Raw genomic sequence first — 112810 nt, 5'->3', positions numbered from 1 at the left:
TACCGCTCGGTGGACATGGACGTGGCCACCGATCTGCTGGGCGAATGCCTGCGGCTGAACCTTCCGCAGATCGTGCTGTTCGACGTGGACTGGAGTCAGTGGGCACTGGCGCACCGCCCGTCCACCCGCACGCCGCGTTTCGCCGAGCAGGTGGCGGCCGCGGGCGGCGGCGCGTCGGGTGCGGGCGCGCTGCGGGCGGAGATCCTCCAGCTGGGCGTCGACCAGCGCGGTGAGGTGGTGGCCTACCTGCTCGCCGAGCAGCTCGCGGCGGTGCTCGGCGTCGACGCCGAGACGATCGACCTGAACACACCGCTGCCCGAACTCGGCATGGATTCGCTGATGGGCATGGAGTTCGGCGCTCGCGTGGTGCAGGTGCTCGGCACCCAGCTGTCGGTGCTCGCCGTGATCGGACTGACGTTGCGCGGGCTCGGCGCGCGAATTGCCGAGCAGATTGCCCAGGAAGAAGAGCGCGCGGCGAGGAGCGAGGACGAATGACCGGCAACAACAGGGAACTGGCCCGCGCACTGCTGGCCAGGCACGCGAGCGGCGAGCCCGGCGCCACTCCGGCGGCGGCCGACGGCGCGCGGGCCGCGAACGGCTCCGCCGCCGCGGCCACCGCACCCGGCAACAGCGCGCCACGCGGCGTCGCGCACACGTCCTTCCGTGACCACCCCGGCGTACTCGAGGCCGGACAGCGGTTCGGGCGGTTCGACACCTGGGTCAACCAGGTCGGCCTGGTCAACCCCTACTACCTGCCGCACGAAGGCGTCAGCGGCGCGGTGACCCGCATGGCCGAGCGGGATGTGGTGAATTTCAGCAGTTTCGGCTATCTGGATCTGGCCGCCGACCCGCGGGTGCGGCAGGCGGCCAAGGACGCGATCGACCAGTACGGCACCTCCGCCGCCGCGGTCCGGATCGTGGCGGGCGAACTGCCGATCTATCGCGAACTGGAAGCCGAGATCGCCCGCCGCTACGACACCGAGGCGGCACTGGTGACCGCGAGCGGCTACCTCACCAACGCCGCCGCGGTCGGGTTCCTGCTCGGCAAGCGCGATCTCGCGGTCTGCGACGCGCTCATCCACCACAGCGTGGTCTCCGGCACGGAGTGGTCGCGCTGCAAGCGAGTCTCGTTCCGGCACAACGACCCCGAGTCGCTCGAGACGATTCTCAAGATGTCGCGGCGCAGCTTCGACCGGGCCATGGTGATCATCGAGGGCCTCTACAGCATGGACGGCGACGTGGTCCGGCTGCCCGAGATCATCGAGGTGGCCCGGCGCTACGACTGCTCGATCATGATCGATGAAGCGCATTCCTTCGGCACGCTCGGCGCGACCGGGCACGGCGTGCGCGAATTGTTCGACCTGCCCGGCGACGCCGTGGACGTCTGGATGGGGACCCTGTCCAAGGCGCTCGGCAGCGTCGGCGGCTATCTCGCGGGCAACCGGGAACTGGTCGACGGATTCAAATACGTCGCGGGCGGTTTGAGCATGTACACCGCCGCGCCGGCCCCGTCTGCCATCGGCGCCGCCCTGGCCGGGCTCGAGGTCCTGCGCGACGAGCCGGAACGCGTGACCCGGTTGCGGCACAACAGTGAGTACTTCCACCGCCGCGCCGAGGAATACGGCTTCGACATCGGCACCTCGGAGGATTCGCCGATCATCCCGGTCATGACCGGCGCCGACGAGCCGGCGGTGCTGGCGGCGCTGGCCATGCTGCAGCGCGGTTTCAGCGTGAACGCCATCACCCACCCGGTCGTCCCGGCCGGGGAGGCCAGGCTGCGGTTCTTCATCAACTGCAGGCACACCGAGCAGCACATGGACCAGGCGCTGGCCACGCTGCGCGAGGTGCTCGACGGACTCGCGGACACCGCGGGAAAGCAATTCACACTCGCCCATGAGGAGCAGCACTCGTGAAAATTCCCATCAACCGATCCCTCCTCCGAAAAGCGGTGGTGCCCGGGGTGGCCCTGCTGCTGATGGGCTCGTTGTTCATCCCCGCGCGGTCGGCGCTGCTGCCCACCTACGATGAAGCGGGCGGGCCGATCGCGAGCAAGTTCGACTTCACCGCGATGCCGATCGCCCTGCCCAAGGGCCTGCCGACCGATCGCAAGATCCGCGAGCTGCGCGAGCCGTACAAGCACCTGTCGGCCTGGATCTCGTCGGTCGGCGCGGCCATCGCGATGAACGATTTCGACGGCAACCGGCTGGCCGACGACCTGTGTGTGGTCGACCCCCGCTCCGACACGGCGTTCATCACGCCGACGCCGGACAGCAACACCGGCCGGTACGAGCCGTTCGTGCTCGATCCGAAACCGCTGCCCGCCGACGCGTCCACCGTTCCGTCGGGCTGCATCCCCGGCGACTTCAACGGTGACGGCCGGCTGGACGCCCTGGTGTCGTACTACGGCCGCACACCGATCCTGTACCTGCAGCGCGCCAACGCGACCCGTTTGGACGCCAAGGCCTTCCGCCCGGTCGACCTGGTCCCCGCCCCGAACACCCCGGACGGGCACTACGAGGGCGAGCGCTGGATCACCGCGGCGGTCTCGGTGTCCGACTTCGACGGCGACGGCAAGCCGGACATCTACCTGGGTCAGTACTTCGACGACATGGACGTGCTCTCCAAGGAGGGCCAGCTCGCGTTGTGGATGACCGACTCGCTGTCCAACGCGCGCAACGGCGGCAAGGACCGGATCTTCACCCTGGCCTCCGCCAAGTCGGGCGACGAGCCGACCGCCGACTACCGTGAGGTGGCCAACCCGTTCCCGATCGGCATGGACACCGGGTGGGCGCTGGCCGCCGCCGCGTCCGACCTGAACGGCGACCAGCTGCCGGAGCTGTACGTGGCCAACGACTTCGGGCGCGACCGCCTGTTCGTCAACAAGTCCACACCGGGACAGATCCGCTTCGGCTTCGCCGAGGGCGAGCGCGGCATCATCGAGCCGAAGTCGTATGTGCTCGGCCATGATTCGGACAAGGGCATGGCGGCGGACTTCGGCGACCTGAACGGCGACGGCATGCCGGACCTGTTCGTCAGCAACATCGCCGTGCGCTTCGCCCTGATGGAAGGCCACTTCGCGTTCTACAACACCGCCAAGGACACCGCCGACGCGGCACGTCAGCTCGCCGAGGGCGTCGCGCCGTTCAAGAACCGCGCGACCGACGTCGGGCTGGCCTGGGAGACCTGGGGCTGGGACGCCAAGATCGACGACTTCGACAACGACGGTCGCAACGAGGTGGTCCAGGCCACCGGCATGATCAAGGGCGAGACCAACCGGTGGCCGCAGATCCAGGAACTCGGCACCATGAACGACAACCTCACCAAGTACCCGTGGTCGTGGCCGATCATCGGCGAGGACGCGGATCTGGCGGGCAGCGATCCGGTCGGCTTCTTCAGCCGCGGTGACGACGGCAAGTTCGCCAACCTCACCCACGCCCTCGGCATGGACACCCCGGTGCCCTCGCGCGGCATCGCGGTCGGCGACACGTCCGGCAACGGCGCGCTGAGTTTCGCCGTCGCCCGCCAGTGGGGCGACCCGACCTTCTATCACAACAACAAGGCGAACAACGGCCAGTTCCTCGGCCTGAAGCTGTTCCGGCAGGCCTGGGAGGGCACCGCGACGGCGAACACCATTGCCGGTCTTCCCACGCAGGGCGTTCCGGCGGTGGACGCCCAGGTCGAGGTCCGCACGCCGGACGGCAGGTTGCTCACCAGCCACCTCGACGGCGGCAGCGGGCACACCGGCAAGCGCGCCACCGAGGTGCACATCGGACTCGGCGACGTCGACCCGGCCGCCCCGTTGCACGTCACGCTTCGCTGGCGGGAGACCAACGGCACCCCGCACGAACAATCCCTCCAGCTCGCGCCGGGCTGGCACACCGTGAACCTCGCCTCGGACGCGCAGGAGGTCAAGCAACGATGAGCGACAACGACAAGAAGGATCCGGGGGAGGCGACAGCCGCCTCGAACGGCCACCACGAAACCTCGGCGGCCGACGGCAACGGCAGCGTCGCCCCCGGCGCTCCCGCGGGCAACGACACGGCCCCGGAGGGCAGAGCCGTCGCCACGGTCGGCAACGGCAACGGCAACGGGACGGGCGTGACCGCGTCGGAACGTATCTCGGCAGTCCAGCGCTCGGGGACCGAGTTCGCCAAGGAATGGGTGGAGAAGCCCGCCGCCACGAAGGATCCGCGCTATCTGGCGCTGCGTAACTTCGCCATCTCGATCACCATCTTCAATCTGATCGGGTTCCCCCTGCTCGGCTTCGAGCAGCCGTTCCTCTGGCCGTTCATCGCATTGGCCACCGCCTATTCCACCGAGATCGGGCTGGAAGTCCTGGCGGCTTGGGCGTACAAACGGCCGCCCGCCTTCCGGGGCCGGGGGCCGCGGGGGCTGTTCGAGTTCCTGCTGCCCGCGCACATCACGGGTCTGGCGTTCAACTTCCTGACCTTCGCGCACGACAAACTGTGGCCGGTGATCTTCGGCATCGTCGTCGCGGTCGGCACGAAGTGGGTCCTGCGCGCCAAGATCAACGGCAAGATGCGCCACTTCATGAACCCGTCGAACTTCGGTGTGGTGGTGTGCTTCCTGGTCTTTCCGATGATCGCGGTGGCCCCGCCCTACCACTTCACCGAATACATCACCGGACCGGCGGACGCGCTCATCGTGCTCGGCCTGCTGATGACCGGCACGATGCTCAACGCCAAGCTGACGCTGAAGATGCCGCTGATCATGGCGTGGGTGGGCGCGTTCGCGCTGCAGGCCATCGTGCGCGGGCTCATCGAGCCGAACATCTCGATCCTGGGTGGTCTGAGCGTGATGACCGGCCTGGCGTTCGTGCTGTTCACCAATTACATGGTCACCGACCCGGGCACCACTCCGTCGGGCAAGAAGCAGCAGATCATGTTCGGCGCCTCGGTCGGCATCATGTACGGCGTGGTCACCGCGCTGCACATCTCCTACGGGTTGTTCATCGCACTGGTCATCGTCTGCGGCGCTCGCGGCGTCTACTGGTGGGTCCGCGGGATCGCGGAATGGTGGCAGCAACGCGGCGCGGCGCCGGAGGCGGCGCAGCAGCCCGTGGTGGCCGACGACCTGGAGGCCGACATAGCGCGCGAATCCGAGCCTGCGAAGGAGGCTGCCCGCTCATGACCGACCGCGCCGAGCTGCGCCGCGTGCTCGGCGCGTTCACCACCGGTGTCACCGTGGTCACCACCGGGTCGCCACGGCCGCACGGCATGACCGCCAACGCGTTCACGTCCGTCTCGCTGGATCCCCCACTGATCCTGGTGTGCGTCGCCCGCACGGCGCGCCTGCACCGGGCGATCCACGAGGCGGGCGCGTTCGCCGTTTCGGTGCTGTCGGCCGACCAGGAGCCGGTGGCCCGGTACTTCGCCGACTCCGCGCGCCCCGACGGCGACGCGCAATTCGACCAGGTCGAGTGGTTTCCCGGACCGCACACCGCGGCGCCGATGCTGGCGAACGCGGCCGCGGGGCTGGAATGCAAGCTCGACAACGTCTTCGACAGCGGCGACCACAGCATCGTCGTCGGCGAAGTACTGCACGCCGAACGCGACGCCCGACTGGCCGCCACGGGAGCGCTGACGTTCTTCGACGGCGGTTTTCGCCGCTTCATCCTGTGACGACGCCCCCAAAAAGACTCCTCTGACGATCGGAGAATCCCATGCCCTCGCCGTTGGGTCCGCTGCGCGCGGCCCTTTTCGTGCCCAGTCCGGCCAGTGTTCGCTCGGTGCTGAGCAAATTCGAGCAGCCCGACCAGCACGCCGCGCTCGAACTCGAGCAGGTGACCATGCATCTGGTCGGCGGCATCGACTCCGCGGTTCGCAGCTCGGACAACGACGAACTGATCGCCACACTGCTGCAGGTCCCCCCGAAGTACCGCGGGTTCGCCTACGAAGGCGCGGCCGTCGGCCTCACCGCGATCGACTCCCTCTCCCCCGGCCGGCGCGCCGCCGACCTGATCGAGGGTCCGGCCGGCGACTACGCGCTGACCATGTACGTCGGGGTCGGACTCGCGATGGCGAAGATCCCGAAGCTCCGGTGGAAGAAGCTGTTCCCGCAGCACCCGCTGTTCCGCTGGCTGGCCATCGACGGTTACGGCTTCTACAAGGCGTTCTTTCAGATGCAGCGCTACGTGCGCGACAAGCACGTCGAGACCCGCTATCCCGGCTGGCTCGGCGACCGCGACAACCTGAAGCGCATCGCCGATCAGGGCATGGGCCGCGCGCTGTGGTTCATCGGCGGGGGCAGCCCGGCCGGCGTCGTGCGGCTGATCGGCGAGTTCGAACCGCAGCGGCACGCGGATCTGTGGAGCGGCGTCGGCATCGCCGTCACCTTCGCGGGCGGCGTGGAACCCGCGGCGATGGAGGAACTCTGGGACGTGGCCGGAGAGTTCCGGCCGCAGCTGTCGCTGGGGTCGGCCATGGTCGCCCGCATCCGGCAGCAGACCAACAGCGTCAACGAACACAGCGAGGCCGCGGCGCAGGTCTTCTGCGGCGCAGGCGTGGCCGAGACCGACGCGCTGATCGAGAGCTCGCTCGACGGCCTGCCCGACGACGGCAGCTCCGGCACCTACCTGCTGTGGCGGGACCGGATCGCCGAGATCGTCACCGCGAGCCGAGCCTGAGCCGCCGCGATGGGACGGGTCGAGGACTGGGCCGGCAAGCACGTCGTCGTCACCGGTGGATCGGAAGGGATCGGCGCCGCGGTGGCGGAGGCTTTCGCGCGGCGCGGCGCGCAGGTGTCGATCATCGCGCGCCGTGAGCTACCGTTGCGCGACACCGCGAAACGGCTGGGCGTGGACTGCGCCGCCGCGGACGTGACGCGGCCGGACCAACTCGCCTCGGCCGTCACGGAATTGGAGCAGCGCAACGGGCCGTGCGAGGTCATCGCCTGTTGTGCGGGTCTCGCGCTGCCCGGGCGGTTCCTCGAGGTGGACGCCGATGAGTTCGAGGTGCAGATGTCGGCGAACTATCTCGGCGCGGTGTACGCCGTGCGGCAGGTGCTGCCCGGCATGGTGCGGCGGGGCGGCGGGAAGATCCTGCTGGTCAGTTCGACGTCGGCGTTCCTCGGAATCACCGGCTACACCGCCTACGGGCCGACCAAGGCGAGCATCCGGCAGCTGGCGTTGTGCCTGCGCTATGAAGTCGAGCCGAAGGGCGTGGACGTCACGGTGATCTATCCGGCCGACACCGACACACCGGGGCTGGCCATGGAGAACCAGCGAAAACCGGTGGAGACCAAGGCCATCACCGGGTCGATCGAGCCGATGCCGGCTCAGCGGGTCGCCGAAGCCGCCGTACGGGGCTTGGCACGCGGACGCCACCACATCGCGCTCGACCCGCTGACGCGGTTCTTCCTGGCCTGGGCCAACCTGCCCGAGGACCTGGCGCGGCCGTTCATGCGCCGCACCATCGCCAAGGCGCTGCGCGGCAGCTGAACGCCGACCGCGCGAAGGCCCGCTCGCACTCGAATTACGATGCGCGAGCGGGCCTTTTGCCGTATTCAGCCGGCGATGACGATCACGCAGGCCGCGATGAAGAGCAACTGCACCAGCGCCCGCATCGGCAGCGGCATGGTCTTGATGCCCAGTTCGGCGCGGGCGGCGCGGACGTTCGCCGGGAACAGCGCCACCAGCAGCGCGATCAGGCAGGCGGCGGCCAGATCCGCGGTGGCCGGGATCAGTACGCCCGCCGCACCCGCCAGCTCCAGGACGCCGGTCAGCGTCACCAGCGCGGCGGCGTTCGGCAGCCGCGGCGGCACCATGGCGATCAGGGCGTCGCGGCGCGGCTGGAGGAAGTGCGCGCTCGACGTGAGCACGAGCATCGCGGCCAGCCCGAGTGCGGCCGTGTGCGCCCACGAATCGAACCAGCCGTGACCGATCAGCCACCCGGCGAGCCGGGCGAGTGCGGTGACGGCGACGAGGACAACCAGCGGTGCCATCGGGATCTCCTGTAACATCCAGCGAATCTTGACAGTGGAAAGATTAAGCACCCGGCCGTGAACTTGTCAATGTCTAGATGATCGGTCACCATCGAGGTATGGCGAAGGACGGCTACCACCACGGAGATCTCCGCGCGGCCCTGCTGAGCGCGGCCGCCGAGCGGATCGCCGCCGACGGCGTCGACGCACTATCGCTGCGCAATCTGGCGCGGCACGCGGGCGTCTCGCACGCCGCGCCCGCCCACCACTTCGGCGACCGCGCGGGACTGCTCACCGCGTTGGCCACCGAGGGTTTCGAGCTGCTGGCCGCGCAGCTCGCCCGGGCCGGAGAGGATTTCCGCGAGGTCGCGGTGGCCTACATTCGCTTCGCCCGCGAGCACCCCGGACACTTCGACGTGATGTTCCGCCACAGTCTCTTGCACCCGGACGACGCGGCATTGCGCGCCGCCCGGGAACGTTCCGCGACGGCCCTGCGCGCCGGTGTCTCGGACATCCGGCCCGGCGACAGCCACGATCGGCAACAGGCGACTCAGCTCGCCGCATGGTCGCTGGTGCACGGCTTCGCTTCGCTGTGGCGCGAAGGGGCACTGCATAATTCATCACTGGCCGCCGAATCCGATCCGGAGGTATTGGCCCGCAAGATGTTGTCCACCATCCGGTTCGACTGACCGGAAACCCGCTTGCGCCGAGCCGCCACCGTGCTATCCAGAGACCCGGAAGGAGCGGGCGGCCATCCCCCGGCCGCCATCGACACATGGACATCCACGCCTACCCGACCGAGGCGACCATACCGGTGGACCTGAGCGAGGCGCACCGGATCGCCGACAACCATCTCGCCAACGGCGACTACGCCGACCGCGGAATCGCCTACCAGCTCACCGAATTCGACACCTGCTTCGTGGCCGTCGCCACCTTCCCCCGGCCACCGCACGCCGAGCCGGACAGCCCGCTGGTGGTGGTCGGCGGTTCCGTCTGCGTCATCGACAAACCCACCGGCGCGATCTCCTACTGGCCGACCTACCCGGCCGACCTGGTGGCCGACCAGTACGCGACCGCCCTGCGGGACGGCCGTCTGATCATCGAGGACGGCTGGCCCGAAGACGACGAGCCACCCGCCGCCACCTGAGCCCCCTCCGCCCGTGCCGAAGCAATTGCGGCCATTGACAATTGAAGATTAGCACACCAGCATGAGCAACGGCCCGTCTACTGGCCAGGTCAGGCGAACGTCGAGCTTTCGAAACCGATGCGGCTACAGGAGGCAGCTCCATGGGGGACAACGAGCCCGACGCGGACACACGCGAGCCAGAGCAACCCCGGCAGCACGACCCCGCCGAGCGCAAGAGCTGGATTCGTCGTCACTCCGGGACGATTCTCACCACACTGCTGTTCCCCATCATCTCCGGGTTGATCGTCTTGGGGGTGGAGAAGTTCACCGATGACGACGCCTCCGCCACGTCGGCCTCGACGTCCGCTCAGCAGACCACCCGCAGCCCTTCCCCGGACAACCGCGCGGCCTCGCCCGCGCCCTCCGCCGCGCCGACGACATCGCCGGCCGCTTCGCCGCACGATGTCCGGTGGACCGGCACGATCAACCTCACCTATCTGGATTTGGACTCCGTCCCGCCCCGCGTGCTGCCCAGCAACAACGGCGCCAGCGCATGGGTCAGTTACGACCGCAATTCTTCCGGCGGGTTCGACAAAGCCACCCTGTACGGCCTCGGTGGCGGCTTCTTCACGACGAAGCCCACCCTCGCCCTGTGGACCGTCCCGGCCGAACCCACTCGGCAGCAATGCTCGGACCTCGTCGCCACCCAAGGCGCCGAAACCCTCCCGGTCACCAAGGACAGCGCCTACTGCGTCAAAACCGCCGCAGGCCGCACCGCTTTCCTCACCGGCATCTCCGTCAGCAACGCAATCCACGCCTACACGGCCTCGGCAACCATCTGGTCCGCCACGCAGTAGACGACGCCCCAGTCGCACGAAAGACCGCCGATCCGGCACACGAGTCCGACCGCACGTGGGCAGACGAGTTGATAACGGTGCGCTATGGACGTAACGGATGTCACCACAGCGACGGTGTCCAGAAGGTGAAGCTCACCAGGGGAGGAAATTCTCCCGTCGCCGCGTCGGCCGTGACCGTCTCCCTCGAATGGGGATCAACCCACGAAATCGATGCGCAGGCCGTCCTTCTGGCAGACACGGGGAAGATCCGGACGAATGACGACTTCGTGTTCTACAACGCGGCGACGCATCCCAGCGGTGCCGTCATGCTTCGCACGTCAGAGGAGAGCTGCGCGACGCTCGCGATATCCCTCGCCGCGGTCGAAGCCCCGGTGTCACGAATCGTCATCGCGGGATCGGTCGACCAAGGATCATTTCGCGACATCCGGGAACTCACACTGAGCGTTCGCGACGAAAACAGCACGCTGATCATCTTCGATGTCGACCGGCCCGATCCTGTGACGGCGATGGTGCTCGGCGAATTCTACCGCCGCAATGGCGCGTGGAGATTTCGCGCGGTCGGCCAAGGGTGGGCAAGCGGGCTGCGCGGACTTGCCGAGGAGTTCGGTGTCGAGGTCGACGGCTCCCCCGATACCAACGATCCGCACACCGCGCCGCCCATGCTCGGATCGCCCGAGCCCGGGCGCGGCTACACCCTTCCGGGAGGAACCACAGACGCTGCGGGAGGCAGGGTGGTATCCGGAATCGGCGGATTCGGAGCGTGTGCGCTGGTGGAATGGCACGACATGGACCGACGACACCCGGCAGTTGTTCCCTCCGGATCCGTCGGTCTGCGACCGATGTGGCCGGCCGAAGCGGATCCCCCGTTTCGGCACACCGCCGCCGTGCCGCTGGTGCGAGTCCGAGGTCAACGGGTTCATGGAGATATGGCGGTCCCAGGCATGGCAGGTGCTGACGATCTCGGGTCCGCGCGGCGCCGCCTGGGACGAGCTGTGGACAGCCCTCCGCTTCCAGCGAATTGACCAGAACAGTGGGCGAGCGGCGTTGCGACCCCTCGCTATGGCCTATCTGGAACGGGTTGTCACCTTTGCCTTCGCAGACGGCGAGATCGAGCAGCACGAGTTGGACAGTTTCGAGCAGGCAGTGAGCGATCTCCAGGAAGCCGTTGACCTGGGTGCCGCACAGCTGCGCGTCAACGAACTGCGCCAGCGTATGCTTCGGGGCCGCTCACTCAGTCAGGTACGTGCCGGTGAGCTGCCCCGGTTGCAGCGACCGGATCTCCATCTGGAAGCCGACGAGACCTTGCACATCGACGTCGATGCCGCGCAAGTCAAATACCTTGCCACGGGGCCGCGACACAGCGGCGGCAGGTTGGTCGGCAGCAACAGGAAGTTTCGGTTCGTCGGCGCCGGAGCGGGCACCGAACTTCCCTGGTCGAAGATTGTTTCCATCACTAGCGAATACGGCAATGTCATCATTTCGGCGACCACCGCCCGCGGAGGCGGAACGTACAGCGTCGCAGATCCCGAATATGTCGCCGCGGTGCTCGAAGGGGCACTGCGGATAGCGAAACGCCTGGTGCTCGCACCTGGTCAGCGCGACAGTCGAGCGATACCCTCCCATGTGAAAACAGCCGTGTGGCAACGCGATGGCGGCAGGTGCTGCGAATGCGGCGACACCCATTATCTCGAGTTCGATCACATCATTCCGTTGAGCCGAGGTGGCGCTACCAGCATCGGCAATCTGCAAATTCTGTGCCGGAGGTGCAATCTGGAGAAAGGAGCCCGTCTCTGATCGACGGCGTCGGCATAAGAGCGGCGACCAGCGTCAGGCAAGGCAAGGTAACCAGACGTTCGCCGCCGGTGGCGGCGGGACTCTCCACGGTTCAGAACGCGGGTTGTGCGGGCAGATCCGGGTCGGAGGCAGGGTCGTCCGCGGCAGGTTCGCCCGCGTCGGGGACTTCGGTGCCGCGCAGTGAGGTGCCTGCGGTTTCGCGCAAGTAATTCCAGGCGAGCAGGCCGATCAGGGAAGCGCCGACCATGTAGACGGCGGGGAACAGTGACCAACCGGTGGTCTCGATGACGGCCTCGTTGATCAGCGGGGCGGTGCCGCCGAAGATCGCGGTGGAGACGTTGTAGGCCAGCGCGAAGCCCGCGTACCGCACATGCGTCGGGAAGATGGCGGGGAAGGTGGAGCTGATGGTGGACAACTGCGGCACGTACAGCAGGCCGAGCACGATGAAGCCGATGATGGCCCACGCGGTCCCCTGCCCCATCAGCCAGTACATCGGCACCGCGAACACGGCAAGACCCATCAGGGAGAACAACCACATCGGACGGCGGCCGACACTGTCGGACAGCCGACCGAAGAAAGGCAGCACCACCATCATCACCAGCTGCCCGATCAGCATCATCGCGGTGGTCGCCGACTCACCCATGCCGATGGTGTTCTGCAGATAGGTGGGCTGGTAGGTCAGCAGCGTGTAGTTCACCACGTTGAGCGCGACCACCAGTCCGGCCAGCGTGAGCGTCTCACGCCGGTAGGTGGTCAGCACCTCGCGCAGGCCGCCGGGCGGATGCTTGTGCTCGGCGACCTCGGTGAACACCGGGCTCTCATCCAGCCTGGCCCGCAGGTACCAGCCGGTCAGGCCGAGCGGGATGGCGATCAGGAACGGAAGTCGCCAGCCCCACTCGTGCATGGTGTCCGAGCCGAGCGCGAGCTGGCAGGCCAGCACGGTCGCGGAACCGCCGACGAAGCCGGCGAGCGTGCCGAACTCCAGGAAACTGCCGAGGAAACCGCGTTTGCGGTCGGTGGCGCATTCAGCGAGATACGTTGCCGCGCCGCCATATTCGCCTCCAGTGGAGAAGCCCTGCACCACTCGCAACAGGATGAGCAGGATCGGGGCCAGCACACCGACGGACGCATGGGTGGGCAGCACGCCGATGGCTCCGGTGGCGGCCGCCATGAGCAGGATGGTGGTGGCCAGCACGGCTTTCCGGCCGATCCGGTCACCGAGCGGCCCCCACACCATGCCGCCGAGCGGCCGGAGGACGAACGAGATGGCGAAGCCGAGCATGGTGCCGAGCGTGCCCAGTTCGCCGGGGAAGAAGGCGTCGGTCAGGTATGTCGCCGTGGCGGCGTAGACGCCGTAGTCGAACCACTCGGTCGCGTTGCCCATGGCGGAGGCCGCCACGGAACGCCGCAGCGGGAAACTCTCCGATGTCCGGTCGGTCACGTGCACGTCCTCTCCAGTCCGTCCACGGACCTCGGTTCGTTCCACCTCCCGTCCGAGAACCGAAGGTGTGGCACGAAACAGACCGATACCCAGGATTCCAGCCCGGCAAACCGGCGCGCACCCGAAAACGCGCGAGGAAGCGCGCCGCGACCTGGCACTACGCAAGTAATTGTGATGTCGGTCACATCAAATGCCGACGGCTGAAAATTGCCACCGAGCGCCGAGCTCCACCCCCGCCGGAGCATGGCGGCGACCGCGGCCGCGACCTCCCGCGCCAGCGCGCCGTCGACCGGGGCGTGCCGACTCAGCAGCCGGTACCGCATGGCCCGGGACGCGGAATCCACCACGAGGTCCAACGGCACCGTCGCGGCGAACTCCCCGTTGTCCACACTGCGCGGCAGCAGTGTGCGCAACACCGCACGGCACGGACGGATCACAATGTCCTGCGAGCGCTTCGAGAGTTCGGGGTCGCGCTGGGCATCGGCCCTCAGCTGCGTCGGAGCCGCCGACGTGGCGCGATCGAATTCCTGGTGGGAATTCGTTCACGACCGGGATCGTGGTGCGCGTCGACGGCGGCGCACGATGGGGAGCGCCGCAATAGGGCGCTGTCTACAGCGGCGTCACGTACGCGCCCGCGATGCCACCGTCCACCAGGAATTGCGACGCGGTGATGAACGAGGAATCGTCGCTGGCGAGGAACGCGACGGCGGCGGCGATCTCCTCGGGTTCGGCGAACCGGCCGAGCGGAACGTGCACCAGACGCCGCGCGGCCGGCTCGGGATCCTTGGCGAACAGTTCCTGGAGCAAAGGCGTGTTGACCGGGCCGGGGCACAGCGCGTTCACCCGAATGCCACTGCGGGCGAACTGCACTCCGAGTTCCCGGCTCATCGCCAGCACACCGCCCTTGGAGGCGGTGTAGGAAATCTGCGAAGTCGCCGCGCCCAGCACCGCCACGAACGAGGCGGTGTTGATCACCGAGCCCTTGCCGCGCTCGAGCATGTGCCCGATGGCGTACTTGCTGCACAGGTACACCGACGTCAGATTGACCTCCTGGACGCGCCGCCACGCGTCGATGCCGGTGGTCAGGATCGAATCGTCCTCCGGCGGGGAGATGCCCGCGTTGTTGAACGCGATGTCCAGCCCGCCGTAGGCGTCGACCGCGGTCTGGAACAGGGCCTCGACCTGGGCTTCGTCGGTCACGTCCACCTGGACGTACCGGCCGCCGACCTCCTTGGCGGCTGCCTCGCCGGTCCCGGCATCGATGTCCGCGACCACCACTTTCGCCCCCTCCGCCGCGAAGCGACGGACCGTGGCCAGACCGATACCGCTCCCGCCGCCGGTGACGACGGCGACTCGATCCTGTAAGCGCTGCAACGTATCTCCTGTCGGATGTGCGGGTATCACTGCGTGGCGAGGAAGACGTTCTTGGTCTCGGTGAAGGCGAGCGCGGCATCCGGCCCCAGTTCGCGCCCAAGCCCGGACTGCTTGAACCCGCCGAACGGCGTCCAATACCGCACGGAGGAATGCGAGTTCACCGACAGGTTGCCCGCCTCCACGCCGCGGGCCACGCGCAGCGCCCGGCCGACATCACGGGTCCAGATCGAGCCGGACAGACCGTAATCCGTGTCGTTGGCGATGCGCAGCGCGTCGGCCTCGTCGTCGAACGGCAGCACGGCGACCACCGGGCCGAAAACCTCCTCGGTGAGCACCCGGTCGGTGGGCGCGCCGGGCAGCACTACGGTCGGCGGGTACCAGAATCCGGGGCCCTCGGGCATCCTTCCGGTGAACGCCACCTCGGTCGAAGGCTGCACGAACGCGGCCACCCGCTCCCGGTGCGCCGCCGAGATGAGCGGACCCATCTCGGTGGCTTCGTCGGACGGGTCGCCCACCCGCACGCCCCGCACCGCGGGTTCGAGCAGTTCGAGGAAACGGTCGAACACACTGCGCTGCACCAGGATCCGCGAGCGGGCGCAGCAGTCCTGCCCGGCGTTGTCGAAGACGCCGGAGGGCGCGGTGGCCGCCGCCTGCTCCAGGTCGGCGTCGGCGAACACGATGTTCGCGCTCTTGCCGCCCAGTTCCAGCGTCACCCGCTTCACCTGCTGTGCGCAGCCCGCCATGATCTGTGTGCCCACCTCGGTGGAACCGGTGAACACCACCTTGCGAACGGCCGGGTGGGTGACGAAGCGCTGCCCCACCACGGATCCCTTTCCGGGCAGCACCTGGAACACGTCCTCGGGCAGTCCCGCCTCGAGCGCGAGTTCGCCGAGCCGCAGGGCGGTCAGCGGGGTGACCTCGGCGGGCTTCAGCACCACGGTGTTGCCCGCGGCGAGCGCGGGGGCGAAGCCCCACGCGGCGATCGGCATCGGGAAGTTCCACGGCACGATCACCCCGACGACGCCGAGCGGCTCGTGGAAGGTGATGTCGACCCCGCCCGCGACCGGAATCTGCTGTCCCAGCAGCCGTTCCGGCATCCCGGCCGCGTAGTGCAGGACGTCGCGGACGTTGCCCGCCTCCCAGCGCGCGTTGCCGATGGTGTGCCCGGCGTTGGCGACCTCGAGCCGGGCGAGGTGCTCCAGGTCCGAGTCGACCGCCTCGGCGAACCGGCGCAGCAAGCGTGCCCGGTCTCCCGGCGCCACTTCGCGCCAGGCGGCCGAGGCACGCTGCGCGCGGGCGATGGCCGCGTCGGTCTCCGCTTCCCCGACGAGTTCGACGGTGGTGACCACCTGTTCGGTCGCCGGGTTGACCACCTGCGCTGTCGTCACCGGTCGCGCTCCCTTCGATAGGTGTCCGCCGCCTCGACCAGCGCCCGGATCAATCGGCGATCGGTGGCGTCGGCCTCGGGATGCCACTGCACGCCGACCAGGAACGACCCGTCGGTGGACTCCACGGCCTCGATGGTGCCGTCGGCGGCGTACGCGGTCGCGGCCAGGCCCTCCGCGAGCCGATCGACGGCCTGGTGATGGTGGCAGTGCACTTTCAGTTCCGGGCCGGCCGAGCGGGCGATCCGGCTGCCCGCGATGGTCAGCACCCGGGTGGCGGTGAATCCGCCCTCGACACCGGAGTGCTCCTCGTGACCGACGACGTCGGGCAGGTGCGGGATCAACGTGCCGCCGAGCGCCACGTTCGCCAGTTGCAGCCCGCGGCATACCGCGACTATCGGCATGTCCGCCGCCCGCGCCAGCTCGAACAGGCCGAACTCCGATTCGTCCCGGTCCGGCCTGGTGTAGCCGGGTATCCCGGACGACGGGCCGCCGTAGCGCGCCGGATCGACGTCCGCGCCGCCGGTCAGCACCAATCCGTCGAGCCGCCGGACCAACTCCGGACGCGCGACGCCCGCGGGCGGCAGCAACACGGGGATGCCGCCCGCGGCGGCCACCATCTCGACATAGGCGTGCGGCAGGACCGCGCCCGGCAGGTCCCAGGCGTTGAAGCGGACCTGTTCCACGTAGGTGGGCAGGCCGATCACGGGACGGGCTCCCGCGACCTCAGAGTCGTTCGAAACCACGGATACGCTCCCAGTCGGTGACCGCGGCGTCGTAGGCGTCCAGCTCGACCCGCGCCGCGTTGCGGTAGTGCTCCACTACATCATCACCGAAGGCCGCGCGGGCCACCGTGCTGTCGCCGAACAGCTGGGCCGCTTCGCGCAGCGTCCGCGGCACCCGAGGGCGCTCGGAGCGGTAGGCGTTGCCGTGGAATTCCGGCTCCAGCGGCAGCCCGCGATCGATACCGTGCAGTCCCGCCGCGATCAGGGCGGCCACGGCCAGGTACGGGTTCACGTCGCCGCCGGGCACCCGGTTCTCGAATCGCAGCGAATGGTCCTCGCCGACCACGCGGACGGCGCAGGTCCGGTTGTCGCGGCCCCACGCGATCGCGGTCGGCGCGAAGCTCCCGGTGACGAATCGCTTGTAGGAGTTGATGTTCGGCGCGAGCAGGTAGGTGAACTCGCGCAGGCAGTCCAGCTGGCCCGCGATGAACTGCCGCATCAGCGCCGACATGCCGTCGGCGCCGTCGCCCGCGAAGACGGGCTCTCCCGAGTCATCGCGCAGACTCAAGTGGATGTGACAGGAATTACCCTCGCGCTCATTGTATTTCGCCATGAACGTGAGGCTGCGCCCTTCCTGGGCGGCGATCTCCTTCGCACCGGTCTTGTAGATGCTGTGGTTGTCGCAGGTGACCAGTGCTTCGTCGTACCGGAACGCGATCTCGTGCTGGCCGGGGTTGCATTCGCCTTTGGCCGACTCGACATACATTCCCGCGCCGTCCATCTCCTTGCGGATGCGGCGCAACAACGGTTCGATCCGCCCGGTGCCGAGCATCGAGTAGTCGACGTTGTACTGGTTGGCCGGTGTCAGTCCGCGGTACCCGGCGTTCCAGGCGGCCTCGTAGCTGTCGTCGAACACCAGGAATTCGAGTTCGGTCCCGACGAACGCGCGCAGGCCGCGCTCGGCCAACCGGTCCAGCTGTCTGCGCAGCACCTGGCGCGGCGAGGCGGGCACGGGCCGTCCCTCCGGCACCACGTGCTCGACGTCGCACAACACGAGCGCCGTGCCCGGCCACCACGGTGTCGTCCGCAGGGTGCGCAGATCCGGCCGCAGCACGACGTCCCCGTACCCGGTCTCCCAGGACGACAGCGCGTATCCGTCGACGGTGGTCATGTCCACGTCCACCGCGAGCAGGTATCCGCACGCCTCGGTGGCGTGCTGGACCACCTCGTCCAGAAAATATCGTGCCGCGCAGCGTTTGCCTTGCAGTCGCCCCTGCATATCGGTCATGGCGACCAGCACCGTGTCGATCTCACCCGTGTCGACCCGGTCCCGCAATTGCGCCACACTCAACATCCCGCTACGCATCCACGACCCCTCTCGGCACCAACCGTGCTCACGCTAGAGCAAAACGGACACCTTTGCGGTGCGACACCCGAATCTCGTGGGCACCCCGGGACGGTGTGCGATGGGGCCAGGTCAGACGCCCCCTCGGCGGCCGCGCAGCAGGGTCAGGACAAGGGATTGCGAAGGGCGGCGGAAAGGATGGACAGGCGGCGCGGGCGGGGCGGCGACAGTGCGGGCGGGCGCGGCGCGCGGATCGGCCGTCCGAGCCACATGCGGACGATCAAGGCCGCGAAACCCAGGTGGCCGCGCAACGCCGGACCGGCGAAGGCGAGCGACCATCGCGTCTGCGTGCCCGCCGCGGGCAACTCGTGTCCGGCGAAGCGGCCGGCGAGCCAGTCGACCATGACCGGCAGGGCCAGGAACTGCAACAGCAGATGGGTGCTGAGCCGGTCGCGCAGGTAGCGCACGTGCACGCCCGCGTCCACGTAGCGCGCGACGTGGCCGTCCACGTCGGCGACCGCGATCACTTCGTCGTACACGCCTTGCAGCACCAGCATGGGCATGGCGGGCGCGCGGCGGCCCGGGTGGATGTCGTCGAGGATCCGTTGCAACCCGTCCTGGGCGATCATCGCGGCGAGCCCCGCGTCGCTGTGCTTGTCGATGTCGCGCCGGGCGAAGCGATACAGCAGCGGGAACGTCGCGGTGGTCTCGGTCTCGGCCAGCCAGCCCAGATACCGCGCGTCCAGGTGGGCGCGCAGCATGCGGTCCAGGTCCGGATACCCGCGGCGCAGCCCGGCGGTGAAGAGGGCCGCGAATCCCGCGAACAGCGTGCCGTTGAGCCGGACGAACGCGGCGGCCGGATCACCCACCGGCGAGCCGGCGACCGCGCCGACCACGTTCAGCTCCGGCGCGTACTCGGCGGCCGCCTCCGCGGCCCACGCGGTGGCCAATCCCCCGCCCGAATAACCCCACAGCGCGACCGGCGTGGCCGGTTCCAGCCCGAGCGGGACGAACGCGAGAGCGGCGCGAACCGCGTCCAGCGCGCGATATCCCGGCTCCCTGGCCACGCCGAACCGGCCAGCGGTCCCCCCGTGATCCGGCACCGACACCGCCCAGCCCCGGACCAGCGCGCTGGCGATCAACGGCAGCTCGAGCTGGGGAATCGACCCGGCCGCCCGCGCCCCGCGCCGCAGTGCGTAGGAGGGAAGACATTTCGACGCCACCGCGTCGATCGCGCACTGGAACGAGACCAGCGGGCGCGGCTCGGCCGGGTCCGCGCCCCACGGCAGCAGCACGGTGGTCACCGCCACCTCGGGCACACCATCCAGGTCACAGGTGCGATAGAGCAACTGCCACGCCGAAATGCGCTGCGGCACAAGACCGAAGAAGCCGATCTCCACGGTGCGCGTGCGGACGATCGCACCGGGGCGCAAGCGTCCGACCGCGGGCGGCGGCACGTAGAAGGGATCGTCGTCCGGCAGCAGCGGCCGATGCGCGAACACGTCCGGATCGGGCGGCACCGGACCGCCGTCCCACTCGGGCTCCACACTCATCCGGTTCTCCCTTTCCGACGGCACGGCTGTGACGACGGGCACCGTCGGGCCGGGACGGCGCGCGATGCCCGTATTCCACCCAAGCAATGTCGTGGCCGGAAAAGAATTGTCCCTGGCACCAATTCGACGCTCGCGGATTCTCGCTTCGATGCAGTGACAACGGGGCTCAGAAGCCGCCGTTTCCGCCGATCATCCACGGATTGAAGGTGCATTCCAGCGCCGGATGTCCGACCGGATCCAGCGCGTGCAGCACGATCGATGCCGCGCGCGGCGAGTACATCATCGTGAGGTGATCGGACATATCCTGCTCGCACCCGTCCTGCAGCGTGACGTTGTCCACCGTTGCGTCCGGACCCGCCTGCAAGAACGTCCATTGGTAGGGGTTGGTGATCTCGTCGTGCCGCGAACCGATGGCCGTGTAGGCGACGCCGGGCACCGTGTCGCCCTGCGCGTTCAAACCGGCGTAGAACGGCGAGCCCGCCGCCTGCTGGATATTCGCGATGCCGACCAGCGGCTCGTAGAACCCGAGGATATCTACGCCGAGGTTGTTGATGGTCCGGCCGAGTGTCGCGATGCCAAGCAACGAGGTGCCGTGATGGGTGGCGCCCAAGCTCACCAGTTCGCCCACTTTGCCCTGGCCACCGTCGAATTTCAGATAGTGGTTGGCGATCGTGCCGCCTTGGGAGTGCCCGACGATGTCCACGGTCTGCGCTCCCGTCGCGGCCAGTACCCGGTCGACGAAGTCCCGCAGCTGCCCTGCCGAGTCCTCCATCGGCCCGACGCCGAAGCGCCCGGGCAGGATCGGTCCCAGGCCGCCGCCCTCCAGCAGGCCGGATCGCCCGTAGTTGAAGGCGAACACGCAGAACCCGGCGCGCGCCAGGCGCGGCGACAGAGCGGCGAAGGTGTCGTAGGCGTTGAGCCAGGTGCCGTGCAGCAACACCACCGGACGCGGGTGTTCGGCGGTCGGCGTGCAGTTCCAGCGGTTCGCGCCGGGCGGGGCCGCGTCGGGATGGGTGAGTCCGTAGGCGAATGCGGCGAGATAGGCCGACATCTCCGGGCCTTCGCCGGACGCGTCGGAGGCGACGCTGGTCGCCCATCCCGACGAACTGCCGGTGTCCACGATCGCGCGCGGCTGCCTGCCGTCCGGCGCCGGCGTCAAGCCCGCGGTGATGTACTCGGCGAGGGCCTGCTGTGTCGGTTCGATCTCCGCCTGCGCGGCTCCGCCGCCGAGCGCGGTCGCCATTGTCAGGCCCGCGATCACCGCCGCCCCCATGATCGCCCGCCGAGCGCTGTGCGTCATTGCCAACATCCTGTTCACTTCCATTCGCGCCGAACGAACGCGGCAGGCGGTGAAATCGTTGCACCGTCACGAAATGTCTTCCGCGCCACAATTGGAGACAGATGTGATCAGGGCCATATGCGCCGGGCCGCTTTCCGAATGTAGAGCGCTCGCCGCAGCAATGTCACTGCACCTCGAGGAGAAGATTTCCACCGGGAATTTGGCGTGCGAGCCAAAATTCGCGCGGCCGCGCCGACGACCTTGCCCCGGGATTCTGTGGTCGGAAACAATCGGCCCATGTCCGTCGTGTTGTCCCCGGTGACCGGAGACGCTCCCCTCGTCGCCCGGTTGCTCACCCGCTGGCCGCAGATCGCCGAGCGCATGCTCGCCGCGGGCCTGGGCACCACCCCGCCCGCCGCCGACCTGCCGGAGGGGCATTTCACCGCCGAGGTGCTGCCTGCGATCTACGCCTGCGGCCGGGCGGTCCTCCAGGCGATCGGTGAACAGCGCAGCTTCACCAAATCGGAAGTCGCGACGTTCGTCGCCCCGGTGGCCGAGCGGCACGCCGAGGACCGGTTTCCGTTGCCCCTGCTCATCGAAGCCATTCACGGTTCCGCGCAGTCGGTGCTCCAGGAAGCGGCCGCGCTGGCATCCCGTGACGAACTCGACGACCTCGTCGTGCTCGGCAGCCGCCTGCTCGACCTGCTGATGCAGATCAACATCACGGTCGTGGAGACCTACACCGAGGTCGAGCAGTCCATTTACAACGCCGAGCGGGAAGCGCGCCGCGCGCTGTGCTCGGCGCTGTTGCACGGGCTGCCCGCCGAGGAACTGGCGGCGCGGGCGGACACCACGCTGGCCGAGCGCTACACGGTGCTCGCGATCCACATCCGGCCCGACGACCAGCCGACTACGGTCGCGACGCTGGTCGGGCGCCGCCGCGTCCGCCTGCTGCACCGCGCGTTGGACGCCCTCGCGGGGACCAAAGCACTGGCCACCTTCGACGGCTGGACCGGAATCGCCTTGTTGCCAACGGGTTCGGACACCGAACTCGATGTCGCGCGCTATGCCGGGCTGGCCGCCGAATTGACCGAGCACTTCGGTATTCCGGTGTTCCTCGCCGAGTATCCCGCGGTGCCGCAGGACGCCATCGCGCAGACTGCGAAGGAAGCCACCGACCTCGCCGAACTCGCGCGACTGCTCGGCAGGCCCGCGGGCGTCTACCAGCTCGACGACCTGCTCCTGGAATACCAGCTCACCAGACCGGGCACCGCTCGCGCGCGGCTGGCCGAGCGCATCGCCCCCATCCTGGACAGCCCGCACCTGCTCGACGCGCTCGACGCGCACCTGCGCCACGGCTCCGACCGCAAAGCCGCGGCCGCCGAGATTCACGTGCACCCGAATACTTTCAGCTACCGCCTGCGCCGCGTCGCCGAAATCACCGGGGCCGATCCCACCGATCCGCACGACTCGCGGCTGCTGGCGGCCGCGCTGACGATTCAGCGCCTGTATCCCGGCAAGCCGGCCGATGACGGCAAGCCCTAGAAGGGCTCGCCCGGCGCGCCGGTCGCGGTTACCGTCCGACACATGGGAGACGAGCACGAGTCGATCGACACGGGCGGTTACTTGCTGACCGGCCGATCGCTGGACGAGGTACCGGGCGATGTTCGCGCTCACCGACGACGACTTGCGCGGCGATATCCTCGACTGTCCCGGCGGTGCCGCCAGTTTCGCGGCGGAGGCGGCGGCGTTCGGCGCACGGGTGGTCGCGGTCGATCCGGTCTATCGCCTGCCCGCCGCGGAGTTGACCGCCCTGGCGTCCGCGGAACTCGACCACAGCGCGTCTCACACGACTGCCGCCGCCGACCACTACGTCTGGGGTTTCTACGGCGATCTCCACGCCCATCGCGAGATGCGGAAGACCGCCGCGGGCCGGTTCGCCGCGGATCTGCGCGCGAACCCGGCGCGCTACCGCTTCGGCGCCCTGCCCGCGCTCGACTTCCCCGATCGGACTTTCGATCTGGTGCTGAGCTCGCATCTGCTGTTCACCTACGCCGACCGGCTGGATTTCGACTTCCATGTGGCCGCGTTACGGGAACTGACGCGGCTGAGCCGCGGGGAGGTCCGGGTGTTCCCGCTCCGCGACCATGCCGGCGGACAACTGGACGACCTGCTGAATCACGTGCGAAACAGATTGCGGGCCGAGGGAATCCAGTCGGAAGTCGCCGACGTGCAGTTCGAGTTCCAGCGCGGGGCGCGCTCGATGCTGCGCTTGTCAGCATCCTGATACCGGTCGCGTTGCTCGACGCGGTAGGCGGGATCCGACCCCGGCGGCCGTCCGGGTGTGCTCGACGAGCTCGCCGAGACCTCCGCCGCCACCCAGTTCGTCCGAGTCCGACTTGCCCGGCATCTGCTCAACGGGCAGTGCCCCGACGCCCGGACGCTGAGCGGTCCCTGCGACCAGGTCGTCGCCCGTACGTCTGACCCGAACCGGCGGGACACCCGCGGCATGACCCAATGAGGCGAATCTGTGTTAACTTAACCGAGAATCATAATTAACTTAGCTGATCGGAGAGGGCTATGAGGTCCGCCGTCATCGTCGATGTCGTTCGCACACCGTCCGGTAAAGGCAAGGCAGGCGGCGGCCTGTCGGAGGTGCATCCGGCCACCCTGCTGGCGGGCGTGCTCGCCGAACTCGTCGCCCGCAACGACCTCGATCCCGCCCTCGTGGACGACGTGGTCGGCGGATGCGTCACACAGAGCGGTGAGCAGGCGTTCAACATCAGCAGGACCGCCGCGCTGGCCGCCGGTTTCGCCGAGTCGGTGCCCGCCACCACGGTGGACCGGCAGTGCGGGTCCAGCCAGCAGGCCGCGCACTTCGCGGCGCAAGGTGTCATAGCCGGCGCCTACGACATCGCGATCGCGTGCGGCGTGGAATCCATGAGCCGGGCGCCGATGTTCTCCAACGGCCAAGGCGAAGACGCCAACCACGGCCCGCTCGCGCACCGTTACCCGGAGGGTCTCATCCAGCAGGGCATCGCGGCCGAGGTGATCGCCGCCCGATGGAAGTTCGACCGCACCGCGCTGGACGAATTCGCGGCCCGCTCGCATCGGGTCGCCGCCGAGACAGCGGCGCAAGGCGGTTTCGACAACGAACTGGTCGCGGCGGGCACGCTGACCGCCGACGAGACCATCCGGCCCGCCACCACCGCCGAAAGCCTCGCGAAGCTGCGGCCTGCCTTCGTCGACGATCAATACACCGCACGCTTCCCCGAGATCGAGTGGTCGATCACTCCGGGCAATTCTTCTCCGCTCACCGACGGAGCCTCGGCCGCGCTGATCACGAGCGAGGAGGCGGCGGCGAAACTGGGCCTGCGCCCGCGCGCCCGCTTCCACTCGTTCGCCGTGGTGGGCGACGATCCCCTGCTCATGCTCACGGCGGTGATTCCCGCCACCCGCAAGGTGCTCGACCGCGCCGGGCTGGACATCCATGACATCGACGCCTACGAGGTGAACGAGGCGTTCGCGCCCGTGCCGCTGGTCTGGCGGCAGGAAGTCAACGCCGATCCGGAGAAGCTGAACCCGCGCGGCGGCGCGATCGCCCTCGGTCACCCGCTGGGCGCGTCCGGCACCCGCATCCTGGCGACGCTGGTCAACCATCTGGAACAGACCGGCGGCCGCTACGGCCTGCAGACGATGTGCGAGGCGGGCGGCTTGGCCAACGCGACGATCATCGAACGCCTCGGATGAGCCCCCGCACCGCGCTGGTCACCGGCGGATCTCGCGGCATCGGCGCGGAGGTGGCACGCCGCCTGGCCGGCGAGGGCTATCACCTGACCCTCGCCGCGCGCACGCCCGACACCCTCGAGCAGACCGCGGCGCGCCTGCGTGCCGAAACCGGGGCGGACGTGCAGGCGGTGGCGGCGCAGCTGAACGACCTCGACCAGGTGCGCACCCTGGCGCAGGCCCACGCGGAACGCTTCGGCGGGTTGAACGTGCTGGTGCTGAGCGCGGGCACCGGCACGGCGGGGGCCGTGGCCGACCTGCCCGCGAAGGCGTACGAGCGCATGCTCGACGTCAATTTCCGCGCGCCGCTGACCCTCATCCAGGCGGCGCTGCCGCTGCTGCGCAAGAGCGCGGACGCCGACCGCGAGCGCGGCGCGAAGATCGTCGCGCTGGCTTCCATCACCGGGGTCGCCGGGGAAGCGGGCCTCGCCGCGTACGGAGCCACCAAAGCGGCGCTCATCTCACTGTGCGAGACGGTCTCCCTGGAGGAGTCCGGGAACGGCGTCAGCGCGACGGCGGTGTCCCCGGGCTACGTCGACACCGACATGACCGCGTGGAAACGGGATGTCCTCGACCGGTCCGCCATGCTCACCACCGGGGATATCGCCGAGATGGTCCTGGCGATCACCCGGTTGTCCCGCAACGCCGTGGTGCCCAACATCGTGCTGTCGCGCGCCGGTGACCAGCTGTGGCGCGCGTGAGCACCGTTACCCCACAGCGACCGGGGCACGGGTCCGGCCGGGAAAACGGAGGGCCGAATCCGTTTTCGGTGAATCGCAATTCGCAACGGAATATCGGATTACCGATATCCGGTACCATTGCGGCGATAAATGAACATTCGACGACGGGTAGAGTCGCCGAAAAATAGCACCGGCGCCTACCGCGATTCGCGGTAGGCGCCGGTAGCGCATAGGATGTGACGCGTCAGAGGTACGCGCCGCACACGGGCCAGGCGCCCGGACCCTGGGTCGCGAGCACGTTCTCGGCGACGCGGATCTGCTCTTCGCGGCTGGCGTTGGAGGGGCTGCCGGAGCCGCCGTTGGCCTCCCAGGTGCTCTGGGTGAACTGCAGGCCGCCGGAGAAGCCGTTACCGGTGTCGGTGCCCCAGTTGCCACTGCTCTCGCACTGCGCGACGGCGTCCCAGTTGTGGGCCGACGCGGTGGCGGTCGACAGGCCGAACGGCACGGCGACGAAAGCGCCGATGGCCGCGGTGAAGCCGAGAACACGAGTGGTGAATTTACGGTTTTGCGACATGAGATTTCCCGCCTGCGCCCACCGGCTCGGCGAATGTCGCCGCGCCCCTGTCCCCAGGAAGGTTGTGGACACTCGAACCGCGGGACAGGGTTTCCGGCGTTCTGCGATTCGAGCTCGATCTCGGTGTTGCCCCGAGCCGTGACCGACGTTAGCGGAGATTTCGCGGCAGATCACGTTCGAATAACGTCGAAACAGGTTTAACCCCTGGTCGAGACTCTGCGCCATCCGCGCAGGTCGATTGCGGAAAATTACGCGATACGATTCCGCTGTTACGACCCCGTGATGTGGCCGAGATCACTGCGAAATGGTGAAGCGGATCGCATTTCCGCAGGTCCACGACTTGCGGTAGTAGGCGTGCAGGTGCCCGCATTCGCCGCGGAGCACGACTCGGCTACCGAGTCGTTACCTCGACTACGCACCGGAGATTCAAAGGTGGACCTACACCCCGACCGCGGCGGGACCAACCTGCGATCCCGGCGCGGTAACGACTGGGCCGGAGCCCGGAGAGTCCGAGCCGGTTCGCCGCTGAGTGCGGCATCCCGGCGCCGGAGGCGCGTCGAACCGACCCACCCCGGCGCCGAAGGGGCTACTTCCCATGCGCCCGCAACTGGTAGAGGCCCTCGGTTTCCGCCACGACAACACCGTCGGCGTCGGTGACCACCGCTCGCAGCGTGAAGTCGGCCTTGCCGCTCTCCCCCGCCTCCGCGGCGATGCGCGTGATCTCCTCGTCCGACAGTGACGCCTCGGCCCGCACAGCGGTCTCGGCCGGCTTGCGGAACGAGATGCGCAGGTCCTTCACCAGCGGATAGAACGCCGAGTTGTCGAAGGTCGCGACCGCGATCGCGCCGCCGAGGATCTCGGCGACAGTGAACAGCACACCGGCGTACATCACGCCGAAATGGTTGCCGTTGCCCTCGACGGGGACCGAGGTCGCCGCGAAACCGCGCCGCACCTCCTCCGCCCGCACACCCATCTTGTGTGCGATCGGAATGGTGAATTCCAGTGCTCCGTTGACGATGTCCTTGAACGGAGGAGTCTCGACGTCGCTCATCGCAACCGTCCCTTCGCGCCGGGGTGGCCGGCACCTCGTTGTCTCTGACCACGACCACCTCGGTGGACGTCACCGAAGCGTAGAGCCTCGGGATCGCGCGCCGACAGAGTGTTGGCGGTTTGCCAACACCGTCGGCTCCGCGGGTCACAGACTGCGGGCGATGATCTCCTTCATGATCTCGTTGGTGCCGCCGTAGATCTTCTGCACGCGGCTGTCGGTCCACATCCGCGAGATCGGATACTCGGTCATGTAGCCGTAGCCGCCGTGCAGCTGAAGGCATTCGTCGGCCACCGACATGGCCCGGTCGGTGGTCCACCACTTGGCCATGGCCACGGTCGGGATGTCCAGTTCCCCGCGCAGATGCCGCATGATGCAGTCGTCCAGGAAGACGCGGGCCACCCGGGTCTCGGTGGCCGCCTCGGCGAGGGTGAACTTGGTGTTCTGGAACGCGAACAGCGGCTTGCCGAAGGCGTGCCGCTCTTTGGTGTAGCGCAGTGTCACCTCCAGCGCGGCTTCCATTCCGGCCACCGACCCGACGGCGATGATCAGCCGCTCCTGCGGGAGCTGCTGCATCAGCTGGACGAATCCCTGCCCTTCCTGGGTGCCGAGGAGGTTCGTGACCGGCACCCGGACGTCCTCGAAGAACAGTTCGGAGGTGTCCTGCCCCTTCTGGCCGACCTTGTCCAGCACCCGGCCACGCCGGAAGCCCGCCCGGTCGGCCTCCACCAGGATCAGCGAGATGCCGCTCGCGCCTTCGCCGGTGTCGGTCTTGGCCACGACGATGACGAGGTCGGCCTGGCTGCCGTTGGTGATGAAGGTCTTGGAACCGTTCACCACGTACTCGTCGCCATCGCGGATCGCCTTGGTCTTCACGTTCTGCAGGTCGGAACCCGTGCCGGGCTCGGTCATGGCGATCGCGCCGACGACCTCGCCACCGGCCATCTTGGGCAGCCATTGCCGCTTCTGCTCTTCGGTGCCGTAGTGCAGCAGGTAATGCGCGACGATGCCGCTGTGCAGCGTGGCGCCCCAGGAGGTGTCGAACGCCTTGGCCTGCTCCTCGATGAGGACGGCCTCGTGCGCGAAGGTGCCCCCGCCACCGCCGTACTCCTCCGGGATCGACGCGCACAGCAGGCCGAGCGCGCCCGCCTTGTTCCAGAACTCGCGGTCGACGTGGTGCTGCTCGATGAACTTGTCGATGTTCGGCGTCAACTCCTTCGCGAAGAACGAGCGGGCGAGCTCGCGCAGGGCGTCCAGGTCGTCGTCGAGCCAGGCGGACCGGTAGGTCGTCATCGGGTGTCCTTGCGAAAGTCTGATACCGACAGTTACGGGTACAGTGTGTACCAAGCACGGGCCGGGTACAAGGTGTACCACGAATTCTTGCGGCCGATACGCTGGCGCCGTGGCACGACAACCTTGGGTGGACACCGCCGACGCACGGCGTGCCACCAGCACCAGGCCCGGCCGCGAGGAGCGCCGCCGCGCCATCGTGCAAGCCGCGATCGCGGCGATCGAGGAGGACGGGCCGCACGCGCTGACCGGCCGGATCGCCGACCGGGCCGGATTGGCCCGCACGCACGTCTACCGGCACTTCGCCAGCAAGGAAGAACTCGATCTCGCGGTGGCCAGACACGCGCACCACGACTTGACCGAACGGATTCGCGCGCGCTTGGCGGTGGACGGCACGCCGCTGGACATCATCCGCGCGCCCTTGGCCCAGCACGTGCGGTGGGCCGCCGAACATCCCAATCTGTATCGGTTCCTGGTCGGACGCGACTACCGGCGCGGCCGCAACGAGCCGCGCGTCGGCGGGAGCGCCTTCGCCGCCGAGATCTCCGCGGCGGCGGCGCGCTACCTGCCGGAATTCGGGGCCGATCCGCTGGCCGCCGACCGCGTGGTGGTCGCACTACTCGGCTTGGTCGACGCCTCGGTGCGCTGGTGGCTCGAACACCAGGACACCACCGAGGCCGCGCTCGTCGAGCGCCTGACCACCGAATGCTGGCTGCTCATCGACAACCGGCTCCGCGGTCTTGGCATCGCGATCGACCCGCGGAAACTACTGCCGGGCAAGTGATTCGGCACGCCCGGCGAGGTCGCCGGCTCACCGCGAGGCAGGGACCACTTCCCGCGTGATGGCGTGCACGAAATCGGGAAGATCGCCCGGGTTGCGCGAGGTGAGCAACGTCCACCCGTCCTCCGTGGACCGGACGGCCGCTTCGTCCACCCACTCGCCGCCGGCGTTGACGATGTCGGTCCGCAGCGAGAAGTACGAGGTCAGCGTCTTGCCGGACACGAGTTCGGCGTTCACCAGCAGCCACGGGCCGTGACAGATCGCGGCGATCGGCTTGCCCGCGCCCGCGAATTCCTTGGCCAGCTCGATCGCGCGGTCGGTGACCCGCAGCTTGTCCGCGTTCACCGTGCCGCCGGGTACGACGAGCACGTCGAAATCGTCCACGGAGACCTCGTGCAACGACGTATCCGGTGGCACCGTCTCGTCTTTCTCCGTGTCGTGCCGGTAGGTCTGCACCTCTTCGCGCTTCGGCGCGGCATGGGTCACCTGCGCGCCGCGATTGCGTAGTTCGTCCCGCGGCACCAGCAATTCGTCCCGCTCCACGCCCGTGTTCGAGGTGATGATCAGTACCCGCGTCCCATTCAGCTGATCGGTCATGAGCTGCTCTCCTTTCGGTCGGGATGGTCCTTTTCCCGGCATGCCGCACGGGAGCCCGGCTAAACCTCGCCGGAGGGGGGAGCGGCGTCGTCGCCCTGGGGCAACAGCGTGCCCGACAGGTGCTCCTGAGCCAGCCTGCGCAGCGCGGCGAGCAGCGTGTCGCCGAGAATCGTTCCCACGATGGCGGTTTCGGTCATCCGCTCCAGGCCGCGCTCCTTGCCCACCAAGGCGATGTCGGTGGCGGCGATGGCTTCGCTGGCGCCCGCGTAGTCGTCCATCGCGGCGACCACGTCGTCGTGGCCGAGCAGGCGCAGGGCGGCGCAGACGTCGACGAGCGTGCCACGGGCCGGGCTGTCGTCGTGAATGCGCCAGCCGCGCCGGTCCAGCAGTGCCGCGACGTCCTCGGCGGCGGCCTCCCGCTGCTCGGCGCCGATCTGGGACCTCCGCCCGCCCAGGGCGTATTGCACATGCCCCAAGGAGTCCCGCGCGGACAGCCTGCCGCTGTCGAGCGCCGCGAGCAGTTCCTTCGCCGCGTCGATGGACACGCCGCCGATGTCCACCAGCGCCCGGATCAGCCGCAGCCTGCCGACGTGCGCCTCGCTGTATTCGGCCTGGTTGCGATGGGTTCGCACGCCCGAGGGCAGCAGCCCTTCGCGCACGTAGTACTTGATCGTCGCGGGAGCGACGCCGCTGGCGCGGCTGAGTTCGGCGATCCGCATCGGGCTCCTCGGGCTCGGAGGGTGTCTTGACAATCGATAGTACAGCTATCCATAATCGCTGCTGATAGCACAACTATCGATATCTTCAGTTCTCGAAAGGTCGACCTGTGACCGCCCTCTTCCAACGCTTCCCCGCCCTCTGCTGGCATCGCCCCCTGATGCTGCTCGCCGTCGCCATGGCGCTCCTGGTCGTCTGGTCGATCGGGGGCATGATCGTCGACGACCGCACCGTGACCGGCCTGCCGATCTGGGCGAAGTCCGCCAAGTTCGCCCTTTCCGTGCTGATCTACGCGGTGACCTGGGCGTGGTTGCTCAGCCAGCTCACGCGATGGCGACGCGTCGCGTGGTGGGCGGGGACCGTGGCGGCACTGGGGCTGGCAGTCGAACTCGTCGTCATCACCACGCAGATCGTGCGGGGCACCACCAGCCACTTCAATTTCACAACGCCGCTGAACGCGGCACTGTGGGAACTCATGGGGTCGTCCATCGTGGTGGTCTGGCTCGCCACCCTCGTCGTGTCGGCCGGGTTGTTCGCTCACCCGGCGGCCGATCCCGCCCGTGACGCGGCGATCCGTTACGGCGCCGTACTCTCGCTCGCGGGCGCCGCACTCGGGATGCTGATGGTCGCGCCGACGCCCGAACAGCGGGCGGCGGACAGCCCGATTCGCGGCGCCCACACCGTAGGGCTTTCCGACGGCGGGCCCGGGTTGCCCCTTCTCGGCTGGAGCACGGTCGGCGGCGATCTGCGCATCCCGCATTTCATCGGCATGCACGCGTTGCAAGTGATTCCCCTGGTTCTGCTCGCCCTCGAATTCGGGTCGCGGCGGTTGCCGGTCCTGCGCGCACCGGACACCAGGCGAACGCTCGTCGTGATCGCCGCGGCGACCTACGCCGCGCTGCTCGCGGTACTGACCTGGCAGGCGCTGCGCGGGCAGTCGGTGGTCCGTCCCGACGCGACCACCCTCGCGGCCTTCGCTGCCGTCGTCCTCGCCGCCGCGGCGGCCACGGCCGTCGCGATACGGCCGAAAGGCGCTGCGGTCCGGCGCTCTTCGATCGGAGCGGGCCGATGACGGAACTGCTGTTCGATGTCACCTTCTGGTTCGCGGCGCCGTTCTGGGCCCTGATGATCCTGGCACCGAAGTGGCGGCGGACCGGAGCGGTCATCGCCTCACCGCTCATCTGCCTGCCGCCGCTGATCATCTACGCGGCGCTGATCGTGCCCGAGTTCGGCACCTTCGCCGCGGCGCTGGCCGACCCGGAACTCTCCGGCCTGCGCGCGGTACTCGGTTCGAGCTCCGGCGCCGCGGCGGCCTGGGCGCATTTCGTGGCCTTCGACCTGTTCCTCGGCCGCTGGATCTTCCTCGACAACCGCACCCGCCGCCTCCCATCCCTGCTGATCAGCCCGCTTCTCGTACTCACCATCCTGTTCGCGCCGCTCGGCGTCCTGCTCTACCTGCTCATCCGGCTCACCACCACCCCGGCGCCCAGCCGGTCCGTCCCTACGGAGGCATGATGGAAACCCTCGTCGTTCTGCTGAGCACCCTGCTCGCGCTGCGAGCGGCCGGGGCCCTCGGCGTACACCGATTCGCCGCGTGGCCCACCTGCGCCGCCTACGCCCTCGGCGTGATGCTGATCATGACCGGCACCACACATTTCCTCCCGGAAGCGTTCGCGGACTCCCCCGTGCCCACCCACGCCGATCTGCTCCCGATGGTGCCGCCGTTCGTCCCCTTCCCCGGCGCGATGGTCTACCTGACCGGCGTCCTGGAACTGCTGGGCGCGGCGGGCCTCTTCCTCGCACACGGCCGCAAGGCCGCGGGGCTGGGGCTCGCCGCCCTGTTCGTCGTCATGCTGCCCGCCAACATCTACGCGGCCGTCTCCGGCGTCCCGTTCAACGGCGCACCCGCGACGCCGCTGTGGGCGCGCATCCCCGAACAGGTGCTGTACCTCGGCGTCGCCCTGTGGGCAGCCGGGATACTGCGGTCCTCGCGGCACAGGGCCGACAGCCCGCGGACGGCTACCACGGCGAATCGCGCGGTCGCCTGACGACCATCCGAAAGGCGCTGCCTCTGGCGGTTTTTCGCTGGGCGCATGGCGAATCACCCGCAGTGGCAGGCGTACTCGCGACCGGGACGGGTACAACGAAATAGTGAGTGCTTCTAGGTATTCGGGCGCGCTCGTCAGCGCGCTCGCGACCGCTGTCGCGGCGTCCGTCCTTTCCGTTGCCCCCGCCGGAGCAGAGCCCGCACGGGCACACGTGGTCGGGCAAGTCCCGCTCGGTGGCTCGATTTCGCAGATCGATGTCTATTCGCCGTCGATGGACCGGGTGGTCACCAATCGGGTGATCCGCGCCGCGGGCGGCGGTCCAGCGCCCACGCTGTACCTGCTCACCGGCATCGGCGGTGGGGTCGACGGCATATCGTGGTGGGACGACACGGACGTCCGGGAGTTCTTCGCCGACAAGCACGTCAACGTGGTGATGCCGGTCGGCGGCGCCTTCAGCATGTACACCGACTGGCTCGCCGACGATCCGGCGGTCGGGCGCAACCGGTGGCAGACCTACCTCACCCGGGAACTGCCGGCCACGCTCGACACCGAGCTCGGCGCGACCGGACGGAACGCGATCGCCGGAGTCTCGATGAGCGCGGGTTCCGCGATCGACCTCGCGATCCAAGCGCCCGAGGTGTACGACGCGGTGGCGGCCTACAGCGGGTGTCCGTGGGCGGCGGACGCCGCCGGCGCGGCGATGGTGAGCGCGCAGGTCATCCGTGGCGGGGGCAATCCGGGCAACATGTGGGGCGCTCCGGGTGATGCGATCTGGCGGGCCCACGACGCTTTCGCCAATGCGAGCGCCCTGGCCGGGAAGACCATCTACTTGTCCGCCGCTTCGGGCACGCCGGGCGCGATAGATCGAGGCCTGCCGTTCCCGCCGATCGAGGCGATCGCGAGCTCCTGCACGGCGGCTTTCGCCGATCGCCTCGACGAGCTCGGGCTACCGGCGATCCACGTCAACCGCTCGGAGGGCTCGCACACCTGGGGGCAGTTCGAGACAGACCTGCACGACTCCTGGCCGCACCTGGCCCGCGCCCTCGGCGCATAGAAGTCTCGGATCCATCGAACGCTCCGCCCGGACACCGTGGGCGCGCGGGAAGAGCATCGGTGGAACGAGTACTGCCGACGAGCCCACGAGGCCGCTCTGGACCGAACCGCGACCTCGACATGCATTGCGCGACGCGCGGTCAGTCCAGATGGTCGCCGTCGAGCGCTTCGGCACTCGACCGCCGACGCGCACCCGATCCGCCCACCCGTACCGCCACGACCATGGCCAGTCCGAGGGTGACGAGAAGCGCCGCGACGGCGAAGGTCCACTGCGTACCGCGTGCGATCCGCTCCGGCACGGCGACGGTGACATCCCCCGCGCCGACCGCGAAGGCGAAGACGGCCCCCATGACCGAGGCTCCGGTGATGAGACCCAGATTGCGGGAAAGGTTCAGCATGCCCGACACCACACCGCGCTGGTGCGGCGCGACATCTTTCATGACCGTGGTGTTGTTGGCCGCCTGGAACAGCGCGTAGCCGCAAGTCGTGACCATCAGCGGCACAACGTATCCGATGACACCGGCGGTCCCGGGCAGTATCGCGAGCGCGGCCGTGCCGCCGATGACGGCGCCGAGCCCCACGACGACCATCCGCCCGGCGCCGAAGCGATCGGTGGCGCGTCCCGCGGGCACGCCGGTGAGTGCGGACACCGCCGGACCGGCCGACATCACCAACCCGACGACCGCCGGAGCGAGATGCAGGGCACGAGCGAGATGGAAGGGTCCCACGACCAGCGTGGTCATCACCACGGCCGAAACCAGGGCACTCGCCGTGAGACCGGCGGCCAGGACCGGATCGCGGAACGTGGCGATGTTCAGCAGCGGGGAGGAAACCCGCCGCTCGGCCACGACGAACAGTCCGAGAGCCACCGCGCAGGCAACCAGCAGTCCGAGACCGAGCGGGCCGAACGAGTCCCCCTCGACCGTCATGGCCAGCGCGTAACAGCCGAGGGCGACGGCGAGCGACAACGTGCCCAGAAAATCGAAAGACGGGCGACCGGAACGGTTTCGCGGTGCCGATCCGGGCAGTGCGCGGGCGGCGAGAGCCAGCGTGAGAAGACCGATCGGCACGACGAGAAGGAAGATCGCACGCCAGCCGAGGGCGGCGACGAGAACTCCGCCCAGTGAGGGGCCCAGGGCGGTGCCGACCGCGGACATCGTTCCGAGCAGCCCCATGGCGCTGCCGGTGCGGTCCTTCGGAACGGTTTCGCCGACGAGGGCCATCGTCAGCGCCATCATGCACGCGGCACCTGCTCCTTGCAGCGCCCGGGCCGCAACAAGGAGGACGAGATCCGGGGCGAGGCCGCACAGCAGCGTCGCGAGCGTGAACACGCTGATGCCCACGAGCAGCAACCGCCGCCGACCGGCGAGGTCACCGAGTCGGCCCGCGCCGACGATCAGTGTCGTGGTGGCCAGTAGATAGGCGATGACGATCCACTGGACCTCGTGGAAGGAAGCACCGAAAGCCGCCGCCATGGTCGGCAGCGCGACGTTGGCGACGCTGATGCTCAGCGAGGGCAGCAACATCGCCAGCGACAGCGCGAGCAGCGGCCGAGCGGACGGTGCACGACGAACCGGGGTTGCCCGCACGAGTGGTTCTGCTGGTTTCACGACGATGACCTCTTCCGTCGGGGTGTCCCCAAGGACGCTAGATTCCCCGGTGACCGGGCGGAAGACGCACATTTGGAAACGTATTCGTGCACTGGACGCCATGTCACGCCACGATGTGTGCGATCGTGTGCGCATGGCGCGGCCCGACCTGAACTTGCTGATCACCCTGGATGTCCTGCTCGAGGAGGGCAGCGTGACCCGGGCCGGCGAACGGCTCGCGCTCAGCCCTTCGGCGATGAGCCGCCAGCTCGCGCGGCTGCGCCGGGCCACCGGTGACCCGCTGCTCGTGCGGGCAGGCCGCGGGCTGGCGCCGACGCCCCGCGCCGTCGAACTGCGCGACCGTGTGCGCGCTCTCGTCCGCGATGCCGAAGAGGTGCTACGTCCGGTCGGCCCGCTGGACCCGGCTCGGCTGCACCGCACTTTCACCCTGCGCAGCACCGACGGATTCGTGGAGCGGTTCGGACCGGATCTGGTGGCCGAAGCCGGCCGCGCAGCACCGGGCGTGCGGCTGCGGTTCGTCCAGAAGGCCAAGCGCGACCCCGGTGCTCTGCGCGACGGCAGCGTCGACCTGGAGATCGGAGTCATCGAGCGCGCACTGCCTCCGGACATCGCGAACACGGCTCTGTTCACCGACCGGTTCGTCGGGGTGGTGCACAGCACGCATCCGCTGCACACCGGCGCCGTCACGACGGCCCGCTATGCCTCCGCGCGGCATGTCCACGTCGCACGGCGCGGTCTGGACGAGGGCTTGGTCGACGAGGCCATGCGCCCCACCGGCCACCGGCGCGACATCGTGACGGTGGTGGACGGCTTCGGAGCCGCCTTGGCGCTGGCCAGGACCTCGGATCTGGTCGCGACGGTGCCGGAGCGGCATACCGAGATCCTGCGGCGTGGCATGCATTCGTTCGCGCTGCCGTTCCGCACTCCCGAGGTGACGGTGTCGTTGCGGTGGCACGTCCGGCTCCAGGCCGACCCGGCGCACCGATGGCTGCGCGGACGTGTGCTCGACGTGTGCCTGCGGGCGGAGCCGGAGTGAGTCCTCACAACCCCGCGTCGTGCGGGTAACGCGCGGCCAGCCGGGACCGGTCACCGAGCCCGAAGTTCATGACGAGATCGTCGGCGACCTGAACCAGCACGTCGCGTCCCTCGACCGTGGCCGCCCACTCCATCGGCAGCCCGGAGACACCGTGCACGGCGCCGACCAGATTGCCCGCCACCGCGCCGGTGGAATCGGAATCGCCGGAGTGGTTCACCGACAGCAGCAGCGCCGCGCGCACGTCGCCGGTCCTGGCCGCGTGCAGGGCGCAGTACACCCCGATGGCCAGGCACTCCTCGGCGATCCACCCTTCGCCGACCCGCTCGACCTGTTCGGCCGACACCGCTTGCTCGGACGCCTCGACGGCTCGGGTCAGTGCCGCCACGGTTTCCCCGCTCGCCGGAAACGCGGTGAGCTGAGCGACCGTCTCCCGCACCGCCGTCGACAGCTCGACACCGCTCACCACGCGATCGATCAGTGCCGCGAACGCGCCCGCGGCCAGATAACCCGTGGGATGTCCGTGGGTCAGTTGCGCGGCCCGCGCGGCCGTGGCGAACGCCTGTTCCGGGCCCATACCGGCCAGCCCGAACGGCGCGGACCGCATGACCGTCCCGCATCCCTTCGAATGCGCGTTCACCGGTCCGGGTTCGCCGAGCGGCACGGGGGCGAGATATCCCCGCGCTTGCTGTCCAAGTCCGGACATGCAAGCGTTTCCCGGCGCGCGCGCCGCGTACAGGAACGGCAGGCTCGCCAGCCACCCGTCGGTCTCGGCGGCGGGCCCCTCTTCGCGTTGGGTTTGTAACCAGCGCAGATACGCCCGGCGCAGCGCGGGCAACGGGTCGGCGCCCGGCGCCGCCCGCAGCAGCCCTTCCGCGGTGAACAGCGTCATCTGCGTGTCATCGGTGATCTGCTGCGGGGCGTCCACCGCGTACTGCGGCAGGAAGCCCGTCACCCCCGCGTCGCCATAGCGCTGCCGGATCTGCTCCAGACGCAGGAATTCGACAGGCCACCCCAGCGCGTCCCCCACCGCCCCGCCCAGCAGGGAGCCACGCACCCGATCGAAGATCGTCGTGTAATCCACCACGCCGCTCCATCTTTCCGTACGCGCCCCGCTTCGGTGCACGGCGCCTCAGTCCGGCGTCGATTCGTGCTGCGCAGGAAGGTGAGCGCGGCCAGGACGCGCTGGTTGTAGAGCGAGCCGTGCCGGTTCAGCCCGGCGGTCTCGGGCAGCACGCGGGTCGCGGACGCCCGTCGCGGAGATCGTCACGGATTTCCCCTCCCGGACCGGTGATCTCGATGGTGACGTTCTTATGGCGGAGCAGTGAGTCGGGAACGGCGCGGGCCAGCACCGTGAGGGTGCCGCCCGCGCCGAGCGCGATGATCAACGCAGTGCTCACTCGCAACGAAACCGAGTCCGCACGACAGGGTCTGCCGGACGCGGATCAGTGATCCGCGCCGCCGATCATCCACGGATTGAAGGCGCAGTCCAGCACCGGGTTCGCTTCCGGATCGAGAGCATGCAGAGCGATCGAGGCCGCGCGCGGCGAGTACATGATCGTCAGATGGTCGGACATGTCCTGCGCGCAGCCGTCTTGCAGGGTGATGTTGTGCACGACGGCGTCCGGCCCCGGCGTCAGGAAAGTCCATTCGTACGGATTGGAGACCTCGTCATGGCGGGTGCCGACCGAGGTGTACTCGACGCCGGGGACGGTGTCACCGTGTTCGTTGAGCGTCGTGTAGAACGCGGAGCCCACCGCCTGCTGGATATTGGCACGGCCGACGATCGGTTCGTAGAAACCGAGGATGTTGACGCCCAGATTGGTGATCAGCCGGCCCAGCGTCGCCATTCCCATCAGCGACGTGCCGTGGTGGGTGGCTCCGAAAGAGATCAGTTTGCCGACTTTGTCGGCGCCGCCTTCGAACTTCATGTACTGGCTCGACACCGGCCCACCCTGGGAATGCGCGATGATATCGACACGGTCCGCGCCGGTCGCCGTGCGCACCTGTTCGACGAAATCGCGTAATTGCCTCGCGGATTCCTCCATCGCGCCGACGCCGTAGCGGCCGGGCAGGACGGGGCCGATTCCGCCGCCTTCGAGCAGACCGGAGCGCCCGTAATTGAAGGCATAGACGCAGTACCCTGCGCGCGCGAGCCGCGGCGACAGATAGGCGTAGGTGTCGTAGGCGTTGAGCCAGGTGCCGTGAACCAGGACGACCGGGCGCGGATGCGCGGCGGAAGGGGTACAGTCCTGGCGGTTCGCACCCGGTGGAGAGGCGTCGGGATGGGCTACACCGTGCAGGAAAGCTGCCAGGTAGGCAGGCATCTCCGGCCCCTCCCCCACCGCGGCGGAAGCGTAACTGCGTGCGGCGGAACCCGTACTGCTGCCGGAGTCCACGATCGCCTGCGGGCGCCTGCCGTCCGGCCCGGGAAGGAGTCCGGCGTTCAGTTCGTCGACGAGTTGCTGCTCCGGGGATCGCTTTTCCGGCTCCGCGTGCGCCGCTCCGATTCCGAGAGTCATGGCCAGGACGGTCACTCCGGCGGCAAGCGCGGCGGCAAGCGCGGCGCCGAGCGCGCGGCGGCGAATTGGATGCTTCATTGCAAGCCTTTCATCAGCGTCCGCAACTCCGTTTCCTGCGAACACTTTTCATCCTGAAGTATCGGCGCCGCACTGTCACTGCGTCCGAAACATAAGTTGCCCCGCCGAATTCTGCTCCGGCTACAAGGTCACGCATCGGCCAGGAGTGAAATTCCGAATTCCGGGCACGCCGGAATTGCCGCGATGCGGGAGCGGAAATAGTGGCATCGGAATTCGCCAGTCGAGCGATCGACCATCTCGCCCAGGCGGACAGGTCGCGACTCGCCGCTGACGACTCTCGGCAACCTCCAAAACTAGCACTGCAAGTTTCCGCTCACCGTAGAGCAGCCCGGCTAGCAGCGCAAGTTTTCTCCCGACGCCTGCGAGAATGCGGGGACCGGAAGGAGACCCCCATGGCCAGACCACGGCGGCCGCTGCTCACCCGCGACCGCATCATCGAGACCGCGCTCGCCCTCGTCGACGCCGAGGGCCTCGCCGCCGTCTCCACGCGAAGGCTGGCCACCGAACTGGGCGTGCAGGGACCGTCGCTGTACAACCACGTCCGCACCAAAGACGACCTCATCGATGCCGTGGTCGACGCCGTCCTCGGCGAAGTCGACATCTCGATGTTCGACAGCCTGTCGGCCCGCAATCCGGACTGGCGCTCGTCGCTGCGCGCCTGGGCCCGTTCCTACCGCACCGCGATGGCGGCGCATCCGCACATCGTTCCCGCGCTGGCGTCCGGCCCCGGCCATCGGCCCAACGCGCTGCGTATGGCCGACGCGGTCTTCGGCGGCCTGGTCGCGGCGGGGTGGCCGCGCCGCGAGGCCACCACCGTCGGCACGACAATGCGCTACTTCCTCACCGGAGCGTCGCTGGGATCGTTCGCCGCCGGCTTCCCCGCCGACGTCGCGGTGTACGCCGACGCGTATCCGCATCTGAACGAAGCGCACCTACTGGCCGAGCGGCAGCACCGGATCGATCGGGACGCCTTCGAAGTGGGTCTGGAAGCGCTGCTCGACGGGCTCGCGCACCGCTATCGGCTGGTCGCCGAAGACGCGTAATCCGCGCGGCGCCGCCTCACCCGCGAACAGCCGCCCGCTCCCGGCCGCGCGCCGCGAAGATCCGCCGCCCCAGCACGCCGTGAGTGGGTGCGAACAGATACACGGTCGTGAAGACCAGCCCTTGGACGACCACGACCATGCCGCCGGGAGCCGTATCCAGGTGGTAGCTCAGGTACAGCCCCGCCACCGCACAGGTCACCGAGACGGCGGGCGCGATCACCAGCATCCGGCCGAAGCGGTCGGTGAGCAGATAGGCCGTGGCGCCCGGGATGATCAGCATCGCCACCACCAGAACGACACCGACCGCCTGCAAGGCGACCACGGCGGTCAGCGCCAGCAGGCCGAGCAGCGCCGTGCCGAGCAACCGGGGACTCAGCCCGATGGCGTGGGCGTGTGTGGGATCGAAGGCATAGAGGGTGAAGTCGCGGCGCTTGAGCACCAGCGCGGCGAGGGTGATCGCGGCCAGCACCACGACCTGAACCAGTTCGGCGCGGCCGACCCCGAGCAGATTGCCGAACACGATGTGGTTGAGGTCGGTCTGGCTGGGCGTCACCGAGACCAGCACCAGGCCGAACGCGAACAGCGTCGTGAAGACGATGCCGATGGCGGCGTCCTCCTTGATCCGGCTGGTGTCGCGCACCACGCCGATCAGCGCCACCGCCAGGAACCCGAACACGATCGCGCCCACCGCGAACGGCAGGCCGACGATGTAGGCGAGCACCACCCCGGGCAACACCGCGTGCGAGACGGCGTCCCCCATCAGCGACCACCCGATGAGCACCAGCCAGCAGGACAGCACCGCGCACACCAGCGCCGCGGTCACGGTGGTGGCCAGCGCACGCACCATGAACTCGTAGCGCAGAGGGTCGAGGAAGATTTCGCTGAAGCTCATCGCGTCCGTCCCATACTCGGCCGGGCTCACACCCGGTTCATCACATCCAGGCCGAACGCCCTGGCCAAATTCTCGGGCTGAAGCACCACGTCGGGGCTGCCCTGGGCGAGCACCGTACGCATCAGCAGCACCGCCTCGTCGGCGAGGCCGGGCAGCGCGTGCAGATCGTGGGTCGACACCAGGATCGTGGCGCCGCCGCCGGCGAGATCGCGCAGCAGCGCGGTGATCGTGGCCTCCGACCGCTTGTCGACACCCGCGAACGGCTCGTCGAGCAGCAGCACCGTCGCGCCCTGCGCCAGCCCGCGCGCGACGAAGGCGCGTTTGCGCTGCCCGCCGGACAATCGACCGATCTGCCGGTCGGCGAGGTCGGTCAACTCGACGCGTTCCAGCGCGTGCGCGACGGCTTCCCGATCGGCCTTGCGCGGACGACGGGTGACACCGAGCCGGCCGTATCGCCCGGTCATCACCACATCGCGCACCGACAGCGGGAAGGTCCAATCGACATCCTCGCTCTGCGGGACATAGCCGAGGACGCCCGCCCGGCGCGCCGCGACCGGCGCGCCACCGTTGATCCGCACCGTTCCCCGGTCGGGCCGGACGAGGCCCATGATCGTCTTGAACAACGTCGACTTGCCGGAGCCGTTCATGCCGATGAGACCGCACACCCGCCCCGCGTCGACGGTGAGATCCACGTCGTCGAGCGCGGGCACTTCGCCGTAGCGGACGGTGACGCCGCGTACCTCGATCGCGGGCGCGTTCACGGACGGTGTCCCGTCAGCGCGGAGCCGATCGTCTGCGCGTCGTGCCGCAGCAGCGCCAGGTAGGTCGGCACCGGACCGTCGGCTTCCGACAGCGAATCGACATACAGCACGCCCCCGAACGCCGCGCCCGTGGCCTCGACCACCCGGCGCATCGGCGCGTCCGACACCGTCGATTCACAGAACACCGCAGGCACCCGCTTCTCCCGGACGAAGTCGATGGCCGAGGCGATCTGCTGGGGCGTGGCCTGCTGCTCGGCATTGACCGCCCAGATGTACTTCTCGGTGAGTCCGGCGTCGCGCGCCAGGTAGGAGAAGGCGCCCTCGCACGTCACCAAGGCGCGCTCATTCGGCGGCAGGGCGTTCAAGGTGTGCGTCAATTCGTCGTGCACCTTGCGCAGCTCCGACTTGTACCGATCTGCGTTGGCCCGGAAATCGGCCGCGTGATCGGGGGCGAGGTCGCTGAACGCGCGCACCATGTTGTCGACGTAGATCTGCGCGTTCTGTGGCGACATCCACGCGTGCGGGTTCGGTTTGCCCTGGTAGGCGTCCTCGCGGATCGGCACCGCGGCCACGCCTTCGCTGACCACGACGTGCGGCACCCGCACGTCGGCGACGAACTGGGCGAACCACGCCTCCAAGTTCAGGCCGTTGTCCAGGATGAGATCGGCCTTCGCCGCCTTCTTGATGTCACCGGGAGTCGGCTCGTAGCCGTGGATTTCCGCACCAGCCTTGGTGATCGACTCCACGGTCAGATGCTCGCCCGCCACGTTCCTGGCGATGTCGGCGAGCACCGTGAACGTGGTGAGCACCGTGGGCGTGCCATCGCGCCCGGCTCCGTTTCCGGCGCAGGCGGTGAGGGTGAACGCCGAGGCGCACACGACTATTGCCGCCGCCCACCGACGGGGAGACCGGGCGAGCACACGGTGGAGCCGAACCTTCATGCAATGAGATGATAAGTTCGGCAAGCCTAACTTTCAAGTTCGAGTGCGTGAAATAGACCGGTTCCGGTTACGTCTACTGCCGCTCCGCCCTACGGCAGCGGCAACGGTGGCGACTCCGGGAAGACGACCGGCAGCGCGGTCAGCGCTCGATGGAACGGACCAGGACGCCACGCGAGCTCGTGCACCGGAACCGCGAGGCGCAGTTCCGGCAGGGCGTCGAGCAATTGATCGATGGCGTCCTGCGCGATCAGATAAGCCAGGGAGTTCGCGGGACATGCGTGCGGGCCGCCGCCGAATGCGAGATGGGCACGATTGCCCGCGTAGCGTTCGGCGCGGATCGCGGGGTCGGTGTTGCAGGCGGCGATGCTGATCACGACCGGTTGGTGGGCGGGCAACCAGACGTCGTCGATCAGGATCGGCTGCTTCGGGAAGCTGCAGCAGAAGTTCGCCATCGGCGGATCGTTGAACAACACTTCGTCGAGCGCGTCCCGGGTCGACAGGCTGCCGCCGAGCACACTGCCGCCGAACCGCTCGTCGGTGAGGATCAGCAGCAGCGTGTTGACGATCAGATTCTGCTGCGGCTCGATTCCCGCGCCGTAGAGCGTGCCCAGCTGGTGCACCATCTCGGTGTCGCTCAGCCCGGACGGGTGCCGGAGCATGCGCGTGGTGATGTCGTCACCGGGCTCGGCCCGCTTCAGCACCGTCAACTCGCCCAGCGAATCGATGAGCATCTTGTTGCCGCGCTCCGCGTCGACGCCCTCGAAGATCGCGGCCATGCCGCTCGCGGCGCGTTGCGCGATCTCGGCCGGACAACCCAGCATGGCGTTCAGCACCGCGAAGGAGAGGGGAAAGGCGTACTGGCGCACCACGTCCGCGGAACCGTCCGCGCAGAACGAGTTGATCAGCGGTGTCGCCAACTGCGCGATGGTGTCGTGCAGCCGGTAGAGGTCGACCTTCGCCAGACCCGCGACGTTGGCCTGCCGATAGCGGGCATGCTCGGCTCCCGCGTTCCGCAACGCATTCGGCCGCCACTGCATCATCGGCAGCACCGGGCAGTCGGCGGGGATGTCCTCCTGCCAGGCACGTGGATCGGCGGGAAAGTGGTCCGGATCGTTCATGATCCGGACCGCCGTGTGATACCCGAGCACCAAGGTGGCCGGGACGCCCGGCGCCAATTCCACCGGCGCCAGCGATCCGTATCGCGCCCGCATGTCGCGATAGGCACTGTGCGGGTCCGCCGCGAATTCGATGGAGTACAAGGGAATCCGCGGACCGTCGGTGTCGATCGGCGAACCGTGCGGTGCGTGACTGTATGCGGAGGACGGGGACGTCGTCATCGAGAAAGCTCCAGGCGATCGGACAGCAAGATTCGTGAGCCTAGGCAGCTTGCCCGGCGCCTGCACCGGAAACGCATCGAAGTGACCGGTCCATGGTATTTGCTATAGAATTGCTCGAGATTCGACGCGTAGACCTGATCGAAGGCTGATCGCACCCGCTGTGCCGAGTGCGCCGGTCCAGCGCAGGAAACACGGCGGCCGTGCGCACAACTGCGACCCCGAGGACGGCACGCCATGACAGACGTCGACTTTTGCGTAATCGGTGGGGGATTCGCGGGATTGACGGCCGCATTGCGGCTGAAACAGATGGGCCGATCGGTGGCGCTGCTGGAAGCCCGCGACCGGCTCGGCGGACGCACGTTCACCGAAATGCGCGACGACGGGGCGTGGATCGACCGTGGCGGCGCCTGGATCGGGCCGGGCCAAGACCGCATCCAGGCGCTGATGACCGAGTTCGGAGTGCCCAGCTACAAGCAGTACACCGACGGCGAGGCCATGATGGTGGTCGACGGCAAGCAGCACCGCTACACGGGCACGATTCCGTGGACCATGAGCCCGTGGGCGGCGATGAACCTGGGCGCGGTGTTCCTCGAGCTGGGGCATATGTGCAAGGCGGTTCCGTTGGAAGCGCCGTGGGCGGCGAAGAAGGCCGACAAATGGGATCAGGTCAGTCTGGCGCACTGGTTGGAAACCAATGTCCTGTCCAAACCCGCGCACGATCTGCTGGAGACCGCCATAGCGGGCTGCTACACCTCGGCGGCTTCGGAGGTGTCGTTGCTTTTCGTGCTGTTCCAGATGGCCTCGGGTGGCGGGCCCAGCTTCGTTCTTGGCGTCAAAGACGCCGCGCAGGACGCCCGGCCGATCGGGGGGATGGGCGCGATCTACCGGCCGATGGCGGCCGAACTCGGCGACTCGATCCACCTCTCCCAACCCGTCCGCTGCATTCACCAGGACGACGAGGGGGTGATGGTCCGCGCGACCGGCATGACGGTGCGCGCACGCCGGGCGATCGTGGCCGTTCCCCTCGCGATCGCGGGCCAGATCTCCTACCGGCCGATGTTGCCCGCCGATCGCTCATTCCTGCACCAGCGCATGCCGAGCGGCTCGATCATCAAGACCTCCGTCGTCTACGACGAGCCGTTCTGGCGCGACGACGGCCTGTCGGGACAGTCCGTCGCTCCCGGTTCGCCTGCGACCATCACCATCGATGCGTGCGGGGCCACCGGTCACCCTGGCGTTCTGTGCGTCATCATCGAAGGACCCATCGCGCGGCAGGTCGGCCGGCTCGACGACACCGAGCGCAGGCGCGTCGTTCTCGACGCACTCGCCGAGCGCTTCGGACGCAAGGCCGGCGCACCCGTCGACTTCGTCGAGCAGAACTGGAGCGCCGAGCGTTACTCCGGCGGCGGGATGCTCAGTCACGCGCCGACCGGTGTGCTCACCGAGTTCGGCCATGCGCTGCGCGAGCCGTGCGGCCGCATCCATTGGGCGGGCACGGAGAGTTCCGCGGTCATGTGCGGCTGGATCGACGGGGCCGTCCGCTCCGGCGAACGCGCGGCCAGCGAAGTGATGGAACACGAGACAGCCGCGGTGGGCTGAAAGGCGGTGCGGTGATGCGAACCGAGGGAGACGTGTGGGACATCGTCAGTAGTGTGGGGCTGACCGCGTTGGGCGTGGCGACGTTCCGGGCGCTGGAAGCGGCTTCGCCCGATCCACTGATCCGGGACGAGTACGCGCCGCTGTTCGTGGCGGCTTCGGGTCATCCGCATTTCACCGAGCTGCTGGCGGACCCCTCCCCGCTCGACGGTATTCCGCTGGTCCCCGGGTTCATGGGCTTCCGCACGAAGTTCTTCGACGATTTCTTCTCCGCGGCCGCGGCGGCGGGCCTCCGGCAAGCCGTGATCGTCGCCGCGGGGTTGGACGCGCGGGCGCATCGCCTCGACTGGCCCGCCGGAACCACCGTCTTCGAGATAGATCAGCCCAAAGTCCTGGAATTCAAGGAGCGGGTCCTCACCGAGCACGGTGCGCGGCCGAAGGCCGATCGGCGGACGGTGGCCGTGGACCTGCGAGACGACTGGCCCGCTGCGCTGCGTGCCGCGGGATTCGATCCCGGCGCACCCACCGCATGGTCGGCGGAGGGGCTGCTGCCCTACCTTCCCGGTGCGGCGCAGGACCGGTTGTTCCAGCACATCGATGAACTGTCCGCACCCGGCAGCCGGCTCGCTGTGGAGAGCTTCGTGGCGGGCGCCGACGTCAAGCGTTTCGCGAGTATCGAGGCGAAGTACTTCGATCGCTACAACCCGTTCGGCGACGTCGATCCGGCCGAGCTGTTCTACGACGACGAGCGGGCCGATCCGGCGCAGTGGCTGGCCGATCACGGCTGGTCGGTGCGGCGCTTCAGCCCGAGCGAGCTGGCCGCGTCCTACGGGCGCTCGGTGCCGGACCTCCCCGACGACCTCGACGACCTGTGGCGGCAGCCGAGGTTGCTGATCGCGGAGCGCTAGCCCTCGCTACATCTTGGCGCTGCGGGCCATGACGAAGCTGTAGAGCCCGTAGGTGATGATGCCCAGCCCGGCGACGAGGAGCAGAGCCATGCCGAAGGGTTGCGCGCCGAGCGTCTTGATGGCGCCGTCCAGCCCGGCGGACTTGTTCGGATCGGATTGCGTCGCGGCGAGGATCACCAGCAGCCCGACCGCGGCGACGGCCAGTCCCTTCGCGATGTATCCCACGGTGCCGAGCCGCCGCACGAAGGCGCCCTGGCTGCCGCGCAGATCGTCGAGGAAGCTCTGGCTCGCGCCCTTGTACACGTGGTAGCCGCCGACCCCGATGACGACCAGTCCGCCCACCACGAGAGCGACCGTTCCCGCCGTGTGCTGCATCAGGCGTGCGGTGAGTCCGACACTCTGACTGCTGCTGGACTGCCCACTTCCCTGGGCGAAACGGAACGCCGTGACCGCCAATCCCAGGTAGACGACGAACAGCGAGAACGCTTTGACGCGGTCGAACGCTTCGGATTTCTTGCTGTCGGAAGCGGGTTTGGACGCGTGGCCCAACATCGTCTCCACCAGCCGCCACAGCGCCATCAGCAGAAACGCGCCCGTGGCCGCCCAGAGGGTGATGGCGCCGCCGGGTTTGTCGGCCAGCTCCGCCATGGCCCCGGATTGATCCGCGCTGCCCCCGCCGCCGAACGCGAGCCGGATGGCGATATAGCCGATGAGCAGGTGGACGAGCCCGGACATGACATAGCCCGCGCGAGCGAGCCCCGCGAAGACGCCGTTCTGCGCGATCCGCTCGGCGGTGGACGAGGCGTGCGAATAGTTCGTCTGAGTCATGGTGCTTCTCCGTACGGGTGCTTCGGCCGGGGCCGCTCACAGAACATCCAGCGGTTACCCATCTCCGCGGAAAAAGCACACGGCTACCGCGTCGCGGTCCCTCGAGTTGCTGGCTGGTCTTGCTCGTCGGTTCCGTGATCCCGTCACCAAGGCACTGTTCCGGCGTCGTCGAAGAATCCGCCGGTCGGGCCGTCGTCGGGCAGGGTCGCGAGGTGGATCGCGATGGCCGCGCCCCGTTGCGGTGTGCGGACGCCGCGAAAGCCGTTGAGGTCGGTGGCGGTGAAACCGGGACAGCCGGAGTTGATCAGGATGTTGGTATCACCCAATTCCTTCACGTATTGGATGGTGAGGGCGTTGAGGAAGGTCTTCGACGCCAAGTAGGCGGCGGGAACCTGGCCCATGTCGATGTCGGGCTTGGTTTGCAGGGTGAGCGAGCCGACGCTGCTGGACATGTTGACGATCCGCGGTGCGGCCGAGGCACGCAGCATCGGCAGCATCGCGTTGGTGACTCGGATGACCCCGATCACGTTGGTTTCCACGACGACTCGCACGGTCGCGGGATCGACCGTGGCCGGCGTCTGCGGCATACCGCCGGTGATCGCGGCGTTGTTGACCAGGACGTCGAGCCCTCCGGCATGGTCGGCGATCAATTCGGCCGCCGCGGCCACACTCGCGTCGTCGGTCACGTCGAGCGGCACACCGAACGCATCGGTTCCGGCCGCGCGCAGTTTCTCCACGGCGGTGTCGCGGCGTTGCCGATCGCGCGCGCCCACACCGATTCGCCAGCCGAGCGCGCCCAGGCCGGCGGCGATCTCGTATCCGATTCCCTTGTTCGCGCCGGTCACCAGCGCAATCGTCTGTTCACTCACACCGCCGATCCTGCGGCGGCTGCGGGCGCGGCGTCCAAGACCGATCGGGTGGGCGGCGATACCGCACGGGTATTGGTCGTGGTCAGCGCCGGATACCATGACCCGGTGGAGACGCGGGAGTTGCGGTACTTCGTCGCCGTCGCCGAGGAGTTGCACTTCGGGCGGGCGGCACAACGGCTCGCGATGGCCCAACCTCCACTATCGCGAGCCATCCAGCAGCTCGAGCGGCGACTCGGAATCGTTCTGCTGCACCGCACCGCCCGCGCCATCGCCTTGACCGAGGCCGGGGCAGTGCTGCTGCGCGAGGCCCGGGCCGCGCTCGACGCGGTCGAAGCCGCCGAGCGGCGAACCCGCCGCGCCGCGGCCGACCAGCCCCGCGTGGTGCTGGCCACCAAGGCCGGAGCGTCCAGCGAACTGTTGTCGAAGCTGCTGCACGCCTACGCCGCCGAACCGGGCGCCGTGGCAGTCGAGGTGATGCTGTGCGGGCCGGGCCAACCGGAAAGTCTGCTGCGCAACGGGCGTGCCGATGTTGCTCTGCTCCACCGGCCTTACGACACGACAGCCGGATTCGACACCGAGGATCTGCACACCGAACAACAGGTCGTGGTCCTGCCCGCAGGGCACCACCTCGCCAACCGGGCCCAGGTGTCGCTGGCCGAGGTCTCCGCACTGACAGACTTGCCCCTCCCGCGCTGGCCTGGGCGGGATGGCAGCTATCCGGACGGCCCCGGCCCGCAGGTGCGCGACCATACCCAACTATTCCAACTGATCGCGCTCGGACTGGCCTGCGCGGTCGTGCCCGAGTCGCTGCGAACCCAGCTCCGCGACGATCATGCTGTCGTGCCCGTGCCGGACGCACCGGCCGTCACGACCGTCATCGCTTGGCCACCACACAGCAGATCCAAAGCCGTTGCCGACCTCGTCCACACCGCGACACGCCTCTAGCCGGCGCCACTGTTCGCCCGCCGCGTTCTCCGAACAGTCGAGCCGCGGTATCCAGGACGTGCAACACCGCTGTGAATCCCCTCTCGCTGAGGGCGCGATCATGAGGGGGTCCCGTCGTGGCAAGCGCGCCAGCCGTTATCGGAGCGTGCCGACGGGCTTGGATCGAATGAGCATCGTTCGAGGACCCTGCTGGGAGAGCATGGGTGCGACGCCCGCACGCTCCGGTTGGCGGTCCAGCCGTCTCATCGGATGCTGATGTGATAGACGCGCAGCCATTCGGCGATCTGTAACAGGAACGACAGCGTGTCCGCGGAGCGCCACATGCCCTGCGCGCCGAGCGGCCCGGCCAGCAGGTCGAGCACGGCCTCCCGGCGCACCAGCGGCAGTATCGGTGAGTCGGGGTCGGCGAGTTCGGCCCGCGTCTCCTGACGTAGCGCCTGTTCGTAGGCCGGGTGCTGGCTGACCGGGAACGAGGTCTTCTTCCGGTCCAGCACCGGAGTCGGCAACAGGTCGGCGACCGCGTTCCGTAACAGGCCTTTGACTCGCCCATCGGCGGTCTTGAACGCCCACGGGGTGTTCCACAGGTACTCCACCAGCCGGTGATCGCAGAACGGCACTCGGACCTCGAGCCCGACCCGCATGCTCATCCGGTCCTTGAAGTCCAGCAGCATGGTCAGCCATCGAGTCAGGTTGATGTAGAACATTTCCCGGATTCGCGCGTCGGCCGGTACCTCACCGTCCAGCACCGGCACTTCGGCCATGGTCTGCGCGTAGCGCTCGGCGATGTACTCGTGCGGCCGCAGCAACCGCCACAGCTCGGGATCCAGTATCGGCTCGAACGCCGCCACCGAGACCGCCCACGGGAACGTGGCGGCATCGAGCATCCGCCGATCGAAAAACCATGGATAGCCACCGAACACCTCGTCGGCCGACTCGCCGGACAGTGCCACCGTCGAGTGCCTCTTGACCTCGCGGAACAACAGGTATTGGGCGGCGTTGGTGTCGGCGAGGCCGGGTAGGTCGCGGGCACGCAATACCTCGGACCGCGCCTTGATCACCTCGTCGGTGCGCAGCAGCAACTCGGTGTGGTCGCTGCGCACGTGCCGTGCCACCATCCGCGCGAACGGGGTGTCCTGGTCCGGGCGGACCGCGCTGGGCTGGAAGTTGTCCTGGTTGCCCTCGAAGTCGATCGAATACGTCGCGAGCCGGCCGCGCTCGTCCCGGTTCAGCACACCGGTGGCCAGCGCGGTCACCGCGCTGGAGTCCAACCCGCCGGAGAGCAACGTGCCGACCGGCACGTCGGCGATCAGCTGCCGCCGCACGATGTCCTCCAGCAGCTCCCGCACCGCGGCGGTGGTGGTCGGCAGGTCGTCGGGGTGGTCCCCGCTGCCAAGCGCCCAGTACCGTTGCTCCCGGCAGCCCCGTCGGTCGATCCACGCGTAGTGGCCGGGCCGCAGTGCGCGAATGTTGCGGAACACCGCGTGACCGGGGGTCTGAGTGAAGCACAGCACCTCCGCCAGGCCCTCGGTATCTACCTCGGCCGGGGCGATCGGGTTGGCCAGCACCGCCTTCGGCTCGGAGCCGAACAGCGCCCCGGTGGCGTAGGACAGGTAGAACAATGGTTTGACGCCCAGCCGGTCGCGGCCCAGCAGCAGGGCCTGTCGGTTGGGGTCCCAGATGCCGAAGGCGAACATGCCGTTCAACCGGGGCAGGCACTGATCGCCCCATTCCAGATAGCTGTGGAGCAGCACTTCGGTGTCCGAGCGAGTATGGAAGTGGTGGCCCCGTCGCTGTAGCTCGCTGCGCAGTTCCCGGAAGTTGTAGATCTCCCCACTGAAGGTCGTCACACACGGCTGCTCGCCGTCCCGACCGGCCTGCATCGGTTGCACGCCGCCCTCGATGTCGATCACGGCCAGTCGCCGGTGACCGAGCGCGGCCCGCGGCGAGAGCCACAGGCCACCCGCGTCGGGACCGCGCGGGATGAGAGTGTCGGTCATCGCCTCCAGCAGCGGACGTTCCTGGGTGAGATCTCGCTCCCAGTCGACCCAGCCCGTGATGCCACACATCGTCGTTTTCCTCCTCGTCATCGCAACCGTCGCAACGAGGTTCGCAGTTGAAGTCGACTTCAAGTCAATGGTTGCGTGTGCGACGCGGGATGCGCTTGTCTTGCGGGGTGGAGTCGATGCCGATCGGTGAGGCCGCCGAACTGCTGGGCGTAGCGACGTCGACGCTGCGCTGGTGGGAGAAAGCGGGGTTGATCTCGCCGGAAGATCGCCGGGGCGGCCGGCGGTACTACAACCGCGCCGAGGTACGCCGGCTGGCGATAATCCAGTACCTGCGGGAAACCGGGCTGATGAGCCTCGACGATATCGCCGCGATGCTGGCCGGTCGCAGCGCCAACCAGGACTGGCACGATGTCGTGCGCACCCGGATCGATTCGTTCAGCACACAAATCGAACGGCTCACCGCGGCCAGGGCGTACCTCGAGCACACATTGCACTGCCACCGCGACAATCCCGCGACCGAGTGCCCATATCTGGGCGAGGACATCGATGCCCGGCTGGCGCGCAGGCACGCGGAAAATCATTGACCAGCGGAAGACGAAGTCGCCGCTGTGGATGTCAGCAGCTCACCGCTCAGTGGTACCGACGCACCACAGCTGACGCATCCGGCAGCGCGCTGCTTGCAACATCGCCTCGGGAGTTCAGCGGCGGTCAGCTATCGATCAGCGCCCCTGCCGCGATGGGCCGGCCGCGGTCGGCGACCACGGCAAGACCGTAGGATCTGGCCGGTCTCGGCGATGGCGACGGTTACTCTGCTGGGGTCTGGTTTTTGCGCTTGCCGGCGTTGAAGCGTGCTTTCTTCTGACGATTCCCGCACGTGTTCATGTCGCACCATTTGCGGGTGCGACTTCGACTGGTGTCGAAGAAGGCGGCTCGGCAGGTCGGCGATGTGCACAAGGCCAACCTTCCGTCTCGTTCGCCCGCGATGATGCTGATCGCGTCGGCGGCGATCACGCCCAGGGCATCTTCTACACAGGAAGCCGAGCTGAGTCGCCATTGACGAATGCCCTCGGGCGTCAAGATAGCCGCGGCCCGGCCCTGCATGCTGCAGTCGTTGATGACCTGAACGGCAGATGCGGGGAGAGCGTCTTGGAGCGCGGCCGCCGTCGCGGCGGCGTGAATCGATTCCCTCAGTTCCCGAGCGAGTTCGAGCTGAGCGTCAGTGCAGGACTGCACGGCGAGGCCGTTCATCACCAGCCAGTCGAGGAGTCGCTGCGGCGTGGGAATGCGCTCGACAGCGTTGCCATGACGCTCCGACAGAGTCCCCGTGAAGCAGGTCGCCAGCACGGTACCGAGGCGAAAGTCGGGGAACTCAGCACCCATGGAACCACCATAGCTGGTTGCACGCCGATATGAGGCCATGTTAGAACCGTCATAGCCGGTTCACTACGGGTCGTAGCCGGTTTCCCGATGGCCAGGAGGTCTCATGCCCCGCCCAACCAGCGATGTGCTGGCATTCGAAGCTCACGCAACCGACGCCGACCTCGATGAGCTACGCGCGCGACTGGACGCGGCGCGGCTGCCGGAAGCCGAGACGGTCCATCGCGCCGGGCCCGACCCTCGCCGATGGGAACAGGGCGTTCCTCTCGCCGACCTCGTCGATGTCGTGAATTACTGGCGCACCGGGTACAACTGGCGGTTGTTCGAAGAGCGTCTCAACCGGATCGGCCAGTTCCGCACAACCATCGATGACCTGGGAATTCACTTCCTGCACCGCCGATCCGCCCGCGCGGATGCCACTCCACTGATCTTGACGCACGGCTGGCCGGACAGCATCGCTCGGTTCATCGATGTGGTGGAGGAGTTGGCAGATCCGAAAGCTGCCGACGCCCCGGCGTTCCACGTCGTGGTCCCGTCGCTACCGGGGTTCGGTTACAGCGACAAGCCGGCCACCACCGGGTGGGGCACCGAAAAGATCGCGGCCGCATGGGTCGAATTGATGGGAAGGCTCGGCTACAGCAAGTTCGCAGCGCACGGCGGCGACTGGGGAGGTGTGATCACCACGGTTCTCGGCGGCAGGTTCCCCGAGCACGTTCTAGGCCTCCACACAACATCCGCGGAGGCACCGCCCGGGTCGACACCGGACGGACTGACCGCGGACGAGCGCAGGTGGACCGAGGAAACCCGCGATTTCTGGCATGGCACCGGCCGGCGCCACCGCGCGGCCTACGCGAAGCAGCAGGCCACCCGACCGCAGACCATCGGCTACTCGCTCGTCGACTCACCAGTCGGGCTTCTCGCCTGGATCCTCGACAAGTTCGCCGAGTGGAGCGATACCGAAGACAGCCCCTTCGAGACGATCTCCAGAGACCGCATTCTCGATGACGTCACCCTGTATTGGCTGACGCGGACCGGCGCATCGGCGGCCCGCCTCTACTACGAAAGCCACAACTCGCTGGATCCGGAACTCCGCGTCGACGTCCCGTCAGCACTCACCATGTATCCCCGTGACATCGAGAAGTGTCCGCGCCCCTGGGCACAGCAACGGTACCGACAGATCGTCCGATGGAACTCGCCCGCAACCGGGGGACACTTCCCGTCGCTGGAGGTACCCGACTATTTCGTCAAGGACCTACAAGAAGGCCTGGCGGCAGTGCTGGCCGCTAATCGGTGAACGCGCGTCCTGCAGCACGCCACCAACCTCGTCGACAGCCACACCGCGCCGACTACCCCGAGACCAGCGGCAGGTACTCGGCAAAAGCCTGACACCGATGCCACCTCGACGATGAAAAGGCGGGGTTACCGGTGGGCATCGGATGGTCAGCGGGAGGACGCCCGGGATGACGACACTCGAGCGTGCGCAATGGCACCCGGCCGAAGCCGCCCGGGATCGCCGTCGGTCCGCGACATGACCCTGCCCTATAGCTCCGGCCTGGTCGAAGGGCATGTCAACCGCATCAAAATGTTCGGCCGGGCCAACCTCGACCTACTCCGCAAACTCATGCTCCTGCGAGCGAATCAGGATCACGAAGACTGCGCCTGAGACCGCGAAAAGGAGCATGCCAGGCCGTCGACAACAAGCGCGACCGATCGGTCTTTTTCTTGACAGGTGCAGAGAAGCCTGCGCTACACACCGACCGGAAGTTCGTGGTTGAACCGAGCGGAATACTAATTGCTGCTGGCCAGGACGTTCGGGACGACCTAGAGTGCGCGGTCGAGAATCAAGCGGGCGAGGGCGTCGCGGTCCTCGAGCATCGCGATATGCCCGACTCCGCGAAGGTATTCCAGCTTGGCGCCCGGCACCGCCTCATACTGATGCGCCGATGCCGGGTCCCAGCGAGGGTCGCAATCCCCGAAGATCACGAGGAGGGGCTTTCCGGCGTCGATGAGGCGCTGGGGCACGGTCCGCTCGGCGATGTAGTCGCCGTTGGCAGCGAGAATCGCGCGGAAAGCTCGATAGGACGTCCTTCGCAAGTCGGCCACAGCCCCGTCGGGCACCGTAATCGGAGCCGCCGCCGTCGCTGCCAGTCCGCGGCGGATCATCGAGTCGGTACGGATCGCCCACACGAGCGGACCGAAGGGCGGCGAGGCGAGTACCCGGATGATCGCCGGCTCGGGGAGAAGCGCCGCGTGACTCGGCCCTGTGCTGACCAGGACCAGCTCGCCGACCAGGTCTGGACGACGCTCCACGAGGGCGGTAGCGACGTACCCTCCGCTGGAGTGGCCGACCACCTTCAGATTTCGGACGCCGAGCTCGTCCAACACCATCGCAGTCCGATCCGCCTGCTGCGGAACGGCGTACGTCGACGCCGGCATGGACTGGCCGCATCCCGGAAGGTCGATCGTGATCACCCGGTACTTCGTGGCGAGCGACGGCACCACTGGCGCCCACATCGAACCGGTTGCGCCCGAACCGTGGATGAGTAACAAGGGCGGTGCCGCCGGGTTCCCGTCGATGACGACGTGCAATCCGCGGACTGTCGTGTCATCGCGTGTCTGGGTGGGACTCGATTCGCTCATACCGACAGCTTCGTCGCGGGCTCGTCACGCCGTATTGGACAAATGTCACGTTATCCCGCTCCGGCTAGCCTGGGATGCGTGACCGCAACGGGCGGATTGGACTGGAGTCGGGTCGACGTCGCCGTCCCGGTCGGACTACCGACTCCGGGAGTCCGGATGGCGGGTTTCCGGTACCACGACGTTGGTCCCGTGGACATCACGATGATCCCGCATCCCATGGTGACGCTCCTGCTCGATCTCAGCGAGCACGGAGTCGTCTACGACGTTCTCGGGCGCCCGGTCACGGGGAACGCGATCGTCGGCCTCCGTGCCGGCGCCTTACGCATCACCAGCACAGGGGCCGGCGACGTCCTGCAGATCCGCGTGTCCCCCGTCATCGCCGCAGCGATTCTCCGAGACACCGACATCATCGGCGGCGCCGTGACACCGCTGCCGGAACTGTGGGGCAACTGCGCTGCCATCTTGACCGAGCGACTCCGTTCGACGCCGTCGTGGGACGACCGGTTCGCAATCGCAGCCGCGTTCCTCCGGAGTCGGGTACCTCGCGGATTCGATGTAGCACCCGAGATCGCCTACGCCTGGGACCAGACCGTCCGCACCAGAGGCCTGCTCCGCATCGAGACCCTTGCCGCAGAGACCGGCTGGACCCGCCAGCGACTCTGGTCTCGCTTCCGGACCCATATCGGGGTCTCGCCCAAGCACGCGTCCGAACTCGTCCGCTTCGACCATGCCGCCCACCTCCTGGCGACAGGGCGCTCGCCTGCGGATGCCGCCGTCGAGGCCGGCTATGCCGACCAATCCCATCTTCACCGTCGAACCAAGGCGATTACCGATATGACCCCCACCGTCGTCGCGAGGGCACCGTGGCTCGCGATCGACGAAGTCGCCTGGCCGACAACCTGATCCCCGCAGCCGAACGAAGACCGACGGCCTATCCGACGGGCACATGAAGACCGGAGTTAGCACACTCGTCCCGCAAGGTCAGCATGCGGTCCCGCCAGATCTGCTGGAGTCGCGATCCCGTTGCGAGCTGGTCTGCTTCGTTCAGACTGCGCTTCGTGCTGACAACGCCCCAAGTGCACGTATGGCCTCCGCGGTCTCCCGCTGGGCTTCCGCCTGCGCGAGGGCAGCATGTGCCTGCGCCTGAGCGATCACGTTCCGCCGCTCCGCTCCGCTGACCGCCTCCCCGGCGGTGAGGCCACTGAGCAGTGCCTCGGCGCGCTGCTTGTGAGTGGTGTAGTCATCCATCGGGCGATTCTCGCACCCTGCCCCATCGTGGGCGATCCACCCCCGCACGCTCATCGGAGTACCGCCTCGAGCCGGCGGCAGCGGTCCCCGTGACTGCGGCGTCGGTTCCGCTGCAATTGGCGGCAGCCCGCACCTCTCGCCGCAGCCACCTTCGGATCACCGCAGTGATGGCAGGCGGAGCAGCAGTGCCGACGACTGGTCATAGCCTGGCTGGAGACCGCCGGAGTGGATGAGTTCCGGGTAGAACAAGAGGCCCCACCCATCACTACAGCTGGTAACCCGCTTCGATCACCAGTCGCCCGCCCGAAACCCGCAGGTCACCACCGTTCCCATATCCGACACGCCCCCGCCGAGGAATCGAACCTGGCTGAGACGGCGCTTCGCCATCGACGACCCCTTGGCAACATCTTTTCAACCTGACATCTACTTCACATCAGTGGTGCCTCACCAGTTCAGCAGACCACCTGAGATGAGTTTGCCCGGGAAAACCGTTGCTGCCAACCTTGTTTCATCACCACAGCCGAACGCATATCCGGCAATCCACGTCGTAAACAGACTCAAAGTACGAAAATAGGAGGTAGCAGTGCCACGCCGTTCCCCCCGGGCCGTCCAGCCGAAGCCCGGCGTCGTCAAGAGGGGTTCGCAGAGTTCCCCTGCGCCAGTCCCGATGTCGTGGACCGGCGCGGCCGTCGATCTTCTCGCGCTGACACTGATACTGACCGCGCTGGTTGCCCTGGTCGTGTTCGGCAACGCCGATGCCGCGGTTATTGCCGCCGTGGGCGCCGCCACAGCCATCGCGATTCGGGCTTGGCACGGCCGACGTAGCGCCTAGCGGCAGCGGTCAGGCTGACGCCAGACCAACTCCGGACAAGATCTTGTGCCGACTAGTGCCGATGTCGATCCGTCGCAGTGCATCGGAACCACGACAAGGTCCGGACGGGTTGAATCAATCAGACACACAGCCAATGCGGGAGGTAACCGGGGGGCGAACCGCAAAAGAAATGTCAGGCCCGATCTACGACCGGGCCTGACCTGCTATCCCTGTGGAGCTAAGGGGACTCGAACCCCTGACCCCCACACTGCCAGTGTGGTGCGCTACCAGCTGCGCCATAGCCCCTGGTTGGTTGCGCTTCGGGCGTCCCCGCCGCGCTTGAATGAAGTTACACCAACGGTATGTCGCCAACCAAATCGCCCCGATTCAGGGGGTGACAAGACGGAGCGGGAGGCTTAGTATCGAACACGTGTTCGAGTGATTTTCCAGAGCGCGGGGTGAGGGGCGAGAGCCGGTGGACGCTCGGAACGGGCGGAGCAGATGGGGTTGCTGTTTTGCCCGTTCCGGGTGTCCGGCGGTCTCCTGCAGTGGAGTCGGGCGGGCGGAAGTGAGACCTCTCGAGGTGCGGTCTAGGGACAGGGGGCCGGATCGCACTGTCGAGTGCGCGGGCCGGGCAGCGGCAGGTGGAGCCGCTGCCCGGCCCCAAGCCAACCGAAAACTCGGCGAGCGACGATCTCGGGGGCTGGGGATGTCGGGTCGCGCCGTCGAGTGGGCCGGGGCGTCGATTTGGTGGAGTCGACGTTCCGGCCCTTTCCGTTCGGCGAGCGTCCGCACCTTGTGGTGAGACCGGATTCGAACTCCTCCGGATCAGTTGGCTTCTGAGCCACGAATCGCCAACCACTCACTTGGTGAGCGAGACCACCCAGTTCTCGTCGTTGGTGTCGACCTTGGTCGTCCCGTCGAACACGGCGGGTGTCGCCGCCGAGCCGCCCAGGGCCTCGCCGAGCGCCGCCGTCTGCGCCATGGCAGTGGCGCGCGCGGAGTCGACCTCGGCGCCGGTCGCGATGCACTGCCGGACCGATTCGGCGGCTCCGGCGTCGCCCGCGATCGCCGCCAGCTCCTCGTTGCTCAGATCCGCGCCGCCTTCGCTGGGACGCTTGGTGGTGAACAGTTCGGTGTGGAACTTCGAGTAGACCGGACCGGAACCCGATTCGGCCACACACTGGTTCGCGGCGACGGCGCGGGTCGAATAGTCCTTGCTCCGGGAGCGCGCGTCGAGGAAGTTCACCAGGCGATAGCGCACCGCCAGTGCGCCCTCATCGATCTTCTGCGCGATCTCCTGGCCGTAGATGCGTTCCAGGCTGCCGCAGCCCGGGCACAGCGGGTCCTCGAAGAGGTCGATGGTCTTCTTCGCGTCCGGTCGGCCGAGCAGAATCGCACCGTTCGGCTCGAGCTGCGAGTGCACCGCGGGATCGCGCACCGAACCGTAGCCGTCGTTGCGGACGGCCGCGTCGTCGCGCCCCCAGCGAATCGCCGCGATGACGATCAACACGATCACCACGAGAGCGACCGCACCGAGGGCATAGGTGGTCGCACTGGACATCGGCCGGGGGGTGTATTTCGAACGCGATTCGCTCACAGGGACACTTTGCCGCAACGAACCGCCATCCCCACCGCCGGGCCAGTCATCCGACGGCCTGTTCGCGCGCATCGGGACCGACTCCAGCGGATCCGGCATCGGCCACGCGGTCGGTTCGCCCACACCTCCCCCACCGTCACATCCCCGAAGGTGGGTTTCGGGCTTTCGCGCTCCGCGTCGCGACAGCCGTTGCCTACGTAGAAGAGCCCCTGTCGCTTGCCCACATGGCAGTTCACCGACGGACATCAGCCACTGCCCGGGAACGGGGTGCCCACCGCACGGCACCAGCGATGGGAGGACGACACCGACCGGACAACCGCGGCCGGCCGCCGCCCATCACCTGCGCTCAGCGCCCCCGGCGGGTACGCCGCTCCGGCCGCCGACGCTTGCGGCGGGACATCGGCCGCCCCGGGGCGGTCGGCTCCGCCCCTTCCGAGCCGACGACCGTGGTGCTCGTGGTCAGCACAGGCCTGGATTCGGCACTGCGGCGATCGCCGATCACAGCCCGAGAACAACCAGCCGAACCTTCGGTTTGCGCCACCGCGCTGACGCGATCCGGGTCCGATTCGGCATGACCAGCCACCGCGCGCGAATCGCTCACGTCCGGCGCACGGTCACCCAGTCCGGCCCCTGGCTCGGCCACCGCGGGCACCGGACTGTCGGCTACCGGCGCGGACGCCACCTCGCTCACCGCGCGCTCGATCCGATCCGGTCGGCGTTCGGCGTCCTGCCGTTCGGACGGAATGTCCGCGTGCACCGGAGCTCCCCGCCGCAACGGCTCGGGCACGACGGCCCAGACGAGCGCGGCGACGGCGAGCAGCGCGCCGGTCACCCCGAGGGCCAGACCGTAGGACAACTGCTGGGCCACGGCGCCCACGGCGACCGGCCCGATGACGGTGCCGAGGTCGGCGGCCATCTGGAAACCGGCGAGCACCGGTCCACCGCGCGACTTGGGCCCGATGACGTCGGCGACGGCGGCCTGCTGAGCGGGCGTGAACAGGCCGGAGCCGAGCCCGGCCAGGAACGAGGTGGCGAGCAGCCAGGGCAGATCGGTCGCCAGGCCGAGCCCCGCCGTGCCCGCCGCGCACACCAGCGAGCCGACGACCACGAACGGTTTGCGCCCCCATCGATCGGACAATCGCCCGGAGACGAACAGCACCGCGACGTTGCCCGCGGCGAACACCGTCAACGCGACACCGGCCATCCCCGGCGCCTGGTGCAACACCTCGACGACGAGCAACGGCACCAACGCCATCCGGACGCCGAACACGGCGGCGCCATTGGCGAAATTCGACAACAGCACCGCCCGGTATTCCGGCCGCGCCCAACCCTCCCGGAAGGACATCATCCGCACCCCACCGGCGGGCTCCGGCGCGGCCAGTTCCGAATGCCGCAAGCTCAGGTGCACCACCACGCTGACCAGGAACAGCGCCACGGCGTAGATCACGAACGGCCAGCGCAGCCCGAGCCCGGACAACCCGCCACCGACCAGTGGACCGCTCACCGAACCGACCAGGAAGCTGGTGGACCACAGTCCGGAGACCCGGCCGCGCTGTTCGGGCGGCGACATCCGGATGATCAGCGCCAGTGACGAGACGGTGAACATGGTCGAGCCGATGCCGCCGAGCGACCGCAGCACCATGAGCTGCCAGTAGCTCTGAGCCAGCGCGCTGGCTCCGGTGGACGCCGCGACGATCAGCAGCCCGCCGAGATAGACCGACCGCTCCCCCAGCCGCTGCACCAACCGCCCGCTCACCGGCGCGAACAGCAACCGCATCAGGGCGAACGCGGAGACGATGGCCGATGCGGCCGCCACGCCGACGCCGAATCCGCGGGCGAACTGCGGCAGCACCGGGGCGACCAAGCCGAACCCGATGGCGATGACGAAAGCGCCCCCGACCAGCACCCAGATCTCGGTGGGCAGGGGCTTGGATCTACCGGTCACCGGTCAGCGCCTGCCCCACCAGCTCCTCCGCGGCCGTCTGCACCTCGGCGAGGTGCTCGGGACCGTGGAACGACTCCGCGTAGATCTTGTACTTGTCCTCGGTGCCGGAGGGGCGAGCGGCGAACCACGCGTTCTCCGTGGTCACCTTCAGTCCGCCCAGCGGCGCGCCGTTGCCCCGCGCCCTGGTGAGCACGGCGGTGACCGGTTCCCCGGCGATCTCCTTTGTGGTGATCATGTCCGGAGTCAACTTCGCGAGCAGCTCTTTCTGTTCCGCGGAGGCGGTCGCGTCGATCCGCGCGTAGGCGGGGCTGCCGTAGCGGCGCTCGAGCTCGACGTAGCGCGCCGACGGACTCTGGCCGGTGACCGCGGCGATCTCGCCCGCGAGCAGCGCGAGCAGGATGCCGTCCTTGTCGGTGGTCCAGACCGTGCCGTCCATCCGCAGGAACGACGCGCCCGCGCTCTCCTCGCCGCCGAAAGCCAGGCTGCCGCTGAACAATCCCGGAACGAAGAACTTGAATCCGACCGGCACCTCATGCACGTCGCGGCCGAGCACGGAGACCACCCGGTCGATCATGGACGAGGTCACGGCGGTCTTGCCGATCTTGGTCAGCGCGTCCCAGCCCATCCGGTTGGCGACCAGGTATTCGATGGCCACCGCGAGGAAATGGTTCGGATTCATCAACCCGCCGTCGGGCGTGACGATGCCGTGCCGGTCGGCGTCGGCGTCGTTGCCGGTGGAGATGTCGTAGTCGTCCTTGATCGCGACCAGCCCGGCCATCGCGTAGCGGGAGGACGGGTCCATCCGGATCTTGCCGTCGCCGTCGAGCGTCATGAACCGCCAGGTGGGATCCACGAACGGATTGACCACCTCGAGTTCGAGGTCGTAACGCTGGCCGATCTCCTCCCAGTAGTCGACACTGGCGCCACCCATCGGGTCGGCGCCGAGCCGGATGCCCGCGCCGCGGATCGCGTCCAGGTTCAGCACGTTGGGCAAGTCCTCGATGTAGTGGTCGAGATAGTCGTACCGCTCCACGCCGGTGGCCAGCGCACGCTCCAGCGTGGTGCGCTTGACCCCGGTGAGCCCGGCGCGCAGCAGTTCGTTCGCGCGGGCGGCGATGGCGTCGGTGGCCGTGTTGTCGGCCGGGCCGCCGTGCGGCGGGTTGTATTTGAATCCGCCGTCGCGCGGCGGATTGTGCGAGGGGGTGACCACGATGCCGTCGGCCTGGTGCTTGGCGCCGCCCCGATTGTGGCGCAGCACAGCGTGACTGAGCGCGGGCGTGGGGGTGTAACGGTCGCGCGCGTCGATCACCGCGGTGACGTCGTTGGCGGCGAGCACCTCGAGCGCGGTGGTCCAGGCGGGCTCGGACAGGGCGTGCGTGTCCCTGGCGAGATAGACCGGCCCGGTGATGCCCCGGGTGGCGCGGTACTCCACGATCGACTGGGTGATCGCCAGGATGTGCGCTTCGTTGAAGGCGCCGTCCAGGCTGGAGCCGCGATGTCCCGACGTGCCGAACGCCACTTGCTGAGCCGGATCCCGCGCGTCCGGCACCCGGCTGTAGTACGCCGTCACCAGATGGGCGATGTCTTCCAGATCGGTGGGACGTGCGGGACGCCCGGCTCGATCGTGGGCCATGCTCGGGTCTCCCTTCCGTATCGGCTGCGCCCGGCTCGTCATGAGGATCATGTCCACGACCACCCAGTCACCGCCGACCCCACGGCCACGTCCCTCTCGGCCACCAGCCGGAACGTCTCGCAGCCGTATGTGCTGAACGTGGTCGGCACGGTGCGGAAGCCCGCTTCCGCGGCGGCGAGCGGCCGAGCGCCCGCCGACGCGCCGCTCAGATCGCCGAGCCGCGCCGAACCGACAATGGTAACGACCGCCCCGTGCGGCGGCATCGGCGAGGCGAAAAGGGCTGGTGCCCTGCGGTCCGTGGAAGATCGGCGGGTATCGGACTTTCCGCGCGGTCTTCTCATCGCTCACCTTCCTGCCACTGGTCCACCTGCGACAGAGTGACGTTGACGGAGGTGAACAGCTCGGCGTTCCGTTCGACGAAGGCGCGCAGGCGTTCCGGCTCGTCGACCAGGAGTAGCAGCAACGGAAGGTGGTCGGCGACATCCAGAATGCGAGTGGTGTGCACATGCGAGGACGCGCCGTAGCCCTCGATGCCGCGCCACACACTGGCGCCCGCCAGGCCGGCATCTCTGGCCCGGCGCACGATCTCGTGATAGAGCGGCGTGTGCCGCCACTTGTCGTCCTCGTCGAGCAGCACGGTGAGCCGCGCCGCGGGGCGCCATCGTCCCGCCGTGGCGGCGCCCGCTTGCGAACCACTCATTGCCTGCCCCCTTCCGTGTGCCGTTCCCGTCGATCGCCGAGCCGAACCAGGTACCCACCGTGCCATGCCCGCGCCGGGCTCCGCCGTCCCGGCTACGCCGACCGCCACTCCCCGAGGCGGACGGGCGCGGGAGTGCCGCACCCGGTCCGAGGAGTCTACGAACCTCGCGCACAGGGTGGAGAGGGTGGTGCGACCGCCGGGTACGCCGATGCCGAGAAGGGTGCGCAGCAGTCTCTTGGCTACCCACGCCGAAGCGGCCGGAATCATCGGGATTCCGAATGCCGGGCATCCCATGACCTGTACCGCGTAGGCCGGACAGCGGACCGCTCACCTCTGCACGAGACCGGGTCGAGCACAATGCCGGCGGCGTTCAGCCAAGCCCGCCACCGCTACTTACCTCGTATTTTGCACCAATAGTGATGATTGGGGAGTGCTTTGCCGCGCACGGTGGACGGGGACCGCGTGTCGTGCACGACGCCGATCGGACTTCGATTCCCACCGTTTCCTACCACGGAAAGGTTCGCCTCCACACGGAATCGGCCTCTTCCGGCGGTCGACCGGCAATCACAGTGCCACGGCTTCGATCGACCCGCGATGCACGGCCCGCGCCGGGACGAGATCGCGCGGGCCCCGCACATCGACAACGGCCGCCGCCCCTGCGACAGAGTCGCGGGAGCGGCGGCCGCTGTGCACCGGATCGGCAGTGGCGCACTCCGATCAGTGCGCGAGCACCGGCTCACCCTCCGCGGGCACCGGAGCCGCGCTCGGCATGAGCACCGCGGTGAGGATGCCGCCCGCCACGAAGATCGCCGTGGCCCACCAGAAGCTGGTGGTGTAGCTCTCGATCGCGGACTGGGCGATGGTCAGCGGGTCCGGGGTGCGGGTGGACAGGTAATCGGTGGCCGCGGACGCCGCGATGGTGCTCAGCAGCGCCGTGCCGATCGATCCGCCGACCTGCTGGCTGGTGTTGATCATGGCCGAGGCCACGCCCGCGTCCTCGTGCTGCACGCCCGAGGTGGCGCCCTGGAAGGCGGTCGACATCGCCCCGCCGAGGCCGAGACCCAGCAGGATCAGGGCGGGCAGGATGTGGGTGGCGTAGCCGGTGTCCAAGCCGATCCGGGTCAGCCAGGCCATGCCCGCCGCCGCGATCAGGAACCCGCCGCTGACCACGATCTTCGGGCCGAGTTTCGGCAGCAGCAACGACGGCGCGGTGGTCGAGGAGGCCACCATGGCGGCGACCATCGGAAGGAACGCCACGCCGGTCATGATCGGCGAGTAACGCAGGGTCAGCTGCATGTAGTAGGTGAGGAACAGGAAGATCGCGAACATCCCGATGCCCATGACGAACACCGTCAGGTAGGAGGTGCCGCGCATCCGGTCGAGCACGATCCGCATCGGCAGCAGCGGGTGCGCGACCCGGGTCTCCAGCCAGGCGAACACCGCGATCAGCGCCGCGCCGCCGAGCAGGAAGGCGAGGGTGACGCCGTTGGTCCAGCCGTCCGATTCCGCATGCGAGAACCCATAGACGATGCCGAACAGGCCGGCGGTGACCACGACCGTGCCGGGGATGTCGAGCTTGGGCCGTTCGGTGGCGGCATGCTTGGCCAGCAGCAGCACCGCACCTACCAAGGCGACGGCGGCGAAGGCCAGGTTCACGAACATCACCCAGCGCCACGAGGCCCACTCGGTGAGCGCGCCGCCCAGCAGCAGGCCGATCGCGCCGCCGGTGCCCGCGACGGCGCCGAAGATGCCGAACGCCTTCGCCCGCTCGGACGGTTCGGTGAAGGTGACGGTCAGCAGCGACAGCGCCGCGGGCGCCAGCAGGGCGCCGAAGACGCCTTGCCCCACCCGGGCCGCGACGAGCATCTCGAAGCTGGTGGCCGCACCACCGATGGCGGAGGCCACCGCGAAGCCGACCAGACCGATGATGAAGGTGTTGCGCCTGCCGAACAGGTCGCTGAGGCGTCCGCCGAGCAGCAGCAGGCTGCCGAACGCCAGGGCGTAGCCGGTGACCACCCAGGAGCGGTCGCCGTCGCTGAAGCCGAGATCCTGCTGCGCGGCGGGCAGCGCGATGTTCACCACGGTCGCGTCGAGCACGACCATGAGCTGGGCGACGCCGAGGACGGCGAGCACCCACCAGCGCAGGGCGTGCGAGCCGCGCCGCCCACTTCCCGTCCGCTCGGGGGCGAGGGCCCCACGGTCGATGGCGGTAGTCATGTGTCCCCTTTGTCTCGAGCTATGATCCGGAGGAGGGTCCTCCACTTACTTGAAGAAGTTATCACGATAACGGAGACAACGCCTCCGGTTAATCCCCGAGCTTGATAGAATGAGGGTGTGAATCACGCCACGGTCGCCTCCCCTCCCCGGCGCCTGCGGGCCGATGCCGCGCGTAACCAGCAGCGGATCATCGCCGCGGCGCGGGAACTGTTCGCCGATCACGGACTCGAGATCACCCTCGACGACGTGGCCGAGCGCGCGGGCGTGGGCGTCGGCACGGTGTACCGCCGCTTCGCGAACAAGAAGGAACTGATCGTCGAGGTCTTCGATCAGAACCTGAACGATTTCGCCGACGCGGCCGACGCCGCCCACCGGCACCCCGACCCCTGGTTCGGACTCGTCGAGTTCTTCGAGTACGCCTGTCGGCACTTGGCCACCAACCGCGGGTTCAGCGAAGTCATGCTCGAACTCGAAGACGGCGAGACCGACCGGTTCACGGTCGTACGCGATCGCATCAAACCCACCGTGACCGCCATCTGCTCGCGCGCACGCGACGCCGGCGTGCTGGCCGATGGCATCGAGCCCTCGGACTTCTTCGCGCTGGTGCACATGGTCGACGCCCTCGCGGAGTTCGCCAAACCGGTCAATCCCGACGTGTGGCAACGCTATATGGCCATCATGCTGAACGGCCTGCGCGGCGACCGGACGCCGCGCCAGCATCTCGCCGTCCCTCCGCTCACCGACGACGAGGTGGAGCAGGCCAAGCAGCAACTGACCTGCGGCTGGCGCAAGCGGTAGCGAAATCGCACCGTAAGTAGCGCGCGTCACGCCCGCTCCCGTAAAGTTGGTCACATGACCAATTCGTGGGTGAACTGGGCGGGCGATCAACGGTGCGCGCCCGCGCTCATCGCCACGCCGCACTCCGTCGACGAGGTGGCCGGCCTGCTCGCCGACGCCGAAGCCGACGGCCGGAACGTGCGCGTCGCCGGCACCGGCCATTCGTTCACCGACGCCGTCCTGACCGATGGCACGCTGCTGAGCCTGGCGAAACTGAACCGCGTGCTCGACGTCGACCGGGCCGAGGGCCTGGTCCGGGTGCAGGCGGGCATCAGCCTGAACGCGGCCAGCACCGCCATGCACGAGCACGGCCTCGCCTTCCCGAACCTGGGCGACATCGACGTGCAGACCGTCGCGGGCGCCATCGCCACCGCCACCCACGGCACCGGCGCGACTTTGCAGAACCTTTCCGCCGCAGCGCATTCGATGGAGTTGATGCTCGCCGACGGAAGCCTGGTCGAGCTGAACGAACACACCGATCCCGACGGCTGGCGTGCGGCGCGGGTCGGCATCGGCGCGCTTGGCGTCGTCACCGCCGTGACGCTGCGCGTGGTGCCGTCCTTCGTGCTGGAGGGCATCGAGCGACCGATCCCGGTGGAAGAGGTGCTGGCCGACCTGGATTCGTTCGTCGACGGCAACGATCATTTCGAGTTCTACATGTTCGCGCACAGCCCGCTGGCCATGACCAAGCGCAACAATCGCGTCACCCTGCCCGAGCAGCCGCGCCCCAAGGCGGTGGACTGGTTCGCCGACATCCTGATGTCCAACCACGTGTTCGACGCGCTGTGCCGAGTGAGCCGCAGGCAGCCGCGCCTGGTCCCCTTCATCCAGCGCAGCGCCGCCTACGCGGGCAGCTACCGGCGCCAGGTGGACCGCTCCTACCGGGTATTCGCGTCGCCGCGCCTGATCCGCTTCACCGAGATGGAGTACGCCATCCCGCGCGAGCACTCCGTCGACGCGATTCGCGAGATCAAGGAATTGAGCACCCGATTCCACACCGCGATGCCCATCGAGGTGCGGTGGGTCGCGCCCGACGACGCGTTCCTGTCCCCGGCGGGCGGCCGCGACACCTGCTACATCGCGGTGCACCAATACCGGGGCATGGATTTCGAGCCGTACTTCCGCGCCTGCGAGGCGGTGTTCGACCGCTACCAGGGCCGCCCGCACTGGGGCAAACGCCATTTCCAGACCGCCGCGACCCTGCGGGGCCGCTATCCCGAGTGGGATCGGTTCGCCGAGGTGCGGCGTCGCTTCGACCCGAAGGGGCGTTTCGCCAACTCCTACCTCGATCGGGTGCTCGGCCCGGTCGGGTGAGCCCGGGCGTCAGTCGGCGAGGATTTCGGCGACCAGGCGGGGCACGGCAGTGCCGATGGGCTCGCGGATGATCTCGGTGGCCATGGCGTCGTACGGGGTCGGCTCGGCGTTCACGATGACCAGATCGGCGCCGGCGCGCACCGCGATCGAGCACATCGACGCGGCCGGCTCGACCTGCAACGACGTGCCGATGGCCAGGAAGATGTCGCTCGTCTCGGCGGTGAGCGCGGCCTTGGTCATGGTGCGCCGGTCCATCTGCTGCCCGAACATCACGGTGGCGGCCTTGAGGATGCCACCGCAGCCGGGACACGGCGGGTCGGGCTCACCCGCGGCCACCCGCTCCAAGGTCGCCGACATCGAGGTCTGGTAATCGCACTCGATGCAGACGACCTCGAACATGTTGCCGTGGATTTCGATGACCCGGTCCGGCGACGATCCCGCCCGCTGGTGCAGGCGATCGATGTTCTGGGTGATGATGGTGACCGCTCGCCCGGCGCGCTCCAGGTCGGCGAGGGCCCTGTGGGCGGCGTTGGGCACCGCCCGCCATGCCGGATTGTCCCGGCGCGCGAGCCAGGCGCGCTCCCGCAAGCCCGCGTCGGCCACATAGTTCTGATAGGTCGACAACAGTTCGGCGATCGGATCTTTCGTCCACACCCCGCGCGGACCGCGGAAATCGGGGATGCCGGAATCGGTGGAGATGCCCGCACCCGTGAGCACCCCGATCCGTCCGGTACGACTGCGCCACTCGGTCGTCATATCTGCACAGCCTAGGGGCGCCGACACGAGAGCTGCCGATGAGACGGCGGCGATCGGGATGGTCCACCACGGGTCAAGGCGCAGGGCGGTTGCTCATGCCAGGCACCGCGTGTGCCTCCCTACCACAGATAGACGATGAGAGAGTTGTAGGGTTATCATCTCATTGTATTGAGTTCGACCGATCAAGGGAGATCACGATGACCGCGTCCGTCGCACGCGAATCCACCGGCGCGCGCACGCTGCCGCCTCGCCGCCCGATCGAACCGGGCACGCAGATGTGGGAACAGACCGGCCTGGTCACCTTCTCCCTCACGGCGGGCTCGGCCTTCCTGCTGCAGACCATGGAGCCGACGATCTCCGCCGTGGTGGACGAGTACTCCACCTTCCGCACCGATCCGATGGGCCGCGCCATGCGCAGCCTGGCATCGGTGATGATGTGGGTCTACGGCGGCGAAGAGGCGCTCGCCGAAGCCGACCGGCTGCGCGAGTTGCACGCGTCGCTGAACACCACCGACGCCAACGGCGTGCGGCACACCGCGCTGTCCAGCGCTCCGTGGGCCTGGGTGCTGCACACCGGGACGTTCGCCTTCACCGAGAGCGCCAAGTACTTCGCCAAGCGCCCGCTCACCGCGGCGGACAAGGAGGCGTATTTCCAGGAGACGCTGCAGCTGCTGCGCAACTTCTCGGTGGCGCCCAGGGAGATTCCCGCGAACTACAGCGAGTTCGAGAAGTTCTTCGAAGACACCGTCGCCAACCATCTGGTCGCCACCGATACCGCGCACGACTACCTGCGGGTGATTCGCTCCGTCGCTCCGCCGAAGCAACTGCCGCGCGCGCTGCGTCCCGCCTGGAAGGCGGCGGTGGCGCCGATCGGCCGGCTGCAGTACTTCGTGACGGTGGGAACCACGCCCGAGGTCGCGCGGCAGAAGCTCGGCCTGAGCTGGACCGCGGCCGACGAGCGCAAACTGCGCGTGCTCGGCTGGCTGATCGCGCGGCTGGTCCCGCTGCTGCCGGAACGGCTGCGCTACTTCCCGATCGCCTACGAAGCGCGCCGCCTCGAACGCGACCGGCAGCGGCTGCGCAAGATGATCGACCTGCGTCCGATCTGATCCCGGCCGGGAATCCGTTCCCGGATGCCCCGGATCCGTCTTCGCCGACACATACCCGTACCCCGGTCGACCCACGTCGACCGGGGTACGGGCGTGTGCAAGCCCGATACTCTTGCGCTACCGTCCAGTCCGCTCCGGCGCTCCGGCGGCCGAGGACGCCCCGGACGCCGCGCGGTACCGCATTCGGGCCGCTGACCTGCGAGCGTCGCACTCGCACGCACGCTCGAGCACCGCGCGCCGTAACGATTCACGGCGCGCTGGTATACGTATCTCGTACGCTGCGAAAGCGTTTCGTTCGCCGGACGGCCGGTCCGGTGGCCAGCACACTATGCTCCACCTTGCACATCGAAAGGCGTTCCCATGTCCCACAAGCCCAGTGTGCTTTTCGTCTGCGAGCACAACGCGGGCCGCTCGCAAATGGCTGCCGGGTTCCTCACCGCACTCGCGGGTGAACGGTTCGACGTACGGTCGGCGGGCAGCGCGCCGGCCGAGACCCTGAACACCACGGTGGTGGACGCCATGGCCGAAATCGGCATCGACATCTCCGGCCATACCCCCAAGCCGCTCACCATGGACGCGATCGGCATCTCCGACGTGGTGGTCACCATGGGCGCGGGCGACGCGTGCCCGTTCTTCCCCGGCATCAGCTACCGCGACTGGATGCTTCCGGATCCCGCGGACCAGACCATCGACGTGGTGCGCACCATCCGCGACCACATCCGCATCCTGGTGGAGAACCTGATCGCCGAACTGGTCCCGGCGCCCGCGCGCTAGGCGCTGTCCGATTCGTTCAAGACGGTCCTCCACGCGCCTGCCTACGCTGCCGGTATGACACCACAACTCGACGTCGTCGGCATCGTCGTCAGCGATATGGCCGCCGCGGTCGCCTTCTATCGACGCCTCGGACTGAACTTTCCGGAAGGGGCGGAACAGGAAGGGCACGCCGAGGCCGCCCTGCCCAACGGCATGCGGCTCACGCTGGACACCGAAGCGGTCATCCGGTCGTTTCACGCCGATTGGTCGCCGCCGGTCGGCGGTGGCCGGATCGGACTCGCCTTCCGCTGCGCCGATCCCGCGGAGGTCGACACCGTCTACGCCGAACTCGTGGATGCCGGGTACCACGGCGAACTGAAGCCGTGGGACGCGTTCTGGGGGCAGCGCTACGCGGTGGTGCTCGACCCGGATGGCAACGGCGTCGACCTGTACGCCGCTCTCCCGCCCACGAGCGAGTAACGCCATCGAGCGGTCCGCGCGCAGCGGCTAGGACTCGGCGAGCAACTCGCTCAGCGGGATTCCCGCCAGCGCGCGCACCTCGCGGGAGAGGTGCGCCTGGTCGGCGAATCCGGCCCGCAGCGCAGTGTCGGCGAGCGGCACGCCGCGGCGCGCCGTGGCCAGCGCGCGTTGCAGGCGCAGCACCCTCGCCAGGGTTTTCGGGCCGTAGCCGAAGGCATCCAGGCAGCGGCGGTGCAAGGTCCGCTCGTGCAGCCCGGCCGCGTCGGCGACCGCCGCCACCGGCCATCCGGCGTCCAGCGCGCCCACCACCTTCCGCAGGAGCGCATCGGCCGGTTCGGTCTCGGCGGCGCGGCACCGCACGATGCGTTCCAGCGCCGCCGCCTGATCGTCGGCGGCCGCGATTCGATCGACCAGCGGCCGGACCATCGCCGAGGGCCACACCTGCGCCAGATCGACCCGCAGGTTCCGGAATTCACGCGCGGGGACGCCGAGTAAGGCGGGCGCCGTACCAGGAAAGAACCGGATACCGACGTACCGATCACCGGACGACCCACCGGGGTGGTGGGCCCTGGTGTCCGGCCCCGCGACGATCAATCGGCCGTTCATCCAGATCAGATCCATGCAGCCGTCGGGAAGCACCGGCAGGCGACGGCCCTCGACGGTCTTGGTCCACAACACCGCGCCCTCGTACCGCGACGGCCGCTCGCGGTAGGCGGGCTCGTCCATGACGCCGACGCTACTGCGGACCACCGACAAGCAGGAGCGGCGGCGTCTCGAAAAGGTTGTCTCAATAAGACGCACTCCTTCCAGCACCTCGGCACGCAGCTGGTCGACCGGCGCCTCGGCGTACAGCACCACGGGGTCACTGAGCCCGTCCACCGCCTGGGTGGCCCGAACCCGCTCGGCGAAGGTGGCCTCCGGGCCCGCCACCAGGGTGTTCGCCTGCATCATGACTTTCCTGAACCGCTCGAGGATGCTGCCCGGAGCGGCCGGCGCCAGGTCACGGACGTTGAGCCGCAGCAAATAACGATGCGCGAGGAAGACGTCGAGCAATCCTTCGACCACCCGGCGGCGCGCCTCGCATTCGACGCGGTGAGCCAAGTCCGCATCCCGGCTTGGTCGAGCGGGCGGGTCGCCCTGGTCGGCGACGCCGGTTACTGCGCGACGCTCCTGTCCGGCGCGGGAGCGGCGCTGGCCATCGAGGGCGCGCACCTGCGCGCGACGGAGCTCGCCGCGGCGCCCGGCGATCACCGGATCGCGTTCCGCCGTTACGAGCGAACCCTGCGTCCGACGGTCCTGCGAGCGCAACGCTCGGTGCGGGCGAGCGGTGCCATGCTGATTCCGGCCACCGGCGGCCACATCTGGTTGCGCAACCAGCTGACCCGCCTCATGGCGCTGCAGACGCTGGCGTCCCGGGTCTACCGGCCGGTCACCGTGCGCGCCGCCTGAACCGGGCGCCGGACCGCGGGGTCAGCGCTGCGGCGCGGCGATCGGAACGATCGCACGCGGTACCACACGAAGGTATGGGTCGCGTTGTGCCGCGGCGATTTTCGATTCCGGGTCGCGGCAGCCGACGGTGACGTCGGTGTTCGGCACGGAAGAGAACGTCCACACCGTCACCCATTCCGTTCCCCCGAACGCGTCGGTCTTCTTGGCGTCCGACGAACGCAGATCTTCATTCCGCCCGGAACTGTCGGTCACCGTGCAGCGAATGCCATCAGCGGCCGGACCCCACGCGGCGGGCGCCCGGATATCGAGCACGACATCGGCGGGTACCGGCACCTTTTTCGATTCACCCAGCAAAATGCGAATCCCGCCGTCGGCCACCTCCTCGTCGCGCGCTCCGGACGTCGTCGCCGGAGCGCTCGGGGCGGCCGCGGCACTCGTCGAGGTCGCCGCCTCGCTCGCCGGGGTGTCTCCGGAACACCCGGACACGGCGGCGGCGACCAGCGCGGGAATCGCCATCCAGCTCAGTCTCACAGTCGAAACCTCTCGTCGCGCCCACTCCTCAGGCGGTTGGTTCGGATCAGCCAGGCACTGAGCATGGCAACGGGCAACACGAAAATCGCGGATACACGCCGAGCAACCGGCAATTGGACCGCAATTCCACGAAACAGACCCACAGAGAATGCCGGAAGGTTGAATTTCCCACTTCATCGAGCGGCCCTCGATGGTGTGCCGCAATCCTGATGCAGTCGAGGTTCCACTCCGGCTGCGCGGGCGCCGCGCTTCGTCCGGTCCGGCTGCCGTCGCACCGGTCGTCCGCCGGGGCCCGACGACCGGACACCGCTGACCACGCTCGTGACGTTCGGGCGATCTCGCGCTGCCCGACGACGTCGTCAGCGCTCCCGCCTCACCCGCAGGATGGGCATAGGCCGTCGGCTCGCCCGGCGGACCGCGGCGGGCATCACCGCGGAAAAGTTCTACGGAGGCGCCCTCGTCCCCGTGTCAGGTCTCGTTTCGTGCCGCCTACCGGCTGGTTCGAAAAAGGCATTTCCCCTGGACCGGTGGTGCCGCATAGTGTGTTCGGTAGGCGATCATCTGGAGGGCCACCATGGCGAGACTGTCGTGGGTAACGGAGCGCGAGGGCAGGGCGGAGCCCACTCGTGCCTGATGGTCAGGGAACCTCCGGCCCCCGCACGCTGCGCGCCACCACACTCGGCGGCTACCGCGCGGCCGCCCTCACCACCACGCCCGGCACTCGGGCCGCGCTGGTCGTCGTGGCGCTGCTGATCGCGGTGACCTCGACCTACGAAGCCGACCTGACCGCACACGAGGGCGCCGCCCACGGTTGGTTGGTGGGGCTCGCGCTGTCCGGCGTGTTCGTCGCGCGCGGGCTGCACCTACGCAGACCGATCACGCTTCCGCATGCCACCGCGGCGGTGCTGGGGCTGGCCATCGCGCATCTGGCCTACCGCGCCGAGCATCCCGACGCCGGTTTCGTGCTGCTGGCCGCCGCCGGCTTCGTCCTGGTGCTGCCCACAGCAAGCAAACCGCAGCCCGACCAGCTGTACCGGGTGGCCGAACTGGTCGGCCGCACCGAGGACGATCCGCTGGCGCCGTTCTCTTTGCACTCGTCCAAGACCTACTTCTTCAACGCGTCGTCGACCGCCGCGATCGGTTACCGCGCTCGCTTCGGCATCGCCGCCGTCGCGGGCGACCCGATCGGCGATCGCGCGGCGTTCCCCGAGCTGGTCGCGGCGTTCTCCGACTTCGCGGTCAACCGTGGCTGGCGCGTCGCCGTCCTGGGCGCGAGCCGGGAAATGGCCGAGTTGTGGCAGGTGTGGGCACTGGAGCATCGTGGCCTGCACGCGGTGCCGATCGGCCGCGACGTGGTGCTCGACGTGGGGGAGTTCGACCTGGTCGGACGCAAATTCCGCAATCTGCGCCAAGCCGTGAGCCGGACCAGGAATTTCGGCGTCACCACCGAGGTGGTGTACGAGTCGGCGCTGACCGAGGCGCGGCGCGAGGAACTGCTGGCCATCGTCGACGAGTGGCGGCGGGGCAGGCAGACCCGCGGCTTCTCGATGATCCTGGACCATCTGCTCGACGGGCGGAATCCGAACATGCTGGTGGTCATCGCCAAGGACGCGGACGGCAATCCCGTCGGCTTCCAGCGCTACGGCATTTCCGGGCGCGGTCGGGAACTGAGCCTGGACGTCCCGTGGCGGCGCAAGGACGCGCCCAACGGCTTGGACGAACGCATGATCATCGATCTGGTGGACTACGCCGCGGCGCACGACATCCGCCGGATTTCGCTCGCCTTCGCCCCGTTCCCGGAGCTGTTCGCCGAGAAGGAGAGATCGCGCACGGCCGCGCTGCTCTACCTGTTGGTGCACCTGGCCGATCCGCTGATCCGGCTGGAATCGCTCTACCGCTTCCTGCGGAAGTTCCACGCGCTGTCGGATCAGCGCTATGCCTTGATCCGCTGGCGCGAAGTGGTGATGGCGGCCGCCGCTCTGCTCACCTTGGAGTTCGTGCCACACCGCCGCGAGCACTGAGCGGCGCGGCACGGTAGACGAGGAAGTCGATGGAACTGACCCACAGCGACGTGAAGGCCGCCGCCGAGCGAGTGCGCGGCCTGGTCCGGCCGGTGACCGTGGCGCAGGCCGACCATACGGGCCATTTGTGGTTCGCACTGGAATTCCTGCAGCACACCGGAAGCTTCAAGGCACGCGGGGCGGTGAACTTCTTACGCACGCACCGGGAGAACGGCACGCTCCCGGAGGTGGGCGTGACGATCGCCTCGGGCGGCAACGCCGGTCTGGCCTGCGCGTGGGCGGCCCGCAGTGAGGGGGTCCCCGCCACGGTGTTTCTGCCTGCCACCGCCCCCAGGGTGAAAGTGGACCGGCTCACCTCCTACGGCGCCGACGTCCGCCTGGTGGGCACGCAGTACGCGGACGCGCTCGCGGCCAGTCGCGACTTCGCCGACGCCACCGGCGCCCTGCTCTCCCACGCTTACGACAACCCGCTCATCGCCGCGGGAGCAGGCACGCTCATGACGGAGGTCCACGCGCGGATTCCGGATCTCGACACCGTCGTGGTCGCGGTCGGCGGCGGCGGGCTGTTCTCGGGTGTGGCCACCACGGCGGAGCACTACGGCGTCCGGACCGTCGCCGTGGAGCCCACCCGGTGCCGTGCGCTGCATGCCGCGATCGCGGCCGGAGAGGTGGTGGACGTGGAGGTCGACTCGGTCGCCGCGGACTCGCTCGGCGCCCGGCGGGCGTCGGAGATGGCGCTGACGGCGGCGCGGCAGTACGACGTGAAGTCCGTGCTGGTCGATGATGCCGCGATCGTGGCGGCGCGCGGCGCGCTGTGGGCGCGGCGGCGGATCGCCGTCGAGCACGGCGCGGCGACCGCACTCGCGGCGATCCTCGGCGACGAGCCCGCGTTCCGTCCCGACGCAGGTGAACGGGTGTGCGTGGTGCTGTGCGGAGCGAACACCGATCCGTCGGATCTGGCCGACTGGGACAGCCGCCACGCCGACTGACGGTTCATCGGCGTATTTCCGACGAATCGGACGACGCGGGGTTAGGCTCCCGCTGTCCTGTGCGATCCCGACGGAAGGCACACCATGGCGCATACCTCACACATGGTTCCCATCGGCACACCGCTACCCGACTTTTCTCTTCCCGACCTCGACCAGCGGATCTACTCCCGGGACGACTTCGCGGACGGGCCCGGTCTGCTGGTCGTCTTCGCCTGCAACCACTGCCCCTACGTCAAGCACATCGAGGCCGCGCTCGGCGAGCTGGTCGATTCGCTGCCGTCCATGCCGACCGTGGCGATCTGCACCAACGACGCCACCGCTTATCCGGACGACGCCCCGCTGCGGCTGCGCGACCAAGCGATCCGCGCAGGCTGGACCTTCCCCTATCTCGTCGACGAGCAACAGCACGTCGGGCGCGCCTTCCGTGCCGCGTGCACTCCTGATTTCTTCCTCTACGACGCGGATCTTCGACTCGCCTACCGCGGCGCGTTCGACGAATCCACCCCCGGGAACGGGAAACCCCTGACCGGAGAGGACTTGCGCACGGCCGTCGAAGCCGTGCTGGCGGGTGGACCCGCCCCCGAACCGCACCGGCCGAGCATGGGTTGCTCGATCAAGTGGCGGGACGCCTGAGACCTTTGCCCCGTTCCCGCACGCGACGGATCGCGCTGCGCCGCGCCAGCTGCGGCACCGCCGCCGACAGCCGTGCGCACTCCCCGACATCGCCCGGTTCGAGCACGGTCCTGGCCTGCTGAGCGGTGGCTGCCGGCCACACGGCACGCGGTTTGCGCCTGCTGCGCGCCGAACATCTCTCCGACCAGCCACAACGCCAGATCGATGCCCGCGGAGACTCCTGCTGCCGTGAGAATCTTTCCGTCGCGCACGACCCGCTCGTCCGCGCGGGCGTCCGCTCCGAGTGCCCGCAAAGCGGACTGCGCCGGGGCGTCCGTGCAACAGTCCGGCCGCGGCCGGCACCAGCGAACCCGTGCAGACCGACGTCGTCCAGAGGGTGTCGCGATGGGCTCGGCGCAGCCAGGCCGGTAGCGCGTCGTCGACGGAGGCGGCCGCCGCGCCGGGGCCACCCGGGACGTGTGTCGATCGCCGCCGGGCGCGCCATGATGGGCGCAGTGGAGCAACCGCCGCCGCGCAACGACGAAAGGACTATCGGTGACCAACCCAGGCGACCCGGGCGCGGTCGCGCGTCGTTATGTCGAGGCGATCGGCGGGCAAGACTGGCAGACCGTCGCCGACTGCTGGCGGCCAGGTGCCGTCGATGTGTTCGTCGGCGTCGCCGACTTGCGCGCTCCGGACGAGATCGTGGCCTTCTTCCGCGACGTGCACGCCGCGGTTCCCGACCTGGCCGTGGACATCCTCTCGGTCACGGCGCAGAACGAACGCGCCGTGGTGCACTGGCGGATGCGGGGCCGGTTCGACGGCACCGCCATGCTGATCGGACTGGCGCCGAACGGCAGGCGCCTCGACCTGCTCGGCACCGATGTGTTCGTCGTGCGCGACGGGTTGATCGAGTCGAACACCGCGATCGTCAACGGGCTCGACCTCGCCCGGCAGCTCGCCGTCCTGCCGCCGCAGCACTCGGTCGCCGAGCGTGTGCTGTTCGGACTCGCGAATTCGATTGCCCCACTCGGCAAAGCGATCCGCACGCGAAGCCGTCCCGGACGGTGATCCACGCTGCCGAGGCGGCCCCGATGGGGCACACTGTTCCCGAAACCGGGGATCGAAAGGGGTGGGACGTTGGCGACGATCGTCCTCGTGCACGGCATCGCGCAGGAACAGCAATCGGCCGACACATTGGAGGCGCGCTGGCTGCCCGGCCTCGCGGGGGGCGTCCGCAACCACGGCGCGCCGGAACTCGCGGACCGCTTGTGGCGCAACGGCACTCCGGGCGATTTGTCCACCCGAATGGCCTTCTACGGCAATCGCTTCCTGGTCGAGGGCGCCCAAGGTACCGGGACCGAACTCGACGAGACCCAGCTCGACCTGATGGAGCAACTGGCCGCCGAATGGCTCGCGACGGCCGCCGCGCACGCCGGTGACGAGCGTGACCGCGCGACGGCCCGCAGGCTCGGCACTGCGCCACCGCCGGACTCGGTGGCGCAGGGAGTCCACGCGCGACTTCGCCCCGCGCTCAACGCGCTGATGCGGTTGCGCTGGTTCGCGCCGTTCGGTTTCGGGTTGGCGCAGAAGTTCGTCATCGGCGCGCTGTCCCAGGTCGCCCGGTACTTCACCGAGGACGAGGTGCGGGAGTACGCCCAGCGGCAGGTGCTCGACCAGATCGGTCCGGACACTCGCTTGATCATCGCGCACTCCCTCGGCAGCGTGGTGGCCTACGAGGCGCTGCACCGCACCGACCACCCGGTGACCCTGCTGACCATGGGCTCGCCGCTAGGCTTGCGCACGGTCGTGTACGACCGGCTGCGGCCCCAGCCGAGCAGCGTGCCGAAATCCGTGACGAACTGGCACAACCTGGTCGACGAGGACGACCTCGTGGCGGCGCACCTGGACCTCACTCCGTTTTTTCCGCCCTATCCCGGCAGTGCCGTCGTTCCGGTCACCGAGCAGCACTTCGACAACGGCGCGGCGCCGCACGACTCCACCGGTTACCTCACCAAAGCGGTGACCGGGGGCATCGTCGCGAAAGCGCTCGGATATTAGATTTTGTCGAGTTCCTCCGCGCGAGAGCGCTTCTGCGCGTTCACTCGAATCCGGCGGTCGCGCCACAGCAGACAGGCCGCCAGTGCGACTCCGAGTCCGGTGAGCGCCGCACCGACCGGATAGAGCGACGACAGACCCGCCCCGTCGCCGAGAACCGCGCCGCCGATCCGCCCCGCGCCCGCCGCGGCGAGCTGATAGCCCGACGCGTTCACCGCGACGGCCAGGGTCGGAGCCGCCGTCGCCGCCGCGATCACCCTGGCCTGCATACCGGGGATGATCGCGAAGGCGAGCGCGCCGAACAGGAAGATCAACGGCACCACGAGGATCCGGACGTCACCGGCCAGCCGGAGCAGCACGAGCACAACGGCGAGCGCGGCCAGCAACGCGGTCACCGAAGGCAGCAACGCCCGGTCGGCGAGCTTGCCGCCGAGCTGGTTGCCGACCACCGCGCCGAGACCGTAGACCAAGAGCAGGACGGGCACCGCGGCCGCGGGAAACCCGCCGACCTCGGTGAGCAGCGGTGCGATGTAGGTGAACACCATGACGCCGCCGAGGTTCCCGACGGCGGTGAGCGTCAAGGCCCAGAGCACAGCGCGATCGGTGAACACGCGCAGCTCCCCGGTGATCGAGCCCGCCGCCGATCCCGGCATGTCCGGCATGAACCGCAGCACCAGCGGAAGCGCCGCCGCCACGCACAACGCCACGGTCGCGAAAGTAGCTCGCCAGCTCAGACTTTGGCCGATGGCCGCGCCGAGTGGAGTACCGAGCACGATGCCCAGGTTCATCCCGAGAGCCACCCGCGCCACCGCCGCCGCTTCGGAGCCCGGCTGCGCGGTCGACACGGCGGTAGCGATCGCGACCGCGAAGAAGGTGGCGACCACAGAGCCCGCCGCGCACCGGGTCGCCAGCAGCACAACATAATTCGGCGCGAGCGCCGAGCCCAGATTCGCCAGCATCGACACCAGCATCAATCCGATGACCAAAGGCTTGCGCGCCACTCGGGCGGTCAGCACCGTGACCACCGGTCCACCGCCGATCATGCCCACGGCATAGGCCGTCACCAGCGCACCCGCCGCGCCCACCGAGACGCCCAAGCCGTCCGCGACCTCGGGCAGGATGCCCGCGATCACGAACTCGCCGGTGGTCAGGCAGAACGCCACGAACATGAGAGAGAACACCGCGGACCGCATCACACGCCTCCATGTGATTCGAACTGAAATGATTTCAGCTAGAACTATCACAGTTCGAATCAAAGCGCTAGACTCGGAGCAATGACGCGGCAGCCGAACCCCGTGGTGGACACCGAACTCGACCGCGACGTGTGCAAGCTGGTCCATCGGTTCACTCACCGGCTCGACGTGCATGTCCGCCGCGTCGCCGAGCAGCTCGAGCTCACCCCGTCGCAGGTGATCGCCTTGCGCGAGTTGTCCGAGCCGATCACCGCCAGGGAACTGGCGGCGCGGATGTCGTGCGAGCCGTCCAACGCGACCTTCGTGCTGGACCGGCTGGAACAGCAGGGCTTGATCCGCCGCGAGCCACATCCCACCGACCGGCGCGCCAAACAGATCGTGCTGACACCGACCGGCCTGCGACGGCGCGAAGACGCCGTGGAATTGCTCGGCGCGAACTCACCCCTGACCTCGCTGACCGACGCTCAGCAACAGACACTGCGCGACCTCTTGCTCACCATGGCCGCGGACTCCCAGAGCTGACCCCCTACTGAAGATTTCGGGGCAGATGGACTTTCGCGTCCGCATAGCTTCCGGTGAGCGCGGCCTCGTCCCGGGCATAGACCAGATGCAACACGCCGGTGTCGAAGGTCTCCGAGGACAGCAGGCGCAGCGGGATCGTGGATGCGCCGTCTTCGAACAGGCGCTCCCCCCTACCGACCGCGATCGGGTGCACCAGCAAGTGCAGTTCGTCCAACAGCCCGGCGGCCAGCAGCTGACGGACGACCGAGACCGAACCGCTCATGCCGATGTCGCCGCCCGGCTGATTCTTCAACGCCGTCACGGCCTCGATCAGGTCGCCGTCGAGGACTTCGGTGTTGCGCCAGGAGAAGTCGCGGTGCCCGCGGGTCACCACGATCTTGCGCGCGTCGCCCAGTTTCTTCGCGAACGCCGCGTCCGGACCGCCCGCCGCTTCGCGCTCCGGCCACGCGCCCGCGAAACTGTCATAGGTTCTGCGGCCGAGCAACAGGGTGTCGGCGGTTCCGAGCTGGGCGTCGACCGCCGCGCCCATGGCATCGTCGAAGTAGGGGAAATGCCAGTCCTGCGGGTCCTCGACGACGCCGTCGAGGGCGATGAACAGACCGGCGGTGATTTTCCTCATGCGCGTGGCTCCTGGATCGGTGTTCGCGGGGTTGTCGCTTGATACGACGGAGCGACCCACGAGAATTCATCGGCCGGCCCGGCGCGCCCCCGCGCTAGCCGAGCCGATTCCGGCCGGAGCCGTGGAAAGCCGCTCGGTAGCTGTGCGGACTCGTCCCGACCACTCGCTTGAAGCGGTCGCGGAACGCGGTGGGCGACCCGAAACCGACCTGCCCCGCTATCCGGTCGACCGAGTGGCTGGTGGCTTCGAGCAGATGCTGGGCCTGCCGGATCCGCGCGCGTAGCAGCCACTGCAAGGGTGTGGTTCCGGTCTGCTCGCGAAACCTCCGGTTGAGCGTGCGGGTGCTCATCCCGGCGTGGGCGGCGATGTCATCGAGGGAGAGATCCCGTGCGGAGTTGTCCTGGATCCACCGCAGCACCGGCTCCAGCGCGGAGCCGCGCGGCGTCGGCGGCAGGTCGTGCACGATGAATTGCGCCTGCCCGCCTTCCCGCTCCAAGGGGACGACCGACTTCCTCGCCGCATCGGCCGCGACCGCCGATCCGTAGTCCCGGCGGACCATGTGCAGGCACAGGTCGATCCCGGCCGCGGCGCCCGCCGAGGTGAGCAGGGCGCCGTTGTCCACGTACAGCACGTCGGGGTCGACCTCGACCTCCGGATAGCGGGCCGCGAGTTCGGCGGCGGCGAGCCAGTGCGTCGTCGCGCGGTGACCGTCGAGCAAACCGGTCGCCGCCAGGATGAAGGCGCCGGAACAGATGGACGCGATACGGGTGCCCGCGGCCGCGGCCCGGCGGAGCGCGTCGACCACCTCGTCCGGCGCCGGCGCGGTCGGGTCGGCGCAGCCTGGTACCACGATCGTGTCGGCTTCGGCCAGTGCTTCGAGCCCGCGCGGCGCGCGCATCGTGAACACCCCGGCGTCGACCGCCGGTGTGCCCGCGCAGACCAGCACGCGATAGGCGGGCCTGCCGTCGGGCAGACAGGTCCGCCCGAACACCTCCACCGGCGTGGCCAGATCGAACGCCACCACCTGGTCCAGCGCGAGGACGACCACGGTGTGCATGGCAATAGGGTAGACATCCGGTCGATTCCAGCCAAGCAGCATCATCTGGCTGTTCATGATGTAGCCGCTGTTCACCGTCTTGGCGGGAATCAAACGGTATATGGCACTTTCGCCAATTCCGTCGGCACGCCTCCGTCGTTAGTGTCGACCGCCGTGACGAAGTTCCTGCTCTCGGTCCACGTGCTCGCCGTGATCATCGCCGTCGGCCCGGTGACGGTGGCGGCCAGCATGTTTCCCGCCACCACCCGCCGCGCCCTCGCCGCCCCCGCGACCGGCCACGACCCCGCCGTCCTCGGCACGTTGCATCGCATCTGCCGGGTCTATGCCCTGCTCGGCGTCGTGGTCCCGGCCTTCGGCCTGCTCACCGCGCTGAGCCTGGGCGTGCTCGGCGACGTCTGGCTGGTGGTGTCGATCGGATTGACCGCGGCCGCGGCGGGCGTGCTCGCTTTGCTCGTGCTGCCCGGCCAACAGAAGATCCTCGCCGACCTGACGGAGACCACCCCGGCGCTGATCCGCCGCCTGGCCATGGACACGGGAGTGTTCAACCTGCTGTGGGCGGCGGTCACCATCCTGATGATCGTCCGGCCGGGTTCCACGACGGGAGCGTGATGCTCAATCCGGCAGGTAGCGGACCGCCATCGAGACATCGCGAACGACCATGATCGGGCACGCCACCGACAGCAGCAGTGCCTGGCTGGTCGAGCCGAACAGCATGCCGGCGAAACCGCCCCGGCCCCGGCTGCCGACCACCAGCAGCTGAGCCTGGCCGGAGCGTTCGAGCAGACAGCGCTCGGGCCGGTCGGTCACAATCTCGCGCCGGATCTCGACATCGGGAAAGCGCTCCTGCCATCCGGCGAGACTTTCCGCGAGCACGATCTGCTTCTCGGTATCCACCGCGAGTTCGGCGCTCACGGAGGGCATTTCGACACCGGTCCAGACATGCAGGGCCAGCAGCGGCGCGCCTCGCGCAGAAGCCTCGTGCAGCGCCGCTTCGATGGCGGGTTCGCTGATCTGCGTGCCGTCCACCCCGACGACGATCAGTCGCTTCCTGGCGTCCGCGGTGAGCGGCGCGCCTTCCCGGACCACGACCATAGGGCAGCGGGCGCGCCGCGCCAGTGCGGCACTGACCGATCCCAGCAGAGCGCGCCGCACGGTCCCGCGCTCGCGGGTGCCGACCACCATCATCCGCGCCGCGCCGGTCCGGTCCAGCAGCGCCGGACCGACCGGCTCGTGCACCAGCTCGGTGCTGATCTCGATGTCCCGCAGTGCCCGGACCGCGATACGCGCCTCCTCGGCCGCGGTGTCCAGCACCCAGCGACCGTGCGTCTCCAACCGGGCGTAATCGGTGCTGGTGAGCGGTTCGGTGACGCCGGGTCCGTAGTCGGCGACCGGGTCCAGCACGTGCACGAGGCGCAGCGGAGCCCGATGCTGCGCGGCGGCCTGCGCTGCCCACGCGACCGCAGCCCCCGAACCGGCGGACCCGTCCACACCGACCACGATCGGCCCGTTGCTTCGCATGCCGACTCCTTCCCTGCCGAAAAGATCGAGCTCAGCGCCGCCGATTCGACACTACCGGCGCCGCGGACCGGCGACCGTCGGCGTCAACCGCCCAGGACGACACACGCGTAGCCCAGATGGACGCCTTCGCCGACCCGGAGGTCGATACCCGCCACGTAAGGCGCGACCGGCTCCTGCACCGCGCTGACCGTGTGCGGCCCCGGCGTGGCGGGCACCCAGTCGATCAACGCGACTCCGCCGGACGGGCGGACCACCCCGAATGGAACACCGTTGTCGTAGAACGTCACCGGGGCGACAGTGTCGGTGACGGTGGCGCGCGCGGTGTAGGTGCAACCCGTCCCGTAGTTCGTCACCAAGCCGAAGTTGATCCCGGGATACATCCCTACCTGGGTCACCGTGGCGCCGGCCGCGCCGGCCGATGCGACCGCCGCGCCGGCTCCGATCGCCGCCGCCACAGCGGCCACTCGTTTTCGCATGCGGTGGTCCTATCGCTCGTGAGTCGCTCTTCGTCGAACGGACGCCGGCCGCGCACCGGCGCGATAACTAGATACTCACTCCCCCGCGCCTTCGGCGGGGTGCGAACCGCCGAATCTCGATCGGACCGCCGCCTCGGTCCGGTTTCGGCACCGGCGTCCGGGGTCACCGCCGCACCGCTGGGCGTGAATCCCCGGCGATGACGGTCGCGCCCGCACGACCGCCGCTCACCCGTCGACCTCATGATCCCTGTCCGAAGGACGCGGCAACCTCCCGGGACCGGGCACCCACCCGCTGCGGGCCGGTTTCCCGGCGGCCCGACCCCGGACTGTTCGCGCTCGATCCGACGCCCGCTCTGCCGTCTGTCGACATCGATACCGCGCCGCCGAAAGGTCATGTCGGCCCGGCGTGATTGTGTGTCCGAAGGTCTTTCCGAAACGACGGAGGTGCGACGTGGTGGCGATCGACTTCGAGCGGATGGTGCGCGCAGCGAGGCCGGTGTCGGTCTGGCGTTCGGCCGTCGCTCAGGGGCTCGGTGGCGTGCCGCCGACGGCGCTGGTGCTGGCGGGCATCGTCAGCGTGCAAGTGGGCGCCGCGGTGGCGAAGCAGCTGTTCGCGGTGACCGGCGCGGCCGGGGCGGTCACGCTGCGGCTGGTCTTCGCCGGAATCGTCCTGCTGGTGATCTGGCGATCCTCGCTCCGGGTGGCGCGCGGCGCCCTGCCGGTCGTGCTCGGGTACGGGGCGGTGCTCGCGCTGATGAACCTCTCGTTCTACGAGGCGATCGACCGGATTCCGCTCGGGATGGCGGTGACCATCGAGTTCCTCGGACCGCTGACCGTCGCGCTGGCCGGATCCCGCCGCTGGATCGACCCGCTGTGGGCGCTGCTCGCAGGCGCGGGCGTGCTGCTGCTGACTCGGGCGGACGGCGACGTGAACTGGGCCGGTGTGCTGTTCGCGCTCGCCGCGGCGGCATGCTGGGCGGGCTACATCCTGCTCAGCGCCGCGCTCGGCGAACAGACCAGTGGCGGCGGCGGACTCGCGCTGGCCATGGCGTTCGGCGGACTGGTCATGCTGCCGGTCGGCATCGTCGACGCCGGGGCGGCGCTGCTGGAGCCGACCGTGCTCGCCGCCGGATTCGCGGTGGCCATGCTGTCGTCGGTGCTGCCGTATTCGGTGGAACTGGAAGCGCTGCGGCGGATTCCGCCCCGCGTCTTCGGTGTGCTGATGAGCTTGGAGCCCGCGGTCGCCGCGATCGCGGGCCTGGCCGTCCTGGGTCAGGTCATGAATCTCGGGCAATGGGCGGGCGTGGCGTGTGTGGTCGCGGCATCGGCAGGCGCCACACGGACCGAAGCGAAGGATTGAGTCGGCGCGCGCCGCGCGACTCCTCCGCGCTCAGCCCTTCCGCCGAGACGCGCCCGGTTGCCCGGCATCACGGCGCTGTTCCTCGGTGGTCGCGGGATCGTCCGCGATCAAGCTGCCGAGCAGGGCCAGAGACCGCTCCGAGGGCGAGCCCGGTTCCGCGTGGTAGGCGATGAGCATCTGCCCCGGCGCGCCGTTGACGCTGAACGTCTCGTAGGACAGCGTGAGGTCCCCGACGATGGGGTTGCGGAACTGTTTGACACCGGCGGTCTTCACCCGCACGTCGTGGCGCGCCCACAGCTGCCGGAACTCCTCGCTCTTCAGCGACAGCTCCCCGACCAGGTCGGTCAAGCGGGGATCATCCAGGTCCGTGCCCGCGGTCGCGCGCAAGCTGGCGGCGGTGTCCGCCGCGATGGTCGGCCAATCCTGGTAGACGTCGCGCGCCTCGGGATCGAGGAACACCATCCGCACCTGATTGACTCCCGGGACAGAGCACGAGTTGACGGCGACCGCCAAGGTATTCGCGGCCAGCACGTCCAGGTATCGGCCCAGCACCAGCGCCGGAGTGTGCGGCCAGGCGTCCATCAGGCGCAGCAACCCCGGGGCGACGCGTTCGGGCCTGCGTGGAGCCCTCGATCGCTTGACCGTCGGCCGGGCCAGTTCCCGCAGATGCGCCGTACCCTCCTCGTCCAGCGCGAACACCCGCGCCAGCGACGCGATGACCTGCTCGGAGGGGTGCCGGTCGCGTCCTTGCTCCAGCCGCACGTAATAGTCGGCGCTCACCCCGGCGAGCAAGGCGATCTCCTCCCGGCGCAGCCCCGCCACCCGCCGCTGGCCGCCGCCCGACATCCCGAAATCCTCCGGTCGGACCAGCTCGCGGCGCGCGCGCAGGAAGGCGCCCAGTCGATTGTCGGAATCCATGAATCGAGCGTAGGTGAGCCGCGCCCGCCCTGGGTGGCCCCGCGACTACCAGGAAGTCCGCAGCCTGTCAGGCGCGCCCGCCGGGCCGGAAGGTAGTGGACATGACGAACAACCTCACCGGCCGCGTCGCGGTCGTCACCGGAGCATCGAGTGGAATCGGCGCCGCCACCGCGCGGCGGCTGGCAGACGAGGGCGCGAAGGTCGCCCTGCTGGGCAGGCGTAAGGATCGCATCGAGGAACTCGCCGCCGAGATCGGCGCGGACGCGCTCGCGGTGGTCGCCGACGTCGGCGATCAGCTGTCCCTGCGCGACGCCGCCGCCACGGTGCGGGCGGCGTTCGGCCGCGTCGACCTCGTCGTAGCGAACGCGGGCGTCATGCTCGCCGCGCCGTTCGAGTCGGCGCTCACCGACGAGTGGGACCAGATGGTCGGCACCAACATCACCGGCTTGCTCTACACCGGAAGGGCCTTCATCGAGGACCTGCTGGCCGCCGCCACCGAGGGCGGTAAAGCGGATCTGGTGCTGGTCGGCTCGATCGGCGGGCACACGGTCTTCCCCAGCTACGCCGTCTACACCGCCACCAAGGCCGCGGTCGCGCATCTGACCCGGAATCTGCGGGCCGAGTTCGGGCCTCGCGGCGTCCGGGTGAAGAACATCGAACCCGGTTTCGTCGGCACCGAGCTCGGCGCCGGGATGCAGGACGAGCAGCAGCGCGCCGGGCTGGAGCAGTGGCGCACGGCGATCGAGATTCTGACAGCCGGCGACATCGCCGACGCGATCGCCTACTCCGTCGCCGTACCCGAGCACGTGAACGTCGCCGAGCTCGTCGTCGTCCCGACCCAGCAGGGCTGAGACCCGGCACGGTCGCTGCGACAGTCCGGCGGATGACGGACGTTGCCCCGGTTCCGCGCCGCGCCCGGCCGGAGGACGACTCGGCGATCGCCGAGATCCGCCATCTCGGCCGGCGCGACGCGCACCTGGGCAAACGTCCTCGACACGCTGCTCGCCGTCCGTCCCCGCGGCTCGTTCGACGTCCGCGCGGCCGAGCGCGTCGGCGACACCGTCGTCGCCACGGTGGACGGTGTGGTGGTGGGCTTCGTCATGGTCGACCGGGACGAGGTCGACCAGGTCTATGTCGCCGCCGCACACCGTGGCACCGGCTCGGCCGCCCTCCTGCTCGCTGCCGCGGAAGAGCGGGCGCGAGCCGAGGGCCACGCCCGCGCGTGGTTCGCGGTCGTCGCCGGTAACACTCGCGCCCGCCGTTTCTACGCGAACCGAGGCCGGGTCGACGAAGGCGCGTTCGTGCACGCGGCTCCCGGCCCCACCGGGCCCGTCGCGGTTCCGGCCCACCGCTACACCGAACTGCTCTGACGCGATGCCACGCGGGATCCATGAAGCTGCCGGTAGGAACACCTAGTCGAGGTCCGCCCACCCGGGCCACGGCCGCATGCCCTCGTCACCGCGAATGTAAGCGAGCCGACGCAGGGCCTGTCGCTGATGGGCGGGATCGGCGGTGGCGGCTCGCATCGACTGCAAGGCCATGCGGAACTCCTGGATATCGCGCAGCAGGTAGAAACCGTCCCAGCGCATCACGTCACGTCCGTAACCGGCGCAGAACTCGGCGTACTGCGCGGCGGTGATCTTCGCGGCGGTCCAGCACTCGATCGCCGTGTGCACCAGATCCCACTCCGGCGGGCCGATCATGGCCCGCCCCAATTCGACCAGGATCACCTCGCCGTCGTCGCCGACCACCACGCCGTCGTCCCCGCCCTGCACCACCGACCACGGCAGACCGCGCGGCAGCGCCTTCCAGCGGCCGCACAATTCCTCCAGGTGTTTGTGCAGCCACCGCCGGTCGTCCTCGGTCACCGTCCGCGCGGCGTCGATCGCGTCCGCCATCCCAGCCAGGGGCGACATCCGGCGTAGCTCGAATCCGGGCAGTGGCAGCTGATGCAGTTGGGCGAGCGCCCTGGCGACCTCGCCCGGTTCCCCGGGATGATGAGGCGGCAACTCCTGCCAGAAGGTCACCGGACGGCCGTCGACCACGACCGGCTGCGGAATATCCGGGACGACGCGCGCCGCGGGCACCCCACAACTCTCCAGCCATTGCGCCACGGCGACTTCCCGCCCGATCGCGAGCTTCTGTCCCCGCCCACCGATGCGCACGACGATCCCGCCGTGCAACCGGTAGACGCCCTGCACCTCGATCGGCTCGGCATCGCTCGCATCGATCCCGACGCTCACACATGCGGCACGCAGGATCGACCGCATGCCGTTACCCGCCACCCCGGCGGTCATGTCAGACCCCCGAGCCCTCTGTTCCCGCTCCGGGAGCAGAGGTACCGCATCTCGGCTTCGAGCATCATGGCAGCCATCCAGATACCGGGGGGCTAACACCCCATTTTCCCTGCTCAGTGGACATTACCTCCGGCATTCCACCACAGTCAGCAACCAAACAGAATCCGCCCGATTCGCCGCAATTAACCCTTTCCGGCCCGGCTCGAGCCCGGCTGCCCAGAACGCTGGGAGCCACCCGCACCCGGGGATGGCGCTCGATGGGCAGCGGTCACCGATGAGTTCTGTGGGCGAACCCGGTCTACACCCGTACAACCCGCAACTCGTGATTACGGCCAGGGAGGACCCCATGAGCACTACGGCACTGCCGCCCGTCGTCGACGCCGACGCCTGGCAGCGCGAACTCGAAGCGCTGCGCGTCCGCGAGAAGGCCGCGACCAGGGAACTCGACGCGATCGCCGCCCAGCGTCGCCGCCTGCCGATGGTCCGGATGCCCGACTACACCCTCGAAGGCGAGGAGGGACCGGTCCGGTTGGTGGACCTTTTAGACGGCAGGTCCCAGCTGATCGTCTACCACCACATGTGGTTCCCGGGCGAGCGGTGGCAGTGCGGAGGCTGCACCGGCTTCACCTCGCAGTTCACCCGGCTGGAGTTCCTGAACAACTACGACGCCCGGTTCGTCATCGTCACCCAAGGGCCGATCGAGGAGGCGCTCGCCTACAAGCGGCTGGTGGGAAACAAGATGACCTGGTACTCCACGGCGAACAGTTCCTTCGGCGCCGATGTCGGCGCACCGCCCGGCGGCGGATTCGCGGTCAACGTCTTCCTCCGCGACGGCGACACGGTCTACCGCACCTGGCACACCGACGGCCGCGGCACCGAACAACTCAGCCACTCCTTCGCCCTGATCGACCTGCTGCCCTACGGCCGCCAAGAGGAATGGCAGGACTCCCCCGCCGGTTGGCCCCAATCCCCGACCTTCAGCCGCTGGAGCAGCTCCCAGGACATCGCCGCTGCCTACGGCGATCCGGATGCGTGAACTCGGCAAAACAGCGCTCGCTCGCGGCAACCCACGCGAATTACTGACAGAACCCCCGCATCATCACCCGACGCAACCACCGACACGGGGGTCGGGGGGCGAAGCCCGCCGGGCGGGGCGTGGGGGTTGCACCCCCACAAAACACTCAGCTCCACCAAAAAGGCGAGTGCTCTCCGCGAGCACTCGCCTCCTGTTGGTGGACATGGCGGGAACTTACTCGAACCATGACCGCCCAACGCAACCACAGGATCGGGGGTCCGGGGGCGAAGCCCGCCGGGCGGGGCGTGGGGGTTGCACCCCCACGAAACACTCAGCGGAACGAGAAAGGCCCATGCCCTCCATGGGCATGGGCCTCGCACTCGTGGAGCTGCCGGGAATCGAACCCGGGTCCTCCGCCGCGTCTTCAGGGCTTCTCCGTGTGCAGTCCGCTGTGCCTCTACTCGGATCTCCGGGTCCCGCGAACAAGCCCGGATGACGATCCCAGTCGCTGTTCGATGTCCCGTCCTACTCCGCGACCGAGTAGGACGGTGAGCCCTCTAGCTGATGCCGGCACCGGAGCCGAGGGCATGCCCCGGGCCGACAGAGACGCTTCGCTGGTTAGGCAGCGAGAGCGTACTCGCGCTGATGAGAATCGGCGCTTAATTGGTTGCAACGACGCTTACGGTGGTCTCTTGCCTGCACCGACACGCTTCCCCTGAATCAACGTACGCAGTCGAAACCGTTCAGCCCCGTACGCCCCGGCGCCTTGCCGGGCTGTTCATGTTAACACCGCCGAGAGCGGGGATCATCCCGATAAAAGGCGGTGGTGTCGACCACACCCGCGACCGTACCGGGGCGAGGCCGTCAGAGGACAACGGCGCAGGTCAGCAGCGTGATACTGGTCGCAACCGGGAGGGCGGGTCGCCAATCCAGGCCCGTGCGTAGTCCAGTGCCGCGGCGGGATCGCGCACGAAGCGCGGGCCGACGATCACAAGCGATGATCCGCGCGGTTCAGCGGTCCCCCGGCCGGACCAGGTTTCATCGCGATCACACGAGCAGCGCACCGTCGGCGGTGTACCCGAGCCGGCACGAGGACCCCACGGTCCTGGCGATGACATCCGACGCCGCACGCATCGGCACACTCGCGCCATGCGTGCACTACTACGGCGGAGCACGCAGATGCTCGCCGCGTAGACCGGCGGCGGGCGGAGGCTCGACAATCCCAGCCGCAGGCAGGCCCAGCAGCCGACCTCCACCGATCGTGGCCGAACCGCAGCGCCGCCATCCCTCGGGGGAACCGCGCCTTCGGGGCACCCCCTTCCCGGATGCTGGTAGTCGATTCCCCCGGCCAGGCGACGAACCCGACTTACACTGCACGAGCCGTACGATCGGCTCTGAGCAGCGGATCTCGATTTCAGACTAAGGAAACACTTTGGCAGTTCGCACCATTCGGGACAGGTTGCTGCGCCTGTCCGCCCTCACCGTCATCGCCGGGCTCGTCCTGACCGGATGTTCCGCCCTGCGCGACAAGTCGACCGAAGCGATCGAACCGGGCGTCACCGCGGACCCGTGTCCGAACGCCGTGGACTCCCGCAAAGGATGTATCTACCTCGGCGTGTTGTCCGATCTGACGAGTGGGCCGTTCGCCGCGCTGGGCAAAGACATTCACAACGGACAGCTGGCGTTCTGGCGAGCGGTGAACGAAGCGGGCGGAATCGGCGGCAAATACGAGGTGGACATCGCCACCTACACCGAGGACACGAACTACGATCTGCAGAAGCACGCCGAGGCCTACCGGCGGATCGAGCCGCATGTCCTCGCGCTCTCGATGAGCTTCGGCACCGTGCAGACGCAGAAGGTACTTCCCGAGATGGACGCGGCGAACATGATCGCCATTGCCGGCACCCTGTGGTCGGGGTGGCAATTCGAGAACAGCGACAAGGGGCTACTACTGGAGTCCGGCTATTCCTACTGTTCCGAGGCGATCATCGCCCTGGACTGGATCGCCGAGCACGAAGCGAAGCCGAATTCGATCGCTACGGTCAGCTATCAGGGCGATTACGGCGGCGACTACGCCACCGGCGCGAAGAAATGGGCCTCCGCCAACCGTGTCGACATGGTGGCGCAGATCGACACGGAGCCGAACACCCAGATCGGCAACCAGGATGCCGCGGTCGCCAAGATCCTCAATGCGCGTGCAGACCTCGTGCTGCTGGCCACGGGCCCCGCGGAGGCGGGCGAGATCATGGGCAAGGCGGCATTGGCCGGCTTCTCGGGCAGGTTCCTCGGCTCGGGCCCGACCTGGAACGGCGGACTGCTGAAAAGCCCAGCCGCATCGGCGATCACGGCTCGCTACAACATGACTTCGCCGCTGGACGGCTGGGACGGCACCAGCGCGGGCGCCAAGAAGGCCAGGGCCTCGGCCACCAGGGAGCCCTCCACCTGGGGTTACAGTGCCGGCTGGATGTTCTCCTATCCGTTGAAAGCGCTGCTCACCCGAGCGGTCAACGAGGGCAAGCTGACTCGCAAGGGCGTCCGTCAAGCCGTGCACGGCCTGCGCGTCGACTACGAGGGCGCGATTCCCGACCACACCTACGGTACGGCGAAACCCGACCTCGCCCGGCAGCGGGCGGTCATCGAAGCGCCCGATCAGACCGCGCCGCTGGGCGCGAAGACCCTGGCCACCAATTATCACGGCCCGACCCAGGACCGCATCACCCTGACCGAGCCCTGCGTGCAGCCGTAAGCGAGCGAGATATGCCTTTTCACCATGACTTTCGACGGCTGCTTCGTGTCGTAGCCGCTCCCCTCGCGCTCGGGCTGTTCCTGGCCGGCGGCTGTTCGACCTCCGCGCCCGCCGCCGCCCCCGGCGTCACCCGCGAAGCCTGCCCGCACGCGATCCACCCCGACAAGGGTTGTATCTATCTGGGCGTTCTGTCGGACCTGAACAACGGGCCCTTCGCCCCGCTCGGGAAGTCCTTGCAGGAAGGACAACTCGCGTTCTGGAACGAAGTGAACAAACAGGGCGGCATCGGCGGCTACGAGATCGACATCGCGACCTACAGCCGCGACACCGCCTACGACCCGCGCAGGCATGTCACGGAATTCGAGAACGTCGCGCCCCATGTGCTGGCCCTCGCGATGAGTTTCGGCACCGCGCAGACGCTGGCTGTCCTGCACGACATGGACGAGGCGGATCTGGTGACCGGGGCGGGCACACTGTGGTCGGGTTGGCAGTACCGCTCCACCGACCGCGATCTGGTGCTCGACGACGGGTTCTCGTACTGCACGGAAGCCGTGCTCGGACTGGACTGGTTCGCGCAGAGCTACTACCAGCCTCGCACGCTCGCGGTGGTCGCCTACCGCGGCAACTACGGCGGTGACTACGCCAGCGGGGCGCTCAAGTGGGCGCTGGACAACGGCGCGACGATCACCGCGCGGATCGACACGGGACCCAATCCCGAAGTCGGCAACCAGGACTACCCCGTCGCGGAGATCATGGCCGATCCACCCGACGTGGTCCTGTTGGCCACCGGACCGGCCGAGGCCGCCGAAATCGTCGGCAAATTGGCGAGAGCCGGCTACAGCGGCCGGTTCCTCGGGTCCACCCCGACCTGGAACAGCGCGCTGCTCAAGACGCCGGCCGCGCCCGCGCTCACGGCGCTCTACAACTACACCTCGCCGTTCGACGGCTGGGACGGCACGAGCCCCGGAGCCCAGCGCGCCAGGAACGCCGCGCCGAGCGAACCGACCAATTTCGGCTACAACCTGGGCTGGGCGATCTCGTATCCGATGAAGGCGCTGCTCACCAAGGCAGCCCAGACGGGCGGCCTGGACCGGCCGACCCTGCGCAAGGCCTTGGCCGGGCTCACCGTCGATTCCGAGGGGATGGCCGCGCCGCAGATCTACGGTCGGGAAGAACCCGACGTCGCGGCGCAGCGCGCGGTGGTCAATGTGCCCGACCCGTCCACGTCGCTGGGTTCGCGCACCGTGGTCGCCGACTACCGCAGTCCCACCCTGAAGCGGATATCGATGCGCGAGCCGTGCACCCGGTGAACCGCGGACTCGGCTCGCGTCGGTGACGACTCGAGATGCCGGGTCGGGATCTCGAGTCGGCACGGTCACTCAGGCGGCGACGATGCACGGCGTCGCCTGGGTGCCCGGCCTCGGCTGCAACCCGCCCCCCGGTCCGGGGCGACGGCGCTTACCGTCGACGTCGCGACCTAGGCTGCGGCGATGAGCGCGACCGCGGCCAGGGCCAGCACCAAACCGGCCTGCTGCTGCCGGTGGACCCGCTCGCCGAGCAGCACCATCGCCATCAGCACGGTCACGGCCGGATAGAGCGAGCCGATCACGCTGACCAGTGACAACAGCGATCCGTGGAAGGCGTACAGCAGCGCCGCGTTGCTGATCACGTCCAAGGCGCTGATATAGCAGGCCAGCCGCAGCGGTTCGCCACGCAGCCGCCCGAGATCCCGGGCCGACAGAGCGGTCAGCCAGACCACCGCGGTGGCCGCGAGGCGTTGCATGAGCAGCGGCCACAGGCCCGAGTCCGCCGAGGTCTCGTGCAAGAAGACGAAGGCCGAGCCGTACGCGACGCCGGAACCCACGGTCAGCGCGGCGACCTTGCGGGTGAATCGCAGTTCGCGTCCGCCGGTGATCTCCTCCGTCACATCGTCCGGTGACTCCCGGCTCACCAGGAGCACCGCGACCAGCGCGAACACGATGCCCGCGAAGGCGAGCGGACCGGGACGCTCGCCGGTCACCAGTCCCGCGAGTACCGGGATGCCCGCGACCAGCACCGCGGTCAGCGGAGACACCACCGCCATCGGACCGTTGGCCAGCGCTGCGTAGAACCACCACACCGCGACGCCGCTCGCGACGCCCGCGGCCGCACCCCACCACAGCGACGCGGCGTCCGCGCTCCCCGGCACGAACGGAAGCAGCGCGAGAACGAGCAGCACCGAGAACGGATAGGAGTAGATGACGACGCGCAGCGCGGTCACCCGCCGCGACGCCACCCCGCCGTAGAAATCGCTCACGCCGTAGCCCACCGCGGCTGCCAGCGCGAGCAGGACGGCCGTCACCGCATGCCTTTGACCCGCCGTCCTAGTTCACGGGTGACCTCGCGCTCGGCGGTGCGCCGAGCCAAGTCCTGGCGCTTGTCGTAGTCCTGCTTGCCCTTGGCCAGGGCCAGCTCGACCTTCACCTTGCCGTCGGAGAAGTACATCGACAGCGGCACCAGCGTCTGATTGCCCTCCCGCGACTTCCCTACCAGCCGCTCGATCTCGCGCTTGTGCAGCAGCAGTTTGCGCACCCGGCGCGGCGCGTGGTTGGTCCAGGTGCCGTGGCTGAACTCGGGGATGTGCAGCCCGCGCAGCCACACTTCGCCGTTGTCCACCGTCGCGAACGCGTCCACCAGCGAGGCCTTGCCCTCACGCAGGCTCTTCACCTCGGTGCCGACCAGCGCGATCCCGGCCTCATAGATGTCCAGGATCGTGTAGTTGTGCCGCGCCCGGCGGTTGGTCGCGATGACCTTGCGCCCCTTTTCCTTCATAACGGTTCACTCTAAGTGACCCGGCAACCGGATTATTCCCGCAGGTCGCGGACGCCCTAACCGCCCTGATGCAGCACGACGTAGAGCGCGAGGACGGCAAGGAACGCAGCGAGCAGCGCCACGGTCGACATCCGCGGTATGCCGGGACGCGGCGGCGGCGGGCTGCGCCGCAGCCACACGTTCTCGACCGCCGGATCGGTTCTGCTGCGCACATACGGCGCAGCGTCCGGGGTCTCACCCCCCGCCGAACCGATGGAGACGTCGTCGCCCGCGTCGCTGGAACCCTCACCCGGTGCCATAGCCAGAACGGTAGCCGTCACGAGGGCGCCGCGCCGCTATTCCGGCGCGGCGCAACACAGTTGGAACTCAGGCCAGACGCCGCTGGAACGCCTCGGCGGACGCGCCGGTCGCCAGGTCGACCGTGTGCACCTGAAGATCGACTCCGTCCTCGGTGAGCTCGAGGACCATGAAGCCCAGCTCGTGGTAGTTCTCGTAGAGCGCGCTGTGGCCCGCGCTCGCCGTGAGCTGTGGTTCCGCGCCGACCGTCTTCGCGGCCGCGCCGGACACGATCTGCCTGGTCCCCTTCGAGGTCGCGGTGGGCTCGAGCACCTGCAGCGAGTGGTCGTGCCCGGAGAGGATGAACTGGCACCGGCCGATCACGTGGTCTTCGATGAAGCGCCGCACGTGCACACCGTTGATCGGCTCCAGCGTCAGGCCCTCGTAGCGGCCCGCGTCGCCGTGCGGACCGTTGTTCAGGTAGGGGTGATGGGTGCAGGCGATCTTCCAAGTGGCGGGCGACTCGGCGAGGGCGCGCTCGAGCCAGTCGCGCTGCTCGTTCATGAACTGGCCGTCGACCGCCCAATAGGGCGAGAAGACCGGCGGCACGTAGGCGGCCAACGGGTTGACATCGAGGACGAAGAATTCGACGACCGGGTTGCGCTCGGGAATCCGCACCGAATAGTAGCGACTCGGCATCCACCAGCGGCGGGAGTTGGCGTGGTACTCCACCTCTGCGTTGCCGCGCAACAGCCACCCACCGTCACCGCCGAGCACCGAACTGTTGTCGTGATTGCCCAGCACCATCAACCAGGGGAAATCCAGCCCGGCATTGGGGTTCTCGAATTTGTCCGCGAATTGGACGTCGGCCGCGCCGTCGGGCCCGTGCTCGTAGATGTTGTCGCCGAGCCCCAGCGCCAGCGAGACGGGGTCGCGGCCATGGAGGGTGCGCATGGCGTCGGCGACCGCCCATTGGGTGCGGGTGCCGGTTCCCGCGTCGCCGGTCACCAGCACCCGCACCCGGCGCTCGCCCGGGAAGGGGAACTTGGTCACTCCCTCGGCGACGGGGACCGCGTGCGCGGGCGTGCGCCCGACCACTGTCGCCCCGGCCGCGAGGGTGGCCGCACCGGTCAGGAACGCCCGGCGTCCGATCGTCTCGCTCCGACTCACGCTGTCCTCCACCACAGTCTTCGACGGCCGTCGCCGTCGACCATCCTCACCCACCGGTGACCCGCGTGACGGTAGCGGCTCATCCGGCGGCGAGCACTTCGAGCACCTGTTCGCCGTATTTCGCGAGTTTGTTCTCGCCGACACCGCTGACGCCGCCGAGCTGGGCGAGGCTCGCAGGCTTGCGGGCCGCGATCTCCCGCAGCGTGGCGTCGTGGAAGACGACATAGGCGGGAACGCCTTGTTCCTTCGCGGTGGCCGCGCGCCATTCGCGCAACTTCTCGAACAGCGGCAGGTCGGTGGGTGTGAGGTCGACGGAAGCCGCCTTGGCGGCCTTCGCCGCCCGCGCGGGCTTGGTCGCGCGCTCGGGCTCGCGGCGCAGCAGTACTTGCCGTCCGTCGAACAACACCTCGCTGCTGGCCTCGGTGAGCGTCAGCACCCCGTAGTCGCCGTGGACGGCCAGCAGCCCGTGCGCCAGCAGTTGCCGCACCACCCCGCGCCACTCCGTGTCGCGCAGGTCGGTGCCGACGCCGAACACCTTCAGCTCATGGTGGTCGTGCTGCAGGACCTTGGGATTCTTCTTGCCGAGCAGGATGTCCACGATGTGGCCGGCCCCGAAGCTCTGACCGCGTTCGCGCTTCAACCGCAGCACAGTGGACAGCAACTTCTGCGCGGCCACGGTGCCGTCCCAGGATTGCGGCGGGGACAGGCAGGTGTCGCAGTTGCCACACGGCAAGCCGGGCTCGCCGAAGTAGGCCAGCAGCTGGGTGCGCCGGCAGCCGACCGTCTCGCACAGCGCGAGCATCGCGTCCAGGTGCAGCTGGAGCTGGCGGCGGTGCGCGGCGTCCCCCTCGGAGGAGTCGATCAGCTTGCGCTGCTGCACCACGTCGCTGAGGCCGTAGACCATCCACGCCGTGGAGGGCAACCCGTCCCGGCCGGCGCGCCCGGTCTCCTGGTAGTACCCCTCGACCGATTTCGGCAGGTCGAGGTGGGCGACGAAGCGCACATCGGGTTTGTCGATGCCCATGCCGAAGGCGATGGTCGCGACGACGACCAAACCGTCTTCGCGCAGGAAGCGCGACTGGTTCTCCGCGCGGGTGCGATTGTCCAACCCCGCGTGGTAAGGCACCGCGGTGACGCCGTTCTCGGTGAGGAACGCCGCGGTCTTCTCCACCGAGTTGCGCGAAAGGCAGTAGACGATGCCCGCATCGCCGGGGTGTTCGGCGCGGAGGAATTCCAGCAACTGACGCTCGGGGCGGTTCTTCGGTTCGATCCGGTACTGGATGTTGGGGCGGTCGAAGCTGGAGACGAACCGGCGGGCGGCACCGAGATCGAGGCGCTGGATGATCTCGTCGCGCGTCTTCTCGGTGGCGGTCGCGGTCAGCGCGATCCGGGGGACGTCCGGCCATCGTTCGTGCAACAGGGAAAGGCCCAGGTAGTCGGGCCGGAAGTCGTGGCCCCACTGGGACACGCAGTGTGCCTCGTCGATGGCGAACAGGGCGACCTTGCCGCGATCCAGCAGCTGCGCGGTGGACTCCAGCCGCAACCGCTCCGGCGCGAGATAGAGCAGATCGAGTTCCCCCGCGACGAATTGCGCCTCGATGGTCCGGCGCTCGTCGGGGTACTGGGTGGAGTTGAGGAAGCCTGCGCGCACGCCCAGCGCGCTGAGCGCGTCCACTTGGTCCTGCATGAGGGCGATCAGGGGGGAGATCACCACCCCGACGCCGGGGCGCACCAGCGCGGGAACTTGATAGCACAGCGACTTGCCGCCGCCGGTCGGCATGAGCACCAGCGCGTCGCCGCCGTCGATCACATGCTGGACGATCGCCTGCTGGTCGCCACGGAAGCTGTCGTAACCGAAGACTCGGCGTAGAACCTGTTGCGCCGCAACGGATCCGGCGTCCGGACCGGACGCGGCTTCGGTCGCTACAGCCGCGAAATCATCGGGGGGAGTCACCCGGCCCATCCTACGAGCGCTCGGATGGCCGGCACCCGTTCGGCCGGGCGTTCGCCCTGCTGAGCCACCGAGTTGTCCACATGGGGACAACCCGGGACCGCTGCTTCCGGCCGCAGCGCGCGGACCTGTGGGTCCTCCACTCGGGTGCGAATTCGGCGGCTTCCCGACCGATTCGGCGCTGTTATGTTGTCGCTCATGGCGAGAAGGACAGGGATTCGGGCCCACGCGGCGGCGCTGAGCGCCGTCGCGGTGGTCGCCGGGGTCACCGCGGCGATGCCGGCAGCGCGGGCGGAGACATTTCCCGCCCGGTGCTCGGACGGCTGGGAAACCACGACGGTCGTCGAGGGTGTCGGCAATCTGGAGAATCTCGATTCCGACGGGCGGGGCGGCTTCTACGTGACCGGGCTCATGGACGGCTACCTGGCGCGCGTCGACCGCGCGGGCCGGATGGAGAAGCTGGTCACCGACCTGCATCGCCCGGCGGGCGTGCGGGTCGCCGGGCACTACGTCTACTTCCTCACCGGGGACGGGCTCAGCGAACCGCCGGGCACGTTGCAGCGCTACGACATCGAGACCGGCGCGGTACGCGTTCTGCTGACCGGGCTGAACGGGCCCAACGGTCTGTTGTCGCTGCCGGACGGCAGCCTGCTGTTCACCACCATCGGCCTGAGCGGTCCGAGCGGGATCTCGCGCTACTGGCCCGAGACCGGCGAGTACGAGCGGGATTGGTCGACGCTGCCGCCCGCCAACGGTCTCGCGCTGGCCGCGGACGGCGAATCCGTCTACGTCGACACCATGGCGCTGCAGATCCTGCGCGTCCGGCTGGACGACCCGGCTCATCCCACTGTCGTGTCCGGCATCCCGGACCTCGTCGCGCTGCCCGACGACATGGAGGCCACCCGGGCGGGGGCGCTGTTCGTCGCCGATCACGTGCTCGGCGCCGTCTATCAGGTCGATACGACCACCGGCGCCACCTGCGCGATCATTACCGGCTTGATCAAGCCCGGCCCGATGCGCAACCCACCGGACGGCGCCACGTCGGTGCGCATAGACCGCGACGGGGACTCCTGGGCGCTGTTCGTCACCAGCATGGACGGCACCCTGCGCCGCCTGCGTCCACCGCCGGGGATGGATCTCACGCCCGCGACTGCGCCACGAACCGGTTAGTCCAGCCGCCGCACTCAGCGGAGTGGGTGGCCGCGGCGCCGGTAACGCGATCACCGGTCCGGCGCTGTCGGCGTCGCCGTGATCGACCCGATGGGGGCGGCAGGATGAAGAGCAGTTCGAACGAGCATCCCGCGTCGCACGCGACTTCCTGCTCGCCGAGCTCAGCGCTGACGCTCGAACCGAGCCACCGAGTTCGCGCCCGGCCGAGCGGGTCGAGCCTCCACGCGCGGGAAGCTCGACCCCCCGACCACCGCCCAACCCGCGGACTGCCGTGCGATCGGCACACCGCGGCCGATCTCCGGGAGGTCCGCCGGCGGGCGATCAGCAGGACATGGCTGGATCCGCCGTAGGCTCGAGAAGCACCGGGAGGGCGAGCGGTCCGCAGGTGATGAACTGCGGGCTGAGCGGGATGGAGCCGGGGTCGCACGCCAAGCGCAGCCGAGGGAAGCTGTCGAACAGCATCGACAGTGCGACGCGACCCTCCAATCGCGCCAACGGCGCGCCGAGACAGAAATGCGGTCCTCGGCCGAAAGCCAATTGGTCCCGGTGATCGTGATCGATGTCGAAGACATCGGCGTCCGGGTGCCGTTGCGGATCCCGTCCGACCCCGGCGTACCAGCCCACGATCGCCCCTGCCGGAATATCGATTCCGGCGATCGTGACGTCCTGCAACGCGTACCGATTGAACATGACACACGCCGACGAACGGAAACGCAGGATTTCCTCCACGACGTCCGGCCACCGGTCCTCGGCGGTGGCTCTCGCCAGTTGCGCGGGGTGTGAGCACAACGCGATAACCGCGTTGCCCAGCAGGTGCACCGTCGTCTCGTGGCCGGCGATGAGCACCAGCCACAAGGTTCGGACCAGTTCCTCGTCGGACAACCTGCTCTCGCGATTGGCCTGCACGAGAGCGGAAGTCAGATCGTCACCGGGGGCGCGGCGCTTGCGGCTCAGCAATTCGGTGAGGTACGCCAGCATTTCCTCCACCGCTGCCTGAGTTTCCTCGCCTGTGCTGGTCTGAGAGACCACCGTCGTGGCCCAGCGCCGGATCTGGGATTGTTCGTCTGCCGGGACGCCGAACAGCTCACAGATCACCCGCACCGGGAGTGGTGTGGTGAAACAGGAGACCAGGTCGAGCTCACCGGCGTGGTCGCGGAGACCGTCGATGAGTTCGGCAGTGATCTGCCGGATGCGGGGTTCGAGCGCGGTTACGCGACCGGGGGTGAACGCTTGGCCGATCGTCTTGCGCACTCTCCGGTGATCGTCGCCGTCCTTGTTGAGCAAGTGATCGATGTCGGTCAACGCACGTAGTGGCCAGTCCGGCGGTATGGTCCCGTCGTGGAGCGCGGGGCAGTTACGGGCGTTCTTACTGAAGAGCGTGCCGTCGCCTGCGAGGATCTCGCTCACGGCCTGGTGACCGACCGCCAGCCATGCCTCCACTTTTCCAGGCAGTTCGATCGGAACGACTGGCCCGCGCCCGCGGATTCGCTCATAGGTCTGGAACACTGACTCTCCAGCGGTGGGCAGCTGGATTATGGACTCGGTCACAACGTCTCCCCATACATCCGAACAGTGGTCCCGCACGCACGAGAACCGGGTGCGGTGCAGGTAAGTCTGAGCCGCCCGATCCAACTGGGACGCGGAACCGGAATCCTCTGCCCCGGAACCGAATTCCTCGCAACCAAACCTATGGAAACGATGTGCCGCCACGCGCGCAGACCTCGCTCGACGGCGTCGGCCAGGTTGGACCGGCGAGGAGGCGGCGGGCACGGCGGTCGGTTTTGCCCGAGACGGCAAGCAAGGGCCTCGAGCTCTATCAGGCGCTGAGCCGAGGCCCGATTGCCCGTTCGCCGAAGCGCGAGCCGGATTCACCGCCCGGTGGCGCTGCCGCGGTGGCGAGTGGGCGGCAGGCTCCGGCGACGGCCTGAGTCGTGCGGAGGTCGACGCTGCCGGTGTAGCCGAGGGCGTCGAGCCCGTGGAACAGGTGCGGGATCGGCGAAACGGATCGTCAGCCGCGCAGGCGGTCGAGGACCTCGTCGTGCAACAGGCCGTTGGTGGCGATGGCGTCGCCACCATGGGGGCCCGGCTTGCCGCCCAGCGAGGAGAAACGTCCTCCTGCTTCGCGGACCAGGATGTCCAGAGCGGCCAGATCCCACAGGGAGACCTCCGGTTCGGAGGCGATATCGACGGCGCCTTCGGCGAGCAGGCAGTAACTGAAGAAATCGCCGTAGCCGCGCACCCGCCACACGTCGTCGGTGAGGGTGATGAACTGCTCGCGCAAGCCGCGATCGCGCCATCCGGACAGACTGGAGAACGCCAGACTGGCCGAGCCCAGCTCACCGACGGCGGAGACCGAAATCCGTTCGCCCGCCCGCCCTTCGAAGCTCGACCACGCCCCTGATCCCGCGGCAGCCCACCAGCGCCGGGCCAGCGCCGGAGCGCTCACCACGCCCACGACCGGTTCGCCGTCCTCCAGCAGCGCGATCAACGTCGCCCAGATGGGCACGCCCCGCACGAAGTTCTTCGTGCCGTCGATCGGGTCTACCACCCATTGCCTTCCGCTGAATTCGGCCGCGCCGCCGAACTCCTCACCCAGCACCGCGTCGTCCGGCCGGGCCTCGGCCAGCACGTGCCGGATCGCCTGCTCCACGGCGAGATCGGCGTCCGACACCGGCGTCAGGTCCGGCTTCGCGTCGACCTTCAGATCCAGCGCACCGAAGCGAGCCCGGGTGATCGCGTCGGCGGCATCGGCCAGTCGCAGGGCGAGTTCGAGATCGGAGGAGTACACAGCCACGCCCCGCACCCTATCGGTCCGCCTCGTCACGCCATTCGTGCCGGTGTGGGGCACGGAACACCGCCGTCACCACCAACGGCAACGGACGTTGACGCAGTACACGTCCGAGGCCGAGCAGACCTCGGTGCGCCTGGCGTGACACCGGCACCTCACCGGCTCGCGACCCGGCTTGCCGCCCGCAGCCGCCGACAGAGGCGGTCTCGCACGGCGGCTGTCCGTACGGGGCCCGCTACCGCAATCGGCGGCTGTACCGGCTTCGCGCTGTCACCCCACATTCGCCAGCGAACGCGCCGCTGCCAACGCGCTCGCCCACCAGTGCAACTGGTCGAGCATCGCCGTCGCGGCGGCCGCCGGCTCCTCGGGTTCCCGCAGCCTGCCCTCCTCGTCGAAAAGCAGGTAGTACCGCGGGAACGAGACATAGTTGCGGACGGTGTGCGCGTTGAGTTCGTTGAAGATCTGCCGCATGTGCTCGATGGCGAGCAGGCCACCGGAGGCTCCGCTGTAGCCGACGAAACCGATCGCCTTCGCGTCCCACTGCGTGAAGTGCCAGTCGATGGCGGCCTTGAGCGAGGCGGGGATGCTGCGGTTGTAGTCGGGCGTGACGACGACGAAGGCATCGGCGGCCGCGAGCCGCCGCGTGAGGTCGGCCATGCCGTCGGGACGCTGGGGGTTCGGGTCCATCGCGGGCGGCACGGCGGGCAACTCCAGCGGAATGTCCGCCTCGGCCAGATCGATGACGTCCACCTCGAACAGACCGTGCCGCCGTGTCTGCTCGGTGAACCACGAGGCGACCACCGGTCCGAAACGGCCTTCGCGGACACTGCCGATGATCACCGCGAGCTTCAATGGTGCGTGGGACATGCTGTTCCTCCTCGAATGACGACGGCCCGGCCGGGCCGCTCACTCAATGTGCTGGCCCGCGGGCCGCGCCGGGAGACCGCCGTAAGAGTGGTAGTGGCAGGGACACCCTGAGCGCGTTTCGTCTTGTTAGGTTCGGACGGTGAGCGACAACGAACTAGGGCTCTTCCTGCGCACCCGCCGCGAAGCGGTGACACCCGCCCAGGTGGGCCTGCCCACCGGTGCGCGGCGACGCACCCCGGGGTTGCGCCGCGCCGAGCTGGCTACGTTGGCCGGAGTGAGCGTCGAGTACGTCACGCGCCTCGAGCAGGGGCGCGACCGGCGCCCCTCGCCCCCGGTGCTGTCCGCGCTCGCGGACGCCTTGCGGTTGAGTCCCGCCGAGCGCGTTCACCTGCACCGGTTGAGTAAGTCGGTGGACAGCGGGTTCAGCTGCATGGGCGACGCGCAACCGCTGCGCGAGGTGCGGCCGACGGTGCGCGCGATCCTGGACCGGCTCGAACCCGCGCCCGCCGTGGTGGTCAACCGCCTGACCGAAGTCCTCGCCCACACCGACGGTTACCACCGGCTGATGGCGCCGACCGGACTTTTCGACGGCACCAACGCACCGCCCAACCTGGCTCGTTTCGTCTTCTGCCGACCCGGCGCACGGGATCTCTACGCGGATTGGGATCACGTCGCCGATGAGACGGTCGCCACATTGAAGCAGGGCCCGTTCCGCGCCGACGCGCACATCGCCGCCTTGGCCGACGAGCTCACCGTCACCGTTGGCCCGGCCTTCGCCGACCGGGTGGATACCGTCCCGAGCCTGGCCGCGGCCACCGGCATCACCCGTCTCACCCATCCCGAGGCCGGATCGCTGCGCCTGGCCTACGAGTCCCTCGACCTCTCCGCGGACGACGACCAGCGCGTCATCGTCTACCTTCCGGCCGACGACGCCACCGCCGCGGCCCTCGACGCACTCGCCGGACGACGTCCCGGCGGACTGCGCGCGGTCTCGGGCTGAGCGGAGATTCGCGGGACGGATGCCCCTCGGAAGACCCGCACACCACGGTCGGGGGCGCGGGCGCATATCCGGCCGAACGCCATCGGCGAGCGACCTTCCGCGACTCGAGCACGCGGCCGAGAGAGTGGGTTTCCACACACCGCCCGGAACCGCGCGTTCGGCGATACGCCCGAGGCGCTCGAGGGGCATCCCCGGCCGGAGGAGCGGTCACCTCCGCCGCGAGATCCAAACACGAACTGCGCCAAGCACCGTCGCCGTTTAGGGTAGGAACCCATGAGGCGTACGTCACAGCACACCCGTCCGGCGGCGGCCGGGAAGCGCGTGCGTGACATCCCGGCGATCCGCCGTTTCGGCCCGGGCCGCCCGCCCCGACGCCGCCCCCGGTCATCCCGCGTGCACTCGTGTGCTGCCGTCACGGAGAGGCAGCTAGGCTTGACGATCGTGCATCCTGACGTTTCCGCTGATCTCGCCGAACTCGACGCCACCCTGAAGACGGTCGAATCGGTCCTCGACATCGACGAGCTCCGCCGTCGTATCGACGAGCTCGAACATCAGGCCGCCGACCCCGACCTGTGGAACGACCAGGACCACGCCCAGCGGGTGACCAGCGAGCTGTCGCACGCCCAAGGTGAACTGCGCCGGGTGGAGGAACTGCGCCAGCGGCTCGACGACATGCCGGTGCTCTACGAGCTGGCCGAGGAGGAAGAGGGCGAGGCCAAGACCACCGCGCTCGCCGAGGCCGACGCCGAGCGCGCCGCGCTGCGCAGCGACGTGGAGGCGATGGAGGTCCGCACGCTGCTGTCGGGCGAGTACGACAAGCGCGACGCGCTGGTGAACATCCGCTCCGGCGCCGGTGGCGTGGACGCCGCCGACTGGGCCGAGATGCTGATGCGCATGTACATCCGCTGGGCGGACCGGCACAAGTACGGCGTCGAGGTCTACGACACCTCCTACGCCGAGGAAGCGGGCATCAAGAGCGCCACCTTCGCGGTGAAGACGCCTTACGCCTACGGCACGCTCTCGGTCGAGATGGGCACGCACCGGCTGGTGCGGATCAGCCCGTTCGACAACCAGGGCCGTCGCCAGACCTCCTTCGCCGAGGTCGAGGTGCTACCCGTGGTCGAGACCACCGACCATATCGAGGTGCCCGAGACGGAGATCCGCGTCGACGTGTACCGCTCGTCGGGCCCCGGTGGCCAGAGCGTCAACACGACCGACTCCGCGGTCCGCATCACCCATCTGCCCACCGGCATCGTGGTCACCTGCCAGAACGAGAAATCCCAGCTGCAGAACAAGATCTCGGCCATGCGCGTGCTGCAGGCCAAGCTCTTGGAGCGCAAGCGGCAGGAAGAGCGCGCGGAGATGGACGCGCTGAAGACCAACGAGGGTGCGTCCTGGGGCAACCAGATGCGCTCCTACGTGCTGCACCCCTATCAGATGGTCAAGGACCTGCGGACGAACTACGAGGTGAACAATCCGTCGGCGGTGCTCGACGGCGACATCGACGGGTTCATCGAGTCGGGTATCCGCTGGCGAATGCGAGAGCAGGGAAGCTAGATGAATGTCGCGGGAATCCAGGCGATCGCTTCCACCGGTTTCACCACGTGGCTACGCGGTTCGGGCCTGGAGATCGTGCTGCTCATCCTCGGCGCCATCCTGTTCAGCCGGCTCGCCACCTACCTGCGCGACCGGGTCACCCGCCGGATCGACGCCGGATTCCGCAGCAGCGACGCGCTGGTGCGCACCGAGGCGGCCAAACATCGGCACGCGCTGGCCCAGGTGATCACGTGGGTGGTGCTGACCATCGTCTACGTGCTGATCACCATGGAGGTGCTGCGGCGGCTCGGCTTCGCCGTCACCGGGTTGGTCGCGCCCGCCGCGGTGCTCGGCGCCGCGCTCGGTTTCGGCGCGCAGCGCATCGTGCAGGACATCCTCGCCGGATTCTTCCTGATCACGGAGCGCCAGTACGGGTTCGGCGATGTGGTCCGGATCGCGGTGACTGGAGCCGCGGAGCAGGCGGAAGGTACGGTCGAGGACGTCACGCTGCGGATCACCACGTTGCGCAACGCGGACGGTGAGGTGATCACGGTGCCCAACGGGCAGATCGTCAAGGTGACGAACCTGTCCAAGGACTGGGCGCGCGCCGCGATCGACGTGCCGGTGGCCGCCAGCGCTGACATCACCAGGGTCAACGAGATCCTGCACGAGGTCGGTACAAAGGCGTACGAGGATGCTCGGTTGCAGCCGTTGCTGCTCGACGAGCCCACCGTCATGGGTGTGGAAGACCTCACCGTCGACCAGATGAACATCCGAATGGTTGCCCGAACGTTGCCGGGCAAACAGTTCGACGTCGGACGCGAGCTGCGGGTACGCATCGCCGCGGCGCTGCGCCGGGAGGGAATCAGTGAGACCACGTAGATCCACGGCGATCCTGATGGCAACCTGGGTCGCCACGTTCGTGCTGTACGTCTTCGTCAAACCCGAGGAGACCACCACCGCTCCGGCCACCTTGGTCAACGCTGTTCCGGCAGCGGTGTTCACCGACCCGCCGACCCGCTGACGAAGCGGCACGGACCGCCGCCGCGCTGTCTCCCACGGTTGACGACGCAGGCCGCGACCGGTTGCTGGTTACACTGGCTCCCCGTGATCACCATGCGGAACGTGACCAAGTCGTACAAGACGTCGACGCGACCCGCGCTGGACAACATCACCGTCGATGTGGGCAAGGGCGAGTTCGTCTTCATCATCGGACCGTCCGGCTCTGGCAAGTCGACCTTCATGCGCTTGCTGCTGAAAGAGGAGACGCCCACGGCGGGCGAGATCCGGGTGTCGGATTTCCGGGTCGACCGGTTGCCCGGCCGCAAGGTGCCCAAGTTGCGGCAGCGCATCGGGTGCGTCTTCCAGGACTTCCGGCTGCTGCAGCAGAAGACGGTGTACCAGAATGTCGCGTTCGCGCTGGAGGTGATCGGCAAGCGACGCCAGTTCATCGACCGCACCGTCCCGGAGGTGCTCGATATGGTCGGCCTCGGCGGCAAGGCCGACCGGTTGCCCACCGAACTCTCCGGTGGTGAGCAGCAACGGGTCGCGATCGCGCGCGCCTTCGTGAACCGGCCGCTGGTGCTGCTGGCCGACGAGCCGACCGGCAACCTCGACCCCGACACCAGCGGCGACATCATGATGCTGCTGGAGCGTATCAACCGCATCGGCACCACGGTGGTGATGGCCACCCACGACAACCACATCGTCGACGCGATGCGCAGGCGGGTGGTGGAACTCGACCACGGGCGCCTGGTTCGGGACGAGGCGACGGGCGTGTACGGGGTGGGCCGGTAATGCGCGCGAGCTTCCTGTTCGGCGAGGTCGCCGCCGGCCTGCGCCGCAACGTCACGATGACCATCGCGATGATCCTCACCACCGCGGTCTCGCTCACCATGCTCGGTGGCGGTCTGCTGGCGGTGCGGATCGCGGACAAGACCGAGCAGTACTTCCTGGATCGGCTGGAGGTGCGGCTGTACCTCACCGAGGACGTGTCGGCCAACGACCCGGACTGTTCGCAGGACCCGTGCCGGGCGCTGATGGCGGACCTGAAGGCGACCAGCGGCGTGGAGTCGGTCCAGTTCCTCAACCGGGAGGAGGCGGTCCGCGAGGCCAAGGAGAAGACCTTCAAGGACCAGCCCGAGCTGGCCAAGTACGTCAGCGAGACGCCGCTGCCCGCATCGTTGCGGGTGAAGATGGCGGACGCGCAGCTCTATCCCACCATTTACGAGAAGTACTACGACCGCCCTGGCGTCGGCATGGTGCGCAACGACAAGGACATCGTGGACCGGTTGGTCAGCCTGTTCGACGGGTTGCGCAACGCGGCGTTCGGCCTGGCCGTGCTGCAATCGCTGGCCGCGGTGATGCTGATCGCGAACATGGTGCAGATCGCCGCGTTCACCCGCCGCACCGAGGTCGGCATCATGCGATTGGTCGGCGCGACCCGCTGGTACACCCAGTTGCCGTTCCTGCTCGAGGCCGTGGTCGCCGCACTGGCCGGTTCGGTGCTCGCCATGCTGGGCCTGCTCATCGCCCGCCCGCTGGTGATCGACCGGGCCCTTGGCGACCTCTTCGCCAGCAAGGTCTTCCCCCGCATCACCGGCGACGACATCGCGATGACCGCGCTGGTCATCGCCCCGGTCGGCATCGTCTTCGCGGCGATCACGGCCTACGCGACACTGCGGTACTACGTGCGCGAGTGATCGTCCGGGCCGGTGGCCGCAGTGCCACCGGCCCGCCCTGACAGCAGCTGCACCGCGGGTGAGCCCGGTCGCGACGCACAACACCAGGTCGGTCAGTTCGTCCAGTCGAGTGCACTTCCCAGAGCACCCCGTCGAAGTCATGGTTGGCGTCCAGGCATGCCGACGGATCTTCGGCCATGTCTTCGCGAGCGGCCGATTCCAGCATTGCGTGAGCGAGCCGCTGCCCACGGCACCGGCGCCGTGTTCGAGCCTGCGCGCCGGGCCCGAACCGCATCGCTCACCGCTCTTCGTGGGACGGGATCTGCCCCTGCCGAATCCGTAACGGTTCCGCATCGATCATCGCCATGGCCTTGGAACGAGGCGAACACCCGGCGGCGGCTCCGGCTATCCGGTCCTCCACGTCGTCCGCTTTTCCGAAAGCGCAGCTCATCGCGACGGGAGACTTAGCACGACGCGCGGCGGGGAAGCCTACCGACCCCGGGACGCAACTTTGAGCACTTGTCCAGCAAGGCGTGGATTCCCCGCGTATGCTGCACCTCGACGCGCTTCTTACTCGGCAGTAAGATAGTCTTACTCCGGAGTAAGATAGCTGGGGACAGACCGCACCAACCCATCCGAGAAAACAGGTGATGATGAGCACTCGAGACAGCGCAACGAAGCGACGTCCAGATACGTCCGCGGTCGGCCTGAACCAACCCAAGCGGGATTGGATGGGCGCGGCGATGCGGGTCATGACGACTCTCACCGGGTCGGAACTGGCCGAGAAATACAACCTGCGCAAGCCGATCGAGCGCGTCACCTACGAGGGCACCAAGACCGGCTTCCGCACGCTCGGCGCGGCGACTCGCGCGTTCGCGAAGGTCGCGGGCACCGGCGCGCCCAAGCGCCTGGCGGCAAACGAGACGAAGAACAAGGACTTCTTCGACCTGACGCCGACCGACGAGCAGCAGATGATCGTCGAGACGGTGCAGGAATTCGCCGCCGAGATCCTGCGCCCGGCTGCCTACGAGGCCGACAACGCCGCCAAGGCGCCGCGCGACCTGCTCGAGCGCGCCGCCGAACTCGGCATCACCCTGATCAACGTGCCCGAGGAACTCGAGGGTGCGGCCTCCGAGCGTGGTGCGGTGACCAACTCGCTGGTCGCCGAGGCGCTGGCGCACGGTGACATGGGCCTTGCCCTGCCCATCCTGGCACCCAGCGGCGTCGCGGTCGCGCTCTCGCAATGGGGCAGCGACGCGCAGCAGAAGACCTACCTGCCCTCCTTCACCGGCGAGAACGTGCCGCAGGCCTCGGTCGTGATCAGCGAGCCGCGCGCCCTGTTCGATCCGTTCGCGCTGGAGACCAAGGCGGTGCGCTCGCCGAGCGGCTACCGCATCTCCGGCGTGAAGAGCCTGGTGCCCGCCGCGGCCGACGCCGAGCTGTTCCTGATCGCCGCCGAACTCGACGGCCGTCCGGCGCTGTTCATCGTGGAGTCGGACGCGCCCGGCCTGGTCGTGGAGGCCGACCCGAGCATGGGTCTGCGCGCCGCCGGCCTCGGCCGGTTGATCCTGGACAACGTCGCGGTCGGCGCGGACGCCGTCCTGGGCGACGGTGACGCGGCGACGCGCGCCGAGGAGTACGCCGATGCCGTGCGCTTGGCCCGCCTCGGGTGGGCTTCGCTGGCCGCGGGCACCAGCCGGGCCGTGCTGGACTACGTGATCCCCTATGTCAACGAGCGGGAAGCGTTCGGCGAGCCGATCTCGCACCGCCAGGCGGTGGCGTTCATGGTCGCCAACATCGCGATCGAACTCGACGGCCTGCGGCTGGTGACGCTGCGCGGCGCCTCGCGCGCGGAGCAGGGCCTGTCCTTCGGCCGGGAGGCGGCGCTGGCCCGCAAGCTCGCCACCGACAAGGGCATGCAGATCGGCCTCGACGGCGTGCAGCTGCTCGGCGGTCACGGCTTCACCAAGGAACACCCGGTCGAGCGCTGGTACCGCGACTTGCGGGCGATCGGCGTCGCCGAAGGTGTCGTGCTCATCTAAACCGGCTCGTTCCGTTCTCCAGGAGACCTTCCCCATGATCAACCTCGAACTCCCCAAGAAGCTGCGGGCCAGCGCGAACCAGGCGCACCAGGTCGCGCAGGAGATCTTCCGCCCGATCTCGCGCAAGTACGACCTCGCCGAACACGACTATCCGGTCGAGCTGGACACCATGGCCGCTATGGTCGAGGGCCTGGCCGATTCCGGCACCCAGAAGATCGGCGGCGCCGCCGGTGGCCGCTCCGACGACAGCGACGCCGACCGCCACGCCACCGAGCTGCTCGGCAACACCAACGGCGGCAACATGTCCGCACTGCTGAACGCGCTGGAGACCTCCTGGGGCGACGTCGGCCTCATGCTGTCGATCCCTTACCAGGGCCTGGGCAACGCGGCCATCGCCGCCGTGGCCACCGACGAGCAGCTGAAGCGCTTCGGCAAGGTGTGGGCCTCGATGGCGATCACCGAGCCGTCCTTCGGCTCCGACTCCGCCGCCGTGTCCACCACCGCCGTGCTCGACGGTGACGAATGGGTGCTCAACGGCGAGAAGATCTTCGTCACCGCCGGTCAGCGCTCGACGCACATCGTGGTGTGGGCGACGGTGGACAAGAGCCTCGGCCGCGCGGCGATCAAGTCGTTCGTCGTGCCGCGCGACGCTCCCGGCCTGTCGGTGGCGCGGCTCGAGCACAAGCTCGGCATCAAGGCCTCCGACACCGCCGTGCTGCTGCTGCAGGACTGCCGGATCCCGAAGGACAACATTCTCGGCAGCCCGGAAGTCAACGTGGAGAAGGGTTTCGCCGGGGTCATGCAGACCTTCGACAACACCCGTCCGCTCGTCGCCGCGATGGCGATCGGCGTCGCGCGCGCCGCGCTCGAAGAGCTGCGCTCCATCCTGACCGCTGCGGGCGTGGACATCTCCTACGACGTCCCGGTCAACAACCAGCACGCCGCCGCCGCCGAATTCTTGCGGATGGAGGCCGATTACGAGTCCGCCTATCTGCTCGCCCTGCGCGCCGCGTGGATGGCCGACAACAAGAAGCCGAACTCGCTCGAGGCGTCCATGTCCAAGGCGAAGGCGGGCCGCACCGGCACCGACGTCACCTTGAAGGCCGTCGAACTGGCCGGCGTCATCGGCTACTCCCAGCGCACCTTGCTGGAGAAGTGGGGTCGCGACTCCAAGATCCTCGACATCTTCGAAGGCACCCAGCAGATCCAGCAGCTCATCGTCGCCCGCCGCATCCTGGGCAAGACCAGCGCCGAGCTGAAATAAGCTGGTAGACAACGGAAAACCGGTGCGAGTCCACTCATCAACTCGCACCGGTTTTTTCGTGTCCGACGTTCGGCTCATCGGTCCACCGCTCGCTCAGGCCGCCTGTAGGCCGTCATCGCCGGGAAGCTCCCATATCCGCGCCGCCTCATCCACGGCCTGACGAGCACGCTCATGGCTGGACGGAAGCAGGTGCGTGTAGACCCGGAGAGTGAAACCCGGGTCCTCGTGCCCGAGGTAGTCGGCCAACTCTTTGACCGACACCCCGCGCGAGAGCAGCTTGGACGCATACAGGTGCCGAAGCCCGGAGTGCATCCCGTCGGCTCGGTTCTGGTAGTCCAATCCCGCTTTGCCGAACGCTGGTTTCCACACGATCTTGGTGAACAGATCCCCGCTCATCGCGCCGCCTCGCTCGTTGACGATCATCAGCCGGACCGTGACCGGATCACCATCGGCCGAGCCCCACGGCAGCGTGACCAGCTGCGGCGGAAACAACTCCATGTGCTGGTCGATCGCGTCGAGCACTGCACCGGACAGCGGGATGTAGCGAGTCTTCTCCCGCTTCGGAAGCGCGAACATCAGCGTGCCCTTGACGTACTTCACCTGACGCTGAATGTGCACCGTCATTGCTTCTCGGTCGATATCGTCGGGTGACAGTCCGAGCAATTCGCCTTGTCGCAGCCCCAAACCCGCACCGACCGGGATCACGATCGAGTACCGCTCCCCCACGCTGCCCAGCCCACGCCGCACCGCGGTCACGCGGTCATCCGCCCACACAACGACCTTCGGGCTACGCCGCACCGGCCGACGCACCGTCTTCGCGTTGCACGGGTTCTGTCGAATCAGCTTGTCGTCCACAGCTGTGTCCAGCACACCCGCGACGATGTCGAACAGCACAGCCATGTAGTTGTCGGAGTACTTCCGCTCCTCCAGCTCGCTCACCCAATCGCGCACCGTCGACGGGAGAATCCGCCCGACCGGCAGATTGCCGAACACCGGATAGATCCGAGATTCGAGCCGACTCCGCAGCGCTTCACGCGTCGCCGGGTCCGACGACTGCGCCCGATACCAGCTTTCCGCCTGTTGCCGAAAGGTCTTCCGGGACGCGCGAGGATCGATGTACTTGCCCTCACGCTTGTCGGACTCGACTTCGATCAGGAAGTCATCGGCGCGCTTCTTCTCCCGGTCCGGGAACGACTTGGACCGCTCCACGCCGTCCGGGTCGATGTAGCGGACCCGATAGCGCAAGCCACGGCCGAACAGTTCGGTCTTCTCCATCACCGGCTTACCGCGGCCGTTGACGATGACCTTGCCGTCTTCGTCGCGCTTCGGTCGCCACCACCGATCGTCAACGTGCCCCATCAGGCCGCCTCATCCAGGTCCGCCCACGCCCGCAGCTTCGCCGGGTTGTACCGGAGGTGCCGACCGATCTTGCGGACCGGCGGCCCCTCACCGAGCCACTTCCATTGATAGAGCGTCTTCACCGGGATGTTGAGGAAGTACGCGGCCTCCTCCACCGTCCACAACCGATCCTCCGGCAGATCCATACCAGTCTCCTCCCCTACGCTGCTTGCCGCGTTGTCGAATTTGGTTCTGTTCCCGGTGGGTTGGCTGCGAGTCGTGCTCTGTCGTACTCGGCGCGCCAGGTGAGGCGCTGGGACACCGCCGCCATGATCAGGTGATCGCGGGGCGG

Annotated in this window: 109 protein-coding genes, 1 tRNA gene, 1 other RNA gene and 4 pseudogenes (1 of these 115 cut by a window edge); 60 read left to right on the top strand and 55 right to left on the bottom strand. The window is 68.5% G+C overall.

All coding sequences use genetic code 11. The features are described from left to right. The 7 genes in view from ACWEKR_RS23870 to ACWEKR_RS23840 are tightly spaced (at most 41 nt apart) and all read left to right on the top strand, a layout consistent with a single transcriptional unit that may run on beyond the window. Positions 1-495, top strand: the final stretch of a protein-coding gene (locus ACWEKR_RS23870) for a type I polyketide synthase (protein WP_452356337.1). It extends 5835 nt beyond the left edge of the window; 495 of the gene's 6330 nt are visible here — the last part of the coding sequence; its start codon lies off the left edge, out of view; its stop codon occupies positions 493-495. Next, complete coding sequence (locus tag ACWEKR_RS23865) at positions 492-1913, top strand: aminotransferase class I/II-fold pyridoxal phosphate-dependent enzyme (RefSeq protein WP_452356336.1); 1422 nt, start codon at positions 492-494, stop codon at positions 1911-1913. The genes ACWEKR_RS23870 and ACWEKR_RS23865 overlap by 4 nt, the downstream gene beginning before the upstream one ends. Beyond that, complete coding sequence (locus tag ACWEKR_RS23860; RefSeq protein ID WP_452356335.1) at positions 1910-3922, top strand: CRTAC1 family protein; 2013 nt, start codon at positions 1910-1912, stop codon at positions 3920-3922. Before ACWEKR_RS23865 ends, ACWEKR_RS23860 begins: the two co-directional genes overlap by 4 nt. Then, the gene (locus ACWEKR_RS23855; RefSeq protein ID WP_452356334.1) at positions 3919-5151 is read left to right on the top strand and encodes an enediyne biosynthesis protein; all 1233 of its coding nucleotides are present in this window, start codon (positions 3919-3921) and stop codon (positions 5149-5151) included. Before ACWEKR_RS23860 ends, ACWEKR_RS23855 begins: the two co-directional genes overlap by 4 nt. Then, positions 5148-5642, top strand: coding sequence for a flavin reductase family protein (locus ACWEKR_RS23850; protein ID WP_452356333.1), 495 nt, complete (start codon positions 5148-5150; stop codon positions 5640-5642). The genes ACWEKR_RS23855 and ACWEKR_RS23850 overlap by 4 nt, the downstream gene beginning before the upstream one ends. Positions 5643-5683: 41 nt before the next feature. Then, positions 5684-6646 (top strand): DUF1702 family protein, encoded by a 963-nt coding sequence (locus tag ACWEKR_RS23845; protein WP_452356332.1) that lies wholly within the window; start codon positions 5684-5686, stop codon positions 6644-6646. 9 nt (positions 6647-6655) lie between these two features. Beyond that, a complete protein-coding gene (locus ACWEKR_RS23840) occupies positions 6656-7459 on the top strand; it encodes an SDR family oxidoreductase (RefSeq protein ID WP_452356331.1) in 804 nt (267 codons plus the stop codon). Positions 7460-7524: 65 nt separating this feature from the next. On the opposite strand, the gene ACWEKR_RS23835 is transcribed toward ACWEKR_RS23840, so the two are convergent. After that, positions 7525-7962: a DoxX family protein gene (locus ACWEKR_RS23835; RefSeq protein ID WP_452356330.1), complete on the bottom strand. Its 438-nt coding sequence runs from the start codon at positions 7960-7962 to the stop codon at positions 7525-7527. A 98-nt stretch (positions 7963-8060) separates the two neighbouring features. Here ACWEKR_RS23835 and ACWEKR_RS23830 point away from each other — a divergent pair, with 98 nt between their 5' ends. From ACWEKR_RS23830 to ACWEKR_RS23805, 6 genes and pseudogenes are all read left to right on the top strand, one after another. Then, positions 8061-8630 (top strand): TetR/AcrR family transcriptional regulator, encoded by a 570-nt coding sequence (locus ACWEKR_RS23830; protein ID WP_452356329.1) that lies wholly within the window; start codon positions 8061-8063, stop codon positions 8628-8630. An 86-nt stretch (positions 8631-8716) separates the two neighbouring features. After that, positions 8717-9088, top strand: coding sequence for a hypothetical protein (locus tag ACWEKR_RS23825; RefSeq protein WP_452356328.1), 372 nt, complete (start codon positions 8717-8719; stop codon positions 9086-9088). Between the two features lie 140 nt (positions 9089-9228). Then, a complete protein-coding gene (locus tag ACWEKR_RS23820) occupies positions 9229-9924 on the top strand; it encodes a hypothetical protein (RefSeq protein ID WP_452356327.1) in 696 nt (231 codons plus the stop codon). A 77-nt stretch (positions 9925-10001) separates the two neighbouring features. Continuing rightward, positions 10002-10469: pseudogene (locus ACWEKR_RS23815) on the top strand (TerD family protein); the annotation flags it as partial. Next, positions 10459-10704 (top strand): annotated as a pseudogene (locus ACWEKR_RS23810) (hypothetical protein); the annotation flags it as partial. The pseudogenes ACWEKR_RS23815 and ACWEKR_RS23810, both read left to right, overlap by 11 nt. Before the next feature lie 279 nt (positions 10705-10983). Continuing rightward, positions 10984-11718 (top strand): HNH endonuclease, encoded by a 735-nt coding sequence (locus ACWEKR_RS23805; protein ID WP_452356370.1) that lies wholly within the window; start codon positions 10984-10986, stop codon positions 11716-11718. 91 nt (positions 11719-11809) lie between these two features. On the opposite strand, the gene ACWEKR_RS23800 is transcribed toward ACWEKR_RS23805, so the two are convergent. The 8 genes and pseudogenes from ACWEKR_RS23800 to ACWEKR_RS23765 all read right to left on the bottom strand — a co-directional run bounded on the left by ACWEKR_RS23800 (position 11810) and on the right by ACWEKR_RS23765 (position 20841). After that, on the bottom strand, positions 11810-13102 hold the full coding sequence (locus tag ACWEKR_RS23800; RefSeq protein WP_452356369.1) for an MFS transporter: 1293 nt from the start codon (positions 13100-13102) through the stop codon (positions 11810-11812). A 53-nt stretch (positions 13103-13155) separates the two neighbouring features. Continuing rightward, a pseudogene (locus ACWEKR_RS23795) lies at positions 13156-13674 on the bottom strand (TetR-like C-terminal domain-containing protein); the annotation flags it as partial. Between the two features lie 94 nt (positions 13675-13768). Beyond that, positions 13769-14533, bottom strand: a complete 765-nt coding sequence (locus tag ACWEKR_RS23790; RefSeq protein WP_452356326.1) for a 3-oxoacyl-ACP reductase — start codon at positions 14531-14533, stop codon at positions 13769-13771. A gap of 26 nt (positions 14534-14559) precedes the next feature. Continuing rightward, positions 14560-15921, bottom strand: a complete 1362-nt coding sequence (locus ACWEKR_RS23785; protein ID WP_452356325.1) for an aldehyde dehydrogenase family protein — start codon at positions 15919-15921, stop codon at positions 14560-14562. Continuing rightward, complete coding sequence (locus ACWEKR_RS23780) at positions 15918-16664, bottom strand: gamma-glutamyl-gamma-aminobutyrate hydrolase family protein (RefSeq protein WP_195086354.1); 747 nt, start codon at positions 16662-16664, stop codon at positions 15918-15920. The genes ACWEKR_RS23785 and ACWEKR_RS23780 overlap by 4 nt, the downstream gene beginning before the upstream one ends. Then, positions 16645-18009, bottom strand: coding sequence for a glutamine synthetase family protein (locus tag ACWEKR_RS23775; RefSeq protein WP_452356324.1), 1365 nt, complete (start codon positions 18007-18009; stop codon positions 16645-16647). The genes ACWEKR_RS23780 and ACWEKR_RS23775 overlap by 20 nt, the downstream gene beginning before the upstream one ends. A 143-nt stretch (positions 18010-18152) precedes the next feature. Next, positions 18153-19541, bottom strand: coding sequence for a lipase family protein (locus tag ACWEKR_RS23770; protein ID WP_452356323.1), 1389 nt, complete (start codon positions 19539-19541; stop codon positions 18153-18155). A gap of 166 nt (positions 19542-19707) precedes the next feature. Next, positions 19708-20841, bottom strand: a complete 1134-nt coding sequence (locus ACWEKR_RS23765) for an esterase/lipase family protein (protein ID WP_195086358.1) — start codon at positions 20839-20841, stop codon at positions 19708-19710. A 276-nt stretch (positions 20842-21117) separates the two neighbouring features. Here ACWEKR_RS23765 and ACWEKR_RS23760 point away from each other — a divergent pair, with 276 nt between their 5' ends. The 4 genes from ACWEKR_RS23760 to ACWEKR_RS23745 all read left to right on the top strand — a co-directional run bounded on the left by ACWEKR_RS23760 (position 21118) and on the right by ACWEKR_RS23745 (position 25307). Beyond that, positions 21118-22365, top strand: a complete 1248-nt coding sequence (locus ACWEKR_RS23760) for a PucR family transcriptional regulator (protein ID WP_452356322.1) — start codon at positions 21118-21120, stop codon at positions 22363-22365. 118 nt (positions 22366-22483) lie between these two features. After that, a complete protein-coding gene (locus tag ACWEKR_RS23755; RefSeq protein WP_452356321.1) occupies positions 22484-23107 on the top strand; it encodes a hypothetical protein in 624 nt (207 codons plus the stop codon). Positions 23108-23400: 293 nt separating this feature from the next. Further along, complete coding sequence (locus ACWEKR_RS23750; RefSeq protein ID WP_452356320.1) at positions 23401-24570, top strand: thiolase family protein; 1170 nt, start codon at positions 23401-23403, stop codon at positions 24568-24570. Further along, positions 24567-25307, top strand: coding sequence for an SDR family NAD(P)-dependent oxidoreductase (locus tag ACWEKR_RS23745; protein WP_452356319.1), 741 nt, complete (start codon positions 24567-24569; stop codon positions 25305-25307). Before ACWEKR_RS23750 ends, ACWEKR_RS23745 begins: the two co-directional genes overlap by 4 nt. Positions 25308-25530: 223 nt before the next feature. Here the strand turns inward: ACWEKR_RS23745 and ACWEKR_RS23740 are convergent, their stop codons facing one another. The 3 genes from ACWEKR_RS23740 to ACWEKR_RS23730 form a co-directional block, all read right to left on the bottom strand. Further along, positions 25531-25860 (bottom strand): transglycosylase family protein, encoded by a 330-nt coding sequence (locus ACWEKR_RS23740; RefSeq protein ID WP_159838347.1) that lies wholly within the window; start codon positions 25858-25860, stop codon positions 25531-25533. A gap of 586 nt (positions 25861-26446) precedes the next feature. Continuing rightward, positions 26447-26911, bottom strand: a complete 465-nt coding sequence (locus tag ACWEKR_RS23735) for a PaaI family thioesterase (protein ID WP_452356318.1) — start codon at positions 26909-26911, stop codon at positions 26447-26449. Between the two features lie 144 nt (positions 26912-27055). After that, positions 27056-28201 (bottom strand): acyl-CoA dehydrogenase family protein, encoded by a 1146-nt coding sequence (locus tag ACWEKR_RS23730; RefSeq protein WP_452356317.1) that lies wholly within the window; start codon positions 28199-28201, stop codon positions 27056-27058. 109 nt (positions 28202-28310) lie between these two features. On the opposite strand from ACWEKR_RS23730, the gene ACWEKR_RS23725 reads away from it, so the two are divergent. Next, positions 28311-28982, top strand: a complete 672-nt coding sequence (locus ACWEKR_RS23725; RefSeq protein ID WP_452356316.1) for a TetR/AcrR family transcriptional regulator — start codon at positions 28311-28313, stop codon at positions 28980-28982. A gap of 27 nt (positions 28983-29009) precedes the next feature. Here ACWEKR_RS23725 and ACWEKR_RS23720 read toward each other — a convergent pair whose 3' ends face one another. Both ACWEKR_RS23720 and ACWEKR_RS23715 read right to left on the bottom strand, forming a co-directional pair. Then, the gene (locus tag ACWEKR_RS23720) at positions 29010-29576 is read right to left on the bottom strand and encodes a type 1 glutamine amidotransferase domain-containing protein (protein ID WP_452356315.1); all 567 of its coding nucleotides are present in this window, start codon (positions 29574-29576) and stop codon (positions 29010-29012) included. A gap of 59 nt (positions 29577-29635) precedes the next feature. Further along, positions 29636-30295 carry a MerR family transcriptional regulator gene (locus ACWEKR_RS23715; RefSeq protein WP_452356314.1) on the bottom strand — a complete coding sequence of 220 codons (660 nt, stop codon included), beginning with the start codon at positions 30293-30295 and terminating at the stop codon, positions 29636-29638. 107 nt (positions 30296-30402) lie between these two features. On the opposite strand from ACWEKR_RS23715, the gene ACWEKR_RS23710 reads away from it, so the two are divergent. The 4 genes from ACWEKR_RS23710 (at position 30403) to ACWEKR_RS23695 (ending at position 33395) form a co-directional block, all read left to right on the top strand. Then, entirely contained in the window at positions 30403-31365 is a 963-nt protein-coding gene (locus ACWEKR_RS23710) for a hypothetical protein (protein WP_452356313.1), read from the top strand. After that, entirely contained in the window at positions 31362-31808 is a 447-nt protein-coding gene (locus ACWEKR_RS23705) for an ABA4-like family protein (protein ID WP_452356312.1), read from the top strand. Before ACWEKR_RS23710 ends, ACWEKR_RS23705 begins: the two co-directional genes overlap by 4 nt. Beyond that, positions 31808-32341, top strand: a complete 534-nt coding sequence (locus ACWEKR_RS23700) for a DoxX family protein (protein ID WP_452356311.1) — start codon at positions 31808-31810, stop codon at positions 32339-32341. The genes ACWEKR_RS23705 and ACWEKR_RS23700 overlap by 1 nt, the downstream gene beginning before the upstream one ends. Positions 32342-32444: 103 nt before the next feature. Then, positions 32445-33395: an alpha/beta hydrolase gene (locus ACWEKR_RS23695; RefSeq protein WP_452356310.1), complete on the top strand. Its 951-nt coding sequence runs from the start codon at positions 32445-32447 to the stop codon at positions 33393-33395. A 139-nt stretch (positions 33396-33534) separates the two neighbouring features. Here ACWEKR_RS23695 and ACWEKR_RS23690 read toward each other — a convergent pair whose 3' ends face one another. After that, a complete protein-coding gene (locus tag ACWEKR_RS23690; protein WP_452356309.1) occupies positions 33535-35004 on the bottom strand; it encodes an MFS transporter in 1470 nt (489 codons plus the stop codon). 133 nt (positions 35005-35137) lie between these two features. Here ACWEKR_RS23690 and ACWEKR_RS23685 point away from each other — a divergent pair, with 133 nt between their 5' ends. Next, positions 35138-36040, top strand: a complete 903-nt coding sequence (locus ACWEKR_RS23685; RefSeq protein WP_452356308.1) for a LysR family transcriptional regulator — start codon at positions 35138-35140, stop codon at positions 36038-36040. Between the two features lie 4 nt (positions 36041-36044). Here ACWEKR_RS23685 and ACWEKR_RS23680 read toward each other — a convergent pair whose 3' ends face one another. From ACWEKR_RS23680 to ACWEKR_RS23670, 3 genes are all read right to left on the bottom strand, one after another. After that, on the bottom strand, positions 36045-37121 hold the full coding sequence (locus ACWEKR_RS23680; protein ID WP_452356307.1) for an ADP-ribosylglycohydrolase family protein: 1077 nt from the start codon (positions 37119-37121) through the stop codon (positions 36045-36047). Between the two features lie 127 nt (positions 37122-37248). Further along, a complete protein-coding gene (locus ACWEKR_RS23675; protein WP_452356306.1) occupies positions 37249-37437 on the bottom strand; it encodes a hypothetical protein in 189 nt (62 codons plus the stop codon). A 45-nt stretch (positions 37438-37482) separates the two neighbouring features. Continuing rightward, positions 37483-38637 (bottom strand): esterase/lipase family protein, encoded by a 1155-nt coding sequence (locus ACWEKR_RS23670; protein WP_452356305.1) that lies wholly within the window; start codon positions 38635-38637, stop codon positions 37483-37485. Between the two features lie 392 nt (positions 38638-39029). Between ACWEKR_RS23670 and ACWEKR_RS23665 the strand changes: the two genes are divergently transcribed. Further along, entirely contained in the window at positions 39030-39680 is a 651-nt protein-coding gene (locus ACWEKR_RS23665) for a TetR/AcrR family transcriptional regulator (protein WP_452356304.1), read from the top strand. Positions 39681-39696: 16 nt separating this feature from the next. On the opposite strand, the gene ACWEKR_RS23660 is transcribed toward ACWEKR_RS23665, so the two are convergent. The 4 genes from ACWEKR_RS23660 to ACWEKR_RS23645 all read right to left on the bottom strand — a co-directional run bounded on the left by ACWEKR_RS23660 (position 39697) and on the right by ACWEKR_RS23645 (position 43611). After that, positions 39697-40572, bottom strand: coding sequence for a metal ABC transporter permease (locus ACWEKR_RS23660; protein ID WP_195086387.1), 876 nt, complete (start codon positions 40570-40572; stop codon positions 39697-39699). A 26-nt stretch (positions 40573-40598) separates the two neighbouring features. Then, on the bottom strand, positions 40599-41333 hold the full coding sequence (locus ACWEKR_RS23655; protein ID WP_452356303.1) for a metal ABC transporter ATP-binding protein: 735 nt from the start codon (positions 41331-41333) through the stop codon (positions 40599-40601). After that, entirely contained in the window at positions 41330-42274 is a 945-nt protein-coding gene (locus ACWEKR_RS23650) for a metal ABC transporter substrate-binding protein (RefSeq protein ID WP_452356302.1), read from the bottom strand. Before ACWEKR_RS23650 ends, ACWEKR_RS23655 begins: the two co-directional genes overlap by 4 nt. An 89-nt stretch (positions 42275-42363) precedes the next feature. Next, positions 42364-43611: a cytochrome P450 gene (locus tag ACWEKR_RS23645; protein WP_452356301.1), complete on the bottom strand. Its 1248-nt coding sequence runs from the start codon at positions 43609-43611 to the stop codon at positions 42364-42366. A gap of 234 nt (positions 43612-43845) precedes the next feature. Between ACWEKR_RS23645 and ACWEKR_RS23640 the strand changes: the two genes are divergently transcribed. Then, positions 43846-45210 (top strand): flavin monoamine oxidase family protein, encoded by a 1365-nt coding sequence (locus ACWEKR_RS23640; protein WP_452356300.1) that lies wholly within the window; start codon positions 43846-43848, stop codon positions 45208-45210. Positions 45211-45224: 14 nt separating this feature from the next. Next, on the top strand, positions 45225-46115 hold the full coding sequence (locus ACWEKR_RS23635) for a class I SAM-dependent methyltransferase (protein ID WP_452356299.1): 891 nt from the start codon (positions 45225-45227) through the stop codon (positions 46113-46115). A gap of 6 nt (positions 46116-46121) precedes the next feature. Here the strand turns inward: ACWEKR_RS23635 and ACWEKR_RS23630 are convergent, their stop codons facing one another. Both ACWEKR_RS23630 and ACWEKR_RS23625 read right to left on the bottom strand, forming a co-directional pair. Further along, positions 46122-46943 (bottom strand): DUF1206 domain-containing protein, encoded by an 822-nt coding sequence (locus tag ACWEKR_RS23630; protein WP_452356298.1) that lies wholly within the window; start codon positions 46941-46943, stop codon positions 46122-46124. 143 nt (positions 46944-47086) lie between these two features. After that, complete coding sequence (locus tag ACWEKR_RS23625; protein ID WP_452356297.1) at positions 47087-47812, bottom strand: SDR family oxidoreductase; 726 nt, start codon at positions 47810-47812, stop codon at positions 47087-47089. Positions 47813-47917: 105 nt separating this feature from the next. Between ACWEKR_RS23625 and ACWEKR_RS23620 the strand changes: the two genes are divergently transcribed. Then, positions 47918-48757, top strand: coding sequence for a LysR family transcriptional regulator (locus ACWEKR_RS23620; RefSeq protein WP_452356296.1), 840 nt, complete (start codon positions 47918-47920; stop codon positions 48755-48757). 242 nt (positions 48758-48999) lie between these two features. Here ACWEKR_RS23620 and asnB read toward each other — a convergent pair whose 3' ends face one another. Continuing rightward, a complete protein-coding gene (asnB, locus tag ACWEKR_RS23615; RefSeq protein WP_452356295.1) occupies positions 49000-50823 on the bottom strand; it encodes an asparagine synthase (glutamine-hydrolyzing) in 1824 nt (607 codons plus the stop codon). Between the two features lie 116 nt (positions 50824-50939). Here asnB and ACWEKR_RS23610 point away from each other — a divergent pair, with 116 nt between their 5' ends. Further along, the gene (locus ACWEKR_RS23610) at positions 50940-51347 is read left to right on the top strand and encodes a MerR family transcriptional regulator (protein ID WP_452356294.1); all 408 of its coding nucleotides are present in this window, start codon (positions 50940-50942) and stop codon (positions 51345-51347) included. 220 nt (positions 51348-51567) lie between these two features. Here the strand turns inward: ACWEKR_RS23610 and ACWEKR_RS23605 are convergent, their stop codons facing one another. Continuing rightward, positions 51568-52143 (bottom strand): CGNR zinc finger domain-containing protein, encoded by a 576-nt coding sequence (locus ACWEKR_RS23605; RefSeq protein ID WP_452356293.1) that lies wholly within the window; start codon positions 52141-52143, stop codon positions 51568-51570. 103 nt (positions 52144-52246) lie between these two features. Here ACWEKR_RS23605 and ACWEKR_RS23600 point away from each other — a divergent pair, with 103 nt between their 5' ends. Further along, the gene (locus ACWEKR_RS23600; RefSeq protein WP_452356292.1) at positions 52247-53434 is read left to right on the top strand and encodes an epoxide hydrolase family protein; all 1188 of its coding nucleotides are present in this window, start codon (positions 52247-52249) and stop codon (positions 53432-53434) included. Between the two features lie 234 nt (positions 53435-53668). Continuing rightward, on the top strand, positions 53669-53803 hold the full coding sequence (locus ACWEKR_RS23595) for a hypothetical protein (protein ID WP_452356291.1): 135 nt from the start codon (positions 53669-53671) through the stop codon (positions 53801-53803). 158 nt (positions 53804-53961) lie between these two features. On the opposite strand, the gene ACWEKR_RS23590 is transcribed toward ACWEKR_RS23595, so the two are convergent. After that, positions 53962-54729, bottom strand: a complete 768-nt coding sequence (locus ACWEKR_RS23590) for an alpha/beta fold hydrolase (RefSeq protein ID WP_452356290.1) — start codon at positions 54727-54729, stop codon at positions 53962-53964. Between the two features lie 129 nt (positions 54730-54858). On the opposite strand from ACWEKR_RS23590, the gene ACWEKR_RS23585 reads away from it, so the two are divergent. Further along, a complete protein-coding gene (locus ACWEKR_RS23585; protein WP_452356289.1) occupies positions 54859-55683 on the top strand; it encodes a helix-turn-helix domain-containing protein in 825 nt (274 codons plus the stop codon). A 141-nt stretch (positions 55684-55824) separates the two neighbouring features. Here the strand turns inward: ACWEKR_RS23585 and ACWEKR_RS23580 are convergent, their stop codons facing one another. Then, positions 55825-56028, bottom strand: coding sequence for a hypothetical protein (locus ACWEKR_RS23580; RefSeq protein WP_068057770.1), 204 nt, complete (start codon positions 56026-56028; stop codon positions 55825-55827). A 667-nt stretch (positions 56029-56695) separates the two neighbouring features. On the opposite strand from ACWEKR_RS23580, the gene ACWEKR_RS23575 reads away from it, so the two are divergent. Next, positions 56696-56860, top strand: a complete 165-nt coding sequence (locus tag ACWEKR_RS23575) for a hypothetical protein (RefSeq protein ID WP_195032372.1) — start codon at positions 56696-56698, stop codon at positions 56858-56860. A 212-nt stretch (positions 56861-57072) separates the two neighbouring features. Here the strand turns inward: ACWEKR_RS23575 and ACWEKR_RS23570 are convergent. The 6 genes and pseudogenes from ACWEKR_RS23570 to ACWEKR_RS23545 all read right to left on the bottom strand — a co-directional run bounded on the left by ACWEKR_RS23570 (position 57073) and on the right by ACWEKR_RS23545 (position 64934). Beyond that, positions 57073-57145, bottom strand: a tRNA-Ala gene (locus tag ACWEKR_RS23570). A gap of 556 nt (positions 57146-57701) precedes the next feature. Further along, positions 57702-58403: a DsbA family protein gene (locus tag ACWEKR_RS23565; protein WP_452356368.1), complete on the bottom strand. Its 702-nt coding sequence runs from the start codon at positions 58401-58403 to the stop codon at positions 57702-57704. A 703-nt stretch (positions 58404-59106) separates the two neighbouring features. Further along, positions 59107-60384: pseudogene (locus ACWEKR_RS23560) on the bottom strand (MFS transporter); the annotation flags it as partial. Beyond that, positions 60374-62017 (bottom strand): phosphoglucomutase (alpha-D-glucose-1,6-bisphosphate-dependent), encoded by a 1644-nt coding sequence (gene pgm, locus ACWEKR_RS23555; RefSeq protein ID WP_452356288.1) that lies wholly within the window; start codon positions 62015-62017, stop codon positions 60374-60376. The pseudogene ACWEKR_RS23560 and the gene pgm, both read right to left, overlap by 11 nt. Before the next feature lie 337 nt (positions 62018-62354). After that, complete coding sequence (locus ACWEKR_RS23550; protein WP_452356287.1) at positions 62355-62717, bottom strand: DUF190 domain-containing protein; 363 nt, start codon at positions 62715-62717, stop codon at positions 62355-62357. A gap of 717 nt (positions 62718-63434) precedes the next feature. Continuing rightward, entirely contained in the window at positions 63435-64934 is a 1500-nt protein-coding gene (locus tag ACWEKR_RS23545) for an MFS transporter (protein WP_452356286.1), read from the bottom strand. A 117-nt stretch (positions 64935-65051) separates the two neighbouring features. Between ACWEKR_RS23545 and ACWEKR_RS23540 the strand changes: the two genes are divergently transcribed. Then, positions 65052-65732, top strand: a complete 681-nt coding sequence (locus tag ACWEKR_RS23540; protein ID WP_452356285.1) for a TetR/AcrR family transcriptional regulator — start codon at positions 65052-65054, stop codon at positions 65730-65732. A 54-nt stretch (positions 65733-65786) separates the two neighbouring features. Continuing rightward, positions 65787-67085 carry a D-arabinono-1,4-lactone oxidase gene (locus tag ACWEKR_RS23535; RefSeq protein ID WP_452356284.1) on the top strand — a complete coding sequence of 433 codons (1299 nt, stop codon included), beginning with the start codon at positions 65787-65789 and terminating at the stop codon, positions 67083-67085. 9 nt (positions 67086-67094) lie between these two features. On the opposite strand, the gene ACWEKR_RS23530 is transcribed toward ACWEKR_RS23535, so the two are convergent. Then, on the bottom strand, positions 67095-67841 hold the full coding sequence (locus ACWEKR_RS23530; protein WP_452356283.1) for an SIR2 family NAD-dependent protein deacylase: 747 nt from the start codon (positions 67839-67841) through the stop codon (positions 67095-67097). A gap of 197 nt (positions 67842-68038) precedes the next feature. On the opposite strand from ACWEKR_RS23530, the gene ACWEKR_RS23525 reads away from it, so the two are divergent. The 3 genes from ACWEKR_RS23525 (at position 68039) to ACWEKR_RS23515 (ending at position 70183) form a co-directional block, all read left to right on the top strand. Further along, positions 68039-68950 (top strand): oxygenase MpaB family protein, encoded by a 912-nt coding sequence (locus ACWEKR_RS23525; RefSeq protein WP_452356282.1) that lies wholly within the window; start codon positions 68039-68041, stop codon positions 68948-68950. A gap of 360 nt (positions 68951-69310) precedes the next feature. After that, positions 69311-69724: an arsenate reductase ArsC gene (locus tag ACWEKR_RS23520; protein ID WP_159850389.1), complete on the top strand. Its 414-nt coding sequence runs from the start codon at positions 69311-69313 to the stop codon at positions 69722-69724. Positions 69725-69778: 54 nt separating this feature from the next. Beyond that, positions 69779-70183, top strand: a complete 405-nt coding sequence (locus ACWEKR_RS23515; RefSeq protein WP_452356281.1) for a VOC family protein — start codon at positions 69779-69781, stop codon at positions 70181-70183. Positions 70184-70210: 27 nt separating this feature from the next. On the opposite strand, the gene ACWEKR_RS23510 is transcribed toward ACWEKR_RS23515, so the two are convergent. After that, positions 70211-71248, bottom strand: a complete 1038-nt coding sequence (locus tag ACWEKR_RS23510) for a helix-turn-helix domain-containing protein (RefSeq protein WP_452356280.1) — start codon at positions 71246-71248, stop codon at positions 70211-70213. On the opposite strand from ACWEKR_RS23510, the gene ACWEKR_RS23505 reads away from it, so the two are divergent. Then, entirely contained in the window at positions 71213-71632 is a 420-nt protein-coding gene (locus tag ACWEKR_RS23505; protein ID WP_452356279.1) for a hypothetical protein, read from the top strand. The two genes, ACWEKR_RS23510 and ACWEKR_RS23505, sit on opposite strands and share 36 nt — an antisense overlap. A 21-nt stretch (positions 71633-71653) precedes the next feature. Here the strand turns inward: ACWEKR_RS23505 and ACWEKR_RS23500 are convergent, their stop codons facing one another. Next, positions 71654-72340 carry a hypothetical protein gene (locus ACWEKR_RS23500; RefSeq protein ID WP_452356278.1) on the bottom strand — a complete coding sequence of 229 codons (687 nt, stop codon included), beginning with the start codon at positions 72338-72340 and terminating at the stop codon, positions 71654-71656. Positions 72341-72789: 449 nt separating this feature from the next. Here ACWEKR_RS23500 and ACWEKR_RS23495 point away from each other — a divergent pair, with 449 nt between their 5' ends. The 5 genes from ACWEKR_RS23495 (at position 72790) to ACWEKR_RS23475 (ending at position 77846) form a co-directional block, all read left to right on the top strand. Continuing rightward, positions 72790-74184, top strand: a complete 1395-nt coding sequence (locus ACWEKR_RS23495) for a bifunctional lysylphosphatidylglycerol flippase/synthetase MprF (RefSeq protein ID WP_452356277.1) — start codon at positions 72790-72792, stop codon at positions 74182-74184. A 29-nt stretch (positions 74185-74213) separates the two neighbouring features. Beyond that, complete coding sequence (locus ACWEKR_RS23490) at positions 74214-75173, top strand: threonine/serine dehydratase (protein ID WP_452356276.1); 960 nt, start codon at positions 74214-74216, stop codon at positions 75171-75173. 84 nt (positions 75174-75257) lie between these two features. Then, positions 75258-75806: a thioredoxin family protein gene (locus ACWEKR_RS23485; RefSeq protein WP_452356275.1), complete on the top strand. Its 549-nt coding sequence runs from the start codon at positions 75258-75260 to the stop codon at positions 75804-75806. Between the two features lie 534 nt (positions 75807-76340). Continuing rightward, entirely contained in the window at positions 76341-76856 is a 516-nt protein-coding gene (locus ACWEKR_RS23480) for an ester cyclase (protein WP_452356274.1), read from the top strand. Between the two features lie 69 nt (positions 76857-76925). Continuing rightward, positions 76926-77846 (top strand): hypothetical protein, encoded by a 921-nt coding sequence (locus tag ACWEKR_RS23475; RefSeq protein WP_452356273.1) that lies wholly within the window; start codon positions 76926-76928, stop codon positions 77844-77846. Here the strand turns inward: ACWEKR_RS23475 and ACWEKR_RS23470 are convergent. Next, positions 77843-79036 (bottom strand): MFS transporter, encoded by a 1194-nt coding sequence (locus ACWEKR_RS23470; protein ID WP_452356272.1) that lies wholly within the window; start codon positions 79034-79036, stop codon positions 77843-77845. The genes ACWEKR_RS23475 and ACWEKR_RS23470 overlap by 4 nt on opposite strands. 81 nt (positions 79037-79117) lie before the next feature. Between ACWEKR_RS23470 and ACWEKR_RS23465 the strand changes: the two genes are divergently transcribed. After that, positions 79118-79558: a MarR family winged helix-turn-helix transcriptional regulator gene (locus ACWEKR_RS23465; RefSeq protein WP_159847856.1), complete on the top strand. Its 441-nt coding sequence runs from the start codon at positions 79118-79120 to the stop codon at positions 79556-79558. Between the two features lie 4 nt (positions 79559-79562). Here the strand turns inward: ACWEKR_RS23465 and ACWEKR_RS23460 are convergent, their stop codons facing one another. Both ACWEKR_RS23460 and ACWEKR_RS23455 read right to left on the bottom strand, forming a co-directional pair. Beyond that, a complete protein-coding gene (locus tag ACWEKR_RS23460) occupies positions 79563-80177 on the bottom strand; it encodes a dihydrofolate reductase family protein (RefSeq protein ID WP_452356271.1) in 615 nt (204 codons plus the stop codon). A gap of 94 nt (positions 80178-80271) precedes the next feature. Next, on the bottom strand, positions 80272-81234 hold the full coding sequence (locus ACWEKR_RS23455; protein ID WP_452356270.1) for a GlxA family transcriptional regulator: 963 nt from the start codon (positions 81232-81234) through the stop codon (positions 80272-80274). A 153-nt stretch (positions 81235-81387) separates the two neighbouring features. On the opposite strand from ACWEKR_RS23455, the gene ACWEKR_RS23450 reads away from it, so the two are divergent. Further along, positions 81388-81843: a hypothetical protein gene (locus tag ACWEKR_RS23450; protein WP_195086470.1), complete on the top strand. Its 456-nt coding sequence runs from the start codon at positions 81388-81390 to the stop codon at positions 81841-81843. Between the two features lie 3 nt (positions 81844-81846). Here ACWEKR_RS23450 and ACWEKR_RS23445 read toward each other — a convergent pair whose 3' ends face one another. Together ACWEKR_RS23445 and ACWEKR_RS23440 are read right to left on the bottom strand one after the other, a co-directional pair. Further along, positions 81847-82752: a universal stress protein gene (locus ACWEKR_RS23445; RefSeq protein ID WP_452356269.1), complete on the bottom strand. Its 906-nt coding sequence runs from the start codon at positions 82750-82752 to the stop codon at positions 81847-81849. A gap of 83 nt (positions 82753-82835) precedes the next feature. Next, positions 82836-83228, bottom strand: coding sequence for a hypothetical protein (locus ACWEKR_RS23440; RefSeq protein ID WP_452356268.1), 393 nt, complete (start codon positions 83226-83228; stop codon positions 82836-82838). Positions 83229-83682: 454 nt separating this feature from the next. On the opposite strand from ACWEKR_RS23440, the gene ACWEKR_RS23435 reads away from it, so the two are divergent. After that, positions 83683-84588 (top strand): EamA family transporter, encoded by a 906-nt coding sequence (locus ACWEKR_RS23435; RefSeq protein WP_452356267.1) that lies wholly within the window; start codon positions 83683-83685, stop codon positions 84586-84588. A gap of 30 nt (positions 84589-84618) precedes the next feature. Here the strand turns inward: ACWEKR_RS23435 and ACWEKR_RS23430 are convergent, their stop codons facing one another. Then, entirely contained in the window at positions 84619-85506 is an 888-nt protein-coding gene (locus ACWEKR_RS23430; protein WP_452356266.1) for a helix-turn-helix transcriptional regulator, read from the bottom strand. A 101-nt stretch (positions 85507-85607) separates the two neighbouring features. Here ACWEKR_RS23430 and ACWEKR_RS23425 point away from each other — a divergent pair, with 101 nt between their 5' ends. Together ACWEKR_RS23425 and ACWEKR_RS23420 are read left to right on the top strand one after the other, a co-directional pair. Further along, positions 85608-86357: an SDR family oxidoreductase gene (locus tag ACWEKR_RS23425; protein ID WP_452356265.1), complete on the top strand. Its 750-nt coding sequence runs from the start codon at positions 85608-85610 to the stop codon at positions 86355-86357. A gap of 42 nt (positions 86358-86399) precedes the next feature. Further along, complete coding sequence (locus ACWEKR_RS23420; protein ID WP_452356264.1) at positions 86400-86876, top strand: GNAT family N-acetyltransferase; 477 nt, start codon at positions 86400-86402, stop codon at positions 86874-86876. 42 nt (positions 86877-86918) lie between these two features. Here the strand turns inward: ACWEKR_RS23420 and ACWEKR_RS23415 are convergent, their stop codons facing one another. Further along, positions 86919-87803 carry a phosphotransferase gene (locus ACWEKR_RS23415; protein WP_452356263.1) on the bottom strand — a complete coding sequence of 295 codons (885 nt, stop codon included), beginning with the start codon at positions 87801-87803 and terminating at the stop codon, positions 86919-86921. 346 nt (positions 87804-88149) lie between these two features. Between ACWEKR_RS23415 and ACWEKR_RS23410 the strand changes: the two genes are divergently transcribed. Next, positions 88150-88839: a DUF899 domain-containing protein gene (locus tag ACWEKR_RS23410; RefSeq protein WP_452356262.1), complete on the top strand. Its 690-nt coding sequence runs from the start codon at positions 88150-88152 to the stop codon at positions 88837-88839. 359 nt (positions 88840-89198) lie between these two features. Here the strand turns inward: ACWEKR_RS23410 and ssrA are convergent. Continuing rightward, positions 89199-89569, bottom strand: a transfer-messenger RNA (tmRNA) gene (ssrA, locus tag ACWEKR_RS23405). Positions 89570-90250: 681 nt separating this feature from the next. On the opposite strand from ssrA, the gene ACWEKR_RS23400 reads away from it, so the two are divergent. Continuing rightward, the gene (locus ACWEKR_RS23400) at positions 90251-91564 is read left to right on the top strand and encodes an ABC transporter substrate-binding protein (protein WP_452356261.1); all 1314 of its coding nucleotides are present in this window, start codon (positions 90251-90253) and stop codon (positions 91562-91564) included. An 11-nt stretch (positions 91565-91575) separates the two neighbouring features. Continuing rightward, positions 91576-92874, top strand: a complete 1299-nt coding sequence (locus ACWEKR_RS23395; RefSeq protein WP_452356260.1) for an ABC transporter substrate-binding protein — start codon at positions 91576-91578, stop codon at positions 92872-92874. A 167-nt stretch (positions 92875-93041) separates the two neighbouring features. Here the strand turns inward: ACWEKR_RS23395 and ACWEKR_RS23390 are convergent, their stop codons facing one another. The 5 genes from ACWEKR_RS23390 to recQ all read right to left on the bottom strand — a co-directional run bounded on the left by ACWEKR_RS23390 (position 93042) and on the right by recQ (position 97784). Beyond that, the gene (locus ACWEKR_RS23390; RefSeq protein ID WP_452356259.1) at positions 93042-93905 is read right to left on the bottom strand and encodes an EamA family transporter; all 864 of its coding nucleotides are present in this window, start codon (positions 93903-93905) and stop codon (positions 93042-93044) included. Continuing rightward, positions 93902-94375, bottom strand: coding sequence for an SsrA-binding protein SmpB (gene smpB, locus ACWEKR_RS23385; protein WP_062969387.1), 474 nt, complete (start codon positions 94373-94375; stop codon positions 93902-93904). The genes ACWEKR_RS23390 and smpB overlap by 4 nt, the downstream gene beginning before the upstream one ends. Positions 94376-94431: 56 nt before the next feature. After that, complete coding sequence (locus ACWEKR_RS23380; RefSeq protein ID WP_452356258.1) at positions 94432-94674, bottom strand: hypothetical protein; 243 nt, start codon at positions 94672-94674, stop codon at positions 94432-94434. A 67-nt stretch (positions 94675-94741) separates the two neighbouring features. Then, entirely contained in the window at positions 94742-95821 is a 1080-nt protein-coding gene (locus ACWEKR_RS23375) for a metallophosphoesterase (protein WP_452356257.1), read from the bottom strand. A gap of 79 nt (positions 95822-95900) precedes the next feature. After that, on the bottom strand, positions 95901-97784 hold the full coding sequence (recQ, locus tag ACWEKR_RS23370) for a DNA helicase RecQ (RefSeq protein WP_452356256.1): 1884 nt from the start codon (positions 97782-97784) through the stop codon (positions 95901-95903). Positions 97785-97970: 186 nt separating this feature from the next. Here recQ and ACWEKR_RS23365 point away from each other — a divergent pair, with 186 nt between their 5' ends. After that, complete coding sequence (locus tag ACWEKR_RS23365; protein WP_452356255.1) at positions 97971-98942, top strand: SMP-30/gluconolactonase/LRE family protein; 972 nt, start codon at positions 97971-97973, stop codon at positions 98940-98942. A gap of 321 nt (positions 98943-99263) precedes the next feature. Here the strand turns inward: ACWEKR_RS23365 and ACWEKR_RS23360 are convergent, their stop codons facing one another. From ACWEKR_RS23360 to ACWEKR_RS23350, 3 genes are all read right to left on the bottom strand, one after another. Further along, positions 99264-100490 carry a cytochrome P450 family protein gene (locus ACWEKR_RS23360; RefSeq protein ID WP_452356254.1) on the bottom strand — a complete coding sequence of 409 codons (1227 nt, stop codon included), beginning with the start codon at positions 100488-100490 and terminating at the stop codon, positions 99264-99266. Positions 100491-100950: 460 nt separating this feature from the next. After that, positions 100951-101736 (bottom strand): histidinol-phosphatase, encoded by a 786-nt coding sequence (gene hisN / locus ACWEKR_RS23355; RefSeq protein ID WP_452356253.1) that lies wholly within the window; start codon positions 101734-101736, stop codon positions 100951-100953. A 264-nt stretch (positions 101737-102000) separates the two neighbouring features. After that, positions 102001-102597 carry an NADPH-dependent FMN reductase gene (locus tag ACWEKR_RS23350; protein WP_195086499.1) on the bottom strand — a complete coding sequence of 199 codons (597 nt, stop codon included), beginning with the start codon at positions 102595-102597 and terminating at the stop codon, positions 102001-102003. 139 nt (positions 102598-102736) lie between these two features. Between ACWEKR_RS23350 and ACWEKR_RS23345 the strand changes: the two genes are divergently transcribed. From ACWEKR_RS23345 to ACWEKR_RS23310, 8 genes are all read left to right on the top strand, one after another. Further along, positions 102737-103597 carry a helix-turn-helix transcriptional regulator gene (locus tag ACWEKR_RS23345; RefSeq protein WP_452356252.1) on the top strand — a complete coding sequence of 287 codons (861 nt, stop codon included), beginning with the start codon at positions 102737-102739 and terminating at the stop codon, positions 103595-103597. Between the two features lie 441 nt (positions 103598-104038). Then, on the top strand, positions 104039-105154 hold the full coding sequence (gene prfB / locus ACWEKR_RS23340; RefSeq protein WP_195086504.1) for a peptide chain release factor 2: 1116 nt from the start codon (positions 104039-104041) through the stop codon (positions 105152-105154). Continuing rightward, a complete protein-coding gene (locus ACWEKR_RS23335; protein WP_195086506.1) occupies positions 105155-106015 on the top strand; it encodes a mechanosensitive ion channel family protein in 861 nt (286 codons plus the stop codon). It abuts the gene before it with no gap. 16 nt (positions 106016-106031) lie between these two features. Continuing rightward, positions 106032-106157: a hypothetical protein gene (locus ACWEKR_RS23330; protein ID WP_267470323.1), complete on the top strand. Its 126-nt coding sequence runs from the start codon at positions 106032-106034 to the stop codon at positions 106155-106157. An 83-nt stretch (positions 106158-106240) separates the two neighbouring features. Beyond that, positions 106241-106930 (top strand): cell division ATP-binding protein FtsE, encoded by a 690-nt coding sequence (ftsE, locus tag ACWEKR_RS23325; protein ID WP_159847923.1) that lies wholly within the window; start codon positions 106241-106243, stop codon positions 106928-106930. After that, positions 106930-107835, top strand: a complete 906-nt coding sequence (ftsX, locus tag ACWEKR_RS23320; protein ID WP_452356251.1) for a permease-like cell division protein FtsX — start codon at positions 106930-106932, stop codon at positions 107833-107835. The genes ftsE and ftsX overlap by 1 nt, the downstream gene beginning before the upstream one ends. Positions 107836-108461: 626 nt before the next feature. Beyond that, positions 108462-109856 carry an acyl-CoA dehydrogenase family protein gene (locus ACWEKR_RS23315; RefSeq protein WP_452356250.1) on the top strand — a complete coding sequence of 465 codons (1395 nt, stop codon included), beginning with the start codon at positions 108462-108464 and terminating at the stop codon, positions 109854-109856. Positions 109857-109890: 34 nt separating this feature from the next. After that, positions 109891-111120, top strand: coding sequence for an acyl-CoA dehydrogenase family protein (locus ACWEKR_RS23310; protein ID WP_195086512.1), 1230 nt, complete (start codon positions 109891-109893; stop codon positions 111118-111120). 93 nt (positions 111121-111213) lie between these two features. On the opposite strand, the gene ACWEKR_RS23305 is transcribed toward ACWEKR_RS23310, so the two are convergent. After that, positions 111214-112479 (bottom strand): tyrosine-type recombinase/integrase, encoded by a 1266-nt coding sequence (locus tag ACWEKR_RS23305; protein ID WP_452356249.1) that lies wholly within the window; start codon positions 112477-112479, stop codon positions 111214-111216. Continuing rightward, positions 112479-112664, bottom strand: coding sequence for a helix-turn-helix transcriptional regulator (locus ACWEKR_RS23300; RefSeq protein WP_379051914.1), 186 nt, complete (start codon positions 112662-112664; stop codon positions 112479-112481). The genes ACWEKR_RS23305 and ACWEKR_RS23300 overlap by 1 nt, the downstream gene beginning before the upstream one ends. Positions 112665-112810: the final 146 nt, after the last annotated feature.

The organism is Nocardia sp. NPDC004573 (assembly GCF_053602135.1).
The sequence above is the reverse complement of the archived record's forward strand: the minus strand, read 5'-3'. Positions and strand labels throughout refer to the sequence as shown.

Coding starts and splice junctions, on each gene's coding strand:
- ACWEKR_RS23865 (WP_452356336.1), top strand. CDS start 492: ATGACCGGCAACAACAGGGAACTGGCCCGCGCACTGCTGGCCAGGCAC.
- ACWEKR_RS23855 (WP_452356334.1), top strand. CDS start 3,919: ATGAGCGACAACGACAAGAAGGATCCGGGGGAGGCGACAGCCGCCTCG.
- ACWEKR_RS23735 (WP_452356318.1), bottom strand. CDS start 26,911: ATGAGCGACGTCGAGACTCCTCCGTTCAAGGACATCGTCAACGGAGCA.
- ACWEKR_RS23520 (WP_159850389.1), top strand. CDS start 69,311: ATGTCCCACAAGCCCAGTGTGCTTTTCGTCTGCGAGCACAACGCGGGC.
- ACWEKR_RS23760 (WP_452356322.1), top strand. CDS start 21,118: ATGTCCGTCGTGTTGTCCCCGGTGACCGGAGACGCTCCCCTCGTCGCC.
- ACWEKR_RS23380 (WP_452356258.1), bottom strand. CDS start 94,674: ATGGCACCGGGTGAGGGTTCCAGCGACGCGGGCGACGACGTCTCCATC.
- ACWEKR_RS23670 (WP_452356305.1), bottom strand. CDS start 38,637: ATGAAGCATCCAATTCGCCGCCGCGCGCTCGGCGCCGCGCTTGCCGCC.
- ACWEKR_RS23335 (WP_195086506.1), top strand. CDS start 105,155: ATGAATGTCGCGGGAATCCAGGCGATCGCTTCCACCGGTTTCACCACG.
- ACWEKR_RS23490 (WP_452356276.1), top strand. CDS start 74,214: ATGGAACTGACCCACAGCGACGTGAAGGCCGCCGCCGAGCGAGTGCGC.
- ACWEKR_RS23715 (WP_452356314.1), bottom strand. CDS start 30,295: ATGCGGATCGCCGAACTCAGCCGCGCCAGCGGCGTCGCTCCCGCGACG.
- ACWEKR_RS23330 (WP_267470323.1), top strand. CDS start 106,032: ATGGCAACCTGGGTCGCCACGTTCGTGCTGTACGTCTTCGTCAAACCC.
- ACWEKR_RS23705 (WP_452356312.1), top strand. CDS start 31,362: ATGACGGAACTGCTGTTCGATGTCACCTTCTGGTTCGCGGCGCCGTTC.
- ACWEKR_RS23530 (WP_452356283.1), bottom strand. CDS start 67,841: ATGACGACCGAGTGGCGCAGTCGTACCGGACGGATCGGGGTGCTCACG.
- ACWEKR_RS23500 (WP_452356278.1), bottom strand. CDS start 72,340: ATGAAGTGGGAAATTCAACCTTCCGGCATTCTCTGTGGGTCTGTTTCG.
- ACWEKR_RS23425 (WP_452356265.1), top strand. CDS start 85,608: ATGACGAACAACCTCACCGGCCGCGTCGCGGTCGTCACCGGAGCATCG.
- ACWEKR_RS23775 (WP_452356324.1), bottom strand. CDS start 18,009: ATGCGTAGCGGGATGTTGAGTGTGGCGCAATTGCGGGACCGGGTCGAC.
- ACWEKR_RS23635 (WP_452356299.1), top strand. CDS start 45,225: ATGCGAACCGAGGGAGACGTGTGGGACATCGTCAGTAGTGTGGGGCTG.
- ftsX (WP_452356251.1), top strand. CDS start 106,930: ATGCGCGCGAGCTTCCTGTTCGGCGAGGTCGCCGCCGGCCTGCGCCGC.
- ACWEKR_RS23515 (WP_452356281.1), top strand. CDS start 69,779: ATGACACCACAACTCGACGTCGTCGGCATCGTCGTCAGCGATATGGCC.
- ACWEKR_RS23595 (WP_452356291.1), top strand. CDS start 53,669: ATGACCCTGCCCTATAGCTCCGGCCTGGTCGAAGGGCATGTCAACCGC.
- ACWEKR_RS23840 (WP_452356331.1), top strand. CDS start 6,656: ATGGGACGGGTCGAGGACTGGGCCGGCAAGCACGTCGTCGTCACCGGT.
- ACWEKR_RS23850 (WP_452356333.1), top strand. CDS start 5,148: ATGACCGACCGCGCCGAGCTGCGCCGCGTGCTCGGCGCGTTCACCACC.
- ACWEKR_RS23805 (WP_452356370.1), top strand. CDS start 10,984: ATGGCCTATCTGGAACGGGTTGTCACCTTTGCCTTCGCAGACGGCGAG.
- ACWEKR_RS23505 (WP_452356279.1), top strand. CDS start 71,213: ATGCGCGAGGAAGACGTCGAGCAATCCTTCGACCACCCGGCGGCGCGC.
- ACWEKR_RS23445 (WP_452356269.1), bottom strand. CDS start 82,752: ATGCGAAGCAACGGGCCGATCGTGGTCGGTGTGGACGGGTCCGCCGGT.
- ACWEKR_RS23800 (WP_452356369.1), bottom strand. CDS start 13,102: ATGGGCAACGCGACCGAGTGGTTCGACTACGGCGTCTACGCCGCCACG.
- ACWEKR_RS23825 (WP_452356328.1), top strand. CDS start 8,717: ATGGACATCCACGCCTACCCGACCGAGGCGACCATACCGGTGGACCTG.
- ACWEKR_RS23660 (WP_195086387.1), bottom strand. CDS start 40,572: ATGAGCTTCAGCGAAATCTTCCTCGACCCTCTGCGCTACGAGTTCATG.
- ACWEKR_RS23750 (WP_452356320.1), top strand. CDS start 23,401: ATGAGGTCCGCCGTCATCGTCGATGTCGTTCGCACACCGTCCGGTAAA.
- ACWEKR_RS23740 (WP_159838347.1), bottom strand. CDS start 25,860: ATGTCGCAAAACCGTAAATTCACCACTCGTGTTCTCGGCTTCACCGCG.
- ACWEKR_RS23415 (WP_452356263.1), bottom strand. CDS start 87,803: ATGACCGCCGGGGTGGCGGGTAACGGCATGCGGTCGATCCTGCGTGCC.
- ACWEKR_RS23565 (WP_452356368.1), bottom strand. CDS start 58,403: ATGTCCAGTGCGACCACCTATGCCCTCGGTGCGGTCGCTCTCGTGGTG.
- ACWEKR_RS23460 (WP_452356271.1), bottom strand. CDS start 80,177: ATGAGGAAAATCACCGCCGGTCTGTTCATCGCCCTCGACGGCGTCGTC.
- ACWEKR_RS23665 (WP_452356304.1), top strand. CDS start 39,030: ATGGCCAGACCACGGCGGCCGCTGCTCACCCGCGACCGCATCATCGAG.
- ACWEKR_RS23365 (WP_452356255.1), top strand. CDS start 97,971: ATGGCGAGAAGGACAGGGATTCGGGCCCACGCGGCGGCGCTGAGCGCC.
- ACWEKR_RS23605 (WP_452356293.1), bottom strand. CDS start 52,143: ATGGGTGCTGAGTTCCCCGACTTTCGCCTCGGTACCGTGCTGGCGACC.
- ACWEKR_RS23645 (WP_452356301.1), bottom strand. CDS start 43,611: ATGACGACGTCCCCGTCCTCCGCATACAGTCACGCACCGCACGGTTCG.
- ACWEKR_RS23600 (WP_452356292.1), top strand. CDS start 52,247: ATGCCCCGCCCAACCAGCGATGTGCTGGCATTCGAAGCTCACGCAACC.
- ACWEKR_RS23650 (WP_452356302.1), bottom strand. CDS start 42,274: ATGAAGGTTCGGCTCCACCGTGTGCTCGCCCGGTCTCCCCGTCGGTGG.
- ACWEKR_RS23755 (WP_452356321.1), top strand. CDS start 22,484: ATGTTCGCGCTCACCGACGACGACTTGCGCGGCGATATCCTCGACTGT.
- ACWEKR_RS23470 (WP_452356272.1), bottom strand. CDS start 79,036: ATGCGGTCCGCGGTGTTCTCTCTCATGTTCGTGGCGTTCTGCCTGACC.
- ACWEKR_RS23465 (WP_159847856.1), top strand. CDS start 79,118: ATGACGCGGCAGCCGAACCCCGTGGTGGACACCGAACTCGACCGCGAC.
- ACWEKR_RS23720 (WP_452356315.1), bottom strand. CDS start 29,576: ATGACCGATCAGCTGAATGGGACGCGGGTACTGATCATCACCTCGAAC.
- ACWEKR_RS23640 (WP_452356300.1), top strand. CDS start 43,846: ATGACAGACGTCGACTTTTGCGTAATCGGTGGGGGATTCGCGGGATTG.
- ACWEKR_RS23610 (WP_452356294.1), top strand. CDS start 50,940: ATGCCGATCGGTGAGGCCGCCGAACTGCTGGGCGTAGCGACGTCGACG.
- ACWEKR_RS23410 (WP_452356262.1), top strand. CDS start 88,150: ATGAGCACTACGGCACTGCCGCCCGTCGTCGACGCCGACGCCTGGCAG.
- ACWEKR_RS23845 (WP_452356332.1), top strand. CDS start 5,684: ATGCCCTCGCCGTTGGGTCCGCTGCGCGCGGCCCTTTTCGTGCCCAGT.
- ACWEKR_RS23630 (WP_452356298.1), bottom strand. CDS start 46,943: ATGACTCAGACGAACTATTCGCACGCCTCGTCCACCGCCGAGCGGATC.
- ACWEKR_RS23820 (WP_452356327.1), top strand. CDS start 9,229: ATGGGGGACAACGAGCCCGACGCGGACACACGCGAGCCAGAGCAACCC.
- ACWEKR_RS23575 (WP_195032372.1), top strand. CDS start 56,696: ATGTCGTGGACCGGCGCGGCCGTCGATCTTCTCGCGCTGACACTGATA.
- ACWEKR_RS23545 (WP_452356286.1), bottom strand. CDS start 64,934: ATGACTACCGCCATCGACCGTGGGGCCCTCGCCCCCGAGCGGACGGGA.
- ACWEKR_RS23430 (WP_452356266.1), bottom strand. CDS start 85,506: ATGGATTCCGACAATCGACTGGGCGCCTTCCTGCGCGCGCGCCGCGAG.
- ACWEKR_RS23835 (WP_452356330.1), bottom strand. CDS start 7,962: ATGGCACCGCTGGTTGTCCTCGTCGCCGTCACCGCACTCGCCCGGCTC.
- ACWEKR_RS23525 (WP_452356282.1), top strand. CDS start 68,039: ATGACCGCGTCCGTCGCACGCGAATCCACCGGCGCGCGCACGCTGCCG.
- smpB (WP_062969387.1), bottom strand. CDS start 94,375: ATGAAGGAAAAGGGGCGCAAGGTCATCGCGACCAACCGCCGGGCGCGG.
- ACWEKR_RS23440 (WP_452356268.1), bottom strand. CDS start 83,228: ATGCGAAAACGAGTGGCCGCTGTGGCGGCGGCGATCGGAGCCGGCGCG.
- ACWEKR_RS23305 (WP_452356249.1), bottom strand. CDS start 112,479: ATGGGGCACGTTGACGATCGGTGGTGGCGACCGAAGCGCGACGAAGAC.
- ACWEKR_RS23830 (WP_452356329.1), top strand. CDS start 8,061: ATGGCGAAGGACGGCTACCACCACGGAGATCTCCGCGCGGCCCTGCTG.
- ACWEKR_RS23700 (WP_452356311.1), top strand. CDS start 31,808: ATGGAAACCCTCGTCGTTCTGCTGAGCACCCTGCTCGCGCTGCGAGCG.
- ACWEKR_RS23730 (WP_452356317.1), bottom strand. CDS start 28,201: ATGACGACCTACCGGTCCGCCTGGCTCGACGACGACCTGGACGCCCTG.
- pgm (WP_452356288.1), bottom strand. CDS start 62,017: ATGGCCCACGATCGAGCCGGGCGTCCCGCACGTCCCACCGATCTGGAA.
- ACWEKR_RS23535 (WP_452356284.1), top strand. CDS start 65,787: ATGACCAATTCGTGGGTGAACTGGGCGGGCGATCAACGGTGCGCGCCC.
- asnB (WP_452356295.1), bottom strand. CDS start 50,823: ATGTGTGGCATCACGGGCTGGGTCGACTGGGAGCGAGATCTCACCCAG.
- ACWEKR_RS23455 (WP_452356270.1), bottom strand. CDS start 81,234: ATGCACACCGTGGTCGTCCTCGCGCTGGACCAGGTGGTGGCGTTCGAT.
- ACWEKR_RS23300 (WP_379051914.1), bottom strand. CDS start 112,664: ATGGATCTGCCGGAGGATCGGTTGTGGACGGTGGAGGAGGCCGCGTAC.
- ACWEKR_RS23685 (WP_452356308.1), top strand. CDS start 35,138: ATGGCGCGGCCCGACCTGAACTTGCTGATCACCCTGGATGTCCTGCTC.
- ACWEKR_RS23765 (WP_195086358.1), bottom strand. CDS start 20,841: ATGACGCACAGCGCTCGGCGGGCGATCATGGGGGCGGCGGTGATCGCG.
- recQ (WP_452356256.1), bottom strand. CDS start 97,784: ATGGGCCGGGTGACTCCCCCCGATGATTTCGCGGCTGTAGCGACCGAA.
- ACWEKR_RS23580 (WP_068057770.1), bottom strand. CDS start 56,028: ATGGATGACTACACCACTCACAAGCAGCGCGCCGAGGCACTGCTCAGT.
- ACWEKR_RS23770 (WP_452356323.1), bottom strand. CDS start 19,541: ATGAGTGTGGAGCCCGAGTGGGACGGCGGTCCGGTGCCGCCCGATCCG.
- ACWEKR_RS23310 (WP_195086512.1), top strand. CDS start 109,891: ATGATCAACCTCGAACTCCCCAAGAAGCTGCGGGCCAGCGCGAACCAG.
- ACWEKR_RS23745 (WP_452356319.1), top strand. CDS start 24,567: ATGAGCCCCCGCACCGCGCTGGTCACCGGCGGATCTCGCGGCATCGGC.
- ACWEKR_RS23550 (WP_452356287.1), bottom strand. CDS start 62,717: ATGAGTGGTTCGCAAGCGGGCGCCGCCACGGCGGGACGATGGCGCCCC.
- ACWEKR_RS23395 (WP_452356260.1), top strand. CDS start 91,576: ATGCCTTTTCACCATGACTTTCGACGGCTGCTTCGTGTCGTAGCCGCT.
- ACWEKR_RS23350 (WP_195086499.1), bottom strand. CDS start 102,597: ATGTCCCACGCACCATTGAAGCTCGCGGTGATCATCGGCAGTGTCCGC.
- ACWEKR_RS23485 (WP_452356275.1), top strand. CDS start 75,258: ATGGCGCATACCTCACACATGGTTCCCATCGGCACACCGCTACCCGAC.